This window comes from Streptomyces sp. NPDC037401 (assembly GCF_055602345.1).
In genome coordinates this window covers 1-112636 of record NZ_JBVJWO010000012.1, presented here as the reverse complement: position 1 = coordinate 112636, position 112636 = coordinate 1, and the positions used below count along the sequence as shown (strand labels likewise).

Genomic DNA, 112636 nt, shown 5'->3' with positions numbered 1-112636 from the left:
CCAGCCAGTCGGCCATGTGCTTGACCATGCCGGTGCCGGTCAGCACACCCGTGAAGACGGCCGCGGCGAAGACCATGCCGGCGACGTTGAGCACGTTCTCGGCGTGGGCCGCGATCCGGGCCTTCTGCTCGGTCATGCGGGGGTAGTTGACGGTCAGCGCGAGCGCGGCGCCCAGCAGGAACAGCACCGGGATCGGCAGCAGCTCCATGATCATGGCGGTGAGCAGGGTCAGCGTGAGCCCGGCGTTGAACCAGTACAGGCGGGGACGCAGGGTGGCGCGGTTCGGGTCCAGGCCCTGGAATCCGGGCTCGGATTCGGACTCGCCCTCGTGCTCGGACTCGGACTTGTCCGTGACGGCGCCGGGCGCTCCGCCCGCGGCGGGGGCGGCGGAGCCCGTTCCGTCGCCGGTCCCGGTCGCGGTCCCGGTCGCGGCGGTTCCGGCCGTAGAGCCCACGAGCACGTCGCCGGAAGCGGCGGTGTCGGTGGTGGTACCGGTGGTGATCTCGGTGTCACTGCCGAGGGTGAGGGATCCGACCCGCCTGCGCTCGCGCAGGCCCAGGACGTACGCGAGACCGAAGACGAAGAGCAGGCCGACGGCGAGCGCCGGGATCATCGGGACGAAGATGTCCGCGGCGTCGAGCTTGAGCGCGGTCGCGGCGCGGGCGGTCGGCCCGCCCCAGGGAAGGGTGTTCATCACGCCGTTGGCCGTGGCGGCGACACCGGTCATCACGACGAGGCTGAGCCCGAGCCGCTTGTAGAGCGGGTACATGGCCGAAACCGTGATCATGAAGGTGGTGGAGCCGTCGCCGTCGAGCGAGACGATGGCGGCGAGCACGGCCGTGCCGACCACGACCCGCAGGGGATCCGCCTTGCAGAAGCGCAGAATGCCCCGGACGATCGGGTCGAAGAGGCCGACGTCGATCATCACGCCGAAGTAGACGATGGCGAACATCAGCATCGCGGCAGTCGGCGCGAGTTTGCCGACGCCTTCGATGACGTAGTCGCCGAGCTGCGCGCCCTGTCCGGCGACGACGCAGAAGAGTGCGGGGATCAGTACGAGTGCCGCGATCGGCGACATCTTCTTCATCATGATCAGGACCAGGAAGGTCGCGATCATGGCGAAGCCGAGAATGGTCAGCATGGAAGGAACCTCACGTTCGCCCTTGGATCCGCCACTCGGGGCTCCGGGCCTGGCGGTCCGGACGAACGTAGGTCCCGTCCAGTTGCGTTAACAAGACGTGAACTCGCGAGCAATACGAGCAAAAGCCCAGCTCAGGACAGGGGCTCCAGGGAGACGGGGAATCCGTTGAGCACGGCCGTCCCGGAGAGCGGGTCCAGCCGGCTGCCGTCGAGGAGCTGGTTGACGTTGGCGCCCGGCTCGGCCGAGGCCACCGCCAGCCGGGCTCCCGCACGGTCGTGTCCCCAGCCGTGCGGGAGGCTGACGACCCCGGTGCGCACGGCGTCGGTGACCTCGACGGGCACCTCCAGGCTGCCGCCTTCGGCGGTGACGCGGGCCCGCCCGCCGTCGGCCAGGCCGATGCGGGCCGCGTCCTCGGGGTGGACCTGGAGGGTGCAGCGGTTGGACCCGCCGACGAGGGCCGGGATGTTGTGGAGCCAGCTGTTGTTGGAGCGCAGGTGCCTGCGGCCGACGAGGACGAGGCCGGCGGGCCGCTCGGCCAGGGCGCGGCGCAGCCGGGGCAGCTCCTCGGCGATGGGGCCGGGGAGGAGTTCGATCCGCCCGCTGCGGGTGCGCAGCACTCCGGGGAGCCGGGGCTGCAGCGGGCCGAGGTCGATGCCGTGCGGACGGGCGAGCACCCGCTCCAGGTTCAGCCCGCCGTCGTCCCCCCTGCCGTCCCCGCCACCGTCCCCACTGCCGTGTGCGCTGCCGAACAGGTCGCCGTACGGGCCCAGGCGCAGCATCAGGTCGAGGCGGCGCTCGGGGCCGTTCTCGCCGGTGAGGCGGGCTGCGAGGGCTGCCGGGTCCTGTCCGTGGAGCGGGGAGTGCGGGGCGGAGACGGCCTTGGCGAGGGTCTGCTGCACGACCAGGTCGTCGACGGCCCCGGGGGCGGTGCCGTGCATGCCGGTGGCGGCGAGGATCAGCCGGGCGTGGATCTCGCATTCGTCGAGCCGCCCGTCCTGGAGCGGGACGGCGGGGCGGGTGTAGCGGACCTGGTTGCGGATGGCGAAGGCGTTGAACGCGAAGTCGTGGTGGGCGCTCTGGGAGGGCGGCGGCGGGGGCAGGACGACGTGCGCGTGGCGCGAGGTCTCGTTGAGGTACGGGTCGACGCTGACCATGAACTCCAGGCCGGTCAGGGCCGCGTCGAGGCGCCGGCCGTCGGGTGCGGACAGCACGGGGTTGGCGGCGATGGCGACGACCGCCCTGATCTGCCCCTCCCCCGGGGTCTCGATCTCCTCGGCGATTGCGGCCAGGGGCAGTTCGCTCTTGGCCTCGGGGTGACCGCCGACCCGGCTGTGCCAGCGCCCCAGGGCGAAGCCCTTGCCCGGTCCGGCGGGGCGGGGGCGGGGCCCTGCGGCGGGCAGCGGGAACAGCGCCCCGCCGGGCCGGTCGAGGTTCCCGGTGAGGATGTTGAGGACGTCGACGAGCCAGCTCGCCAGCGTCCCGAACTCGACCGTGCAGCTGCCGATGCGCCCGTACACGGCGGCGGTGCGGGCGGCGGCGAGCTCGCGGGCGAGGGTACGGATCTCCTCGGCGGGGAGGTCGCAGGCCGGCGCGACGGCCTGGGGGGTGAACGCGCGCAGTGCCCCGTCGAGTTCCCCGAGGCCTTCGGTCAGCCCTTCGAGGGCTCCGGGCGCGGCGAGTTTCTCCTCGAGCAGGACGTGCGCGAGGGCGGCGAGGAGCAGGGCGTCGCTGCCGGGTCGGAGCGCGAGGTGGCGGTCGGCGAGCCGGGCCGTACGGGTGCGGCGCGGGTCGGCCACGACCAGGGTGCCGCCGCGGGAGCGCAGGGCCTTGAGACGGCCGGGGAAGTCCGGGGCGGTGCACAGGCTGCCGTTGGACTCGACCGGGTTGGCGCCGAGGAGCAGCAGGAAGTCGGTGCGGTCGAGGTCGGGGACGGGGATCGCCAGGGGGTCGCCGTAGAGGAGTCCGCTGGAGACGTGCTTGGGCATCTGGTCGACGGTGCTCGCCGTGAACAGGTTGCGGGTGCCCAGGGCCTGGAGCAGGAGGGGCGGATACAGGGCCCCGGCCATGGTGTGCACGTTGGGGTTGCCGAGCACCACGCCGACGGAGCCGGGGCCGTGGCGTGCGACGAGCGGGGGGAGGGCGTCGGCCACCGCCTGGAAGGCCTCGCCCCAGCCGGCCGTGCGCAGCCGTCCGCCGCGGCGCACGAGAGGGGTGGCGAGGCGGTCGGGGTCGCCGTCCACGGCCCCGAACGCGGCGCCCTTGGGGCAGATGAAGCCCTGGCTGAAGACGTCGTTCCGGTCGCCGCGGGCGCCGGTGACGGCCGCGCCCTGCACGGTGAGGGTGAGTCCGCACGTGGCCTCGCAGAAGGGGCAGATGCGCAGGGCGGTACGGGTGGTGGCGTCGGACACGGGTCCTCCCGGGGCGGCGGGCTGCGGCACGCGAGCGCCCCGAGCATACCGACCGGTAGGCATGGAGGGGAGGGGTGCGGCCCGCTCAGTCGAGGGAGCGCGCGAGGTAGGCGTGCATCATGGCGCGGGTCTCGTCGATCAGCTGCGGATCTCCCGACGGGTCGGCGCGGAAGGCCAGTTGGAGCAGGGCGTCGGTGGCCTCGACGGCGACGAGCACGGCCAGGCGGAGGGCGGCGTCAGGGGTGCGGCCGAGGTGCGCGCAGAGGAGTTCGGCGAGCCGGGCGGCGACGACGTGGTTGGCGTCCGCGGCCGCACTCTCCGGCGGGGCCGGCACGCCGAAGTCCACGAGGCCGAAGCCGGGGACGGTGCGCTTCATGGCGAGGTATTCGTCGAGCACGGCGTCCACGACGGGCCGCCAGTCGGTGGCCGGGAGGGTGGCGAAGCGCTCGGCGATGCCGTCGGCGTACCGGTCCAGGTTGCGGCGGGCGAGGGCGTCTGCCATCGCCCGCTTGTTGCCGAAGAACCGGTAGACCGAGCCGATGGGGACGCCCGCGCGCACGGCGACGGCCCGCGTGCTCAGGTTCTCGTAGCCGGTCTCGTCCAGCAGCTCGGCGCAGGCGTCGAGGATCCGGGCCAGGCGGTCCGCGCTGCGCTGCTGGACCGGGGCGCGGCGGAGTGGGTTGGCGGGAGGCACGGGGTCCATCATGCCGCTCCTCAGTTCAGGAGGAGGCTGAGCCCCCCGACGGTGTACGTGATCATCAGGATCAGCAGCGGCAGCTGCCCGGCCACCGCGCGGGCGGGCGGGAAGAGCCGGACCGAACGGTCGTGGGCGGCGACGACGCCGAGGACGTGGCCGGTGACGACGGCGGTGACCTGGAGGGCGGCGAGGGCGCCCGGACCCAGTGGGGAAGCGGCCGGGAGGGCGTTGTCAGTGCCGAGTGCCACCATGACGGTGCGTGGCCCTTCGGTCACGAAGAGGGAGAAGTAGTGGGCGGTCAGGTAGCCGAGCGCGATCGGCAGGAGGGAGTGGGCGAATGCGGTGAGGGGATGCGGGAGTGCGCCGGACACCAGGCGGGTGGCGGCGGCGCACAAGCAGTAGAGGAGGGCTACGAGGGTGACCGCGGCGAGGAGTCCGAGGGTGGCCGCGGGAGTGCGGCCGAGGGGGGAGGTCTGGACGGTGTCGATCCAGGCGGGGCTGTCGGAGAAGCCGTCGTAGGCGGTGGACCCGAGGAGTACGCAGACGGTGGCGACGAGGCCGGGCTGCTCGGGTGTGGCGTCGAGTCCGTGGAAGGGGTTGCGCAGGACGAGCCGGCCGTCGGCACGGCGGCCGAGGGGTGAGAGGCGGGCCAGGAGGGTCGAGTAGACCTCGAAGGCGTCGCCGTGGGCGAACCAGCGCTCGCCGTGGCGGGCGGCGAGTACGAGCTGGACGGCGGCGTAGGCGGCGAGGGCGGTCAGGAGGGTGGTGGTCGAGGCGGGATCGGGGGCGACGAGTTCGAGCCAGGTGAAGACGAACAGGCCGGCCGCGGCGGGCCAGAGGCCGAGGCGGGCCGGAAGGGGGCGGCCGGGCCCGGCAGCGGGCGCGCGGCGCAGGGCGCGGGAGGCGTGGGAGAGCAGGAGGTGCAGGGTGCGCAGGGGATTGAGGAGGCGCCAGACGGGGCCGAGGAGGAGGGAGGAGGGGACGAGGCCGACCCAGAGGAGGACGTAGACGGCGCCGGGCGCCGGATTGCGGTCCGGGTCGTCGGGGCCGAGGAGGAGGTGCAGGAGGACGGCGAGGAAGGCGGTCAGCCCGATCAGGCGGAGCGCGGCCCGGGTGGCGGGGGCGTCGGCGAGGCGCTCCGCGGCGGCGGGCAGCGGGCGGCCGGAGCGGTCCCCGCGGAACCGCGAGGCCGACCAGAGCAGGCCGAGGGCGAGGAAGGAGACGAAGAGGGCGGCGAAGGCTCCCGCGAAGGCATAGAAGGGGGAGATGGGCAGGTCGTGCTGCGAGCCGACCCCGTGGGCGAGCGGCGACAGGGGAGACAGCGGTGTGACGGGCCCGGTGGCGGCGGCCGGCACCCCGGTCGCGGGCGCCGTCACCGCACCACGAGCTGGGTCAGGACCAGGTCCGTCGTGTGGGTCTCGACTTCGAAGAGGCCGGTCCGGTCCACGGTGAGCACGAGGGTGGCGGGCTCACCGGCGGGCAGGGGCAGTTCCTCGTCGTAGCCGTGGACGTGCAGGGTGTCCGCGCGGTCGCTGGTGACGCGGAGCGCCACGCGCTGGCCGCGCTTGAGCTCGACGCGGCCGGGGGCGGGGGTCACCTTGCCCCGGCGGACGGTGACGGTCACGGTCCGGTCGGCCCCGACGACGGAGCCGGGCTCGGAGCCGGGGTCGGGTGCGCCCGGGTCGGGAGCGCCAGGGTCGGGAGCGCCAGGCGTGGGGGTGCCGTGGGCATGGCCGGTCCCGGGACCGCCGGTCGCCGGGGTGAGGCGGGCGCCCGCCTCTACGGGCTTGCCGTCCACGGCCCAGGCGGTGTGGTCGTCGGCGTAGAGGCGGACGGTCAGATCGTGCGTGCCCTTGGGCACCTGCGCGGCCGGCAGGTGGTACCAGGGGCCGTACAGGCGGGCCAGTTTGCGGCCGTCGAGGAAGAGGTGGGCGTGCCCGGCGCCGGCGAGGGCGGCGCCGCCGGCGCTGTCCGGGGTGAAGCGGAAGTTCCGGACGGCGAGCTGGAGGTTCCATCCGTCCTCGGTGTCGGGGCGGACGGTGAGCCGGACCTCCGGCGCGCCCGCGGCCGGGACCTGCCGGAGCCGGTGGCCAGAGCCGTCCCCGGCGGTGAGCAGGGTGCCGGCGCGTCCGGATGCCTGTTCGTGGCTGGTGCCCGGCTTGTGGTGGGTGGTGGCCCGGCCACCGCAACCGGCGGCGCCGGCCGCGGCGAGGACGACTGCGGCGGCGAGTGCCGCGGTGCGCCGGGCCGTGCGGCAGGGAGCGGTGCGGTGGGGAGCGGTGCGGGCCTGGGGCGGGCGGCTCATTCGGCACCGTCCCCGGTGCGCTGCCCGGTGCCGGGCCCCGCCGCGCCCGGCGTCCCCTCCCCCGCGGGGCCTGCCTTCCCCTCCCCTTCCGCCGTCCCCGCCTCTCGCTTCGGAGCGGCGGGGCCGGCGGGGACCGGTTCACGAACCTCGCCGGCGGAACCGCCGGGGCCGTCGGTACCGCCGGCTCCCGGCCGGGCCGGGGTGCGGCCGGCGTCGGGGCGGGCGGCCGCGATGACGGCCCACACCACCCAGACCAGGGCCAGCAGGCCGCGGAACCACGCGGGGCTCAGCGGAATCCACGGGATCATCAGGACGGCCTTGTCGAAGGCGTCCAGCAGGGTGAGTGCGCCCAGGACGAGGGTGGTGCGGCCGAGCCAGGGGCGTTCACGGCGCAGGACCAGTCCGGCGCCGGTCCACCAGACGCCGAGGAGGAGCAGTGCGAGCGCCGGTACGAACGTGCCGGCGAGCGCGGTGGTGGATCCGGCCACGTCCAGGGCCAGTCCGGCCGCGCCCAGGACCGTGCACAGGGTCCCGAGCCGGTCCCCGCACAGCCGGCGCCACCACAGCACCCCGCCGACGAGGGCCAGTACCGCGGCGACGGCCAGGGCGAGCTGGGTCTCGACCCGCTCCAGGCCGCGGGCCCCGTACCAGTCGCAGCCTGCCGGGAGGCGGCGCGCCTGGACGTTGTAGTCGGCGCAGACGAGCAGCTGGACGAGCTTGACCGGCTCGCCGGCGAGCCGGGCGGAACCGCCCGACAGGTCTCCGCGCCGGTCGCCGCACTGCGGCAGGGTTCCCGGGGTGGATCCGTCGGGCCCGTCCTGCCAGCAGTTCTCCTTGCCCTGGCCGTCCCACCAGACGTCCATGCCGTTGGGGCGGGACGCGCCGGCCTTGTCCTTGCCGAGGACGTTGTCGGCGTACCGGTTGTGGTGGGAGGTGTCGGCCTGCTTGGACCAGGCCTCCTCGCCGCGGATGAAGGCGGGGACGGCACTGAGGAAGAACGCGGCCCGCCGGTGTCCGTAGACCCAGTTGTTCTCGTAGATGTTCCAGTTGCCGCCCGCGGTGATGATGCCGGTGCCCGGGGGCATCGAGATCTGCGGGCAGACGACGCCCTGCTCGTAACCGCGCTCGACGGGCGCCTTGGCGCAGGTGCCGTCTGCGACGTACCGGTAGTAGTCCTGGTTGTTGTCGTGGATGTCGTTGCGCTCGAACTTGGCGTGGTTCTGCGGGAGTCCGGGGTGTCCGGGGAAGGCGCTGTCCATGGAGGCGCCGCCCATGTTGTGGTCGAACTCGTTGTCGTGGACCCAGACGGAGTCGCCCGCCGTGCCGGAGTAGCCGACCATGTTGTGGTGGCTGCGGCAGTTCGTGATCTCGATGGAGTACCGCGGGACCTCGTAGCCGCGGCCCTCGTTGATGTTCGAGGCGCTGCCCGGATAGATGCCGGAGTCGCCGTTGCCGTACGACTCGCAGTTCTTGTAGAGGCCGTGGTCGCTGGCGAAGGTCAGGAAGCCGTACTCGTCGTTCCAGCGGGTCAGGACGTCGTCGATGACGAAGCCGTCCGCTGCGAGCACGTACAGCGAGTTGAACGTGGTGCGCTGCGCGGTGAAGTTGCGGAAGTAGACGCCGTCGGACTTGTCCGCGCGGATCGCGTTCAGCTTCTGGTACTTGGCGTCGACGATCACGTCGAGGCGTGAGGCGCCGGTGCCTTCGATCTGCAGGTTCTTCTTGCCGAGGATGGCGACCAGGTTCTGGTTGTGGCGGCACTGCACCTGCTGCTCGTAGGACAGGATCTGGTAGCCGAGTGCGGAGTCCGGGGCCTTGAGCCGGGCGCACTCCCCCGCCGGCTTGGGCAGCGAGGGCTCTTCCTCGTAGAGGCCGGGGAGGACCGCGATGTTCATGCCGGGGCGGTCGACGGCGTCGACGGCCTGCTGGAGGTGCCGGTAGCCCTGCTTCACGCACCGCTCGAAGAGGGTGAGGTTGCGGGTGCGCAGGGCGTCGGGGAAGTCCGCGACGCGGCGCTCGAAGGCGGCGCGGTCGGTCTTGCAGACCAGCAGGTCGGGCTCGCCGGTCCGGTAGGCGGGTACGGAGCCGGAGCCGTCGGGGAAGGTGACGGGCCGCTCTTCGTGGGCCCGGGCCGCGGGTGCGGCGGCCATGAGGGCGACGAGGGCGAGGAGGGCGGCGAAGAGGGCCGCCGGCACGGCAGGAAACCTGCGGATCCACGACATGCGCGAGAGAGTAGAGCAATGTTCATCTTTTGAGAGCCCCTCGCGCACGGTCAATCGCACGGATTTCCGGACCGTTGACGGACGGGCCGCGGAATCCTACTGTCGACCATAGGATTCCTTCGGCAGATCGGGAGCGGGCAATGGGCGGCGGCAGCGAGCAGGCCAGGAAGACGGCGGAGGGGCTGGGGTACCTCACCGGATTCGGCAACGAGCACAGCTCGGAGGCCGTGCCGGGCGCCCTGCCGATCGGCCGGAACTCCCCCCAGCGCGCTCCTCTCGGCCTCTACGCCGAGCAGCTGAGCGGCAGCGCGTTCACCGAGCCGCGCACGCACAACCGCCGCTCGTGGCTCTACCGCATCCGTCCGTCGGCTGCGCACCCGCCGTTCGTCCGGATCGACAACGGCTCCGTGCGCACCGGGCCGTTCACCGAGACGGTGCCCGACCCGAACCGGCTGCGCTGGAACCCGCTGCCGGACCCGGCCCCCGGCACCGACTTCCTGGCCGGCCTGTGGACCCTCGGCGGTAACGGCGACGCGACCCAGCGGACCGGTATGGCGATCCACCTGTACGCCGCCAACGCCTCCATGACCGACCGGGTGTTCAGCGACTCGGACGGCGAGCTGCTGATCGTCCCGGAGCGCGGCGGCCTGCTGCTGCGTACGGAGTTCGGCCTGCTGCGCGCGGAGCCGGGTCACATTGCACTGATCCCGCGCGGCGTGCGCTTCCGCGTCGAGCTCCTGGACGCCGACGCCCGCGGGTACGTGTGCGAGAACTACGGCCAGCCGTTCGAGCTGCCGGGCCTCGGCCCCATCGGCGCCAACGGCCTCGCCGCCGCCCGGGACTTCCAGGCGCCGGTCGCCGCGTACGAGGACGTCGAAGGCCCGGTGGAGGTGGTGAACAAGTTCTGCGGGAACCTCTGGGCCGCGACCTACACCCACTCGCCCCTCGACGTGGTCGCCTGGCACGGCACGCACGTCCCGTACGTCTACGACCTGCACCGCTTCAACGTCATCGGCACTATCAGCTACGACCACCCCGACCCGTCGATCTTCACCGTGCTGACCTCGCCGTCGGACACCCCGGGCCTGGCGGGCGTCGACTTCGTCGTCTTCGCGCCGCGCTGGCTGGTCGGCGAGGACACCTTCCGCCCGCCGTACTTCCACCGGAACGTGATGAGCGAGTACATGGGCCTGATCGAGGGCGCCTACGACGCCAAGGCCGAGGGCTTCGTGCCGGGCGGCGGCTCGCTGCACAACATGATGTCCGCGCACGGCCCCGACCGGGAGACCTTCGACAAGGCCAGCGCCGCAGAGCTCAAGCCGCAGAAGATCGACGACGGTCTCGCGTTCATGTTCGAGACCCGCTGGCCGATCACCTCGACCGCCCAGGCCGCGTCCGCCGGGCACCTCCAGCGCGGGTACGACGACGTCTGGCAGGGACTGGAGCGTCACTTCCGCGCGTAGAGGGCCTAGCATTCCTGCACGTCGCCCCGCCCGTACGGAGAACACCGCGTGACCGCCTTCGCCCCCGACTCGCTGGTCCTGAACCGGAAGCTGCCCCTCTGGTACCAGGTCTCGCAGTCGTTGCGCGCCTCGATACTGGGGCGCACCCCGGACGCCTCGCTCCGGCTGCCCACCGAGGAGCAGCTCGCCGAGCACTACGGGGTGAGCGTGCTCACGATGCGCCAGGCCCTCAAGGAGCTGGAGCAGGAGGGGCTGATCAGCCGGCACCGGCGGCGCGGCACCTTCATCGAGCCGGGGGCGCAGCGCGGTGCGCCGGTGCGGCTGCTGGGCTCGGTCGACGCGATCGTGGCCCAGCAGTCGGGCGAGCGCACCACGGTGCTGGGGCACACGCGCGGGCCGGTGCCCGGGGAGCTCTCCGAGTACTTCCCGGGCATCGACGAGGTGGTCACGTACCGGCGGCTGCGGCGGGACGGGGAGACCGGCGAGCCCACGAACTGGGCGGAGAACGCCGTGCTCCCCGAGCTGGCCGCGGGCGTCGAGCTCGCGGACCTGGAGCGGTGGCCGATGACCAAGGTGCTGCGGGACGTGGTCGGCGTGCGGATCAGCCGGATCACGGACACGGTCGAGGCCCGGCTCGCCGACCCGGCGACCGCCGAGCTGCTGGACGTACCGCTCCTCAGCCCGATCCTGCACTACACCGGTGTGACGTACGACGAGGACGGACGGGTCGTGGACGTGGCCCGGATCCGGTACCGCGGCGACCGGTTCTCCTTCACGGTCACCGTCGACGCACACTGAGCCGCGTGGCCGCGCGGTGCGGGCACGGTCATGGGGCGCGGTGTTGTGTCACATGGCAGGTTGTACGGTCACGCGTCATCCTCCGCAGAGCGCTCGCCCTCCGCCTGGGAGGGAGTGGTGCGCAGGGTCTGGGGGTGCTTGGCCTCGGCCGGATCCGTGTCCTCGTCGAGCCGTTCCCCCTCGGCCTGCGACGGCGTCGTGTACTCGTTGTACTCGCTCATGTCGCCTCCTCGGTCGCCACGAGTGCCTCACTCGGAGCGTAGCGCTTCCGGCCGGTCCCGGCCCGGGCTCTTCGTGCCCCCGCGCACCACCGCCTACCATGCGTGCGGTGAGCGATGACACTCCGCTGCTCGACGATCTGATGCCCTGGTCGGTGTCCCCGATGCGGCTGGGCCGTTCCTGGGTGGTCGCGCCCGACGCGCGCACGCTGCGCACCCGCTGGGACGCGCTGGTGCGCGCCGAAGGGGCCGAGCGGGAACGGCTGTTCCGCCCGACCCGGCTGCGGAGCCCGCACAGCGGCGCGGCCGTACTGCCGGGCCAGCGGGCCGGCACCGCGCGGTTCTCGCAGTCCCCGGGGGAGTTCCCCGAGCCGGTGCGCGTCCTGTGCGAGCCCTTCCACGAGCAGTGGCTCCTGCCCGACCAGCGGCTGATCGACTCGGCGCGGCCGGAGCTGTGGCGGGTACGGGACGAGCACCAGCTGTACGTACGCGAGGACGCGGGATCCGTGCAGGTCACAGCTCACCTCCCGGCCGGGCGGGGCGGTAGGGTCCGGCCCCTGCACCGGCGTCCGGGCGGCGCGGAACCCAATCTCGCACCCGGTCTGACGGCAGTACTGGGTGACCTGTACCGGTGCTGGGTGACACCCGAGGACGTGCTGTGCTGGGTGCTGGCGGCCGGCCGGTCCGGCCCCGCCGGCCACGAGGTCCCGCTGCCCGCGGACCCGGAGCGCTGGCGGGCCGGAGTGCAGCTGGGCCACCGGCTGCTGACCGTACAGCTCGGCGGGGCACGCGGCGGCGAGGCGCCGAAACTGCCGGGAGGGCGCCGCCCGTACGTCCGCGCCGCGGTCCCGCCGCACCCCGCCGAGCCGGACCACGACCCGGAGGCGGAGGCGCTGCTGCTGGGGTCCGGGGTGATCTCGCCGGTCGCTTCGCAGGTGTGGGAATTCGAGCACGGCCGGGTGCGGGTGCTGGAACGGTGGTTCGCCGCGCGGACCGCGTACCGGGAGGCGGAGGGCCTGGCGGCCCTGGGCCCGGCGCAGTGGCCGCAGCAGTGGACCTCCGAACTGCTGGGCCTGATCACCACCCTGGCCCTGCTGGCGGACCTGGCTCCGGAGCGGGCCGCGCTGGACGTGGGGCCGCCGCTGGGCAGGGCCGCACTGCGGGCGGGGGGCGTACTGCCCGTACCGGCCGCCGCACGCCGCCCCGCGTCGGTGCTGGACCATCAGGAGGAGGGCCCCGAGGGGCAGTTCGTGCTCCTGTAGCCGGCGGACGCCGCTAGGGCGCGCCGTCCGCGGATCCCGGTGCGGCGTCCTGCTCGAAGGAGCCGAGCAGCCGGAGCAGCATGCGGTCGAAGACCACGTCCATGTCCTGCGGGGCCGCGCCCTCGGCCAGGACGGCCGCCAGCCGCGGGTACGCGCCCGCCGCGACCTGGCCCATGAGGTAGGCGCCGCGCACCGCCTGGTCCTGCTCCTCGGTCCACGGCAGCGTCCTGGTGCGCTCGGCCAGGGCCAGTTCGCCCGCGACGAAGGTCGTCACGAGTCCGTTGACCGAGGCGATCAGCTCCATCTTCTGTCCGGACGGCACGTTCAGGCCGTCCAGGCAGGTGAGCGAGTACTCGAGGTAGCGCAGGGCGTGCGGGCTGAAGCCGTGGACGGGCGAGAGCAGCCGCGGCAGCCAGGGGTGACGGTGCATCAGGGTCCGTGTCTGGCGCGCCAGGCCCAGCAGGTCGGCCCGCCAGTCGCCGGAGGGCTCGGCCGGGTAGGCGTACTCGCCGCTGACGGCGTCGACCATCAGCTCGTACAGGTCCTCTTTGCGCGGCACGTAGTTGTACAGCGACATCGTGCCCGCGCCGACGCCGGCGGCCACGCGCCGCATGGAGACGGCGTCGATCCCCTCCGCGTCCGCGATGCGCACCGCCTCCGCCGCGATCGACTCGCGGCTGTGCGCCGGGCGCGGTCCGCGGCCGGCGCGTTCCGGGCGGCTCCAGATCACCTCGGGTACAGCGGGACGCCCACTGGCAGTCATCGATCATCACCTCGCCACCCATCGTAGTTACGTACGCCGTACGTAGTGGGATAGGGTGGCGCCCATGATTACTACGTACGCTGTACTTAGTGAGGGTCTGGAGAAGAGGTACGGCGCCGTGCACGCCCTGCGCGGACTCGACCTCGCCGTGCCGGAGGGGACCGTCTGCGGGATCCTCGGACCCAACGGCGCGGGCAAGACCACGGCCGTCCGCATCCTCACCACCCTGACCGCGCCCGATGCCGGCTCGGCGCACGTTGCGGGGCACCATGTGACACGTGACCCTGCAGCGGTACGCCGCGCCATCGGGGTCACCGGCCAGTACGCCTCCGTCGACGGCGACTTGACCGGCCGCGAGAACCTCCGGCTGTTCGCCCGGCTGACCGGGGTGCGCGGCCGGGCGGCCCGGGGGCGCGCCGACGAGCTGCTGGAACGTTTCGGCCTGACCGCGGCCGCGGACCGCCCCTCGCGCACCTGGTCCGGCGGCATGCGCCGACGGCTGGACCTCGCCGCCGGGCTGCTGACCCGCCCGCGGGTGCTGTTCCTCGACGAGCCGACCACCGGACTCGACCCGCGCAGCCGCAACCAGGTTTGGAACGCGGTACGGGCACTGGCCGACGAGGGCGCCACCGTCCTGCTGACGACCCAGTACCTGGAGGAGGCGGACCGGCTCGCCGACGACATCGTGCTGATCGACCGGGGCAGGGCCACCGAGACCGGGACCCCGGCCGCCCTCAAGGCGCGGATCGGGTCCTTCGCCGAGGTCGCCGTCCCCGAGGGCACCGAACCGGCCGCGGCGGCAGCCGTGCTGGACCGCCTGACCGGCGCCGAGCCGGTCATCGACCGCGAGCGCCGGACCGTCGGCGCCGTGGCCTGCGACCCCTCGCTCACCCTCCCGCGCATCATCCGCGCCCTGGACGACGCCGGGGTACCGGTGGTGGACGCGTCCCTGCGTCCACCCACCCTCGACGAGGTCTTCCTCCGCCTGACCACCACTGCCGGGGAACGAGTGGCATGAGCAATGTGCTGTACGAGGGTACGGCGGTACTGGGCCGCCAGCTCCAGCGGGCGAAGCACGCGCCCGCCCTTCTGATCATGACCCAGACCATGCCGATCACGATGCTGCTGTTCTTCGGCTACGTCTTCGGCAGCGCGCTCGCGATGCCCGGCGCGGAGTACCGGGAGTTCCTGGTGCCCGGACTGCTCGCGGCGACCGCCGCGAACGGCCTGATGACCGGCATGTTCACGGCCGCGCAGGACGCCCACCGCGGCGTGATGGACCGTTTCCGCACGCTGCCGATGAGCCGCGCCGCGGTACCGCTCGGCCAGACCGCGGCCGATCTGCTGACCACCGCCGCGGGCATGGTCCCGCTGATCCTGGTGGGCCTCGCGGTCGGCTGGCGCATCGAGAGCGGGATCCCGGGCGCGCTCGGCGCCTTCGGCGTGCTGCTGCTGTTCCGCTTCGGCACCGCCTGGGTCGGCACGTACCTCGGGATGATCGCGCCGAGCGAGGAGGCGGCCGGCCAGCTGGGCAGCGCCACCTTCGTGCTGCCGCTGCTGTCCAGTGCGTACATCCCCACCGGCGGGCTGCCCGGCTGGGTCCGCTTCCTCGCCGAGTGGAACCCGATCAGCGCGGTGGCCACGGCCGTGCGGGAACGCCGGCGCGGAAGCCGCGCCGGGCGCGGCGTGGCCGGCCGCCCACCCGGTCGCGGCGGCCCTGTGCTGGTCGCTCGTCCTGCTGGGAGTGTTCGTGCCGCTCGCCGCGCGCCGGTTCGCACGCGGCCGGGGGTGACAAGACGGGGTCCGAGCGGATAGGTGTGCTTGTCATGCACTCCGACACGCACCCCACGGACCCGCACCCCACGGACCCGCACCCCTCGGACCCGCACCCCTCGGACCCGCACCCCTCGGACCCGCTCCCCCTCGACGGGGTCACCGTCGTCGCCGTCGAGCAGGCGGTCTCGGCGCCGTTCGCCACCCGCCAGCTCGCCGATCTCGGCGCCCGGGTGATCAAGATCGAGCGCCCGGACGGCGGCGACTTCGCGCGCGGCTACGACACGGCGGCGGCGGGACTCGCCTCCCACTTCGTGTGGGCGAACCGGGGCAAGGAGTCGGTGGCCCTCGACCTCAAGGATCCGCGGGGGCGGGAGCTGGCCGGCCGGCTGGTGGCGGACGCGGACGTGTTCGTACAGAACCTGGCCCAGGGGGCCGCGGCCCGGCTGGGGCTCGACGCCGCCACGCTGTGCGCCCGGCACCCCCGCCTGGTGGCGGTGGACATCTCCGGCTACGGCGCCGTCGGTCCGTACGCGCACAAGAGGGCGTACGACATGCTGGTGCAATGTGAAGCGGCACTCGTCTCGGTGACGGGCACACCGGACCAGCCCGTCAAGGCGGGGATCCCCGCCGCCGACATCGCCGCCGCGATGTACGCGTTCTCGGGTGTTCTTGCAGCGCTGCTCCGGCGGGGCACGACCGGCCGGGGCGGCCCGGTGGAGGTGTCGATGCTCGACGCGCTCGCCGAGTGGATGGGACATCCGCTGCACCACACGATGCACGGCGGCGCCCAGCCGGTGCGGACCGGCCTCGCACACGCCGTGATCGCGCCCTACGACGCCTACCCGACGGCCGGCGGCGGCCGGGTGCTGCTGTCCGTGCAGAACGACCGGGAATGGCGGCGCCTCGCCGAACAGGTCCTGGAGGAACCGGAGCTGGCCGACGATCCGGCGTACGCGACGAACGCGGCACGGACCGCGAACCGGGAGCGGACCGATGCGGTGGTGGCGAAGGCCCTGGGAGGCCTGGACGCCGACGAGGCCGTCGCCCGCCTCGAGGGTGCGGGAATCGCCTGCGCACGCCTCAACTCGGTCGCGGAGCTGGCCGGACACCCCCAGCTCGCGGCACGGGACCGCTGGCGGGAGGTGGATTCGGCGGCAGGCCCGCTGCGCGCACTGCTGCCGCCGATCGTGCTGCCGGGTGGACCGGAGGCGCGGATGGGTGCAGTACCGGCACTCGGCGAACACACCGGTACCGTCCTGCGCACCCTGGGGATGACGGACGCGCAGATCGACGGACTACGCCGGGACGGTGTGATCGCCTGAGGCCTGGGGACGGGACCGGGTGTGGCCGGGAAGGTGCCGGGACTGGGTCAGTGGCGGCTGCCGAAGAGCGAGCGCCGCAGCCGGCGCAGCGGGGCGAACAGCGACACGCGCGCGCTCCGGCTCCGGTGGACGTGCGTGTGGTCACGCGACGTCAGCTCGCGCATCAGCAGGGTGGCTTCGGCCGCCTCGCGCTGCGGGACGGCGGGGCCGCCCAGCACGGCGAGGTGGCGGTCGAGCCGCGAACTGGTCGCGCTGCTTCCGCAGGTGATGGCAGGCACGCGTGGCGGCCTGCTGCGCATTGCTATCTGTTCCATGTCTCTCCCCACCCGTACGAGGGCACCCGGCCCGGGCAGGTTAACCCTATCGCCCTCTCGGCGCAGTCGGGTATCCCGGGAGGGTGATTTGGCCGTCACCGCACCACAATTGACGGTTACTTACCGAAGTCGACCGCTACTCTCCGCGCCCACACGGCGCCCGGGGGGGCGCTCGCGCCGAATCAGGGGCGCCCGCGGGACAGTTGTGTACGCGCGGGCTGGCAAAAACCGCGCACTGGGCTAACTTGAAGTGATCGCCCGATTGCGTTGCGCGGATGGGGGGCTCCGTGACCGGAGTGCCGAGCGGTGAGCGTGTGGTCTCGGGCCGGTACCGGCTCCTGGACCGGCTGGGCCAGGGCGGCATGGGTACGGTCTGGCGCGCGCGGGACGAGCTCCTGGGCCGCGAGGTGGCCGTCAAGGAAGTGCGGGCCCCGGCCGGGCTCGACGATTCCGAGGTGCGCCGGATGTACGCCCGCCTGGAGCGGGAGGCCTGGGCCGCGGCACGCGTCTCGCACCGCGGGGTGGTGACGGTGTACGACGTGGCGTCCGAGGACGGACGGCCGTGGATCGTGATGGAGCTGGTGCGCGGGCTGTCGCTCGCGGACGTGCTCGCCGCCGAAGGGCCGATGACCCCGCAGCGGGCGGCGCACATCGGGGAGCAGGTGCTGGCGGCGCTGCGGGCCGCGCACGACGCGGGCGTGCTGCACCGGGACGTGAAGCCCGCCAACGTCCTCATCGCCAACGACGGCCGGGTGGTGCTGAGCGACTTCGGGATCGCCCGCCTGGAGGGCAGCTCGTCGCTCACGATGACCGGCGAGGTGATCGGGTCCCCCGAATTCCTGGCCCCTGAACGGGCGTTGGGACGCACACCGGGCCCCGAGTCCGACCTGTGGTCGCTCGGCGTCATGCTGTACGCGGCGGTCGAGGGGGTCTCGCCCTTCCGGCAGGACACGCCGCTGAGCACGCTGCGGGCCGTGGTGGACGAGGAGCTGCCGCCGCCGCGCGGGGCGGGCGCGCTGCTGCCCGTACTGGAAGGACTGCTGCGCAAGGACCCGGCCGAGCGGCTGTCGGCGGCGGAGGCCGCCCGGATGCTGCGGGTCGTCGGCGCGGGCGGGGCGGTACGGGCCACCGGCGGCCCGGTCGCGGGGCCGGGGCACACCGTGGTGAGCCGGGACGGCGGCGCGGCGGCCGGGGGCGGGGACGGCGGCGGGGACACGGTGCCGGGCGGAGCGTACGGCCCGTACCCGCCGACGGAGTCCGGCCGGCTGCCGGAGCCGGGCCCGGGGGCGGGCACCGGGGGCGGCCGGAGCCGCGGCCGGGCCGGGGTGGTGCTGGCCGCGGGGATCCTCGCGCTGGTGCTGGCCCTCGGGGCGCTGGCGTGGGTGCTGCTCGAGAACGGTGACGGCGCGGGGAGGGACAACGCGGGCGGGTCCGGCAAGGCTCCCTCGGCGTCCGGGTCCGCCGGTGCCGGGACCGGGGGCGAGACGGGAGGCGGGACGGGAGGCGGGCAGACGGCGCCGGGGGCCGGGGACTCCCCCGGTACGGGCGCCGCCGCGACGGCGACGGGCGGCAACCCGCCGGCTTCGCCGCACCCCGCGCAGACGGTCCGGGTCGAGGTGCACACGGAGCGCGCGCACCACACGGGTGCGTGCCCGCCGACCGCGGAGACGGCGCCGCAATTCTCGGGGGTGATCGAGGTGGGACGTGCACCGGCGCGCGTCGAGTACCGGTGGGCCGTCCGCAGCGAGGCGGATGCGGCCGCGGGCTGGCGGACCGTGGAGGTCGCCGCGGGGGACGGTGGAAGCGCGGGCGTCCAGCACGTAGAGCACACCGTGCTCGACCACCACCCCGACGGGGTGCTGGAGGACGCGGTACGGCTGGAGGTGCGGTCACCGGTGACAGTGCAATCTCACTGGGCGCGGTACACCGTCACATGTGAAGAGGCCCCGACGGGCGAGGCCTCCCCTTCCTACGGGCCGAGTCCGAGTGTGGCGGACCCGGGTGCTGCGGACCCGAGCGCTGCGGGCGGGCTCACGCCGCCGATGTGAAGGCGGGCAGGTAGCCGCCGGACTGGCCGTTGGCGGTGGGGTGGTACGAGTCCCCGATGTTGAGCCAGTTCACGCTGTGCAGCCACGCGTTGCCGGAGCAGATCTCGTGGCCCGTGAAGGTCCCGACGACGGAGGAGAAGGCGAAGCCGTGGTCGCGGGCGCGCTTGTCGGTCGCGGTGTTGAGGTGGTCGGCCGCGCCGTTGATGGCCGCCCGCTCGGTCTCGGACAGCCCGGTGGTGCAGCTGCCGCCCAGTTTGTAGAAGCGGGGGTAGCCGAGCACGACCACGCGGGCGTTGGGTGCCTTGGCGCGGATGGCGCCGTACACGCTGTCGAGCTTGCCGGGCAGGGTGTTGTCGACGTACGCCTTCGCCTGGGCGATCCGGCTGAGGCAGGTGGATTCGGACTGGAGCACACAGGTCGTCATGACGTCGGCGAATCCGGCGTCGTTGCCGCCGATGGTGATGCTGACGAGGTCGGTTTCGGAGTTCAGCGGGCCGAGCTGGCCCGCCGTGACATCACCCGTACGGGCGCCCGAGCAGGCGGTGAAGGCGAACGAACCGGGGGAATGGGCGTTCTTCCAGAGGACCGGATAGGCCTTGGTACTGCGCTTGCAGTTGCCGCTGGCGCTGTCGTAGCTGCCGGCTCCCACGCCGGACGAGTACGAGTCGCCGAGCGCCACGTAGCCGAAGGACGCGGCCGTTCCGGCCGCGTTCGCCGGGCCGGCGCCGAGCAGGGCGGCGGATCCGGCGAGGAGCAACGAGGTTGAGAATGCCGCGAATCGGGACAGTTTCATGGACCCTCCCTTAGCAGGTTTTCTGCCACATCCGTCGTATCGCCGACCCCGCAACCCCGGAAGTGTCCATGCCAAGAATGTTGGGTGAGGGGATGCCGCGGACGTGCGGGCGAACCTTCACGGGAGGGTGGTTTCGGAAGGGAAGTTCTACGGCCGAACCGGGGAAACCCGGGTGCGTACGGGCAGTTCGTGCCGGATCATGGGCGCCATGCCAGCCACCCCAGAGGACCCGCAGCACGCACTGCCGATCCGGCTCAGCGTCGACGACAGCGATTCGCCGTCGGACGTCGTCGACGCCCTGTTCCTCGGCCGTTTCGCGACGGGCGAGCAGCCGTACTCGCACAGCGTGACGATCGAGCGGGTCAAGTCCGGTGCGACGCTGCTGCCTCCGGGGGCCCGGGTCCTGCGCTCCACCAAGGACACCGACCGCAGCGCCACGCTCGCCGAGGGCGAGGGATGGACCGTGCTCGTCTCGCGCTGGAACCGCGGGGCGGACGTGACGGTCACCGCCATCAGCGACGAGCTGGCCGGGACCGTGCTCGGCCAGGCGACGGACGGGGCGCAGGACGAGCCCGAACCACAGCCCGAGAACGTCACCATGGGCTTCTGGTACGTCTCCCCGCGACGCGGCCCGCACCGCACCACCCGGCAGATCGCGGCCGGTACGTGGAACGAGGTCCGCCCCAACTACACCGCGCCGGTGGCCGACGCCATGGACCGGCTGATGAAGATCACGCCGGACGACATCGCCGGCCGGCTGCTCCTGCTGCACGGGCCGCCGGGAACGGGCAAGACGTCGGCGCTGCGCACGCTGGCGCGCTCCTGGCGGGAGTGGTGCCAGGTGGACTGCGTGCTGGACCCGGAGCGGCTGTTCAACGACGTCGGTTACCTGATGGACATCGCGATCGGCGAGGACGAGGGCACGGCGAAGGGCCGCTGGCGGCTGCTGCTCCTGGAGGACTGCGACGAGCTGATCCGCGGCGAGGCGCGCCACACGGCGGGGCAGGCGCTGTCGCGGCTGCTCAACCTGACGGACGGTCTGCTGGGGCAGGGGCGCAACGTGCTCGTCGGCGTGACGACCAACGAGGACCTGGAGCGGCTCCATCCGGCCGTGGTGCGGCCGGGCCGCTGCCTCGCGCGCATCGAGGTCGGCCGGCTCACCCACCGGGAGTCGGTGGAGTGGCTCGGCACGGACGAGGGGGTCTCCCGGGAGGGTGCGACGCTGGCCGAGCTGTTCGCGCTCCGGCGGGGCACGGGCCCGGCGTCGGTGCCGGCGCAGCCGGCGGGCTCGGACGCGGGCCTGTACCTGTGACGTCGGCGGGGGAAGCCGCGGGGCCGTACCCGTGACATCGGCGGGAGAACCGCGCGGGTCCGTACACCTGTGACTGCCGGGGAAGCCCCGTGGTCGCGGTCGGCGCCGGCGGACCCCGCGGGGGCCGGGTCACGGGGGGGTCAGGCGGCGTAGCGGGCCCGGAGGGCGTCCACGGCCAGGGCGAGGGCCTCGTCCCGGGTCAGGCCCAGGCGGTGGGCGCGGTCGGCGTAGGACTGGGCGGCGGCCGCCGCCTCGCGGGCGGCCGCGTCGCCCGCTGCCGCGATGAAGGTGCCGTTGCGGCCGCGCGTCTCGACGACCCCGTCCGCCTCCAGGACCCGGTAGGCCTTGGCCACCGTGTTGGCGGCGAGGCCGAGTTCCTCGGCCAGCCCGCGCACGGTCGGGAGTTTGAAGCCGACGGGCAGCCGTCCCGCGTGCGCCTGCGCCGCGATCTGGGCGCGCAACTGCTCGTACGGGGCGGCGGGATCGGCAGGGTCGACGGCGATCTTCAGGGTCACGCTCTTCGAGGTCACGGGCCGATTCTCGCGCATGCCCGGAGTTGCGGAGCGGAAATTCGAAGGCGGCCAGCCCGACGCCGCACGTAACGTCGCCGTCCATGACCGTCATGATCCGAGACTTCCGCCCCGGCGACCCCGCGGACGCCGAGGCGGTCGTGAACGTGCGCCGCGCTGCGCTTCCCTTCATGATCGCGACCGCTTCCGGGGTCGCCTTCGAACTGGAGTCGGCGCATCCGGCCAAGAGGTACCGGCTGCTGATCGCCGAGGAGGACGGCGTCGCCGTCGGGACCGCGCAGGTCGGCGTCGCCTACGACAGCGCGGAGCCGGGCCTGTCCTTCGTCAACGCGTACGTGCACCCCGGCCACCGGGACCGCGGCGCCGGCTCGCTGCTGCTGCGGACCGCGGAGCAGCACCTCGCGGGCGCGGGCGCGGCCTCGCTGTACGCGTGGGTGCTCGACGAGCCGCGGCACACGGGCTTCGCCGCGCGGCGGGGGTTCACGCCCAGCCGTTCGGCCCACTTCCTGCGGCTCGATCTGGCGGCCGGCACGCTGCCCGAGCCTGCGCCGCTGCCCGCCGGGGTGGAGCTGCGGCCCGCCGCCGACTTCGCGGACGATCCGCGGCCGCTGTTCCTGGTGGACGCGGAGGCCACCGGGGACGAGCCGGGGGACGTGGGGATCGAGCTCGACGACTACGAGGACTGGCTGCGGCACACCTGGGGGAACCCGTCCCTCGACCGGGACCTGACCATGGTCGCGGTGGTCGGCGGCGAAGTGGCCGCCTTCAGCGCCGCCGAGACCGACGGGGCCACCCGCTACTCCTCGGCGATGACGGGCACCCGGCGGAAGTTCCGTGGCCGCGGGCTGGCCAAGCTGGCGAAGAACGCCTCGCTGCACCGGGCCCGTGCGGCCGGCTACACCGAGGCGTTCACGGGCAACGACGCGGGCAACGGCCCGATGCTCGCGATCAACGAGTGGTTCGGGTACGAGATCTGCGCCACCGAAGTGCGCTATGTGAAACCGTTGGGGGACGTGTGACATTGCAATGGACCGTGGTACTGAGCAAGGCCGGCCGCGTCAAGATCAGCTACCCGGCGGAGCTCCTCGGCGACGACGGCTCCCGGGTCACCGTGCGGGCCCCATGGGCCGCCGAGGGGGTCCGCGACTTCGGCTTCGTCCGCTTCGAGCCCGGTGACGTGTTCACCGAGCACTTCTGGCGGGACCGCTGGTACGCCGTCAAGGAGGTCCGTACCGCAGCGGGCGCGCTCAAGGGCTGGTACTGCGATGTGACCCGGCCCGCTGCGGTCGGCCCCGGCGAGGTCCGCGTGGAGGACCTCGACCTCGACCTGTGGGTGTCGGCGGACGGCTCCGAGGTGCTGCGCCTGGACGAGGACGAGTTCGCCGCGAGCGGGCTCGCCGGACGCGACCCGGAGGCGGCGGACCGGGCCGTACGGGCCCTGGACGAGCTGGAGTCCCTGGCCCGTCGGGGCGGTCTGGCCCGCCTGTCCGCCGCCTCCCCCGGCGTCAGGAACCCGTGAGGATGACCAGCTGCTGCGTCGCGCGGGTCATCGCGACGTAGCGGTCGACCGCTCCCCCGACCCCCTCGCCGTACGCCTGCGGGTCGACGAGGACGACCAGGTCGAACTCGAGCCCCTTCGACAGCTCCGGAGTCAGCGACCGGACGCGGGGCCTCGCCCGGATCACGTCCTCCCCGATGCCGTCGATGCCGCCGGTGCCGATGACGCAGGCGACCCCTTCGGCATGCGCGGCGAGCCAGGTGTCGAGGACCGTCTCCAGCTCCGCGACGGATCCGCGGGCGACGGGGATGCCGCTGCTGCGGACGGACGTCGGCACGTTGGCGTCCGGGAGCGCGGCCCGGATGACCGGCTCGGCTTCCGTCATGACCTCTTCCGGCGTGCGGTAGTTGATGCTCAGGGAGGCGACCTCGATCCGGTCGATCCCGACGCGCTCGAGCCGGTCCCGCCACGACTCGGTGAAGCCGTCCCGGGCCTGGGCGCGGTCCCCGACGATGGTGAAGCTCCGGGACGGGCAGCGCAGCAGCAGCATCTGCCATTCCGCGTCGGTCAGTTCCTGGGCCTCGTCCACGACGATGTGCGCGAACGGGCCCGCGAGGGGTTCCGGGTCGGCGGCGGGCAGTGCGGTGTCGTCGATCAGGCTGTCCTTCAGGTCCTGGCCGCGCAGCATCGTCACTGCTCCTTCGCCGTCGGCGTCGGCCGCGAGGACGTTGTCGATGACGCCGGCAATGCGCTCGCGTTCGGCGGCGACGGAGGCCTCGTGCCGGCGCTTGCGCAGTGATGCCTCGGGGTCGCCGAGCCGCTGCCGGGCAGCGTCCAGGAGCGGCAGGTCGGACACCGTCCAGGCCTGGGCGTCCGCGCGCTGCAGCTTGCGGACCTCGTCGGCGCTGAGCCAGGGCGCGCACATGCGCAGGTAGGCGGGGACCGACCACAGGTCTCCGACGAGGTCGGCCGCCTCGAGGAGCGGCCACGCGCGGTTGAGGGCCCCGACCAGCTCCCTGTTGTTCAGCAGGGACTTCCGCAGCAGCTCGGGCGTTGCGTCGTCGCAGTCCTCGTGCTTGTCCGTCAGGATCGCGACCAGGGCTTCCCGGATCTGGTCGCGGGCTTCGTTGTGCGGCGTGCCCGGTTCCGGTGCGTCGAACGCCTCGGCCCAGTCGTCGGCGGTCAGCCGGACGTCGGCCCAGTGGGTCGTGACGGTCATGCCCCGGGTGGGCGGTTCTTCGTAGAACCTGACGACCTTCTCGATCGCCTTCACCATGTCCGCGGTCGACTTCAGGCGGGCCACTTCCGGGTCGCTCTCGACGGCCGCTCCGGCGCCCTCGGCGACGAGGTCCCGCACGGTGCAGGTCTGTACGCCCTCTTCGCCGAGGCTGGGGAGGACGTCGGCCACGTAGGCCAGGTAGGGCTGGTGCGGGCCGACGAACAGCACGCCGCCCCGCCGGTGGCCGAGGCGCGGGTCGGAGTAGAGGAGGTGGGCGGAGCGGTGCAGGGCCACGACGGTCTTGCCGGTGCCCGGACCCCCGTCGACGACGAGGGCGCCGCGGGATCCGGCGCGGATGATGGCGTCCTGGTCGGCCTGGATGGTGGCGAGCACGTCCCGCATGCGGGCCGAGCGGTTGCCGCCCAGGCTGGCGATGAAGGCGGACTGGTCGTCGAGGGCGGCGTGCCGCTCCAGCCCGTCGGCGGTGAACACCTCGTCCCAGTAGTCGCTGATCCGGCCGCGGGTCCAGCGGTACCTGCGGCGGCTCGACAGGCCCATCGGGCTGGCGTGGGTCGCCGCGAAGAACGGCTCGGCCGCCGGGGAGCGCCAGTCCGTCAGCAGCCGCCGGCCCGTGCTGTCGGTGAGGCCGAGGCGCCCGATGTACACGGGCTCGGAGCCGTCCGCGCCGACGACGTGTCCGAGGCACAGGTCCAGGCCGAAGCGGCGCAGGGTCCGCAGCCGGGCGGTCAGCCGGTGGATCTCGATGTCGCGCTCCATCGCCTCCCGTCCGATGCCGCCGGGCGCCTTGAGTTCGGCGTCGAGGCGGTCGGACAGTTCGGCGATGGACTGCTCCAGGCTCTCGGCGATGGCCGCGAAGTGCTGCTCGTCGCCGGCGATCAGCGCCGGGTCGGCCTTGGGGGCGAGGCGGTCGGGCAGGGCGAACGCGCTGGTGGTGAGGGAGTTCACTGCATCAGCTCCTTTCCGGGGGTCGAGTGCGCGTGGGCCCGCGGCGGGCACATCCGCAGCGATCCGTAAACCGACAAAAGCAAATGCACTTCGTGAATCTCCCATTTCTGCAGCTTCCGGCTCAGGTCTGCGATTCTGCGGTACGACGGGGGCCTTGCCGCAAGCCCCCCCGTGCGCTATAAGTTGAGAGTGGCAAGGAGAGGTTTCACCTCCTTGCCTTTTGTTTTTTCGCGCCCGCGGCGCCCGTGCGCGTCGGCGGTCCTGCGCGGCTCCCCCGCCCCCGGCGTCGGCGCAGAGCCGGATCCCGGGAAGGCCGGGCTCGCGGACCTGGCCGGCCGTACCGCCCGGCCTTGGGTTCATACTTTGCTGCGTATGGCACGTACCCGCTCTGCAGAAATGGGAAATCCCGGTATATGAGCACCTTTTCACCTCACCCTCCCCTGCCGAGCACCCACATACCGGACATCTCGGTGGTCATCGCGGTCTACGACTCGATGCCCTACCTGACCGAGTGCCTGGATTCCGTGGTGTCGCAGTCGCTGGGCCTCGGGCGGATCGAGGTGATCGCCGTCGACGACGGTTCGACCGACGGCAGCGGCGCCGAGCTGGACCGCTTCGCCGCCCGGTACCCGCAGATCCGGGTGGTGCACCAGCCGAACTCCGGAGGCCCCAGCGCGCCGCGCAACCGCGCCCTCGACATGGCCCGCGGCCGGTACGTCTACGTGGTCGACTCCGACGACTACCTCGGCAAGGAGACGCTGGAGCGGCTGCTGCACATGGCCGAGACCCAGGGCAGCGACATCGTGCTGGCCAAGCTGGTCGGTCTGGGCCGCTCCGTCGCGGACAAGGCACACCGGCACGCCGAGCAGGCGGACCTCTTCACCTCGGAGGTCTACCGCTCGCTGCACAGCGCCAAGCTGATCCGCCGCGAGCTGCTGGAGCGCGGGCGCATCCGCTACCCGGAAGACCTGTGGCTCGGCGAGGACCAGCTCTTCGTGACGGCCGCCTACCTCGCCGCCGGCAAGATCTCCGTGGTCGGCGACTACGACTGCTACTACCTGCGCCGGCGTGACGACGGCCGCAACATCACCTTGCGCCCGCGGACCGCGAACGAGAGCATCCAGCACGTCGAGCGGGTCATGCGGATGGTCTCGGACCGGGTCGCGGACCCCGTCGGACGCCGCCGGATGCTCGGCCGGCACTTCCGCGCGCTGGTGGGCAAGGCCCTCGTCCCGGCCGCCCGCGCCTACGCCACCGATCCGGCCTTCACGACGGAGGTCTACCAGCGGGGGCGCGCGCTGTGCGAGGCGTACTGGACCCCGGACATGGCGGGCGAGCTGTCCGTGCTCGACCTGCTGCGGCTGTACGCCTTCACCCAGGGCAGGTTCGACGCCTTCGCGCAGCTGGCGGCGTACGACCCGGCGGAGAGCCCGGCGGAGCTGTACGCGGACGGCGGGCGCGTCTACCGGCGGTTCCCGCTCTTCCGGGATCCGGCGGCCGGGCTGCCGGACAAGCTCTACGACGTCACCGACAAGCTCAGGGCCCGGCACCGCCTGGAGGCGATGGTCTGGAAGGAGAGCCGGTTCCGGCTCACCGGGCACGGGTACGTCGAGGGGCTGGGCACCGCCCGGATGGCGAGCCGGCTGGTACTGCGCGAGCGGGTGTCCGGGACGGAGCACCAGGTCCCGGCGACGGCCTGCCCCTCGCCCGACCTGGCCGCGGACGGCGGCCGGGGGGACGCCGACCTGGGGATGGCCGGGTTCCGTGCGGACGTGAACCTCGCAACGGTCGACGGGGCCGCCCCGATCTCCCCCGGGGTGTGGGACTGCTTCCTGGACGTGCAGGCGGACGGCGTGACGCGGCGGGTCCGGCTGGGCCGGGTGCACGGCGCGGACCTGGACCGCACGGCGCGGGCATCGCGGATCGTGGCCCGCGACGACGCGGTCGGTACGGAGCTGACGGCGGCGCCGTACTTCACGGCGTACGGCAACCTCAGCATCGAGGTGGTCCGCCGCTTCACCCTGGCGACGGTCTCCCGCGCCTGAACCCGGGGCGTGGCGAGGCGGGACGGACGCGGCGGAGGCTGATCCCGAAGCCCCGCTTACCCGGACCTTAAGGCCGCCCTAAAGATCTCCCGGGGGCCGCTCGGGGCCCGTTTTCCGGGGTTCCGAGCGGCTAGCTTGCGTGGCGCACCCACTGTCGCACCCTGTCGGTCCCCCGACGTGCGCCGCCCGAAGGAGATCCGCCCATGACCGCTCGCCGCACGGCCTCCGCCGTCGTCGCCCTCGGCTGCGCGCCGCTCGCGCTGGCCGCGCTCGCCACCGCGCCCGCCGCCGCCCACGGCTCGATGACGGACCCGGTCAGCCGGGTGGCCGCCTGCTACGCGGAGGGGCCCGAGTCGCCGAAGTCGGCGGCGTGCAAGGCTGCGGTGGCGGCGAGCGGGACGCAGGCGTTCTACGACTGGAACGCCGTGAACATCGCCAATGCCGCGGGCCGGCACAAGAGGCTGATCCCCGACGGCAAGCTGTGCTCCGCCGGGAACGCCAAGTACCGCGGGCTGGACCTGGCGCGCCGCGACTGGCCGGCGAGCAAGATGTCCGCGGGCACGCACACCTTCCGCTACAAGGGCACGGCCCCGCACCGGGGTTCCTTCGCGCTGTACGTGACGAAGGACGGGTACGACCCGTCGAAGCCGCTGAAGTGGTCGGACCTGGAGGCGAAGCCGTTCGCCAAGGTCACCGACCCGCGGATGCAGGGCGGGGACTACGTCTTCCGCGGGAAGGTGCCGAAGAAGTCCGGGCGGCACCTGATCTACAGCATCTGGCAGCGCTCGGACAGCCCCGAGGCCTTCTACACCTGCTCGGACGTGGTCTTCGCCAAGGGCAGTGGGGCCGGTGGGGCCGGTGGCGGCACCTCGCCCGTACCTGCCGACCCCCGCCCCGTCGGCGAGCCCGCGCCGGCCGCGCCGGGCTCGCCCGAGCCGACGGCCTCCGCGCCCAGCGACGAGCAGATCGAGAAGGGCAAGGGCAAGTCGACCGTCGAGCACGGCGGCCACGGCGACGACGACGCGTCGACGAGCGCGGAGCCGAGCAGCCCCGCGCCCGCCAACGAGCCGGATGCCGACGGCAGTGCCTCCCCGCTCGGCGAGAACCTCGCCGAGACGGGCGGCAGTTCCGCCACGCCGGTGATCGCGGCCACCGGCGCGGGGGTGCTGGCCCTCGGCGCGGCCGTGCTGTTCGCGAGCGTGCGGCGGCGGTCCGTCGGCGGCCGGCACAGCCGCTGACCGACCGCTGACCGACCGCTGCCGGACCACCGCCGGTCCCCGGCCGCCTGCGCGTCAGTCGGTGTCGAAGACCGACGCGCAGGTGGTGCGTTCGGCGTGCGCCGGGTCCAGCGCGTTCTCCGCCTCGTGGAAGGCGATCCGGTCGGTCAGGCCGATCGTCACGTGCTCGGAGAAGTCCAGCGGGCACAGGTCCTGGAGCAGGACGTTGCGCACGCCGGTCCCGTTCAGGAACTGGCTGCGGTACGGGGTGACCACCTGGTCGTACCGGGTGGCGATGACGGTGTAGGCGACACCGGGAACGGTGTCGCCGCCGGCGTTGAGCTCGGTCAGGAAGGCCGATCCGGCGATCTGGTCGGCGAGGCCGGGGGTGGCCGAGCTGATGAGGTCCTCGGCGCCGGGGAAGAACGGCAGGAGCTTGGTGAGCCCCAGCAGGGTGGTGCCGTGGTTGTCGGGCGCGATGCCGACGAGGGCGTTGACCTTGTCGGCGCCGCCGAGGAACTTGAGGTACCAGCGCGGCATCATGCCGCCCTGGGAGTGCCCGACGAGGTCGGCTTCGGGGGCGCCGGTGGCGGCGAGGACCCGGTCGACGAACGCGTCGAGCTGCTGCGCCGACTTCTCGATGGGGCCGAGGCCGTGGAAGAAGGGCACGCCGGGCAGCTGCCCGTAGTCGAGGGAGTAGACGCAGTACCCGCGGTTGACCAGGTACGGGGCGAAGCCGAGCCAGTTGTCGACGGAGTTGCCGAAGGTCCCGTGGACGAGGACCACGGGCCGGGGGTGGGCGGCGGAAGGCTTGCAGGACCAGTTGTTCCATCCGCTGCCGGGCGCGGCGGCGGCCTGTGCGGCGGCGGTGGGGGTGAGTGCGGCTGCGGCGAGCACCAGGGCGGTGAGCGGTCCGAGCAGTCGTCTCCAGGGCAGCATCGGGTGATCTCCTTGCGGGGAAGGGGAAATGCGATGGGGGATTCGCCCGTGATCCGGATCACAAGGTGAGCTGCACCCGCCAAATTACGGGCGAGTAGCAAAACTGGGAAGTTACGCGTCGGTAAAAAACTGGCGCGTCGTCATGTCGGCCCCGTTTCGGGCCCCGTGCCGGGCCCGCGCCAGGACGGCATCACGCCGCGAGCGAGCCCCGCAGGATCGCGCCGGGTCCGAACTTCGCCCGCACCCGGTCCGTGACGGCCTCGATCCGGCGGGACTTCTCGTCCTCGGGGTCGAAACTCAGCTGGTGCGCGGCCTGTTCGGCCGGTGACAGGCCCTCCGCGCGCAGCGAGAGGACGCGCACCCGGGCCCGCTGGAGGCCGAGCGCGGCGTGCATTGCATACGCCGTGGCGGTGAGCACGGCGGAGTGCGCGGTGGGTTCGGCGAGCGTGCGGGTACGGGTGACGGTGGTCCGGTCGGCGCAGCGGACGGTGAGGGTGAGGGCGCGGCAGACCTGTTGCCGGGCGCGCATCCGCAGGCCGAGCTCCTCGGTGAGGGAGAGCAGGGCGCGCCGGTGCCGGACGGGGTCGATCTCGTCGCGGTCGAAGGGCCGCTCGGCGGCGAGGGAGCGTACGGGGGCGCCCGGGACCACCGGGGTGCGGTCGATCCCGTGGGCGCGTTCGTGCAGTTCGCGCCCGGCCTTCGCGCCGAGGATCCGCTGGAGGACGGGGAGCGGGACGGCGGCGATCCGGCCCGCGGAGTCGAGTCCGTACCCGCACAGGGAGCGGGCGGCCCGGGTGCCGACGCCGTCGAGGGCAGCGGCCGGCTTCCCGGCGAGGAACTCCCGTACGGCGGCGGGCTCACCGGGGACCACGAGGGTCTGCCCCGGCCGGGCCTCCCGGGCGGCCATCCGGGCCAGCATGGGGTTGGGGGCGGCGCCGATCGCGCACTCCACTCCGTACAAGGCAAGCGCCCTGACCCGCACGACGGCGGCGAGCTGTGCAGTGTCACGTGCGAAATAGCGCAGTGCACCCCGTACGTCCGCGAGTGCCGCGTCGGGGGGCAGGTCCTGGACCACCGGGGTCAGCGCGCCGAGCAGCCCGAGCAGCCCGGCGTACGTGGCGGCGCCCAGGGGTTCGCCGCCCGCCTCCCGGAAGCGGACGCACAGCACGGTGGCGCCGGCCGCGCCGGTCATCCCGCGCTCCCCGGGCTGGAGTGCCACAGCTTGCGGCCGGTCGCCGGGCCGGCGCCGGGCGGCTGGAGGTCGGCCCACGGGTTGAGCTCGTAGCCGGTGGGCAGGTGGATGCGGCGCCCGGCGCCCGGCGCCGGGCCCGTGCCGCCGGCCGGCTCGCCGGCAGGACCGGGAGCGGGACCGGGACCAGGACCGGGACCGGGAGCGGGAGCGGGGGCGGGTTCGGCGAGCCGGGCCGCGACGGCGTCCAGTCCGCCCTCGCGGCGCAGTTCCGCCAGCTCGGCCAGGTTCCAGGCGGCGGACCCGACCACGCTGAGGCTCTGCGGCCCGCGCCGCTGGACGACGCCCCGCACCAGCAGCAGCCAGGAGTGGAACACCGTGTGCGCGCAGGCCTCGTGGCTGTCGTCGAAGAAGGCGAGGTCGACCAGGCCTGTGCCGTCGTCGAGGGTGGTGAAGATGACCCTGCGGCCGGAGCGGACCGGCGGGGTCTGGGTGGCCGCCTTGGCGCCCGCGACCAGGACGGTCTGCCCGTGCCCGGTCTCGCGCAGCCGCCGGGCCGGGACGGCGCCGAGCTCGGCGAGGAAGCCGTGGTGGTCGTCCATCAGGTGGCGGGAGGCGTCCATGCCGAGGACGCCGAGCTCGGCGCTGAGCCGCTCGGCGGCGTTGAGGTCGGGCAGTCCGACGGGGCCGGTCCTGCGGCCGCCCGCCAGGGGCAGCTGGCCGCCGTGCGCGGCGCGTCCGCGCTGGGAGCGCTGGGAGCGGTGGAGCTCCGACAGGTGCAGCATCAGGTCCCGTCGGTTGGCGCCGAACGCGTCCAACGCCCCGACCTGGGCGAGCCGTTCGGCCACCGGCCGGCCCGGGTGGGCCCGGTCCCAGAAGTCGAGGAGCGAGGTGTAGGGCTGTCCGGCCTCGATGCGCGCGGCCTCCGCCTCGCTGATGCCGTGGACGTCGGCCAGGGCGAGCCGCAGCCCCCACCGCCGCGGCTCTTCCGACACCAGTTCGATTTTATGGGCGACCGCGGACCGGTTCACGTCCAGCGGCAGCACCGGCACCCCGCGCCGCCGCGCGTCCGCGAGGAGCAGCCGCTTGGGGTACATGCCGGGATCGTGGGTGAGCAGCCCGGCGTAGAAGGCCGCCGGGTGGTGCGCCTTGAGCCAGGCCGACTGGTACGTCGGCACGGCGAACGCCACCGCGTGCGCCTTGCAGAACCCGTAGCTGCCGAAGGCCTCGACGATCTCCCAGGTACGGGCGGTCACGTCGGCCGGGTAGCCGCGCTCCTGCGCGCGCTGCGCGAACCAGGACTTGATCCGCCCCTGCGACTCCGGGTCCGAGAGCCCGCGCCGCACCCGGTCCGCCTCGTCCCGCCCGCAGCCGGTCATGATGTCCACGATCTCGATGATCTGCTCGTGGAAGACGACCACTCCGTAGGTCTCGCGCAGCGGCCGCTCCAGGTCGGGGTGCGGGTAGCGGACGGGGGCGCGCCCGTGCCGGGCCTCGATGAACGGCCGGACCATGTCGGCCGCGACCGGTCCCGGCCGGAACAGCGAGATGTCCACGACGAGGTCGTGGAAGGTGGCGGGCTGGAGCCGCCCCACCAGGTCGCGCTGGCCCGGTGATTCGATCTGGAAGCAGCCGAGGGTCTCGGCCGAGCGGATCAGCCGGTACGTGGCCTCGTCGCCGGGCGGCACCTGCGCCGGGTCGTCGAGGTCCAGCTCCTCCCCCGCGGCACGCCGGATCTCCGCGACGGCGTGCGCCATCGCGGACTGCATCCGCACGCCCAGGACGTCGAGTTTGAGCAGTCCGAGGTCCTCGACGTCCTCCTTGTCGAACTGGGACATCGGCAGGCCCTCGCCGCTGGTGGGCACGACGGGGGTGCGGGCGAGCAGCGAGGCGTCGGACAGCAGCACCCCGCACGGGTGCATGGCGACTCCGCGCGGCAGGGCGTCCAGTGCCTCGACGAGGTCCCACAGCCGGCCGTGCTCCTCCGCCTGCACGCCGCGCAGTTCGGGCAGTTCCTCCAGGGCCGCGCGGGCGTCGCGGGCGCGGATGTGCGGGAAGGCCTTGGCGAGCCGGTCGGTCTCGGCGGGGTCCATGGACAGGGCGGCTCCCACGTCCCGGATCGCGTGCCGCACCCGGTAGGTCTCGGGCATGGACACGGTCGCGACGCGCTCGGCGCCGAAGCGGCCGATGACGGCACGGTAGACCTCCAGCCGGCGGGCGGACTCCACGTCGATGTCGATGTCGGGCAGCACGGGCCGCCGCCTGGACAGGAACCGCTCCATCAGCAGGCCCTGTTCGACCGGGTCGGCGTGCGCGATGCCGAGCAGGTGGTTGACCAGGGATCCGGCGCCGGATCCGCGCGCGGCGACCCGGATCCCCCTCTCCCGTACGTCGTCGACGACCTGGGCGACCGTCAGGAAGTAGGAGGCGTAGCCGTAGTGGGCGATGACGTCCAGCTCGCTGTGCATCCGGTCCCAGTACGCGCGGCGGGGCGCGTAGCCGCGCAGCACCATGCCCGCGGCGCACCGGGAGGCCAGTACCCGCTGGGCGGTGCGGCGCGCGGCGCCGACCAGCCGGGGTTCGGGGAAGTGCACCGAGCCGAGGCCGAGGTCGTCCTCGGGGTCGACGAGGCAGGACTCGGCGGCCTCCCGGGTCTGCGCCAGCAGCCGCCGGGCGCCCTCCCGGCGCTGTCCGGCCGACTCGGCGATCCGCTCGGCGGCCTCGGACATGGCGCCGGCTCCCTTGAGCCAGCGTTCGCCGCCGTCGAGGGGGCCGCGGGGGTCGATCGGGACCAGCCGGCGGGCCGCGTCGAGCACGTCGGCGACCGGGCCCTGGCCGGGGTCCGCGTACCGCACGGCATTGGTGAGCACCGCCGGTACGCCCTGCTCGGCGGCGAAGCCGACGGTACGGGCGGCCAGCCGCAGCGAGCCGGGGCCGGTGCCGGCCCTGCCGTGGTGGACGGCCTCCAGGCGCAGCGCTGCGCCGTACGCCTCCCGCCAGGGGGCGAGCAGCCGGGCGGCCCGGTCGGGGCGGCCGGCGGCGAGTGCGCGGCCGACCTCGGAGCCCGGGCCGAGGAGGACGAGGAGCCCCTCGCCGTGGTTGTCGGCCCAGGGCAGCTGCGGCAGGCCGGCGGTGCCGGCCGCGTGGGCGGCGGTGACCAGGCGGCACAGGGCGGCCCAGCCGGTGGCGCCGTCGCGGGCGAGGAAGACGGCGCGGGGGGCGGATTCGTCGACGAAGGCGCCGCCCTTGACCGGGGTGCGGCGCCGTTCGCCGGCGCGCGGGGCGGCGGCGGGGGCGCCCGGGGCGGCGCCCACGGCGAGGTCCGTGCCGAACAGCGGCCGGATCCCGGCCTTCGCGGCCGCCTTGGCGAACCGGACGGTGCCCGCGAGGGTGTCCCGGTCGGTGAGGGCGAGGGCGTCCATGTCCCGGTCGGCGGCGCGCTGCGCCAGCCGCTCCGGGTGTGAGCCTCCGTACCGGGCGGAGAACCCGGAAACGGTGTGCAGATGCGTGAAACCTGGCACCCGCGCCTCCTGCTTCCCTCGATGACCACCTCCCCCGCTTCCACCATAGACCAGTTTCGAACGCACGTACGACACAAATGTTCGAGCAGAATCTCACGCTCCGGGACCGCCGCCGGGGTCATCCGTTCGGCCCCTCCCCTGCTGCGCCGCGGGGACCGCGCGCCGAGCGTGGGGGGCATGACACAGACGGACGCAGCCCCTCCCCGCGGCTTTCTCGCCGAGATCAAGGACGCAGTCACCACCCGGGCCGCGCTGCTGGTCATCGGAGTGCTGGCGCTCCAGCTGGCCTTCATCACCTCGTACATCGGCGCCTTCCACTCCCCCAAGCCCCACGAGATCCCGCTCGCCGTGGTCACCCCCGCCCAGCAGGTGACCGAACAGGCGGTGGAACGGCTCGCGGCCCTGCCCGGCGACCCGCTCGACCCCCGGGCGGCCCGGGACGAGGCCGAGGCGGTCCGGCAGATCGAGAACCGGGACGTGGACGGCGCCCTGATCATCGACCCGGCCGGGACGGCCGACCGGCTGCTGGTGGCCAGCGGCGCGGGCGCCTCGCTGTCCCAGGCACTGGAGGCGGTCGTCGGCGCGACCGAGCGCGCCCAGCGGCGCACGGTCCAGGTCATCGACGTGGCCCCGGCCGACGAGGGCGACAGCCGCGGCCTGTCCTCCTTCTACCTGGTCGTCGGCTGGTGCGTCGGCGGCTACCTGTGCGCGGCGATCCTCGCGATCAGCGCCGGGGCCCGGCCCGCGAACGGGGCGCGCGCCGTCATCCGGCTCGGTGCGCTGCTCGCGTACGCGGTCGTGGCCGGCCTGCTCGGCGCGGTGATCGCGGGGCCGGTACTGGGCGCGCTGCCCGGCAGCATCTGGGGCCTGTGGGGGCTGGGCGCGCTGGTCGTCTTCGCGGTCGGCGCGATCACGCTGGCCTTCCAGGGCCTCGCGGGCGTGGTGGGCATCGGGCTGGCGATCCTGCTCGTCGTGGTGCTCGGCAACCCGAGCGCGGGCGGGGCCTACCCGTACCCGCTGCTGCCGCCGTTCTGGCGGGAGATCGGGCCGGCCCTGCCGCCGGGCGCGGGCACCTACGCGGCTCGGTCGATCTCGTACTTCAAGGGGAACGACGCCGGTGCCTCGCTGCTGATCCTGGCCGGCTGGGCGGTGCTGGGCTCGGCGGTGACGCTGGCGTGTGCGGTGCTCCGCAAGGGGCGCGCGGGGGCGGCGGTCGGCAGCGGCCCGGACGGCGAGCGGGCCGAGGCGTGACATTGCCATGTGAAGCGTGACACAACACCCTCCTGTGGCACGGTGCCCCTATGATCACCACGCTCGCCGTCGAGAACTACCGCTCCCTGCGCCGCCTCGTCGTGCCGCTCTCGCGCCTCACCGTCGTGACGGGCGCCAACGGCACCGGCAAGTCCAGCCTCTACCGCGCCCTGCGGCTGCTCGCCGACTCCGCGCGCGGCGGGGCGGTGGCGGCGCTGACCCGGGAGGGCGGGCTCCCCTCCACCCTGTGGGCGGGCCCGGAGAAGACGGGCCGCGCGGTGCGCGAGGGCCGGTACGCCGTCGAGCCGACCGTCCGCACCGAGCCGGTCAGCCTCCGGCTGGGCTTCTCCGGCGACGAGTTCGGCTACGCCGTCGACTTCGGCCACCCGGCCCCCGTCCCGGACTCCCTCTTCGGCCTCGACCCGGAGATCAAGCGCGAGGCGACCTGGGCCGGCCCGGTGCTCCGCCCGGCCGCGCTGCTGTGCGACCGCTCCGGACCCGCCGTACGAACGCGGACCGCGGACGGCGGCTGGCACCGCAGCCAGGGCGCGCTGCGCCCGTACGACTCGATGCTCAGCGAGCTCGCCGACCCGCAGCTCGCCCCCGACCTGCTGACCCTGCGGGAGCTGATCCGGTCCTGGAGGTTCTACGACCACGTGCGCACGGACGCCGAGGCGCCGGCCCGGTCCTCCCGGATCGGCACCCGGACCCCGGTGCTCGGCGCCGACGGCGCCGACCTGCCAGCCGCCCTCCAGACCATCCGGGAGATCGGCGACCACGCGGCCCTAGACGCGGCGGTGGACGCGGCCTTCCCGGGGAGCCGGGTCTCGGTCGCCGACCGGGGCGGCCGGTTCGAGCTGGAGCTGCACCAGCACGGCCTGCTGCGTCCGCTGGGCGCCGCCGAGCTCTCCGACGGCACCCTGCGCTACCTGCTGTGGGCGGCCGCCCTGCTCACTCCGCGCCCGCCCGCGCTGATGGTCCTCAACGAACCGGAGACCAGCCTGCATCCGGACCTCCTGGAGCCGCTCGCCGACCTCATCCTGACGGCGAGCCGGGACGCGCAGACCGTGGTGGTCACCCACGCCGCGCCGCTGGCGGAGGCCCTCGAGGCGGGCACCCGCCGGCACCGCGTGGACCACCACACGATCGAGCTCGTCAAGGACTTCGGCCAGACGGAGGTCGCGGGTCGGGAGGGCCCGCTGGACGAGCCGCTCTGGTACTGGCCCACCCGCTGACCCCGGCGTGCCGTTGGCCTGCACGGCAGGAACTCCTTCATGGCGACCCGTTTTCCCGACGCGACTCCCCAATTCCACACCCAAAAACGGAAGCCGCCATGCCGAAAATGCTTCTTCCCGGCGAACCAAAGGGCTGTTCACAGGCGTTCACTGATCCATAAACCTCTTTCTGACCTGCAAGAACGGGAAGACATCAAAGACCCCTGCACACTCGTGAAGGCATTCACAAGAATTTCGCGCGGAATGCGCCCTACCGCGCTCCTCCCCCAGCACGCACAATCTCCGTGACGGCTCTCGTCGAACGCGAAGGAGGGAACGCGTGCGCAATCGGGTGCGCGCCGCGGACGGGCGGCATCTGATGGTGGAGCGGCTCGGCGACCCGCGCGGCAAGCCGGTGTTCCTGCTCCACGGCATGCCCGGCAGCAGACTGGGCCCCGCCCCCCGCGGGATGGTCCTCTACCAGCGCCGGATGCAGCTGATCGCCTACGACCGGCCCGGTTACGGAGGCTCCGACCGCCTCCAGGGCCGTACCGTCGCCGACGTGGCCCAGGACGTGGCCGCGATCGCCGACGCCCTCGGACTGGACACGTTCGCCGTGGCCGGCCGCTCGGGCGGCGCCCCGCACGCGCTGGCCTGCGCGGCGCTGCTGCCGGAGCGCGTCACCCGGACCGCGGCCCTCGTCGGCCTCGCCCCCTGGGACGCCGACGGCCTCGACTGGTTCGACGGGATGACCGCCTCGAACGTCCGCGAGTACACGACGGCGTCCGTGGACCCGGAGGAGCTCGCCGCCCGGCTGATCCCGCGCTCGGACGCCATCGCCAGGGACCCCGGGCGGCTCCTGGAGGAACTGCGCCGCGAACTGACCGACAACGACCGGATGATCGTCTCCGACGCCGGACTGCGCCGCATGCTGGAGCGCAACTACCGCGAAGGCCTGCGCAATTCCGCGTACGGCTGGCTCGACGACCTCCACGCGCTGTGCAGCCCCTGGGGGTTCGACCCCGCCGACATCACCTGCCCGGTCCTGCTCTGGCACGGCGAGCAGGACGTGTTCTCCCCCGTCGGCCACTCCCGCTGGCTCGCCAAGCGGATCCCCGGCGCCACCGCCACCATCGAGCCGGCCGCCGCGCACTTCGCCGCCTTCCGCGCCCTGCCGGACATCCTCACCTGGCTGCTGCGGGACCTCGGCACCCCGCAGCAGCAGTCCGCGTGAGACGCGCGGAATCCGCGTGAGACGCCCGGAAGGGGGCGGCCCGGCCAGGCCGCCCCCTTCCGCACACCTGCCGCGCACCGCCCCCGGTCAGACCGCGAGCGGCTCCAGGTCCCGGTGCACCCGCCGCTCCTCTCGCGCGTACCGGGTCAGGCTGTGGTCCTCGCCGAGCAGCCGCTGGAGCTCCGCGACGGTCTCCGCCCGCAGCCGCGCCGACTCGTCCCCGCGCCCCACCCGGTCCAGGCTGATCGCCATGTTCGAGGCACCGGCCAGGGTCTCGGGGTGGTGCGCCCCGAGGGTCTCGCGCAGCCGCCCGATCGCGAGCCGCTCCATGTCCAGAGCCCCCTGCGGATCGCCCAGGTCCGCATGGGCGTTGGCCAGGTTGAGGGTGGCGAAGATCGTGTGCGGGTGATTGTCGCCGAGCACCTCGCGCATCGCCCGGATCGCACCCCGGAGCAGCGGCTCCGCGGTCTCCGGGGCGCCCGAGCCCCAGTGGAAGACGGCGAGGTTGTTGATGGCGGCCAGGGTGTACGGGTGCCGCTCCCCCGGCACCTTCATGTACTCGTCCACCACCTCCTGGGCCGTGTCCCGCGCCCGTACCGGGTCGCCCGTGGCGAACAGGTCCGCGGCCAGGTTCAGGTCGCAGGCCAGCAGGTCCGGGTTGACCGAGGTGTACTTGGCGCGGTAGCGGTTGCGGGTGGCCGTGGTCAGCCGCAGCGCGTCCTCCAGCTGCCCGGCCCGGCGCAGCGACACGGCGAGGTTCTTCGCCGCCGACAGGGTGCCGGGGAAGGAGCGTCCCAGGGTCCGCTTGTACACGTCGTACGCCCGGCTCAGCAGTTGCACCGAGTCCTCGTAGCGGCCCACCTCGCGCAGGTCGCGGGCGAGGTTCTGGGCCGAGGAGAGGGTGTACGGGTGGTCCGGCCCGAGCACCTCGGTGCGCCGGTCGAAGACCTCCTGGTCGATTTCGCGGGCCCGGGAGTACTGGCCGACCATGCGCAGGTTGAGCGCGAGGTTGTTCGCGGCGGCCAGGGTGCGCGGGTGCGCCTCGTGGAAGATCTGGCTGAAGCCCTCGTGGGCCTCGGTCGCCAGCTCCATCGCCTTGCCGTACTGGCCGAGCGCGCCGAGGTTCATGGCGAGGCCGCTGGTGGTCATGTACGTGTGCGGGTGGGACGGGCCCAGGGCGAGGCTCTGGCGCTCCAGCGTGACCTCGTCCAGTTCCTTCGCCTCCACGTAACGCCCCTGGGAGCGCAGGATGTTGGAGAGGTGGAAGCGCAGGTAGAGGTACTGCAGGTCGGTGTCGCCGAGGGTTTCCTTCCAGGCCTCGCGCAGATCGGTGCCGAGCTGGTACGCGGCCTTGAAGTCGCCCCGCTTCCACAGGTAGCGGACCCGGTCGATGAGCAGCCGCCGGGTCTCCGGCTCCTTGCAGAAGCGCGCCTCGGAGGGGGACAGGTGCGGCCAGATGGTGTTGAACCGCGGCCAGGTCTCCGGGTTGTCTATCGGCTCGTCGTCGTCGGGGCGGGCTCCCGCCAGGATCCGGTGGACGGCGTGCCGGGCCTCGCGCTGCTCCTCCTCGCTCAGCTGGGCCCGGATGACGGCCTGGACCAGGCGGTGCACCTGGATGCTGTTGCTGACCTGGTCGACCTTGGCGAGGGCGAACCGGCCGATCTCGCGGATGACCCGCCCGAGCACCAGCTTCTCCTGGAGCGAGGAGTCGTACGGCTTCAGTGCGTCGATCATCTCCTTGCTGTAGAGGAGGTTCGCGGAGATCGGCTCGGGCGCGAAGAAGGCGCAGAGCTGGAGCAGCCGGACCGCGGCGGGCGAGCGGCTCTGGAGCCGCTCTATCGACACGTTCCAGGTGGCCGCGACGGGCTGCGGGTAGCCGGCGGGCTGGTTGAGGGCGAGGACGTTGGCCGCCTGCTGTGCGAGCTGTTCCAGGTACGAGCCCACGGGCGTGGCGGTCTCCGCGATCCACGCGCCGGCCTGCTCCACGGCCAGCGGCAGGTCGCCGACGGCGGTCGCGACCTGGTCGGCGTCCTCCGGGCTGAGGCCGGGTGCGCGCCGCTGGAGGTGCTCGACGGACTCCTCGCGCAGGAAGACGTCGACGGGCAGCGCGTCGCCGTACTGCGACCAGCTCTGGTTGCGGGAGGTCACCAGGACGTGCCCGGGGCCGCCCGGCGGGAAGAACCGCTTGAGGGTCTCGGGGTCGTCGGCGTTGTCGAAGACGAGCAGCCAGCGGGACGTGGGCACGCCGCGCCGCAGCAGGTCGATGGCCTCCTGGGAGGCGGCCGCCATGTCCTCGCCGGTCTGCGCGCCGAGCCGTACGGCCAGCTCGGCGAGCCCGGCGACCACGTCGTCGGTCTGCTCGGAGGAGATCCACCACACCAGGTCGTAGTCGGCCATGAAGCGGTGGACGTACTCCAGCGCCACCTGGGTCTTGCCGACGCCGCCGAGCCCGAAGAGGGTCTGCGGCTGCGGCAGCACGACGGAGATCCCGCCGCCGAGCTGGTCGCGCATCCGCTCCAGCACGATGCTGCGGCCGGTGAAGCCGGGGTTGCGCGGCGGGGCGTTCCAGATCTTGGGGACGGTCCCGGGGAAGCGGGGTCCGGGCGAGACGGCCTCGCCGAGCTGGACGGGCCGTTCCATGGCGCGCAGCAGGGCGGCGGTGGCGTGGGTCTCGTCGAGCCGGAAGAGGTCGACGGGGTTGCGGTCGATGTACGGGGTGCTGAGCCGTACGTCGCCCACGCGCAGCGGGACGAGGTTGCGCCGGCCCCCGGTGGGGTCCTCGGCGGCGGCCCGCTCCCACACGTCCACGGCCCGCGCCGACTTGAGGTAGGCGCTGGAGAGCAGGACCACGGTGCGGGCGGGGTTGTCGAGGCTGATGCCGGCGCCGAGGGTGTCGCCGGGGGCGGGTTCGGCGGAGACGTCCTTGGGGACGACGCGGAAGCCGGCGCGGATGAGCACCGACTCGATCCAGTCGGCCCACATGCGGTTCTCGGCGACGTACGACAGGAACAGGTCGGCGGGGAGGGCGGGGCGGCGGCGGGTGAAGGCGTCGCGGATGCGCAGCCGGACCTCTTCGCCGATGGCGGGCATGGCGTGGACGGTTCCGCCGGAGACGACGGATGTGAGCCGTTCGAACGCGGAGAGGAGGGAGTTGGTGAGGCCGGCCTCGTCCCCGAAGGTGGCGAGGGTCTCCTCGTAGGCGTAGTAGGGCCGGTACGGGATCTCGACGGCGCCCCAGTAGGCGGTGGCCTCGTCCCCGGCGAGTCCGCTGGGGAAGCGGTCGAACTTGACCCGGGCCAGGGCCCGTCCGGCGTCGGCCTTCTCCTTCTCGCCCTCGTCGATGCGCATGGGTACGGGGTAGATCTTGATGTCGCGGTCGCCGTAGCGCTCGTAGACCTGGCGGGCGACGGCGGCGGCGCCGTCGATGGACTGGTCGGAGAGGGTGAAGCAGTCGACGAGCACGTCGGGCAGGTGGAAGGTGCAGATGTCGGCGATGTCGCTGAGCCCGGTGCGGCTGTCGATCAGGACGTAGTCGTAGTTCGCCTTCATGTCCGCGCGCAGGGCGTCGAAGAAGAGGCCGCCGCCGAGCCGGTCGTAGAAGTTGTCCCAGTCGAAGGTGGACACGGTGGCGGAGTACTCGCGGTTCTGGCGGCCCGCGGAGACGAAGTCGAGGGTGCCGCCCGCCGGGAACTCCCAGCCGAGGTTCTCCGGGGTGAGGGAGACGGCGTGCTGCTGGATGCGGGCGTAGTCGCGGTGCCAGTTGCGGTCGTCGCGGTGCACGGGGCTGGTGGCGGCCCAGGCGTACTCGGTGATCAGGTCGATGACGCCGGTGGTGGCACCGAGGGTGGAGGGGTCGAGGAAGGGGTGGAAGAACCGGTGCAGGCCGGGGGCTTCCAGGTCCCAGTCGACGGCGAGGACGCGCTTGCCGTTGGCGGCGAGGATCCAGGCGGTGTTGGCCAGGGCCATCGTCCGTCCCGTACCGCCCTTGTACGAGTAGAAGGTGACGATGCGTCCGTCACGACTGGTGGTCATCCGTGTCCTCCGCATCGGGGCCGAATTCGTCGTACTCGGGCAGCGCGTGCTCGTGGTGCGGCGGATCGAAGCGCGGGCTCGCGGGCGGGAAGGGCGCGGGCGGCGGGGGCGGCGGGCCGCCGGTCATGCCCATCGGGCCGACGAGCCGGGGGCGCGGGGTGTCCCCGCCGGAGCCGCCGCCCGGCGGGTAGACGTTCGCGTGTCTGAGGAACTGCTGCGCCGCGGCCTCGACGACCTGCGGGAGTATCTGGCCCAGGGTCTCCATGTTGTTGACGCCGTTGGCGGCTGCCCGGCAGGCGGCCCGCCCCTGACTCATCTTGACCGGCATCGTGTCCTCCAGCCGATGGGCCAACTCGGTCTCCTTCGCGCGGCTCTGGTGGTCGAGGCGGTTCCACGGGACGACGACGCTCACCCACGGGCGGGGGTCCTGGTCGAAGGCGGCGAGGCGCTGCCTGCGCTGTTCGTCGAGCACCGACCAGCGGTCGACGAGCAGGATCTCCGGGCGGGTGGGGGGCTGTTTGCTGTCGAAGTGGCCGGCCTCGTCGTCGAAGGAGGCCATGGTGGTCCGGTAGTTCAGGCTCTTGACGAGGTCTTCCGCGACGTGGGCGACGGGCCTGCGGGCGTCGGGGTGGTACGGGTTCCAGTCGAGGGCGGAGTCGCCGTAGTACTCGTCGCTCCGGTCCTGCGGGAGGTCGTGGCGGGTGGCGGCGGCGACGGTGATCTGGAGGGTGCGGGCGGCGAGACCGGGGGTGCGGGCGCCCGCGCCGCCGCCGAACGCGCTGTGCACGAGCCGGTAGTCGACGGGCCGGCCGGATTCGAGGCGGACGGATTCGGCGACGCGGACGATGCGTTTGGCGAGCTCGTAGACGGCGCGCTCGTACTGCTCGGCGTAGGAGCGGAGTTTGATGAGGCCGTAGAGCCCGTCGGTGACGTAGCGGTCGCCGAGGGTGCTGTGGTTGAACTGGAGGCGCTCGGCGGGTCCGGGCAGCTGGTCGGGCGGCACGGGGACCCACAGGGCGGGGACGATGGCCTCGGTGGGCTGATTGCTCAGCGCTCCCCGGTGGATGGCGCGCTGGGCAAAGGCATACCACTCCTTTCCGCACATCTCGCTGGCGAAATACCGGGGCGAGAACAGCGGTACGAAGACCAGGCAGGAGGCGAGTGCCGAGCCCAGCCGTTCGGACCAGCCCTCGCCGGAGCGTATCTCCCGGTCCATGAATCCCGCGGGGGCGCCTGCCGGCAGATCCGTCAGGGCCATCACATGGCCGCAGAGATCGCGGAAGAGCCGTTCGACCCACATGTCGGGGTCGGGCCCGCCGGCTCCGTACCTCGGCGTATGCGCATAACTGAGAAAGAAGTACGGTTGCGCTGATGAAGGCACACGACCCCCGTCCCGTGACAACTACTCACATCGGATGGAGCGAGGAAACATCATTCCGGAGCTCCTACGCCACATCCCCTCAACCTTCAGTCAATCAACGGCTATTTTCAGTCATCCCGGCAAGACCGCTGCACATGGGACATTGCAATTTCACCGGTGAATGCCGACGCCGCCCGTTCACACTCCCGCCGCCTTGAGTTCCCACCGCAGGTCTTCGACCAGGCTCTTTCCGCTCGTGGTCAGTTCGGCCGCGTCGGCGAGCCGGTCGAGCACCCGCAGAATTCCGTCGGCGCCGGTGCCGCCGGCAAGTCCCGGCTGCCCCTGCGCCGCCCGCCGGTAGGCCTCGACGGCCACCTTCTCGTGGACGTCCGCCAGCAGCCGGGACACCGGGACCGGCCGCTCGCGCCAGGGGGACTCGTGCAGCCATTCCCCGTCGAGCGCGTACAGGTCCGTCACCTCGGTCAGCGCCCGCAGCCGGGCCTGCCGCCGCCCGGTGAGCAGCGCGAGCGCCGTCTCGGGCACCCCGCCCGACCAGGGCACACCCAGCGCTCCGGGCCCGTGCCGGCCGGCCTCGCCGCGTCCGCTCGTCCGCGGCCCCCCGGCCAGCGGGGTCAGGGTGGTCAGCCCCGCGGCGGCCTGCCGGGCGAGGTCGGGCACCCTCCGGTGCAGCAGCGCCCAGGCCGCGGCGAGCCTGCGCTGCCATTCCGCCGCCTCCCCCGCACCGAGCCGCAGCCGCGGCGGCCGGGCGAAGCAGTTGCGGTGCGGGTCGAGGTCGTCCAGGACGGCGCCGGGAGCCTCGGGGCCCGCCCCGGCCCACACCCGTACGGGCTGCCAGCGCAGGTCTCCCCCGGCGGCCCGGAAGTGGTGCTCGGCCCCGCCCTCCCGGACCGCGAACCCCTCGTCGGTGGCGCGCAGCTCGGCCGGTCCGCCCCCGCCCGGCCCGCCGGCGCTGAGCAGCCCGAGGGTGGGCAGGTAGACCTGCCCGTCCCGGTAGGGCACGGGGGCGGCCAGGCCCAGCCGGCCGCGGACCACGGCCGCCGCGGCGAGGGCGGCCAGCCGGCGGCCCGCCGCGGCACCGGCCTGCCGTCCGCTGCGCAGCGCGGCGAGGGCGTCGAGCAGCCAGGTGCGGGTGTACGGGTGGTCGAGTACGGGGTCCAGGGCGGTGGCGGCGTGCCCGGACGCCTCGATCTCGGTGAGCAGCTCCCAGGAGCGCTGCCAGTCGGGGCCGGCGGACCGGCCCAGGTCCTCGTGCAGCCGGGCCAGCAGGACCCGGGTCAGCTGCTGCTGGGCGGCGGCCAGTTCGGCGGGCGCGGCGAGCTCCGCGGCGGTGCCCGACACGGCCGTGCGACCGGCCACGCCCTCGACCAGTTCCCGCAGGTCGGCGCAGTAGACGGAGGGGTTGTCGAAGCCGGTGCCGGGCCGGTAGCGGTGGGTGTAGAGGCCGCCTCCGCACGAGCGTACGACGGGGCAGGCCCGGCACTGGGCGCTGACCCCGGCCAGTCCCAGCTGCCGCGCCCGGACCCCGGGGTGGCCCGCCACCTGGTCGAAGGAGTGGCTGAACACGTCGAACCCGGTGGCCGCCGCGCCCTCGTAGGCGCTCTTGAGGGAGTCGACCTGTTCGAGGGTGCCGTCGGTCTCGACGACGATGAGGTCGGTGGGGGCCAGGCCGAGGGCCTCGGTGAGGCTGGGGCCGCCGCGCAGCGTGCTGTGCAGGGAGTCGAAGATCCGTACCGGTACGGGCCGTCCGCGGCGCTCCCAGTGGTCGTAGATCCTCAGCAGCCAGCGGGCGTACGCGTCGGGCGCTCCGCCGGGCCGGGGCGGCGGGGTCTCCCAGGTCGCGTGCGGGAGCAGGAAGTCGATGCGGGGCGGTTCGAGGGCGGCGAGCGCGTCGAAGACGGCGACGGGGTCGTTCTCGGCGTCCACCGTGCAGAGCAGGCCTTGGTACAGATGGCGGTACTGCTCCTGCCGGAGCAGTCCGAGTGCCCGCAGGACCAGGGGGTGGCTGGTGCGGCCGTCGGAGAAGCGGCGGTGCCGGTCGTTCGCGGTGCGGTCCCCGTCGAGGGAGACGCCGACCTTGACGCCGTATTCGGCGAACAGGTCGAGGTAACGGCCGCTGAGCTGGAGGCCGTTGGTGTGGATACGGAGGTCCAGGGCGGCGGTGCCGGCGAGGGCCCGGGTGAACTCCTCGCAGACCAGGCGCAGTCGGGCGGGTCCCGCAAGGAGCGGCTCCCCCCCATGAAGGATCACGGTGGCGGAGGGGAGCGCATGATTCCGCGCATGTTCGGCGAGCCGTCGGGCAGTTTGCGCGACTACCTCTTCGGAGATCGTTTTCGGACGGGCGCGCCAGCTTTGATCTGCGTGTTCGTAGACATAGCAGTGATCACAAGCAAGATCGCATCTGCTGTGAACCTTGAGGACGATCTCGCGAAATGCGATCAGGCCGGTCATTCCACCAGTCTAGAGCGCCTACTTCGGGTCTAGAGTGCGGAGTTGAAGATCGCCGACTGGAGCCGGTGGCCGGATTCGGACGGAAGCACCCGACTGAGCACGGCCGCGGCAGTGGCGCTGCGGACGTCGATCTTTGCGAGCGGAACACGGCGGTTCTTCTCGGCGGTGGTCGATGGGGTTGCAGTGGTGTTCACGGCCGTCCTTAGGGAATGGGCATGGAAATGACAACAGCGACGCGCTAGTGTCGGTGTGGACTTTACTCTTCTGGCCACTATTGGCAACCGAGACATGAGGCCAGGTCAAGCGTTCTATCGAAAGAGTGAGCACGAGGAGAGAAGCAGGGCCCGAACAGCAGACGAGGGGGCGGCTGTGACGGACTTTCCCGGATCGCTGAACAGCATGACGTTTCGGAACGAGGACCTTCCGGCCCTATTCCACCACGCGGACTCGGCCGCCATCTCCCGCCAGCGGGAATCCACACGGGCCACGCGCACCCAGCTGATGCTGCTCGTCCTCGCCGCGGCCTTCGCGGCCCTGCCCGCCGTCCCGGTCGGCCCGCTCCGACTCTTCGGCGCGCTCAGCACGTTGGCGTACGCGGGCGTGCTCGCCGTGGGCGTGCGCGCGACCCGGCGGCGGGCCCGTCCGCAGTGGCAGCTCAACCGCTCCGCGGCCGAGTTCATCAAGTCCCTGGCCTGGCGGTACGCCGTGCACGGGGCGCCCTTCGGGACGGAACAGGCCGACCCCGAAGGCCTGTACCGCACCCGGCTGGAGGCCGGACTCGGCGAGCTTCGGAAGATGGGCTGGAGCGACCCGCGCGAGAGCGGCGAGCCCGGCGGGATCCCCCGCGGCGGTGAAGTCACCGGTGCCATGCGGCAGTTGCGCGGCCGGGTGTACGGCGTGCGCCGCGAGACCTACGTCCGCGACCGGCTCATCGAGCAGCGCAACTGGTACCGGCGCCGCACCGAGGTGTCCCGGCGGGCGACGGCACTGTGGTCCTGGACGATCGTGCTGCTCACGACCGTCGCCCTGCTCTTCGCGCTGCTGCGCGCCTTCGGTTCGGGCCCCGGGGCGGGCCTCGCCGGGCTGCTCAGCGCGGCGGCCGCGGCGGGCATCGCGTGGAACGAGATGCGGCGCCACCACCCGCTCATCGAGGCCCACACCCTGATCGAACAGGACCTGGCGGCCATGATGGTGGTCATGCAGACGACGATCACCGAGGACCAGTGGCCCTCCGCCGTCTACGAGACCGAGCGGTACGTCTCCCCGCAGCACACCGACTGGCTGGCCCGGCACAGCAGTTGACGTCGGATCACCCCCGGGCGCCCGCCGGCCGGCCGCGCGACCGCCGGGCACCCCTCAGTCGCGCAGGACGCCGTCGCGCCAGACCACGGTGACCGGCTTCCCCAGGCTCCGGGCGTAGGCGACGATGTCGCCCGTGCCGCCGAGCCCGCGTGCCGGGAGGCCGTCCCACACGGCGACCAGCCGGTCGCAGCTGTCGGCGATGAAGGTGCCGGCGGCGTAGTAGGCCTCGTCGGTCGAATGGGCGAAGTCCATCCGGACCTCCTGGGCGGCCCGGACCTTGAGCCGCCGGTAGCGGGCGAGGCACTCCGGGTCGCCGAAGGCGTCCTCGTAGTCCGCGCTGGGGATCACCACCGTCAGGTCGGCGCCGCACTCCAGGGCGATGGCCGCGAAGAGCTGGTCCGCGCCGTCCGCCAGGCTCGACAGGGCCTCCAGCGGTCCTTCACGGCCGCACAGCAGGGCCCGCAGGGCCTCGCTGACATGGGTGAGGAGCTCCTCCGGAATCGTCCGGTGCCCGGTCACCCCGATGCGTTTCATACAGGAAGCCCCCCTCAGCCCCACGCGCCGCACGCCCCCGGACATCCTCCCAGAAGGCGGGAGAACGTCCAGGGGCGCAAAAGGGGGGTGTGGGATCGGAAGGTGCCGTGTGCGCCGGATGCGCGGGGAGCGGATCCGCCGGTCAGTAGACGCTCACCCCGTACGCCGCGAGCGCCTCGGTCACCGGCTGGAAGAACGTCGTCCCGCCCCAGGTGCAGTTGCCGCTGCCCCCGGAGGTCAGGCCCACGGCGCGGGTGCCGGAGTACAGCGCGCCGCCGCTGTCGCCGGGCTCGGCGCACACGTTGGTGCGGATCATGCCGTAGACGATGTCCCCGCCGCCGTAGTTGACGGTGGCGTTGAGTCCCGTGACCCGGCCGCTGTGGGTGCCGGTGGTGGACCCGCGCCGGGTCACCGACATGTTCACGGTCGCGTCCGCGGCGCTGGTGATGTCCTGGCTCCCGACGGTGCCCGGGTGGGTCAGGGCGGCGTTGTCGTACCGGACCAGGCCGTAGTCGTTGACGGGGAAGCTGGAGCCGACGGTCGGCCCGATGGCGGTGGTGCGGGCGGAGTTCGTGTACCAGGTCCCGGCGCCGTCCGTGCAGTGGCCTGCCGTCAGCAGGTAGTACGTACTGCCGCTGCGCACGTTGAAGCCGAGGGAACAGCGCCAGCTGGACGCGTAGATCGCGTCGCCGCCGGCGAGCAGCCTGGTCAGCTTCCCGGGGATGCGTTCGATGCGCAGGGCACCGGCGTCGGCGCCGGCCGCCTGCCGGATTCTGGCCAGGTCGGCGCGGCTGACCGAGGAGTCGGCGGCGACGACCAGCGTGCCGGTGGCCGGGTCGGTGTGCCACGCGGTTCCGGCGACGTCGGCCCGCAGGACCGAGGCTCCGACGGCGGCCAGCCGCTCGGAGCTGTAGCCGCCGGAGTTGTCGCTGCCCGAGGCGCTCGCGGTGGGAGCGGTGAGCGCGGCGACGGCGGCGAGTCCGGCGGCGAGTGCCGTGAGCCGGGTGGGGGTGATGCGCTTGAACCTCACTTCTCGTCCTCCCTGGGGGGATCGGGGGCCCGTGGTGGGGATGCGCTGCAGCGGAGTTTCCTGGCGTCAGTTTTCGCCCGCAAGGGCGCCTTTCAGCCGCCGTTCCCCGGCCTCCACCGCGAACGACAGGGTGTTGCCGGGCGGGGGGAACGGGCAGATGAAATGGTCCGCGAAGGCGCAGGGCGGCAGCAGCGCCCGGTTGAAATCGACGCTCACGCTCCCGTCCGCGGCCGGGGCCGCGGGCTTGAGGAAGCGGAACCGGTAGCTGGAGGCGCCGCCGGTGGCGTCGCCGAAGACGGCCCACAGCGCTCCGGTGTCCTCGTCGACGGCCACCTGGAGGGTGTGCACGGCGCCCTGGTGGGTGAACGTCAGCTCGCCGCCGAGCCCGAGGCCGCGGGCCCGCCCGTCGGCGTTCTCGACCCGGACCGTGCGGTGCTCGCCGTACGGGCGGAAGCTTCCGGCCAGCACCCAGTCCTTGCTGTGCGGGGTGGCCTCGATCCCGCGGAAGGCCTGCCGGGCGGGCGCGTGCGGGTCGAAGACGCGGACCGCCCAGTCCCCTTCGCGGCGCAGGACGACCAGGTGCCGGTCGCCGGCCGCGAGCCGGGCGTCGGCGGGCGCGTGCTCCTCCGGCCCGAACGAGCCCTCCCCGGCGAACGGAACGCCGTCGAGGGTTATGCCGTCCTCGGCGGCGGCGGTCAGCAGCACCGCGCCGTCCTTCTCGCGCCAGAGCCCCGGAACGGCCGGAATTCGACCTTCCGGGTAGTCGGCGAGCCAGTGGGTGCCCGTCAGGGAGAGCGGGCCGTAGGGCCCCGAGGCCGTGTCGAGCCGGTGCTCGTGCCACTGCCGCCAGGCGGTGTAAGCGCCGGAAAGATCGTCCGTCATGCCGGTCACATTTCCATACGGTTGCGGCCGGGCATCCCGGAGTACGCCGTACGGACCTGTGCCGGCCGGATCCGAGGCCGGCTCAGCAGCCGTCGCAGGGGCAGCAGCAGTCGCAGCCGTCGCAGTCGCAGTCCCGGCAGCAGCCCTCGCGCCGCTTCCGGGACCAGGGCCCCTCGTACTCCTTGGCACAGCACACCTTGCAGGTGCAGAAGAGCGGGACCGCCACCGCGCAGCCCTCCCAGAACCCGCGGCGCGGCGGGCGTCCGGCCGACCCGCCGGAAGAGCCGCCCGACGAGCCGCCGGGGCCGCCCGGCCCCGAGGGCGGCAGCCCCGGACCGCCGCCGCCGTAGGGATTCCCGCCGCCGTACGGATCGCCGCCGTACGGATTCCCGCCCTGGGGAGCGCCGCCGTAGGGATTGCCGCCGTAGGGATTGCCGCCGCCGTACGGATTCTGCGGGGGCCCGCCGTAGCCCTGCCCCGCGGAGGCGGTCGCGGTGTGCCCGCAGCCCGTCGTGCCGAACGCCCGGTCCACGGAGTTGCGCAGCTCGTGCGCGAGCAGCACGTGCGCCAGCCCGCCGTCCGCGAACTCCGCGTCCTTGAGGGCGAGCCGTATCCCGTGCAGGGCGTCGTCGGCGAGGCGGCGGGCCTCCGCCAGGGAGGTCCCGGTGGCGGTGAGGGGGTTCCAGGCGCCGGCCGCGGCGTCGGCCTCGCGGTCCTCGACGGCGTCGAGGAGGTGCGCGAGCCGGCCGAACAGGCGACCCGCCTCGGCGAGTGCGGGAGCGTTGCCTGGACGTCCGGCGAGTTGGGCGGTATGCGCGAACGCGGCGGCCGTGGCGGTCTCGGTCGGCTCGGTGACGGCGAGCAGCGGGGTGCCGGGTCCGGCCAGCGACTCCAGGTCCGTCTGCCGGTCCACCGCGTCGACGAGCAGGGCCGTGTCGAAGCCGAGCGAGGCGCCGGTACGGGCCCCCGCGCGGTCCCAGGAGACCGCGACCCGGCGTGCCGCGCGGGCCAGCGGCGCCCGCGCCAACAGCCCGTCGCGGTCGGCGACGTGGTCGCGCAGCTTGGCCGAGGCGAGGACGAGGGAGACGGCGGCGGCGAGCCGGGCGCCCTCGCCCTGGGCGACGGAGGCGGTGCGCATGCCGCGCAGCGGGCAGGGGCCGGCGGTGCGCCGGGTGCGCGGGTCCGGGCCGGCCTGAGCCTCCGTCAGAACGGAGACCAGCAGGCCGTCGTAGTTGGTGACGATCCTGGCGAGCTGCCCGTGGTCGCCGCGAAGTGCCAGGCAGAGCCCGCAGAGATGGGCCATCCATGCGTTTTTGTACCGCTCCCCGAGGCGGTGCGTGCATGGCCTGACAATTCCGAACATTGCGCTCCCCCGTGTGTCGTGCGCGCGCGTGCGGGGCATCGTACCGGTCGGGCCCGTTCACCCGTACGCCGACCGCTTCACCCGGACGGAGCGATGGATCGTATTTTCACTCAGTCAGCAGCCGTAGGCGTGCGGAACCTCGACGGTGCACCGGAAGTTCTGCACCAGAACCGTCACGAAACCCCTGCGCGGCGGCTATCCACTTGGCGCGCTGTCAGCATCATGGACGACCATAGGGAGTGCGGAACCAAGAACAGACCGCGGTGAAAGGAGGCGTCCATGGGTTCGGTGCGCAAGGCCAGTGCCTGGCTGGGTCTCGTCGAGGACAGCGACGACGAGCGGTACTACGACGACGAGTACGCAGAGGCACCCCGGAGCTCGCAGACGGACGCGTGGGTCACCGACCCGCGGGTGCGCGTGGCCTCCGACTCCGCCGTCGAGCAGGGCCGGCGGATCGCCACCGTCACCCCGGACGGCTTCCGTGACGCCCGCGGCATCGGCGAGCTCTTCCGGGACGGCGTCCCGGTCATCGTGAACCTCTCCTCCATGGACCCGACCGACGCCAAGCGCGTCGTCGACTTCGCCGCCGGTCTGACCTTCGGCCTGCGCGGCTCGATCGAGCGGGTGGCGACCAGGGTCTTCCTGCTGACCCCGGCCGACACCCAGATCGTCAGCGAGAACGGCCACCGCGGGGCGGACGGCTTCTTCAACCAGAGCTGAGCGGGGTGCTCACCGGAAGGCGTCGAGCCCGGTGAGCGCCTTGCCCAGCACCAGCTGGTGCATTTCGACGGTCCCCTCGTAGGTGAGGACCGATTCGAGGTTGGTGGCGTGCCGCATCACGGGGTACTCCAGCGAGATGCCGTTCGCGCCGAGGATCGTGCGCGAGGTCCGGCAGATCTCGATGGCCTCGCGGACGTTGTTGAGCTTGCCGAAGCTGATCTGCTCGGGGCGCAGCTTCCCCGCGTCCATGCGGCGGCCCAGGTGGTGGGCGAGCAGGATGCCCTTGTGGAGTTCGAGGGCCATGTCCGCGAGCTTGGCCTGCGTGAGCTGGAAGCCTCCGATGGGCCTGCCGAACTGCTCGCGCGTCTTCGCGTAGTCGAGCGCGGCCTCGAAGCTGGCGCGTGCCGCGCCCATCGAGCCCCACACGATCCCGTACCGCGCGTGGCCGAGACAGCCGAGCGGGCCCTTGAGCCCGGTGACTCCCGGGAGCACGGCGTCGGCGGGCAGCCGTACCTCGTCCATGACGAGTTCGCTCGTGACCGAGGCGCGCAGCGACCACTTGTGCTTGATCTCGGGGGCCGAGAACCCGGGCGCGTCCGTGGGGACGGCGAAACCGCGGATGCCCTCGTCGGTCTGCGCCCACACCACGGCCACGGCCGCGACCGAGCCGTTGGTGATCCACATCTTGCGGCCCGTCAGCACCCAGTCGGCGCCGTCCTTCTTGGCGTACGTCCGCATGGCCGCGGGGTCGGAGCCGACGTCGGGCTCGGTCAGTCCGAAGCAGCCGATGAGCTCGCCGGCGGCCATGCCGGGCAGCCAGCGCTGCTTCTGCTCCTCGGAGCCGTAGCGGTGGATCGCGTACATGGCCAGCGAGCCCTGGACGGAGACCAGCGAGCGGATGCCGGAGTCGGCGGCCTCCAGCTCCAGGCAGGCCAGCCCGTACTGGACGGCACTCGCACCCGCGCAGCCGTAGCCCTCCAGGGACATGCCGAGGGCGCCGATCGAACCGAGCTCGCGGGCGAGTTCGCGGATGCCGGGCAGCTCGCCCGTCTCGTACCAGTCGGCGATGTACGGGAGCACGCGGTCGGCGGCCCAGTTGCGCACGGTGTCGCGGACGGCGAGGTCCTCGGGGCTGAGCAGGTCGTCGAGACCGAGCGGGTCGGCGGGCACGAAGGCCTGGCGGGTCGGTGAGGACGGAGAAGTCACGGCGGGGCCTCCCGGCGGCACGCGAAAACTAGCACTGTAAGTTTCTACGCTTCTGAGCTGACGTTACGGCTCAGGGTGCCGTGCGTCCAGACCGGGCCGGCTCGGCCGGCCCGTGCCGGGCGGGAGCCGGCACCCTGACCCGCGGAACCGGCGGGGCGGCGTCCGCTGCCGCGGCCTGTGCGGGCAGCGTCACCGGCCCGGCGGGCACGCCCGCCTGCTCCCGGCCGCAGTCCATGGTGCGCGGCAGCCGCAGCGCCGCGAGGGCGCCGAGCAGCAGCAGCCCGGCGCTGACCAGCAGGGTCACGTGCAGACCCTGCACGAAGGCGTGACGCGCCGCGGCGTAGAGGGATTCACCCGCGGTGCCGCCGAGGCCCGCGGCGATCTGCATCGCCTCGCCGAGGGAGTTCGCGGCCCCGGCGCTGTCCGCGGCGGAGACGCCCGGGACCTGCCGCAGCCCGGGGGCGTAGGCGGCGTTCATCACGCTGCCGAGCAGGGCGATGCCCATGCCCGCGCCGAGCTGGTACGAGGTCTCGCCGATGGCGGCGGCGCCGCCGGCCTGCTGGGGCGGGGCCTCGCTGAGCATGGATTCGTACGCGCCGAAGAGGGTGGTCTGCAGGCCGTAGCCGAGCAGGACGAAGCCCGCGGTGAGCAGGACGGGCCGGTCGTGCTGTCCCATCAGGGTCAGCAGCAGCACGGCGAGCGCGGTGAGGGTGAAGCCCAGCGAGACCATCAGGCGCGGGCCGACCCGGTGCAGCGTGGAGGAGCCGCAGACGCCGGCGGCCATCGCCGCGAAGGTGAGCGGCAGCAGGCGCAGGCCGGTCTCCAGCGGGCCGAGTCCCAGCACCAGCTGGAGGTACTGGACGGCAATGAGCTCCAGGCCGACCAGGGCCAGCATGGCGAGGACGATGCAGCCGACGGAGGTGGTGAAGGCGACGCGGGAGAACATCCGCATGTCGATCAGCGGGTGCGTACGCCGCTTCTGCCGCCGGACGAACAGGACCAGCAGCACCGCGCCGAGGACGAGCGGCGCGAGGGCCATGAAGCCGAGGAAGCTCTGGTCGGCGCCCGCCCGCTTGACCCCGAGGACCACGCCGAGCACGCCGGTGGCGGCCATCAGCGCGCCGAGGACGTCCCAGGGGCCGTCGTTCTCGCCGCGGGATTCGGGCAGCAGCCAGCGGGCGGCCGGCAGCAGCAGCGCCATCAGCGGGATGTTGATGAGGAAGACCGAGCCCCACCAGAAGTTCTCGACGAGGAAGCCGCCGAGCACGGGTCCGGTGGCCGCGCCGACGGCGGCGACGGCGGTCCAGATGCCGATGGCGACGGCGCGCTCGCGGCGGTCCGGGAAGACCTGCCGGATGATCGACAGGGTGGCGGGCATGATCATCGCCCCGCCGATGCCCAGGAGCACCCGGGCGGCGATCAGCACCTGGGCGTTGTCGGCGACGGCGGCGACCGCGGAGGCCGCGCCGAAGAGCACGTAGCCGAGCAGCAGGATCCGGCGGCGCCCGACGCGGTCGCCGAGCGTGCCGAAGAGGATCAGCAGCGAGGCGCAGACGAGCGGGTACGCGTCGACGATCCACAGCAGCTCGATGGAGCCGGGGCGCAGGTCCTCGGTGACCGAGGGGACGGCGACGTGGAGGATGGTCGCGTCGAGGGCGACCAGCAGCAGGCTCACGCACAGGACGACGAGGACGACCCAGCGGTTGGCGCCGCCCGCGGCCGTGGCCAGCCGCTGCCAGGGGGAAGGGGTCCGGCGTTCGCCGGCCGTGTTCGTCCCTGACATGCATGTACCTCCCGGGTGATCCCTCGCACTCGGCGGACCAGCGTTGACGTTCTGCCGCGACGCTGGGGTCTACGGCGTCCTTCGGCGTCCTACGGGGTCCGGCATCGGCACGCGAGGAATCGTCAGCGTACGCGAGTTCGCCTGTGAATCACGTGGTCAAGCTCTCACCCCGGCGGCCGCCGGGGTGTGGCGTACGCCACTCGCGTCCCCCCGCGTGCACGCATGATCACGGCCCGTGGTGCCCGGCCGCCACCACCGATAATCATGCCCGTGAAAGATCATGCCGTTCGCCGGGCCGCGCCCGCACTCGCCGGGTTCGCGGCGGTCCGCCTGCTGGGGCTCGCCGTGCTCGGAGTGTGGAGTGCCGCCGCGGGCAGCAGCCCGCACACGCTGCTGTCGGCCCGCTGGGACTCCCTCTGGTACGTCCGCGTCGCGGGACGGGGTTACGGCTACGAGGTGGTGCTGCCCAACGGCGACGTGCACTCGAACCTCGCCTTCTTCCCGCTGCTGCCGTGGCTCGAACGGGCGGTCTCGGCCCCGACCGGGCTGTCGTACGCCGACGCCGGTCTGGCGGTGTCCTGGGCGGCCTCGCTGGCGGCGGCCTGGGGGATCTTCGCCGTCGCCGACCATCTGTACGGCCGCCGGGCCGGGGTGCTGGCCGCGGTGCTCTGGGCCGCGCTGCCGGTCGGGATCGTGCAGTCGATGGCGTACAGCGAGTCCCTGTTCACGGCGCTGGCGGCCTGGTCGCTGTACTGCGTGCTGACCGGGCGCTGGCTGTGGGCCGGGGCGCTGGCCGCGGCGGCGGGGCTGACCCGGCCGGTGGGCGCGGCGGTGGTCGCGGCGGTCTGGCTGGCGGGGCTGCTCGCGTGGCGCCGGGGCGCCGGGTCGTGGCGGACGGCCGCGGGCCTGGTGCTCGCGCCGCTGGGCGCGGCCGGGTACGTGCTGTGGGTGGGGGCGCACACCGGCGACGGAGTGCTCGGCTACCTGCAGGTGCAGGCGGGCTGGGGCAACGGCTTCGACGGCGGGTGGGCCTTCGCCCGGTTCATCGGGGGCAAGATCGCCTCGGGCGGGCCGGCGGGGATCCTCGCGGGGGCCGGGCTGATCGCGGGAGTGGTGCTGGTGCTGTGGCTGTACCGGCTGTGCCTCCGGCAGCGGCAGCCCGTGGCGCTCCTGGTGTACTGCGGGATCGTGGTGGCGCTGGCGCTGTGCGCCTCGGGGTACTTCGGGTCGAAGCCGCGGCTGCTGCTGCCCGCCTTCCCGCTGCTGCTGCCGCCCGCGGTGGCGCTGGCCCGGTGGCGGACCGGGCGGGCGGCCCTGCTGCTCGGCGCACTGGCGGTCGCGTCGGCCGCGTACGGCGCCTTCTGGCTGAACGGCTCGGGGCCGCCGTAGCCGGACCGCGCGCCCTCCGGGGGCGCTGCGGCGGCGCGTCGCCGGCGCCGCGGTGGCGCCGCGAGGGTGACGGTACGTGACAGTGGGTAACGATCGGTCACGACACGGTCACGGGGAGCGGAGCGGTGAATTCCGCCCGGGATAATCCTCCACGCCCTTGCGGATTCGAGGGATCGGATAAAGCCGGGGTACGGCTCCTGGTGAATTCCTGGAGAGCGGATCGGGCCGGTCGCAGCCATTCTCGGATTCTCCGCAATGCCCGGGAATAACCGCGGGAATGAGACCTACTCCACATCACATGGTCATCACAAACCCAGCGATTCGGCCGGGCGCCGCACGCCCGCGCGGTAACGTCGATTGAGTGCGTACCGACCGAATCTTCACCCGTCTGGAGCGGGTCTTCGCCCGCCTCGACCGTGAACCCGAACGACCGGCTCATCTGCAAGTGCCGCAGATGAGCCGGCACCGTGTCGTGCTCTTCGCCTCGACGCTCGTGTTCTATCTCGCGATCGTCGTGGCGGTGCTCACCACCTCCTGGCTGGTCCGGCTGGACTGGCAGGTGATGTTCTGGCGGCCCTACGAGCAGTGGCCGGAGCTCCACGCCTTCCTCGACTACCTCGTCGTGCTCGGCCAGCGCGGGCCCACCGCGGTCATGGTCGCCGCCTGGCTCGGCTGGCGCTCCTGGCGCCAGCACACCCTGCGCCCGCTGATCACGCTCGGCGTCTCACTACTGCTGCTCAACGTCACCGTCGGCGCCGTGAAGCTCGGCCTCGGCCGCGGCGGTCCGCACTACGCCACCCAGATCGGCTCGGCCGAGCTCTTCGCGGGCGGCGATATATTTCCTTCGGGCCACACCGCCAACGCCGTCGTGACCTGGGGCATCCTCGCCTACCTGGCCTCGACCGTGCGTACGCGGCGCAATCTGTCGGTGCTCTCGGCGGTCGTCGCGCTCAGCGTCGGCGCCACCACCGTCTACCTGGGCACGCACTGGGTGAGCGACGTCCTGCTGGGCTGGGCCGCCGGTCTGCTGATCCTGCTGGCCCTGCCCTGGTTCGAGCCCCTCATCGCCCGCACCGAGGCCGTCGTCTTCGAGCTGCGCGCGATGCTGCGCACCCGCCGGGCGCGCAGCCGGCTGCCCCAGCCGGTGCCGGTCGGCCCGTTCGCGGCCCGCACCAAGGTGTTCGTACCGCGCGTCCCGGCCGCCGCCGACGAGGAACCCGCGCTCCAGCCCGCCGGGGCGGGCCGTACCGCCGCGACGGCGCGGCCGGGCCCGCACCCCGCCCACCTCGCGCCCCGGCCGCACCTGATCCGCTCCGAGCGGACGCCGGTGACCCCGGTCGGCGGCAGCCGCCGGCCGGTGCACGCCGAGCGCGGCGCACGCAGCGCCCCGGCCCGCCCGGTCACCGGCGGCTGAGCCGCACTCCGCGGGGACGGTACGCACACTTCACCCCGCGCGCATCCCGTACGAATGCTGCCGGGCCGGGAACACGACCCCGCCCGGCAGCGGTCGTACGGGATGTTCGTATGCCGGCGGCCCAGCGCGCTTTGGTCCGTCCCGGGTCACGCTTGTGTCACAGAACGTCTACAGGGGGCGACGGGTCGCGACCGGCCCGAGAAGCGGCGCCTTTCGCCCGGACCGGCAGTTCGGGGCGCCTCCGCTTTCCCTTTTCCGAATCACGGCGGAGTTCCGCGGAACTCTCCGGGAATTCCTCCCGGGGGCATCCGGACCGCGGGTCCCCAATTGCGCGCCCCGCAGCCGCCGCGGGAACTGACGGGGTGACGGACCGGGGGTTCCCGTCACGTTTCCTTCACAGATCCCCCGGTTGCCACGTCCGATGTCCCGTCACGGGCGCGTCCGCGCCCGGTCCGCCGCACGCTGCTGCGAGCATCGGGGGTCGAGCCTGAGGCGCTTGACCTTTGAACCCGATCCGCAGGACGACGGACAGCGAGGGGACCAGCGATGGGGACGGAGACCACCGCGGCCCCGGCAGGGCCGGCACGGGCCCGCCGGCGCGGGCGGCTCGTGGTCGACTGGCTGACCACCACCGACCACAAGAAGATCGGCCACCTGTATCTGGTGACGTCGTTCGTGTTCTTCCTGATCGGCGGTGTGATGGCGCTGGCGATGCGGGCCGAACTGGCCCGCCCCGGCATCCAGCTCCTGTCGAACAACGAGTTCAACCAGGCATTCACCCTGCACGGCACGATCATGCTGCTGCTGTTCGCCACGCCCACCTTCGCGGGCTTCGCCAACGAGATCATGCCCTTGCAGATCGGCTCCCCCGATGTCGCATTCCCGCGGCTGAACATGCTGTCGTACTGGCTGTTCCTGTTCGGCGGGCTGATCGTGATCGGGTCGCTGCTCACTCCGACCGGCCCGCCGAACTTCGGCTGGACCGCGTACGCCCCGCTCAACAGCCTCGAGCGGTCACCGGGAATCGGCGCCGATATGTGGATCATGGGGCTCGCGCTCGCGGGCTTCGGCACCATCCTCGGCGCCGTGAACTTCGTGACGACGATCATCGGAATGCGCGCCCCGGGAATGACCATGTTCCGGCTTCCGGTGTTCACCTGGAACGTGCTCTTCACCTCGGTCCTGGTGCTGTTCGCGTTCCCCGTGCTGGCGGCCGCCCTGCTGGTCCTGGAGGCGGACCGGCGCTTCGGATCGGTGGTGTTCCAGCCCGAGAACGGCGGTGCCCTGCTGTGGCAGCACCTGTTCTGGTTCTTCGGCCATCCCGAGGTCTACATCATCGCCCTGCCGTTCTTCGGGATCGTCACGGAGATCCTTCCCGTCTTCTCGCGCAAGCCCCTCTTCGGCTACGTCACCCTCGTCGGCGCCACCATGGCGATCACCGGGCTGTCGATGGTCGTCTGGGCGCACCACATGTTCGCGACCGGCGCGGTGCTGCTGCCCTTCTTCTCCCTGCTGTCCTTCCTGATCGCGGTCCCGACCGGGGTGAAGTTCTTCAACTGGACCGGCACCATGCTCAGGGGCTCGCTGTCCTTCGAGACCCCGATGCTGTGGTCGGTCGGCTTCCTGGTGAGCTTCCTGTTCGGCGGGCTCACCGGCGTGATCCTGGCCTCGCCGCCCATGGACTTCCCCGTCACCGACTCGTACTTCGTGGTGGCGCACTTCCACTACACGGTGTTCGGGACGGTGGTCTTCGCGACCTTCGCCGGCTTCTACTTCTGGTGGCCCAAGTTCACCGGGAAGCTGCTCGACGAGCGGCTCGGCAAGATCCACTTCTGGACCCTGTTCACCGGCTTCCACACGACCTTCCTGGTGCAGCACTGGCTGGGCGCCGAGGGCATGCCGCGGCGGTACGCCGACTACCTCGCCACGGACGGGTTCACCGTGCTCAACACCGTCTCCACCATCGGGGCGTTCCTGCTGGGCCTGTCGACGCTGCCGTTCCTGTACAACGTCTGGCAGACGCACGCGTACGGGCAGCGCCTGGAGGTGGACGACCCCTGGGGGTACGGCCGCTCGCTGGAGTGGGCGACCTCCTGCCCGCCGCCGCGGCACAACTTCGTCCGCCTGCCGCCGGTCCGCTCCGAGTCCCCGGCGTTCGACCTCCACCATCCGCAGTTCGCGGCGGCGCAGTTCAGGCGCCGGGATCCGCAGACCGGCGAACTGCCCGCGTCAGCAGATCCCGCGCAGCCGTGATCCGCGCGGCCAGCTCGGGCGGCTCCACCACCTCGAACTCGATGTTCATCAGCAGCACGTGGATGACCAGCACGTCGAGGCTGGCCGCGCCGGTGCGCAGCAGGCAGGTGTGCTCGTCGACGGGCTCCAGCACCCCGTCGGAGGGCCCGACGGTCTGCGCGGCCACGTCGGCGGGCGCGTGGAGGCGGATCACGGCCCGTGCGGCGTACGCGTGCCGGGAGACCCCCTCGGAGACGTAGGCGGCGAGGTCGTCGGCGGGCGGGGGGCGGGGGACGAACCGGGGCCCGTGCGGGGGCCTGGGCTCGATCCGGTCGGCGCGGAACGTCCGCCAGCCCTCCCGGTCCACGTCCCAGGCGACCAGGTACCAGCGGTGCTCGGTGCACACGAGCCGGTGCGGCTCCACGGTGCGGCGGGTGGTGTTGCCCTCGTGGTCGCGGTACTCGAAGCGCAGCCGCTCGGCGTCGCGGCAGACGCCGGCGAGTTCGGTGAGCACGGACGGGTCGACGGTCGAGCGCTGCCGGCCGCGCAGCATGGGCACGGTGAAGGAGTTGAGGGCGGAGACCCGGTGGCGCAGCCGTCCCGGAAGCACCTGCTCCAGTTTTGCGAGGGCGCGTACGGACGCCTCGCCGATGCCCTCGACGCCGTTGCCGGCGGCGGTGCGCAGGCCGACGGCGACCGCGACGGCCTCGTCGTCGTCGAGGAGCAGCGGGGGCAGTTCGGCGCCCGCGCCGAGCCGGTAGCCGCCGCCCGTGCCGGGGCTGGCGTTGACGGGGTAGCCCAGCTCGCGCAGCCGGTCCACGTCCCGGCGGACCGTACGGGGGGTGACACCGAGGCGGTCCGCGAGGTCGGCACCGGTCCATTCGCGGTGGGACTGCAGCAGGGAGAGCAGGCGCAGCAGCCGGGCGGAGGTCTCGAGCATGCCCCGAGTCTGCCAGGGGCGGCCGGGTCCGCGGCCGGTGCGGCCGGTGCGCGCAGGGACGGGGACGGGGGGCGGGGGCGGCGGGCGGGGGCGGCGGGCGGGCGTCAGGGCCGGTAGGGCAGCTGCGGTACGTCGTGGCAGTTGGCCGTCATGTCGCCGCCTTCGGTGCGCCAGCCCCCGGCGTCCTGCCAGCGGGCAACCGACAGGCAGGTCCGGAGCTGCCGCGGCGGCTCGGCGGCGGGCACGAAGGACACCGGGAGCAGCAGGCCGCGCGCCGTGTACGGCTCGGCGCGCTGCAGGAAGCGCTCGACGCACGGCCGGGTGAGGCCTCCGGGGAGGCAGGACCGGGCGGCGTCGGTGAACCACATGGCGGCGGCCCAGCCCTCCAGCTGCCACTGGGACAGCGGCCGGCCCTCGAGCCGCGGCGCCATGGCGGCCCGGAACTCCGCGACCGCCGGGTGGGAGGCGTCGGCGTGGTTGCGGCTGGCGCCGGTGACCCAGAGGGCGTTGCGGCAGCGCGGCGCCTTCGCGTACTCGCCGCGCACCGCGTCGTTCCAGTTCTGCACGTTGGTGACCTTGGCGGTGACCCGCACGCCGGCCTCGTCCATCGCCTCGCAGAGCCGGGCGTTGCCGTGCGCGTCCATCGCGTCGAAGACGAGGTCGGTGCCGCGGGCCCGCAGATCGGCGGCGACGGCCCGGAAGTTGGGCAGTGCGAAGTCGACCTGTTCCTGGACCACCCGGTAGCCCTCGGCCTCCAGCCCGCGGGTGAGCTGGCGGGCGTAGGCGGCCGAGGCGGCCTGGTTGTACGAGACGACGGCCGCGGTGCGCGCGCCCCGGGTCTTCTTGAAGTACCGGTAGACCTCGGTGCCCGCGTACAGGGTGCCGTTCCAGCCGGGGTTCTTCCCGTCGCGCGGGGACCGGCTGCCGTAGATCCCGTACAGGTGCGGGTAGGTGTCGTAGGCCGTGCCGACGGGCTGGCCGCCGATGTCGGGGACGCCCGCGCGGCTGACGAGCGGGGCACCGGCGTAGTCGAGGGCCGTGGTCGCGACGAGGGCGAACACCTTCTTCTCGTCGAGCAGTTCGTGGACGCATGCGTTGTTGCCCACGCCGCTGCCGCCGTCGTCGCAGGTGAACACCTCGACGCGGCGCCCGCCGATCCCGCCCTGCGCGTCGAGGGCGTCGAACCAGGCCGCCGCGCCCTCGCCGGGACCGGTGAAGGCGTCACCGCCGACGGGGCTGGTGGTGCTGGCGATGATCCCGACCCGGATGGTCCCGGCGGCCCGGTCCGGCGCCGCGGGGGTGCGCGTGGCGAAGGCGCTCTCCGGCAGGCGGCTGCCGCAGGCGGCGCTCAGCGTCAGGAGCACCGCGAGCAGCAGGTGTTCAGCAGCCCGGCACCGACGCATTGCCGCTGAGCCCGACCAGCGCGCAGAGCGACTTGAGGGAGACCTTCCAGACCCCGTCGTCAAGGACCGCGATGCCCTTGCTGCCGGGCAGGGCGGGCGCGCCGCCGACGAGCAGGTCGTAGGTCACCGTGGCCTCGGTGGGCGAGGTGAACTCGACGGCGGTGACCCGCGCCGAGGACTTGCGGGCGTTGGGGTCGGCCCCGAAGGCGGCCAGGAGGGGCTTGAGCGTCTCGCCCTTCTCCAGCAGCCGGACGCGCTCGTCCGTGGAGGTCCCGGGATGGAAGAAGGCCGTCCAGTTCTTCTCGATCTCCGCCTTCGCCGCGGCCGGGTCGGCGGGCCCGGGGGCGCTGGGCGCCCCGGCCGTGCCGGCCGCCGCGGGCGCGCTGACGGTGGCGGTGGCGGGCGTTGCCTTCGTTCCCCCGTCACCCGGTCCGTCGGAGCACCCCGCCACCGCGGGTGACAGTACGAGGACCGCTGCCGCGGCCCAGACCGCCGCGCGCGGGTGTCTGCCCAGGACCATCTGGCTCACCACCGGTGTCCGTGCGAGCCGTTCGGCTCGATGCTTCCAGGGTCTGTCCGTTCAGGGCATAGTGCAAAAAATCGGCACCCGAGCCCAGTACCTCCGCGACCGTGTCACCCGCCTCCGCCTCCCGGGGAGCCCCGATGCAGACCGCCCCGCGACCGGCCCCGTGGGCCGCCGTGACCGCCCTGGCCTGCGGCGCGGCGCTGTGCGTGCTGGGCTGGTACGGGATCTCGGGCGAGCGGTTCGCGGAGCGTCAGATCCCCTATCTGGCCTCGTGCACGGTGCCGGGAGCGGCGCTGGTGGTGGCGGGTGCGGTGCTGCTGGCGGCGGGGTGGCGGCCGGTTCCCGGCGGCGCCGACGCCGGCCGAGCGGCGCCGGCTGCGGCCGGCGGGCGGGCCTGGCTGGGCCCCTCCTCCCCCGGTCCCCCGCTGCGGGTCCCGGGCGGCACGCTGGCCCACCGGCCCGACTGCCCGCTGGTGGACGGCCGTGCGGATGCCGCGCCCGCGGCCGACGCGGACGGGGACCCCCCGCTCACCCCCTGCCCGGTGTGTGAGCCCGCATGGCCTCGCTGACGTACGAGCTGACGCTCGCCGGTCTCGGGGTCGGCAGCGCGGCCGCGCTCAGCGGGATCGGGCTGATCGTCACGTACCGGGCCACGGGCGTGCTGAACCTGGCGCACGGCGCGGTGGCGATGGTCTGCGCGTACGTGTTCCGCGAACTGTCCGTGGTGCGGTCCTGGCCGCTGTGGGCGGCGGCCGCGGTGCCCCTGCTGGCGGTCGCGCCGGGGCTGGGCCTGCTGCTGGACCGGGCGGTGTTCCGTCCGCTGGCCGTGCGCGGCGCGGGGCCGCAGCGCACGCTGGTCGCGTCGATCGGGGTGTTCGTCCTGCTGGTCGGCGCGGCCGTGCTGCTGTGGGGGCCGGGGGCACGGGCGGACGCACCGTCGCTCTTCGCCGGGCTCCCGCAGCCGTGGCCGCAGCTGGCGGCGGTCCTGGTCCTGGCCCTGGCGGTGCTGTGGACCGACCGGCGGACCCGCTTCGGCCGGGAGCTGCGCGCGGTGGTGGACAACCGCACGCTCGCCGCGCTGGGCGGCATCGACACGGACCGGGTCGCGGCGGCGGGCTGGGCCTTCGGCTGCTTCACCGCGGGCCTGACGGGGGTGCTCCTGGCGCCGTACGTCCGTCTGGACCCGTACGGTCTGCCGCTGCTCGTGCTGGAGGTGCTGGCGGTCGCCGTGCTGGCGGGGATGCGGAGCGTTCCCGTGGCGGTGGCTGCCGCGCTGGCCCTGGGCGTCGCGCAGGCACAGATGGCCCGCGTCCACCCGGCCGGCTGGGCCGCCCCGCTCGTGCAGTCCCTCTCGGCCAACCTCTTCGTGGTCGCCCTCCTCGTCGCCGCCCTGCTCCCGTCGTCGCCGTGGCACCGCCGCCGGGCCGCCGCTCCGGCGCTGCGCCAACCGCCGGACGGACCCGCCGTTCCCGCCGTGCCCTCCCCCGGGCCGCCGGAGGAACGCGTACCGCCCGCGGCCCGCGCGGGCGTTCACAAACAGCGGAAGGAGGCGGCAGCGGACGCGCCGCACACCCCCGCGGCAGCCCGCCACCCGGCAGCCGCGCCCGCAGCCACGGACGCCGATGAGGACCGGAAACCGGTGGCGGTGGCGGAGGCGCCGCACGCCCGCGGGGGCTCAGGTCGCGGCACGGCGGCGGCCGGGCGGCCCCCGGGGCCCGCGCGGCGGGAGGCGTACGGATGGGCCGCCGCCGGGGTGCTGGTGCTGCTGCCGTTCGGCTTCGGCGGCAGCGACCTGCACACCTCCGTGCAGGTGCCCGCGCTCGCCGTCGTCCTGCTGTCCCTCGTCGTGGTGTCCGGCCGCGGCGGCCAGATCTCGCTGGGCCAGGCCGCCTACGCCGGGCTGGGGGCCCTGTTCACCGCCCGGCTCGCCGCCGCCGGGCTGCCCGCACTCGTCGCCCTCGGCGTCGCCGTCCTCCTCGTCGCCCCGCTCGGACTGCTCACCGGCCACCCCGCGATCCGCAAGCGGGGACTCGCCCTCGCCCTGGTCACCCTCGCCTTCGGCGTGGCCGTCAGCCGGTTCGTGTTCGCCCAGCCGTACGCCACCGCCGGACTCTCCCTCGGCCGGCCCGCGGGCTTCGCCGACGACCGGGCGTACTACGCGCTCGAACTGGCGCTGCTGGCGGCCGCCCTGCTCGCCGTCGGGGCGCTGCGCCGCGGACGGACCGGCCGGGCGCTGGCCGCGATGCGCGACCACGAGCCGGGGGCCGCGGCGGCCGGTGTGCCTGTGCCGCGGCTCAAGCTGTTCGCCTTCGTCGCGGGCGCGGCCCTCGCGGCGCTGGGCGGCGGGATGCTCGGCATGGGGCTGCGCGCCTTCGACCCCGGGGCCTTCGATCCGGTCCGCAGCCTGCTGTGGTTCGCGGCGGTCGTCGTGGTCGGCTCCGACAGCCTGCTCGGCGCGCTCCTCGCGGCGGCCCTCCTGGTCGGCCTCGACGCGGGTGCCCGCGGTGGCGTGGCCGCCGCCCTGATCGGCGTACTGGCCGTGCTCACCGGCCGCTTCCCGGGCGGCCTGGCCTCGCTGCTCCCCCGGCGCGGGCCGCCACCCCCCGGCCGGCCGGCCGACGGCCCGCGCCCGCACGCGCCCGCCCCCGCCCCCGCGCTCCTGCGGGCCGAGGCCCTCACCGTCCGGTACCCCGACGGCTACCTGGCCCTGCGCGGGGTCACCCTCCCGGTCCCGCCCGGCCGGGTGACCGGGGTCGTCGGCGCCAACGGCGCGGGCAAGTCGACGCTCTTCCACACCCTGAGCGGCACCCTGCGGCCCGCCGGCGGCCGGATCACCCTCGACGGCCGGGACATCACCCGCCTCCCGCCGCACGCCCGCGCCCGCCTCGGGGTGGCCCGCAGCTTCCAGCAGCTGGCGGTGTTCGCCTCCCTGAGCGTGGAGGACAACGTCCGCGTCGGCGCCGAGCAGGGCCGGGTCCGCGACCCCTCCGCCGTCGACCGCGCCCTGCGGCTGTTCGGCCTCGACGGCCCGCTGCGCCACTCCGCCACCGCCGGGCTCCCCACCGGCACCCTCCGCCGGGTGGAACTGGCCCGCGCCCTGGCCGGCGGCCCCCGGGTGCTGCTCCTCGACGAACCGGCCGCCGGACTCGACGCGCAGGAGGCGGCCGCGCTGACCCGGATCCTGCACGCGCTCGCCGCGGACGGCCTCGCGGTGCTGATCGTCGAGCACGACCTCGACCTGGTGGCCCGGCTCGCCGGCACCGTCCGCGTGATGGCCCTGGGAGAGCTCCGTGACCCTTGAGATGGCCCTGAGGTCCGCCCGCGTGCGCTACGGCCCCCTGGAAGCCCTGCACGGCGTCGACCTGCCCGTCCCGGCGGCCGCCGTCACCCTCCTGCTCGGCCGCAACGGCTCCGGCCGCACCACCGCCCTGCGGGCCCTCGCCGGCGCGGTCCGGCTCAGCGCCGGCGCGGTGCTGTGGCGCGGCGCCGACGTCACCGGGGAGCGGGCCCACGACCGGGCCCGCCGCGGCCTGTGCTTCGTACCGGACGAGCGGGCGGTGTACGGCACGCTGACCGTGGCCGAGAACCTCGAACTGGCCGCCGCGCGCGGGGACACCGCACCCGCCCTCGACGGCTACCCGGCCCTGCGCCCCCTCCTGCACCGCACCGCGGGCACGCTCTCCGGCGGCGAACAGCGGATGCTCGCGGTCTCCCGGGCCCTCCTGGACCGCACGGCGCGCGTGGTGCTCGTGGACGAGCCCGCGCAGGGCATGTCACCGCAGGCGGCGGACCGTACGTACGCCCTGCTCGGCGCGCTCGCGGCGGCCGGCGCCGCGGTCGTGCTCGCCGAGCAGCGGGTGCCGGCCGCGCTGCTCGGGCCGGGCGTACTGGTCCACGAACTGCGCCGCGGGGCGGTGGTGTTCAGCGGGGAGGCGGTGGAGCACCGGTCGGCCGGGCCGCCGCAGGGTCCGTCCGCTCCGCCGGGATGACCAGCACCGTGCCGGTGGCCAGCACGTCCGGGGAGGGGCCGATCACCCCGGCGTTGGCCCGGTACAGCGCCCGCCAGCCGCCGACGACTCGGTACTTGCGGGCGATGGAGGACAGGGTGTCCCCGCGCCGCACCACGTGCGCCCGGCCCGCGAGGCCGTAGCGCGCGGAGCAGGTCGGCCAGGCATCCCAGCCCTGGATGACGAGCACGGCCTCGGCGACCCGGATCTGCTGCTCCCGGGTCGCGAGGTCCGCGCGCGGCGCGTGGGCCAGCCCGCCGTGTCGCTCCCAGGTGGGCTGGCCGAACTGCAGCCCGCCGTAGAAGCCGTTCCCTGTGTTGACGCTCCAGCGGCCGCCGGACTCGCAGTCGGCCACGCAGTCCCAGGGCCACTGCCTGCCCGGGCCGCAGTCGCCCGGCCCCGATCCGATCGTCCCCGCCGATCCGGCGTGCGCCGACCCGGCGGGACCCGGAGCCGGCGGCGGGGGCGCCGCCCGCCCGCCGGGCGCCCGGCCGGAGGCGGCGCCGGACGCGCCGTGGGCGGCGGCACCGGGTGGCGCCGGGAGCAGCAGCGCGGCGGCGGTCAGCAGGACGGCCGGCCAGATCCGGAAGCGGAGCACCGGGTCACGCTACGCACGCCCGCGTGCCCCTCCGGGCCCGCCGCGCGGCGCCGCCGGGGGCCCCACCCGGTCGGCCGACGGGCCGTGGTCCGGCGGGTGGAACGCGCCCCCGACGTCAACTGCCCACAAATGGGGCGTGACCCCGGCCCCGGCTCCTCCGTTGAGCCCCCGAGAGCCGGGAACGGCCCGGCCCACGCACGCCTAGTCCGAGGAGTCACCCCGTGTCGCGCATGCTCGACGTCAGCCCTGACGTACGCGCCGAGATCGGCGACGAAGAAGCCGAGCTGCTGCTCTCCGGCGAGACCGCGCCGGGCAGTTACGACTGCACCTCCTGCCGCACCCCGGGCGACTCCGAACGCGAACCGACCAGCACGGTGCTGTTCGTCGGCGACGAGACCGCCGTGCTCGCCTTCGCCCACGCCAAGTGCATCCCCTCCCAGGTGGTCGCGGTCTCCGAGGACCAGCTGCAGGGTGCCGTCGCCAGCATCACCGGGGACGCCCCCGGCACGCCCCAGTCGGTGCCCGGCGGCCAGGCCGTCCTGGGCATCACCAGCGGTCTCGTCCTGCTCGACGGGGACCTGCACCCGGCGCTCGTGGTGGAGCCCACCGCGCCGATCGCCCGTCCGGGCACGACCGGCCCCGGGGACGACTTCCTGCCGCTGCTGATCGAGCAGGGCTTCATCCCGGTCACCGACATGAGCTCCCCGCCGTCGGTGCTCTCCGGCTGGTCCGTGCTGCTGGCGATGGGCCAGCTGCACGCCGTCCTCCAGCCCGGCACGGGCGGCGGCAGCCCCGTCGCCTGGTGGCAGGCGCACCAGGCGCTGCCGGTGACCGAGGGCTGGCGGGCGGCCGTGAACCGCACCCAGAAGGTCCTGGTGTACGCGGCCCCGGTGGGCTCCATCGGCCAGCAGCCGCGTGAGGACCTGCTGCGCGACGCGCTCGACAAGGCGGCCGCCTCCGGCCTGCTCGTCGCCGCCGCGATGCCGCTCGCGGGAACCTGACCCGACCGGGCCGGTCCGGTTCCGCCGGGCCGGCCGGTGTGCGCCGGGGGTACCAGGGCATGTCCTGGTACCCCCGGCGATCTGCGTTTTCGTCCCGGCGCCCGCATCCGTCGGGCGCACGGTTCGTTGGCAGTGACGTGCACTCATACGACGCCTCCCGCCCCCAGCCCCTCCCGCAGCCGTTCCCGAACCCGTTCCCGAGCCAGATCCCGCCGATGCGCCCGGCGCGCGACCGGGAGGCGCACAGCGGCTCGCAGACCCCGATCTTCGACGCGCTGTACTCGGAGTACCTGCGGTCGTTCCGGGCCCTGCCGGGCGACCGTACGGGCGAGGAGGACCTGGGGTTCGTGGCGTTCGGGGCGTCGGGCGCGGGCTTCGGCTCCACGTACGGGAGCGGCTCGTACACGAGCGGGTACGGCAGCGGGTACGCGGGCTCGTACGGCACCGGTTTCGGCACCGGGCACGGCGGCTCGTACGGGAGCTCCTACGGCAGCACGTACGGCGGCTCCCACGGCAGCAGCCAGCCGGAGGGCGGCGGCGGGGGCCGGGCCGGCGGGAACTGGCCGGCCACGACCGCCTGGGGCGCTCCCCCGGCCCCCGATCCCTGGCCGTCCCTCCCCGACGGCCCGGCCGGTGCCGGGTACGCGGCGGCGGGCGCACACACGAGCGGGCGGCCGCACCACACCGGGACACCCGTCCCGGCGGCGCTGCCGCCCGCTCCCCGCCGCGAGCTCTGACCCGCGGCGCACGTCCGGTTCCGCCGGCCGCTACTTCTTCTTGCTGCGCTTCTCGCGGACCCGCACCGAGATGTGGATCGGGGTGCCCTCGAAGCCGAACTCCTCGCGCAGGCGGCGCTCGATGAAGCGGCGGTAGCCGTGCTCGAGGAAGCCGGAGGCGAAGAGCACGAACCGCGGCGGCTTGGTGCCGGCCTGGGTGCCGAACAGGATGCGCGGCTGCTTGCCGCCGCGGATCGGGTGCGGGTGGGCGGCGACGACCTCGCCGAGGAAGGCGTTCAGCCGGCCGGTCGGGACGCGCGTCTCCCAGCCCGCGAGGGCCGTCTCGATCGCCGGGACGAGCTTCTCCATGTGGCGGCCGGTCAGGGCCGAGACGTTGACGCGCGGGGCCCAGGCCACCTGCTGCATCTCGGTCTCGATCTCGCGCTCGAGGTAGTAGCGGCGCTCCTCGTCGAGCTCGTCCCACTTGTTGTAGGCGATGACGATGGCGCGGCCGGCCTCGACGGCCATGGTGATGATGCGCTGGTCCTGGACGCTGATGTTCTCGGTCGTGTCGATCAGGATGACCGCGACCTCCGCCTTCTCGACGGCGGCGGCCGTGCGCAGCGAGGCGTAGTAGTCCGAGCCCGTCTGGAGGTGGACCTTCTTGCGGATGCCCGCGGTGTCCACGAACTTCCAGGTGACGCCGCCGAGCTCGATCAGCTCGTCGACCGGGTCGCGGGTGGTGCCGGCGAGCTCGTTGACGACGACCCGCTCCTCCCTCGCGACCTTGTTGAGCAGCGAGGACTTGCCGACGTTCGGGCGGCCGATGAGGGCGATGCGGCGGGGGCCGCCGATCGCGCCGCCGCCGAAGGTCTGCGCCGGGGCCTCGGGCAGCACCTCCAGGACGGCGTCGAGCATGTCGCCGGTGCCGCGGCCGTGCAGCGAGGAGACCGGGTACGGCATGCCGAGGCCGAGCGACCACAGGGCGGACGCGTCCGCTTCGCCGCTCTGGCCGTCGACCTTGTTGGCGCACAGCACGACGGGCTTGCCGGACCGGCGCAGCAGCTTGACGACGGCCTCGTCGGTGTCGGTCGCGCCGACCTTGGAGTCGACGACGAAGACGCACGCGTCGGCGGCCTCGATGGCGTACTCGGCCTGGGCGGCGACGGAGGCGTCGAGGCCGAGGACGTCCTGCTCCCAGCCGCCGGTGTCGACGACCTTGAAGCGGCGGCCGGCCCATTCGGCCTCGTAGGTGACGCGGTCGCGGGTGACGCCCGGCTTGTCCTCGACGACTGCCTCGCGGCGGCCGATGATGCGGTTCACCAGGGTCGACTTGCCGACGTTCGGGCGGCCGACGACGGCGAGGACGGGCAGCGGGCCGTGTCCGGCCTCTTCGATCGCGCCTTCGACATCTTCGATGTCGAAGCCCTCTTCCGCCGCGAGCTCCATGAACTCCGCGTACTCGGCGTCGCCAAGCGCTCCGTGGTCGTGCTGGTCGTTCATGAAGTCCGTTCCTCGTCGTTCGTGGTGGTCGGTGGATCCCGTACCCCGAGGGGGTGGGTCCACTACTCGTTCAGTCTGGCCTAGCGCCCGGTCAGGCGCTTGGCGTGGTCCAGGTGGGCGGTCAGCCGCTGCTGGATGCGCACGGTGGCCTCGTCGAGGGCCGTACGGGTGCGACGGCCGCTGCCGTCGCCTGCCTGGAAGGCGTCGCCGAAGACGACGTCCACGCGGCCCTTCAGGGGCGGCAGCCCCTTGACCAGGCGGCCGCGCCGCTCGCTGCTGCCCAGGACCGCGACCGGCACGATCGGGGCGCCGGAGCGGACGGCGAAGTACGCGAGGCCCGCGCGCAGGGCGGCGAAGTCTCCCTCGCCCCGGGTGCCCTCGGGGAATATCCCCAGGACCCCGCCGTCGTCCAGGACGCCGAGCGCCGAGGTGACGGCGGCCCGGTCGGTGCCGGTCCGGTCGACCTTGACCTGCCCGATCCCTTCGAGGAAGGGGCCGAGCGGGCCGACGAACGCTTCCTTCTTGATCAGGAAGTGCACGGGCCGCGGCGCGGTGCCCATCAGCATCGGGCCGTCGATGTTGTGGGAGTGGTTGACGGCGAGGATGACCGGCCCGGAGGCCGGCACCTTCCAGGAGCCGAGCACCCGGGGGCGCCACAGTCCGTACATGAGCCCGATGCCGATGCGCCGGCCGATCGCCGCCCCTTTGAGGGAGGGCGTTTCGCTCACGCGGCGGCCCGCTTCTCCTCGACCAGGGTGACCACGCACTCGATGACCTGGTCGAGGGTCAGCTCGGTGGTGTCCACCTCGACGGCGTCGCCGGCCTTGGCCAGGGGCGAGGTCTTGCGGCCGGAGTCGGCTGCGTCCCGCTTGATGAGGGCTTCCTTGGTGGCGGCCAGGTCGGTCGCCTCCTTGCCCTTCAGCTCACCGCTGCGGCGGGCAGCGCGGGCCTCCGCGGAGGCGGTGAGGAAGATCTTGAGGTCGGCGTCGGGCAGCACGGTGGTGCCGATGTCGCGCCCCTCGACGACGATGCCGGGCCCGGTCAGCGCGGCCTCGGCGGCGATCGAGCGCTGGAGCTCGGTGATGAGCGTGCGCACCTCGGGCACCGCGCTGACCGCACTGACCTTGGAGGTGACCTCCTGGGTGCGGATCGGGCCGGAGGCGTCGAGTCCGTCGACGGTGATGGTCGGCTGCGACGGGTCGGTACCCGAGACGATCACGGGCTTCCCTGCCGCGAGGGCGATCGCGTGCGGGTCGCTCACGTCCACTCCGTTGGTGAGCATCCACCAGGTGATCGCCCGGTACTGGGCGCCGGTGTCCAGGTAGCTCAGCCCGAGCTTGGCGGCCACGGCCTTGGAGGTGCTGGACTTGCCCGTGCCGGAGGGGCCGTCGATGGCGACGATCACGGCGGTTTCCACGGTGGTGGGCCCTTCTGGTTGCGCGGCGTTTACGGGCGCGCGAAAACGCCCCTGTTCTAGGTTACCGAGTCCCCGCACCCTCCCATGACCTCAGGAGGGCCGGGGGCCGGATCCGGGCCGGTCACCGGCCCGGGATCCGCGTCACGGGCCCCGTCCGCACCACCGCCGGGCAGGGGCCGCAGCCGCCGGGAGGCCGTAGCCGCCGGGGCGCCGCCGGTTACGGGCGGCGCAGGGCCCAGCCGCGTTCGCGCAGCTCGTTGGTGAGCACGGGCACGGCCTTCGGCTCGACCATGAGCTGCACCAGGCCCGCCTGCTGCCCGGTCGCGTGCTCGATCCGCACGTCCTCGATGTTGACCCCGGCCCGCCCGGCGTCGGAGAAGATCCGCGCCAGCTCGCCCGGCTGGTCGCTGATCAGCACCGCGACCGTCTCGTACGCCTTCGGCGCCGCGCCGTGCTTGCCCGGCACCCGGACCCGGCCGGCGTTGCCGCGCCGCAGGACGTCCTCGATGCCCTCGGCGCCGCCCCGGCGCTTGGCCTCGTCCCCGGACTGCAGGGCGCGCAGGGCCTGGACCGTCTCGTCGAGGTCGGCGGCGATGCCGGACAGCACGTCGGCGACGGGGCCGGGGTTCGCGGAGAGGATGTCCACCCACATCCGCGGGTCGGAGGCCGCGATCCGGGTCACGTCCCGGATGCCCTGCCCGCACAGCCGCACCGCGGTGTCGTCGGCGGCCTCGAGGCGGGCGGCGACCATGGAGGACACCAGCTGGGGGGTGTGGGAGACCAGCGCGACGGCCCGGTCGTGGGCGTCGGCGTCCATCACGACCGGCACGGCCCGGCACAGCGCGACCAGCTCGAGCGCCAGGTTGAGCACCTCGGTGTCGGTGTCCCTGGTCGGCGTGAGCACCCACGGGCGGCCCTCGAAGAGGTCCGCGCTCGCCGCCAGGGGGCCGGAGCGCTCCTTGCCGGACATCGGGTGCGTGCCGATGTACGAGGACAGGTCCACCCCCAGCGCCTCCAGCTCGCGCCGCGGCCCGCCCTTGACGCTGGCGACGTCGATGTAGCCGCGGGCCGCGCCGCGCCCGATGGCGTCGGCCAGGGTGGCCGCGGTGTGGGCCGGGGGGACGGCGATGATCGCGAGGTCGACGGGGCCGTCGGGCTCCTCGTCCGTCCCGGCGCCGAGGGCGGCGGCGGTACGGGCCTGCCCCGGGTCGTGGTCGGCGAGGTGGACGGTGACCCCGCGCCCGGCGAGGGCGAGCGCAGCCGAGGTGCCGATCAGTCCGGTTCCGATGACGACGGCGGTTCTCACGGCGCGCTCCTTGCTCGACTGCTCGACTGCACCGCCCGGGCGGCGTGCGTACTGGCCCGGTCAGCCTAAGGGCTGTCCGGCCCCCGTCGACCGTGCCCGGCGCGCCGGGCACGGCGACGACCCGGTGTCCGTCGCCGGGCGACGGGAACCGGGTCCCCGTACGGCAGCGGAGGGCCTGCGCCCTCCGGAGTCAGAGGGCCTGCGACGTGATGATGTCCTCGAGCGAGCCCGAGGGGACCTCGCCGTTCGGGGTCAGCTTGTCGACCGCCTGAGGGAGGGCCCGGGCCAGCTCGTCGGCGGCCGTCTCGGGGCTGACTCCGGCCTGCTCGGCGACCTTCTGCAGGGTGCCGCCCGGCAGGGCCTCCTTGATCTGGTCGGCGGTGACGGGCTGGTTCTCGCCGGTCCCGACCCAGGACTGGGCCTGGTCGGCGAGGCCTGATTTGGTCAGCATGTCCAGCAGCCCGCCGAGCGGGTTGCCGCCGGCGCCTCCGGCGGCATGGGCACCGCCGGCGCCGCCACCGCCCATCAGTGCGCCCAGCAGCGCGCCGAGGATGTTCCCGCCCCCGCCCCCGCCGCCACCGCTCCGGCCGCCACCGCCGAGGAGGCCGCCCAGAAGAGAGCCGAGGTCATTACCCGCCATGGTCACGCCTTTCGGAGGGGGAGGACCGGGCACACGAACGCAGACTCAGGGGCGCACCCGGCTTCACGACATCGACAATTTCTCCCGAACCGACCCGTGCCGCCACTTGGCGGAGGCCGTCGGGGCGGGCTGCGGTACAACCGACGGCATGATCTTCCATCTCGTCGCGCTCGCCGACTGGTCGGCCGCACCCGACCTCCCGTACGCCCCGCCCTCCCTCGCCTCCGAGGGCTTCGTGCACTGCTCGGCCGACCGGCCGACGGTCCTGGCCATCGCCGGCGCCCACTACCGCCGGACCCCCGGTCCGCTGCTCGCACTGGAGATCGACGAGCGGGCGCTGACCTCGGAAGTCCGCCGGGAGGGTGAAAGCGGCGGCCGGTATCCCCACGTCCACGGCCCGCTCGACCGGGCGGCCGTGACCCGCGTCTGGGAGGTCGTACGCAGCGCCGACGGCACGCCCGGGGACCTGGTGCCGTGGACACCTCCGGCCTGACAGGGCCGGGGCGCGTGCTTCTCATGAGGCCCGCGGCGCGTCAGGATGCTGCCGCTACGGACACTGAGGAGGACACGATGCGGGAAACCACCCCACGGCGCACGGTTCTTGCGGCGGGCGCGGGCGTGCTCGCGGCCGGTGCGCTCACGGGCTGCGGAGACGGCGACGGCGGCTCGGCGGAAGCCACCGCCGTCGCCCCCGAGGCGGGTACGGGCACCGAGGGCACCGGGACCCCGGCGGCGAGCACACCGGCAGGCAGCCCCTCGGCGGGGGCGCCCGGCGGCGAGGCACTGGTGAAGACGGCGGACGTGCCCGTCGGCGGCGGCACGGTCCTGAAGGACGAGAAGATCGTCGTCACGCAGCCGGAGGCGGGCGAGTTCAAGGCCTTCTCCGCCGTCTGCACCCACCAGCGCTGCCTGGTCTCCAAGGTCGCGAACGGCACCATCGACTGCCCCTGCCACGGCAGCAAGTTCGCGGTCGCCGACGGCGCGGTCGTCAAGGGCCCGGCCACCCGGCCGCTCCCGGAAGAGAAGATCACCGTCGTGGAGGGCGAGGTCCGGCTGGCGTAGCCTTCGCCGCATGCAGGTGACTTCCGAGGCGCTGGTGCGCGACCACACGGTCTACTCGTGCGTGATGGGCTCGCGCGCGTTCGGTCTGGCGACGGACACGAGCGACACCGACCGGCGCGGCGTGTACCTCGCGCCCACCCCGCTGTACTGGCGCTTCGAGAAGCCCCCGACGCATGTCGAAGGACCGCTCGACGAGCAGTTCTCCTGGGAGCTGGAACGCTTCTGCGAGCTGGCGCTGCGGGCCAACCCCAACATCCTGGAATGCCTGCACTCCCCGCTGGTGGAACACCTGACCCCGGTGGGCGAGGAACTCCTCTCCCTCCGGGGGGCGTTCCTCTCCCGCCGGGCCCACACCACCTTCACCCGCTACGCCGCCGGCCAGCGCCACAAGCTCGACGCGGACGCCCGCAACCACGGCGCGCCCCGCTGGAAGCACGCGATGCACCTGCTGCGCCTGCTGACGAGCTGCCGCGACCTGCTGCGCACGGGCCGCCTGACCATCGACGCCGGCCCGTACCGCGACCGCCTCCTCGCGGTGAAGCGCGGCGAGGTCCCGTGGCCCGAGGTCGAGTCCTGGATGGCCCGCCTGATCGAGGAATCCGACGCGGCGGCCCTCACCGGCCCGCTGCCCGAGCTCCCGGACCAGGCCCGGGTGGAGGACTTCCTGACCCGCACCCGCCGCGCCTCGGCCGGCTGAGGCCCCTGCATCCGGCGCCCGGCCCCCCGGCCCGTCCTCAGCCCGACCGGCGCGCGCGGACGACGAAGGCGTCGAGGGCGTCGCGGGCGGACGGCTCCGCCGGCAGCCGCGAGTCCCGCTGCGCCTCGGCCAGCACCGCGTGCAGCGCCTCGACGTCCCGTTCGAGCAGGGACGCCTCCGGCCCCGCGTACGCCCCGTGCTCGGCCGCCTGCTTCGCCTCGATCAGCCCGTCGAGGTATCCGGGGGCCTCGGTCACCTCGGCCAGCAGGCCGGGCAGGTCTGCCCGGACCTCTCCCGACCGCATCAGGTGCACGCCGGTCAGCAGCGCCCTGAAGGTGTACAGCAGCGGCTTCAGCTCCGCCGTCTTCCCGAACAGCCGCCACTGGGTTGCCGCGAAGCCCCGGTAGTGGTGCGCGTGGTGCCGGGTCAGCACGCCCGGCGCGAGCGCGGCCAGTTCCTCGTGGTGCCCGGAGGTGTGCACGACCAGTGGCGACAGCAGCTGCTCCAGCACGTAGCCGTTGGGCCGCAGCATCAGGCGGGCGAACTTGCGCAGGTCGTGGGTGACGAGGTCCATCTCGACCCCGTCCCGGTCCCACATCCGGGTGCGGGTTTCCTCGGGCTCGCGCAGCCCGAGGAGCGCGTCCGCGGGCAGCAGGTGGACCCCGCGCAGGTCGACGTCCGAGTCCACGGACGGGAAGCCGTACAGGTGCGCCCCCGACACGGTGGCGAACACCAGCGGGTCGGGCTGTTCGGCGATGACGGGTGCGAGGTCCAGGCTCAGTGCGTCCAGCATGGGTCAAGCGTCCCAGAGGGCTCCGAAGGCCGTGAGCTCGGTACGGTGCTCGATCCGCTCCGACCAGGAGTCGGGCCAGGCCGCGGCGCCGAGGTGGGCGCCGGCGAAGGCTCCCGCGAGGCAGGCGATCGAGTCGGAGTCGCCGGCGGTGCAGGCGGCGCGGCGCAGGGCCGCCAGGGGCTGTTCCGGGAAGAGCAGGAAGCAGTGCAGGGCGGTGGCGAGGGCCTCCTCGGCGATCCAGCCCTCGCCGGTGGCCAGGCAGGGGTCCAGTTCCGGGGACGGCGTTCGCAGCGCCTTGGCCAGGCGGTCGAGCGCGTCGAGGCAGTCGTCCCAGCCGCGGGCGATGAAGGAGACCGGGGACGGGTCCTGCGCGTGCCGCCACAGGTCGCCTAGCCACCGCTCGTGGTAGCGGGTGCGGTTGTCGAGGGCGTACGAACGCAGCAGCCCGACCAGCCCGGTGGGTTCGGTGCCCCGGGCCAGCAGGAACACCGCGCGGGCGGTGAGGTCGGAGGCGGCCAGCGCCGTCGGGTGCCCGTGCGTGAGCGCGGACTGCAGCTGCGCGGCCCCGGCGCGCTCCTCGTCCGTCAGGCCGGGTACGAGTCCCAGCGGGGCCACGCGCATGTTGGCGCCGCAGCCCTTGGAGCCGGTCTGGCTGGCCTCCTGCCAGGGCCGCGCCGAGTCCAGCAGCCGGCAGGCGGTCATGCAGGTGCGGCCGGGAGCCCGGTTGTTCTCGGGCGAGTGGTACCAGTCGACGAACTCCTCGCGCACCGGCCGGGCCAGCCGCAGCGGGCCCAGCCGGCCGCGCTCCATCGCGGTGCGCAGGCCGCGGGCGAGCGCCAGGGTCATCTGGGTGTCGTCGGTGACGAGCGCGGGCCGGGGCAGCTCCATCTCCCGCCAGGGCCCGCACTTGGCGAGGATCGACGGTACGTCGTTGAACTCGGTGGGGAAGCCGAGGGCGTCCCCGAGCGCCAGCCCGATGAGCGAGCCGGTCGCCGGGCGCTTGTTCGTACGGTCCATCACGGACGTCCTTCCGGGCGGGGGCGGAGCAGGGGCGGGTGGAGGGCGGTCGCGGGACCGGCCCGGTAGAGGGCGGCGGGCTTGCCGCGGCCGCCGGTCAGCCGGGCGGCGCCGGGGACCGGCTCGACGAAGCCGGGGGTGGCCAGGACCTTGCGGCGGAAGTTGGGGCGGTCGAGCGGGGTGCCCCAGACCGTCTCGTAGACCTGCCGGAGCTCGCCGAGGGTGAACTCGGGCGGGCAGAAGGCGGTCGCGAGGCAGGAGTACTCCAGCTTCGCGCCGACCCGGTCGCGGGCGTCGGCCAGGATCCGCTCGTGGTCGAAGGCCAGCGCGGGCGGCCGTCCGGGCCCGTCCGCCGGCATCCACTGCGCGTGCGCGGCGTCGCCGCCGCCGTGCGGCTCCGGCAGATCGGGCACGAGCGCGGTGAAGGCCACCGACACCACGCGCATGCGCGGGTCGCGGTCCGGTTCGCTGTAGGTCCGCAGCTGCTCCAGGTGCAGGGCCGCGACGGTCGGCTCCGGCAGTCCGGTCTCCTCGGCCAGCTCCCGCCGCGCGGCCGCCTCGGCGGACTCCCGCGGCAGCACGAACCCGCCGGGCAGCGCCCAGTCCCCGGCGTACGGCTCGGCGCCGCGCCGGATCAGCAGGGCGTGCAGCCGGCCGCCGCGGACCGTGAAGACGGCCAGGTCGACGGTGACGGCGAACGGCACGAAGGCGTACGGGTCGTAGTCGTGCACACCCATCACCCCACCCCTCTTTAGAGTCAGTCTGACTATAAAGGCGGAGCCGGGTCCGGACAAGAGAAATGCCCGCGACGCCTGGGCGCCGCGGGCATTTCTCGTTTCTTGTCGCTTCTCGTGCTTCTCGTCGCTATCGCGAGGGGCCGCTGCCGCAGGGGCTTACAGGCCGACCTCGCGCATCAGCATGCCGACCTCGGTGTTGGTCAGGCGGCGCAGCCAGCCGGACTTCTGGTCCCCGAGCTCGATGGGGCCGAAGGACGTCCGGACCAGCTTCTCGACCGGGAAACCCGCCTCGGCGAGCATCCGGCGCACGATGTGCTTGCGGCCCTCGTGCAGGGTCACCTCGACGAGGTAGTTCTTGCCGACCTGGTCGACCACCCGGAAGTGGTCGGCCTTGGCGTACCCGTCCTCCAGCAGGATGCCGGACTGGAGCCGCTTGCCGATCTCGCGCGGCAGCGGGCCGGTGATCGCCGCGAGGTAGGTCTTCTGTACGCCGTACTTCGGGTGCGTCAGGCGGTGGGCCAGCTCGCCGTGGTTGGTGAGCAGGATGATGCCCTCGGTCTCCGTGTCGAGGCGCCCGACGTGGAACAGGCGGGTCTCGCGGTTGGTGACGTAGTCGCCGAGGCACTGGCGGCCGTCCGGGTCCTCCATGGTGGAGACGACGCCGGCGGGCTTGTTCAGCGCGAAGAACAGGAACGACTGGGTGGCGACGGTCAGGCCGTCCACCTTGATCTCGTCCTTCGGGGAGACGCGCTTGCCCTGCTCCAGCACGATCTCGCCGTTGACCTCGACGCGAGCCTGCTCGATGAGCTCCTCGCAGGCGCGGCGCGAACCCATGCCGGCGCGGGCGAGGACCTTCTGCAGCCGCTCGCCCTCCTGCTCGGCGCCCGGGAAGGTCTTCGGGGTCTTGATCACGGGCTTGTCGGCGTACCGGTCGCGCACGCGCTCCTCGATGCGCGCGTCCAGCTCGCGCGGGCGGGACTGCCCGCTGCGGCTGCCCGGACCGCGACGCGGGCCGCCGGCACCGCCGATGCCGGGGGTCTTGGAGGTCTTGGGGCCGCCCTTGGCGCCGCCGCGGGCCGCCGCGCCGCGGGCACCGCCGCCGGAGCCGCCGCGGCCGCCGTCGCCCGCACCGCGGGCGCCGCCGCCACCGGCCTTGGCACCGGCACGGCCGCTGCGCTCGCCCTCGGGGCCTACGTCGTAGCGCCGCTCCTCGGGACGGGGGTTGCGGATGCGCTTGGGCGCCTGGTCACGGTCGCGGTCGCGGGAGTCGGAGCCACCGCCCTGGTAGCCGCCGCCCTGGTACCCGCCGCCACCGGAGCCGCCGGAGCCCCCGCGGTAGCCACCGCCGCCGGAGTTACCGCCGCGGTAGCCACCGCCGCCGCCGGAGCCGGAGCCGCGGGAGTTACCGCGCCCGCCACCGCCGCCGCTGTTCCTGTTGCCGCCACCGTTGCCGCTGCCACTGCTTCGCATCAAAGTTCCGTCGTCTTGTCGTCGTCTTCACATGGTGTCCGGGGCGTACGGTGCGTCCGGATCGAACGACGGCACACCTTCTTGCGTCTCGGCTTCGATCGCGTCCGCCTCGGGGAGGAAGGGCGCGAGCTCCGGGAGCTCGTCCAGGCCGCGCAGGCCCATCCGCTCCAGAAAGTAGTTCGTCGTCCTGTACAGGATCGCACCTGTTTCGGGTTCCGTCCCCGCCTCCTCCACCAGACCGCGCTGGAGGAGGGTCCGCATGACCCCGTCACAGTTGACTCCGCGCACCGCCGAGACCCGCGACCGGCTCACCGGCTGCCGGTACGCGACGACCGCCAGGGTCTCCAGCGCGGCCTGCGTCAGCCGGGCCTGCTGCCCGTCGAGGACGAAGCCCTCGACGGCGGCGGCGTACTCCGGGCGCGTGTAGAACCGCCAGCCGCCGGCGACGAGCCGCAGCTCGAAGCCGCGCCGCTGAACGGCGTACTCGTCGGCCAGCTCGCGCAGCGCCTCCGCGACCTCGCGGGGGGTGCGCTCCAGCACCCGCGCGAGGTGCGCCTCGGTCGCGGGTTCGTCCACGACCATGAGGACGGCCTCCAGCGCGGGCTTCAGCTCCAGTCCGGCGACCTCGCTCACGTGTTCTCCTCCTCCGCTTGCACGACCTGGTCGAATTCGTCCGTCACCACCGGCTGCCCGTCCTCGCCGCCCGCCCAGCGGACCGTGAGCGGCCCGAGGGCCTCCTCCTGGTCCAGGCGGACCGCGCGCTCCCGGTACAGCTCCAGCAGCGCCAGGAAGCGGGCCACGACCGTGAGGGTGTCGGGGGCGTCGCCCACGAGGTCCCGGAACGCGACCTCGCCGGCCGCCTCGCGCAGCATCCGCACGACGACCTCGGCCTGCTCGCGCACGCTGACGAGCGGCGCGTGGATGTGGTCGACGTACACCTGCGGCTTCGCCCTGGGCTGCATGGCCTTCGCGGCCAGCCGGGCGAACCCCTCGGCGCCGATGCTGATGACGACCTCGGGGAGCAGCTCGGCGTGGTGCGCCTCCAGGCCCACGGTACGGGGGTGCCGCCGGCCCTCCGCCTCCAGCCGTCCGGCGAAGATGTCGGCGATCTGCTTGTACGCCCGGTACTGGAGCAGCCGCGCGAACAGCAGGTCGCGGGCCTCCAGGAGGGCGAGGTCGGCCTCGTCCTCGACCTCGGCGGTGGGCAGCAGCCGGGCCGCCTTGAGGTCGAGGAGGGTGGCGGCGACCACGAGGAACTCGGTGGTCTGGTCGAGGTCCCAGTCGGGGCCCATGGCGCGGATGTGCGCCATGAACTCGTCGGTGACCTTGTGCAGGGCCACCTCGGTGACGTCGAGGCGGTGCCGCGAGATCAGCTGGAGCAGCAGATCGAACGGCCCTTCGAAGTTCGACAGCCGTACGGTGAACCGCCCGTCCCCCTCCGCACCGCCCGCACCGCCCTCACCGCCCTCACGGCGCTCGGGGACCGCCCGGGGCCCGGCCTCCGGCTCCGGCTCCGGCTCCGGCTCCGGCTCCGGCTCCGGCTCCGGCTCCGGCTCCGGCTCCGGAACGAGCCCGGTGCCGGGTTCGTTCCGGGTGCCGGGCCCGGTGCCGGGGCCCGGGGAGAGGTCCTCGCGCGGCGGGGCCGCGCCCGGCCCGCGGCCGAGGGCGCGGCGCTGGGCGCGGGACGGCGGCCGGGCGGGCTCATCGGTCGGGGGCATCGCGATCCAAGGTGCACAGTGCGAGGGGTGCGGGGCGGCGCCCCGGACAAGCGGGCAGGCTACCGGCCGCGCAGACGCCGGACCAGGATGCTCGCGTCGCCGCGCGACTCCAGGTCGGCCAGGACCACCGCGACCGCCTCGCGGACGATCCGCCCGCGGTCGACGGCGAGCCCGTGCTCCCCGCGCAGGACCAGGCGCGCGTGCTCCAGGTCCATCAGCTCCTCGGCGGAGACGTACACCGTGATCTTCTCGTCGTGACGCTCGCGCCCGCTGGGGCGGCGGTTGGCCCCCCGCCCCTTGCCGCGCCGGGGCGCGGCCGCGGCCTGCCCGGCACCGGAGGCAGAACCTTCCTGCGGCCGTCTCGGCCCGGCCACCAGGGGCGCCACGGGCGCCTCCACGGCCTCCGCGGGCCCCTCCTGGGCCCGTGCGCGCCCGTCGGCGGCTCCGCCGTCCGTGGCCGCGCCTGCGAGCCCGTGCTCCGCCGCGGGGGCGGTGGCGCCGGCGGCGGCTCCGTCATCGGAGGTCGGCCGCCGCGGCGCGGAGGACTGGAGTGCCATTCCCCCGGTGGTGCGGAACAGTTCGTCGGCTCCGGGCAGACTCACTCGGCGTGACACCGGGCGAGCACCTCCCTGGCGAGCTGGCGATACGCGGCGGCGCCGACGGAGTTGGAGGCGTAGGTCGTGATCGGCTCGCCGGCGACCGTGGTCTCCGGGAAGCGCACGGTCCGGCCGATGACCGTGTGGTAGACGTGGTCGTCGAACGCCTCGACGACGCGCGCCAGCACCTCACGGCTGTGCACCGTACGGGAGTCGTACATCGTGGCGAGGATGCCGTCGAGCTCCAGCTCCGGGTTGAGCCGCTCCTGGACCTTCTCGATGGTCTCGGTCAGCAGCGCCACACCGCGCAGCGCGAAGAACTCGCACTCCAGCGGCACGATGACCTTGTGAGCCGCCGTCAGGGCGTTCACGGTCAGCAGGCCCAGCGAGGGCTGACAGTCGATCACGATGTAGTCGTAGTCGGCCATCAGCGGCTTCAGGGCGCGCTGGAGGGTCGACTCGCGCGCGACCTCGCTCACCAACTGCACTTCCGCAGCGGAGAGGTCGATGTTGCTCGGCAGCAGGTCCATGTTGGGGACCGCGGTCTTGAGCAGCACCTCGTCGGCCGACATGCCCCGCTCCATGAGCAGGTTGTAGACCGTCAGGTCGAGTTCCATCGGATTGACGCCCAGGCCGACCGACAGCGCGCCCTGCGGGTCGAAGTCGACGAGCAGCACCCGCCGTCCGTACTCCGCGAGGGCCGCACCCAGGTTGATGGTCGACGTGGTCTTGCCGACGCCGCCCTTCTGGTTGCACATCGCGATGATCTTCGCGGGGCCGTGGTCGGTCAGGGGACCGGGGATCGGGAAGTACGGCAGCGGCCGTCCGGTGGGGCCGATCCGCTCCCGGCGCTGTCTTGCGGCGTCGGGGGCGAGGGTGGCCGCGTACTCGGGGTCGGGCTCGTACTCGGCGTCGGGGTCGTAGAAGTGCCCCTCGGGCACATCGTTTTCGTAGTCGGCGAAACCGGTGGGCTCTCGGCCGCTCAGGTCGCCGGCCATGGAGTTCACGTCTAGGCCGTCCATGCTCTTTTGGGGCGTCGTCATGTGCTGGTGGTTTGCGAAGGTGCGGACTGCGACGGAGCCGACAGCTTCGAGCCCGGCCGGGCCCTGGCCCCGCACGGGGGGCACCTCCGCCCGGCCCTCGGGGCGTCGGGGGGGCATCCCTGCGTGACCACCCCCAGGAGCAAATGTCGACTCATTCACAAGTCGTCTTACCTCCTCGGACGTGACCAGGACACTTATCGATAGGTCAGCGTGGCACCATGCCGACGGTTGGCGACTCTATGGCGTGTCACCGGTCCGCAGCAACACAATCGGCCGGACGCGGCACGATGTGTCGGCAACCGAACACCACTCTGTCAAGGGCGTACGGGCTGCCGCTGCGAAGTTTCACGGGTGCGCGAAACGGTTAAAGGGTTACGTTCGAGGCGAGTTGAAGCCCGGGTCGGCCGAGCCCGCAAACACGTCCGGCCGGACCTTGCGGGCAAGGTCCGGCCGGACGCGTGAGATTGACGTCAATCGTTGACGCAGTGCCGCTGGCTCAGCCGAGCAGCGTGTTCAGCTCGAGGGTCTCGAGGCCGTGGGCCTCGGCCACCGGGCCGTAAACGACCTGGCCGTCATGGGTGTTGAGGCCCAGGCCCAGGGCGGGGTCACGGCGCAGCGCCTCGACCCAGCCGAGGTTCGCGAGCTGCACGATGTAGGGCAGCGTGGCGTTCGTCAGGGCGTAGGTGGAGGTGTTCGGCACCGCGCCCGGCATGTTGGCGACGCAGTAGAAGACCGAGTTGTGGACCTGGAAGGTCGGCTCGGCGTGGGTGGTCGGACGGGAGTCCTCGAAGCAGCCGCCCTGGTCGATCGCAATGTCGACAAGGACACTTCCGGGCTTCATCTTGGCGACGAGCTCGTTGGTGACCAGCTTCGGGGCCTTCGCACCCGGGATGAGGACGGCGCCGATGACGAGGTCGGCCTCGACGACGGCCTTCTCCAGCTCGAAGGCGTTGGAGACGATCGTCTTGATCTTCGTGCCGAAGATCTTGTCGGCCTCGCGGAGCTTGTTGATGTCCCGGTCGAGCAGGGTCACGTGGAAGCCCATGCCGATGGCGATCTGCGCGGCGTTCCAGCCGGACACGCCGCCGCCGATGACCACGCACTCGCCGGCGTGGGTGCCGGGGACACCGCCCGGGAGGACGCCGCGGCCGCCGGCCGAGCGCATCAGGTGGTAGGCGCCGACCTGCGGGGCCAGTCGGCCCGCGACCTCGGACATCGGGGCGAGCAGCGGAAGCGCGCGGTTGGCGAGCTCGACCGTCTCGTACGCGATGGCGGTGGTGCCGGACTCCAGGAGGGCGTCCGTGCACTCGCGGGAGGCCGCCAGGTGCAGGTAGGTGAAGAGCGTCTGGTCCTTGCGGAGGCGGTGGTACTCCTCCGCGATGGGCTCCTTGACCTTCAGCAGCAGGTCGGCGGTGGCCCAGACCTCGTCGGCCGTACCGAGGATCTCGGCTCCGGCGGCGACGTACTCGGCGTCCGTGATCGAGGAACCCACACCGGCGTTCTGCTCGATGAAGACCTGGTGGCCATTGCGGACGAGCTCGTGGACACCGGCGGGGGTGATGGCCACGCGGAACTCGTTGTTCTTGACCTCGCGGGGGATGCCGACCTTCATCGTCGATCACGGTCCTTGGCTCAGGGGATTTAACGGGGCAATGCCATACATACCCATTGCACCAGTGCGCAGCGGGATGCACCACGGGATGACGTGGTGGAGCCAGTCTAATGAAGGATTTGGAGCTGTCTAGCCTTACAAACCAAATATCTCAGCGCGAACCACTACGGATTTCGTAGGCCGCATGTGCCATAGGGTCGCCACCCAGAAGACGATCAGCCGTACTGCGGTGCAGCCGGGCGGCCGCCGGGTCGCCGAGCCGGTCGAGGGTGTCGGCCAGCCGCACCTGGAGGGCGGCCTGGAGCCGCAGGTCCCCGGCCTCGCGGGCCAGCTCGACGGCCGCGCGGCAGGTGTGCAGCGATTCCTCCGGCCGTCCCGCGTACTCCTGCACCCGGGCCATCTCGCTCAACGCCTTTGCGTGGCCGGGCACATCGGCCAGCTTCCGGTAGCCTGCCGCGGCCGCGCGCCAGCTGCGCAGCGCCTCGCCGTAGCGTCCTGCGCACGTGTGCACATTGCCGAGGCGTCCGTACAGGCGTGCCTCGTCCGCACGCTCGCCCCGGGCCAGGCACTGGGACAGGGCCCGGCCGTACCAGTCGGCGGCCCGGTGCCAGTCCCCCAGGAGCTGGTGCACACCACCTACGGATTCCATCGCGCGGCCGGCAGCGTAGTGGTCCCCCGCGGCCCGGCCGGCGTCCAGGGCGGCCCGGTAGCGGTTCAGGGCCTCGGCGGTGCGCCCGGTCTCCGCGTCGAGGTCGCCGAGGTTCAGGAGTGCGGCGGCCCGCTCGCGGTGCAGGTCGTGCCGCTCGGCCACGTCGAGCACCAGTCCGTGCAGCCCGTACAGCTCCGGCGCGGCCGCCTCCGTGCCGCGGTGCGCGGCGAGGGCCCGTACCAGCCCGGCGACCAGCCGCCGCGCCAGGGTGTCCAGCTGCCCGTCGGCGACGGCGAGGGCTGCCGAGGCGGTCAGGGCGGGCAGCCGGCTGTCCAGCCAGGCCGCGGCGGCGGCGCGGTCCGGGAACCGCAGGGACCGGGGCATCCCCTCCAGGCGCTCGCGGGCGCCCTCCGACCCGGGCAGCCCGACCGCCGTCCCGGCGGCATCGTCGCCGTCGGCGGCGCACTCCGCCGTGATCCGGCAGGAGGTGAGGAGCCGTACGGTCCGCTCGAGCATCCGGGCCCGGGCGAGCTGCACCTCGGCGGGGCGCTCCTTGGTCTCCAACAGCTCCTTGATCAGCGGGGTCAGGCAGCCGGGGAGCAGGTACTGCCCCTCGGCGGCGGGCCGCAGCAGCCCGAGGACGGCGAAGTCCTCCAGCATGGACTGGGCGGCGGCCACGGAGCATCCGGTCAGCGCCGAGGCGATGTGGCCGTCGACGGCGCCCGCGGGGGCCAGGGGCAGCAGCCGCAGGGTGCGCTGGGCGGGCTGCGGGAGGGATTCGTAGACGAGGCGGAAGCCGTAGGTGAGGGGACCCTGCTCGGCGGGGCCGTCGAGGATGTCGTGCATGCCCTGGAGCTGCTTGACGGCATCGGAGAGGGAGGCCTTGGGGTGGGCGGCGAGCCAGCCCGCGACCATGGCGAGGGCGGCGGGCTGCCGGCCGCACTCCTCGGCGAGCGCCTCGGCGGCGCGCGGGTCGACGGTGACGCGGACCTCGCCGACCCGGCTCACGATCATCTCCACGGCGGCCGGGGTGTCCAGCCCGCCCAGGGTGCAGGGGCGGACGTCCGGGATGCCGGTGAGCGGGCCCCAGCCGGTGACGACGGCCAGGCAGCCGGGGTCGTCGGCGAGCAGCGGGTCGACCTGCTGGGCGTCGGCGGCGTCGTCGAGGAGCATCAGGACCCGGCGGCCGGCGAGGGCGCCGCGCAGGGCGGCGGTCAGCTCCTCCTCGCCCGCGCCGGGCGGGGTCGGCCGGCCGAGCGCCTCGAGCAGGTCGCGGGCGGTCCGCTCGGCGGGGACCCGCTCCCCGCCCGGCAGGGACAGCCGGGCCCGCAGCACGCCGTCCGGGTAGGCGCCGGCCATCTCCCGTACGAACTCCTCGGCGAGCGCGGTGCGTCCGGAGCCGGGACGGCCGGCGACGAGCAGCACGCGGGCGCGGGGGGCCTTGCGGCCCGTCAGGGTGTCGAGCCCGGTCCGCGCGACGTCCTCGCGCAGCTCCTTGAGCTCGCGGCGCCGCCCGAAGAACCCGGCCGGGCCGTTGCTTCCGCCGCGCAGCGCTTCGTCCGTCACGGATCTGCTCCTCTCCCTGCCGGATGACTTCGGGGAGGTCGAGCGTAGTTCACGGAGAGCGACGGTCCGCGGGGAGCGCGGCGGACAAATCGCCCGATCGGATCAGCAGATGGTCACACCGGGCTCTGTCTGCCCTGCCCGGCCTCGCCCTGCCCCGCCCCGCCCCGCCGGCGGAACCGGGCCCGGCGCAGCTCCGGGGCTACGCCTCGAAGGGCCGGGCCGGCCACGGGGCTTCGGCGGGGCGGAGGGCGTCCGGCCCGTCACCCGCCAGCGCCGCGGACAGCGCGAGGACCCCGGTCACGAACGCGGCGTTGTGCAACTCCCCCGCCAGCACCCCGCGGACCAGGTCCGCGAGCGGCACCCGGGCCAGCTCCATGTCGGCCTCCTCCTCCGAGACCTCGAAGCGCTCGCCCTCCGCCTCCGCGAGGTCGCGCGCCAGGAAGACCCGGATCGCCTCGTCGGAGCCGCCCGGGGTCGCGAAGATGTCGACCAGCACGCGCCAGTCCCCGGCCTTCGTGTGCGCTTCCTCGTAGAGCTCGCGCTGTGCGGCGTGGAGCGGGTTCTCCCCCGGGACGTCCAGCAGCCCGGCGGGCAGCTCCCACAGCTTGTGCCGTACGGGGTGCCGGTACTGACGCAGCACCAGGACGCGCATCTGCTCGTCGAGGGCCAGCACGCACACCGATCCCGGGTGGACCTGGTAGTCGCGGCGCGCCACCGCTCCGTCCGGCATGACCACGTCGTCGGTGTTCACCGCCGTCTTCGCGCCCCGGAACGGGGTCGTGCTCGAAACGACCCGCCAGGACTCCGGCACGTCCCTGATTTCCACTGAACCCTCCCGAAAAACGCGGCAGCCGGGGTACGGATCCGTACCCCGGCTGCCTACGTTATGCGACCGGCCGTCAGGCCTTCTTCTGGCGCTCCACGGCGGCCTTCACCAGGCCCGCGAAGAGCGGGTGCGGGCGCGTGGGGCGCGAGCGCAGCTCCGGGTGGGCCTGCGTGGCCACCAGGTAGGGGTGCACGTCGCGCGGGTACTCGACGTACTCGACGAGCTTGTTGTCCGGGGAGGTGCCGGAGAAGAGGAGGCCCGTCTTCTCCAGCTCGCCGCGGTACGCGTTGTTCACCTCGTAGCGGTGACGGTGGCGCTCCTCGACGTACTCCTTGTTGTCGTACACCTCGCGCACGATCGAGCCCTCGGCGAGCTTCGCCGGGTACATCCCCAGGCGCATCGTTCCGCCCAGGTCGCCCGCACCCTCGACGAAGGCGAGCTGCTCCTCCATCGTGGAGATGACCGGGTGGGCGGTGGAGGCGTCGAACTCCGTGGAGTTCGCGTCGGCGATGCCGGCCAGGTTGCGCGCGGCCTCGATGACCACGCACTGGAGGCCCAGGCACAGGCCCAGCAGCGGGATCTTGTTCTCGCGGGCGAAGGTGATCGCGCCGACCTTGCCGTTCACGCCGCGGTCGCCGAAGCCGCCGGGCACGCAGATCGCGTCGACGTCGCCGAGGTGCTTCTCGGCACCCGCCGGCGTCTTGCAGTCGTCGGAGGTGACCCACTTGACCTTGACGCGGGCCTTGTTCGCGAAACCGCCGGCGCGCAGCGCCTCGGTCACGGACAGGTACGCGTCGGGCAGGTCGATGTACTTGCCGACCAGCGCGACGGTGACCTCGTGGTCGGGGTTGTGGACCCGGTCGAGCAGGTCCTCCCAGACGGTCCAGTCCACGTCGCGGAAGGGCAGGTCGAGCTTGCGCACGACGTACGCGTCCAGGCCCTCGGTGTGCAGGACCTTGGGGATGTCGTAGATCGACTTGGCGTCGATGGCGGCGACCACCGCGGCCTCGTCCACGTCGCACATCAGCGAGATCTTGCGCTTGATGGACGTCGGGACGTCGCGGTCGGCGCGCAGCACGATGGCGTCGGGCTGGATGCCGATGTTGCGCAGGGCGGCGACCGAGTGCTGGGTCGGCTTGGTCTTCAGCTCGCCGGAGGGGCCGATGTAGGGCAGCAGCGAGATGTGCACGACGAAGACGTTGTCGCGGCCGACCTCGTGGCGGACCTGGCGGACGGTCTCCAGGAACGGCAGCGACTCGATGTCGCCGACGGTGCCGCCGACCTCGGTGATGACGACGTCGACGTCCTCGGTCGCCATCCGCCGGATGCGGTGCTTGATCTCGTTGGTGATGTGCGGGATGACCTGCACGGTGTCGCCGAGGTACTCGCCGCGCCGCTCCTTGGCGATGACCTGCGAGTAGACCTGGCCGGTGGTGACGTTGGCCGAGCCGTCGAGGTCGACGTCGAGGAAGCGCTCGTAGTGGCCGATGTCCAGGTCGGTCTCGGCGCCGTCGTTGGTGACGAACACCTCGCCGTGCTGGAACGGGTTCATCGTCCCGGGGTCGACGTTCAGGTACGGGTCGAGCTTCTGCATCGTGACCCGCAGCCCCCGCGCCTTCAGCAGCGCGCCCAGGCTCGAGGCCGTGAGCCCCTTGCCGAGGGAGGAGGCGACGCCTCCGGTGACGAAGATGTGCTTGGTCGTCATGGATTTGGGCGGCATCGCCAAGAGGGGGCTCCCGTGGTCGCGAAGTGAGGTGCGTCCGGCCGCCTCCCCTGTTTCGGGGGCGCCGAAGCTGCGGTTTCGGGGCCCCTGATTCGCACAGGCAGACCACCGGTCCACGGGGTACCAGCCTATCAGCGACCGCGCCGGTCCGCTTCCGGCCACGCGGCGCGCAGAAGCCGTCACGCCGTGCTGACGGGCACGTCAGCCGCACTATTCGCATCTCATCACCCTTGACTCACCCGTTCGGAGTACGCGCATTGCCGGGAGACCCTCGGAGATCACTAGGGTGCAGTCGTATCCTGCTCGGATATCCCTTATCCCCCACCCGAGCGGACCGGCAAAAGGCACCACCCCGCCCGCTCCGGCAAGCTTGAACTCGTCAACGACCCCTGACCGCGAAGCGATCGTCCCGGCCGAGACGCCGGGGCGGACGTGGCCGTTCGACTGGAGATATGCACGTGTCCGGGCGCATCGAGGATTACGCACTCATCGGTGACATGCAGACCGCCGCCCTGGTCTGCCGGGACGGGTCGGCGGACTGGTTGTGTCTGCCACGCTTCGATTCCCACGCCGTCTTCGCAGGACTCCTCGGCACCGAGGAGCACGGTTTCTGGCGCATCGGCCCGGCCCATCCCGAGGGCACCGAGCCGCCGCGCGCCGACCGGCGCCGCTACCGCGGCGACTCCCTGATCCTGGAATCCGAGTGGGACACCCCGCGCGGCACGGTCCGGGTGACGGACTTCATGCCTCCCCGCGAGGACCACGCCCCCCAGCTGATGCGGATCGTCGAGGGCGTCAGCGGCCGCGTGCCGGTCCGCTCCGCGCTGCGGATGCGGTTCAGCTACGGCCGGATCGTGCCCTGGGTGCACAAGGTCGACGGCCGTACGGTCGCCGTGGCCGGCCCGGACTCGATCTGGCTGGACACGGACGCGCAGACGTACGGCCGGGACCTCACCACCTACGCCGACTTCACCGTGGCACCGGGCGACCGGATCGCGTTCACGATCAGCTGGCAGCCCTCCCACAAGGAGCCGCCGGCCCTGCCGGACGCCGAGGCGGCCCTGGAGGCCACCTCCGACTTCTGGCGGGAGTGGGTCGAGCACTGCACGTACCACGGCCCCTACCGCGAGGCGGTGGTCCGCTCCCTGATCACCCTCAAGGCCCTGACGTACGCGCCGACCGGCGGGATCGTGGCCGCGCCCACCACCTCGCTCCCCGAGGAGATCGGCGGCGTCCGGAACTGGGACTACCGCTACACCTGGCTGCGGGACGCGGCGATCACCCTGTCCTCGCTGCTGCGCACCGGCTACCGCGAAGAGGCCCGCGCGTGGCGCGAGTGGCTGCTGCGCGCGGTCGCGGGCGACCCGGAGAACCTCCAGATCATGTACGGCATCGCCGGCGAGCGGGAGCTCGGCGAGACCGAGCTCGACTGGCTCCCGGGCTACGAGAACTCGCAGCCGGTCCGCGTCGGCAACGGCGCCGCCCACCAGCTCCAGCTCGACGTGTACGGCGAGGTCACCGAGGCCCTGCACCTGGGCCACATGACGGGCCTGGCGCGCAACGACTACGCCTCCGTGCTCCAGCTGAAGCTGATCCGGTACCTGGAGACCCACTGGGACCAGCCCGACGAGGGCATCTGGGAGGTCCGCGGCCCCCGCCGGCACTTCGTGCACTCCAAGGTCATGGCGTGGGTGGCGGTGGACCGGACCATCAAGCTCATCGAGGCCGGGGACGCGGACGGGCCGCTGGAGCGCTGGCGCGAGCTGCGCGAGGAGATCCACCGGGACGTCTGTGAGAAGGGCTACGACAAGGAGCGGAACACCTTCACGCAGTCCTACGGCTCCAAGGAGCTCGACGCCTCCCTGCTGCTGATCCCGCAGATGGGCTTCCTGCCGCCCGACGACAAGCGCGTCATCGGCACGATCGAGGCGATCCAGCGGGAGCTGTCCACGGCGGACGGCTTCATCCTGCGCTACCCCACGACCGGCGACGAGGCCGGCGTGGACGGTCTGGAGGGCGACGAGGGCGCGTTCCTCGCCTGCTCGTTCTGGATGGCCGACGACCTCGCGATGATCGGCCGCGTCGACGAGGCCCGCCAGCTGTTCGAACGGCTGCTGGCGCTGCGCAACGACCTCGGGCTCCTCGCCGAGGAGTGGGACCCGCGGCGCCAGCGCCAGGTCGGGAACTTCCCGCAGGCGTTCAGCCACGTCCCCCTCATCGACACGGCCCTGCGGCTCACGGCGAGCGGGGCGTACGGAGGCTGACTAGCCTGGAGAGGTCCTTCTGCCCTTTCCGGAAGGGGGCGCCATGGCCCTCTCGAAGGCGGGCACGGCCCTGGCCGAGCTCCGCGAGGATCTGTCCGGAGACGTCTACGCACCCGGGGATCCGGGCTACGACGACGCCCGGACCGTGTTCAACGCGATGATCGACCGCAGGCCGGCGGTCATCGCGCAGTGCGAGGATCCGGCGGACGTGGTCACGGCCGTGCGCTTCGCCCGGGAGCTGGACCTCCCGGTCGCCGTGCGCGGCGGCGGCCACAGCGTGGCCGGGATGGCGCTGAACGACGGCGGCCTGGTCGTGGACCTGCGCCGGATGCACGAGGTCACCGTGCATCCGGGCGCCGGGGCGGCCCGGATCGGCGGCGGCGCGACCATGAGCCATCTGGACCGGGCCTGCGAGCCGTACGGCCTGGCGACCACCGGGGGCCGCGCGTCGACGACGGGCGTCGGGGGCTTCGTGCTCGGCGGCGGCTCCGGCTGGCTGGACCGGCTGCACGGGCTGGCCGTCGACAATCTGCTCGGCGTCGAGCTGGTGACGGCGGACGGCCGCTTCATCGAGGCGACCGCCGAGGAGAACCCGGAGCTGTTCTGGGCGCTGCACGGCGGCGGCGGGAACTTCGGCATCGCCACCGCGCTCACCCTCAGGCTTCACGAGCTTCCCGCCATGTCGATCGCGTTCGTGCTGTACCTGCCCGAGCACGGCCCGGAGGTGGTCCGCACCTACCGGGAGGTCATCGAGGCCGGGCCGGTGCAGGCGAGCGGCGCGGCGATCTACCTGACCGGGCCGCCCGAGGACTTCGTCCCCGAGCACCTGGTCGGCAAGCTGCTGGCCGCCGCCCTGCTCACGTACGCGGGCCCGGAGGACGAGATGCGGGCGCTCGCCGGGCCACTGCTCGCGCTGCCGCACGAGGCGGAGATCGTCACGGCCATCCCGTACGCCGACCTCCAGTGCATGATCGACGACCCGCCGGGAATGCGGAACTACTGGTCGGCGGAGTACCTGACCGGCGTGCCGGACGCGTTCGTGGACGTGTTCTGCGCCCGCGCCGGGAGCATGCCGGTGCCGACCGGCACCCAGCACATCGTGTGGCCGCAGGGCGGTGCCATCGCCTCCGCCCCCGGTGACTACCCCGTCCCGTACCGCGACGCGGCCTGGGCGGTGCACCCCTTCGGGATCTGGGAGGACCCGGCGGACGACGAGCGGTGCCGCCAGTGGGTCAGGGACGTCCGCGCCGACGTCCTGCCGTGGAGCACCGGCGCGGTGTACCTCAACTTCACCGGGGACGAAGGCGGCGAGCGGGTGGTCGCGGGCCTCGGGGCCGAGAACATGCGGCGGCTGGCCGCGGTGAAGCGGGAGTACGACCCGGACAACGTCTTCCGCTTCAACCACAACGTCAAGCCCGCGTGAGCCTCAGGAGAGGGCGGCGATCACCTCCCGCGCCGCCCTCTCGCCCTCGGTGGCGCCGCCTTCCATGAACCCCTGGAAGTCGTACGAGCAGTGCTCGCCGCCGATGTGGACGTTGCCCTGGGCGGTGCCCTCGTAGCGGGCGTAGCGGTGCAGGTAGCCGACGGGCCAGTACGAGTAGGCGCCGAGGGTGTACGGGTCGCGGTGCCAGGCGGACAGCTGGGCCCTGCCGTTCCACACCGCTGCGGTGCCGGGGAAGAACGCGTCGATGCCGGTGAGCATGCGCCCGGCGAGGCTGCGTACGTACGGGTCGGACTCGGTGGCGAAGGGGGTGGCCGGGGTGAGGGCCCCGGCGAGGCTGCCGCCGCCGTACTGGATCAGGATCCCGGCGGTGCCGGGCTGGACGCGGGTGGTGTCCCAGGTCTGCTGGACGGCGGAGTCGGTGAAGCAGTCGCCGGCCGACACCCCCGGCCAGGTGCCGGTGCCGCGCCACGGGCGGCTGGTGAACTGCATGTTGAGCTTGGTGACGTGGCCCATGCGGGCGTCGCGCAGCAGGTTCCTCATCAGCGGGTCGAAGCCTGCTTGCGAGAGGTCGATGCGCTGGAGCACCGGGAGCGGGACGCAGAGCACGGTGTGGTCGGCGACGACCGTGCGGGTGGCCCCGGAGTCGTCGAAAGTGAGCGTCTGGGTGCCGTCGGAGTGGGCGCGCACGGCGGTCAGCGCCCGGCCCGGCACCAGGGTGCCCGGGGCCAGGGCCCGGGCGATGGCGTTCGGGAGCCGGTCGTTGCCGCCGGTGATGTGGTAACGCTCGTTGGACAGGCCCCAGATGTTGAAGTGCCCGGGATTGGTCTGATAGCCCATCAGCAGCACGAGGGCCAGGGCGGACTGGCGGTCGGTGTCGGCGCCGTACTCGACGTTGTAGGCGACGTCGATGAACCGGCCGAGCCGGGAGGAGTGGCCGCCGGGGACGCGGGTCTCGATCCACTCGTACAGGGTCATGTCGTCGAGGGCGGTGCCGGTGGGCGTGGTGGAGTTCCACGCCACCTCGCCGGCCTCCTGGAGGTCGCGGCGCAGGGACTGGTAGACGGCCTTGAAGTCCTCGTCGGCCTGCTCCCGCGGGTAGTAGCCGCCGTCGAACCACAGGACTTCCTCGGCGCCGTTCGGCCCTCCGCCGAGGAAGTCCTCGGCGGGCAGGCCGAAGCGGCGGCACAGTTCCAGGATCTTCTTGTGGCTGGTGTCGATCAGCTCGCCGCCGATCTCGGAGGTCTGGCCGTGGGTCCAGTGGCCGCGCTGGGTCCACATCCGCCCGCCGACCCGGTCGGGGTTCGCCTCGTAGAGGGTGCAGGCGAATCCGGCGTCCTGGAGGGTGAGGGCGGCGGTGAGCCCGGCGATGCCGGCGCCGACGACGGCGATGCGCGGGTTTCCGGCGGGAGGCGGCTTGGGGGCGGTGTCGGCGGCGGCCGGTGCGGTGGCGGCGGTCGCGGCCGCCGTGGCGAGGCCGAGGGCCGCGGCGCGGGCGAGCAGTTCGCGGCGGCCGAGGCCGCGCACCTCGGCGGCGGGGAGGCGGAGCCGCCGGGCGGCGGCGTGGTCGGCGGCGAGCCGGCGGAGCGCGTGCATGAGGGGAGTACGGGCCATGGCGGGGTGGCTCCTTCTCAGGCGTGGGCGGTCAGGCGCGGGCGGTCAGGCGTCGGCGGGCGCCGACGGGCGCGGGCCGACGGTGGTGGGGGCGGGGTCGTCGGTGCGCTCGGCCGAGTCCTCCAGGACGATCCGGCCGATGATCTCGTAGCGCTCGGGGGCCTTCTTCTTGAGCCACAGGCCGAGTGCCAGGCCGCCGAGGAAGACAGCGCCGACGATCCAGGGGATCAGCTCGAAGAAGAGGGAGCCGGCGGCGAGTCCCGCCGCGGTCTCCATGTTGACCACGAGGAGGACCACGACGGCCGTCATCCCGATGCCGCCGAGCAGCGGGGCGGTCAGGGTGCGGAACCAGTGCCGGTCCTCGGGATGGTTCTTGCGGAAGTACCCCACGACGGCGAAGGAGCACAGCGTCTGGACGATGAGGATCGCCATCGTGCCGAGGATCGCGAGCAGCGTGTAGAGGTGGACGTACGGGTCCTGGCCGGTCAGCCAGAAGCCGGCCACCAGGGCGGTGGCGATCGCGGTCTGGACGACCGAGGCGAGGTACGGCGACCCGTGCCGGGGGTGCGTGCGGCCGAGCCCGGGGTGCAGGAATCCCTCGCGGCCGATGGCGTACAGGTAGCGGGCGGCGCACTGGTGGAAGGCCATGCCGCAGGCGAACGACCCGGTGAGCAGCAGCCACTGGAAGGCGTCCACGGCCCAGGCGCCGATGAAGGTCCGGGTGGGGGCGAAGAAGAGCTCCAGGGGGCTCGCGGAGGCGGACAGCTTCACGGACTCGGCCAGGCCGTTGCCCGCGATGGTCATCCAGGAGACGAAGATGTAGAAGAGGCCGACGCCGACCACCGATATGAGGGTGGCCCTGGGGATGACCCGCTTGGGGTCGCGGGACTCCTCCCCGTACATGGCGGTGGACTCGAATCCGACCCAGGACCAGAAGGCGAAGAAGAGGCCGAGGCCGGCGGAGGCGCCGGTGAAGGCGTTCGCCGGGACGACCGGCTCGACGGGGATGCCGTCGGGGCCGCCGCCCGCGATCATGACGGCGACTGCGACGGCGAACAGCACGGCGATCTCGGCGACGAGCATGACGCCGAGCGCCTTGGCGGTCAGGTTGATGTCGAAGTGCGCGAGGACGGCGGTGACGGCGATCATGGCCGCCGCGTAGAGGATCCAGGGCAGGTCCAGGCCCAGCTGGTCGTGGACGGTCGTCTTGGCGAAGTAGGCGAAGACGCCGACGATCGACGCCTCGAAGACGATGTAGGCGAGCACGGCGAGCATGCCGGAGGCCATTCCGGCGATCCGGCCGAGGCCGTGCGAGATGTAGCCGTAGAAGGCGCCGGCGGCGGTGATGCGCTTGGCCATGGCCACGTAGCCGACGGCGAAGACGGTCAGGACGAGGGTGGCGAAGAGGTAGCCGGCGGGGGCTCCGGTGCCGTTGCCGAAGCCGACGGCGATGGGGAGGTTGCCGGTCATCGCCGTGATCGGGGCGGCGGTGGCCACGGCCATGAAGACGACGCCGGTCAGGCCGACCGAATTCGGTTTGAGGCGCTGGATCTCACCGGTGGGACTCGTGGAACTCCGAGGCATTTCCGTCCTCTTCCGTTGTGTTCCGTTCGTGCTGCGTGCCCGATGTGGAGGCGCCCACTCTGACGCCGGGTGACGCACGCCACAATCGGCACGTGGTCCGATAATCGCCGTGCAGGGGCGACGAGTTGTCGGGCCGGAGGGGGCCACGCGGGCGCCCGTGACCCCCGGGTGATGTTCTTGGCACAGGGTGGCCGGTACCGTCCCGCGATATGGACAATCAGGGCGGGATCACCGTTCAGCGGGCACTGGAGCTGCCGGGACTGCGCAGCGGTCTTCCGGAGGTCGTCGCCGGGGCGGACCGCCTCGGCCGTACCGTCCGCTGGGTGCACGCGGGCGAGGTGCCGAACATCGCGTCCCTGCTCAAGGGCGGCGAGCTGCTGCTGACCACGGGCCTCGGCCTCGGGACCCGTCCCGCCGAGCAGCGGGCGTTCGTACGCCGCCTCGCCGACCGGGGCATCGCGGCGCTGGTGGTCGAGCTCGGCCCGCGCTTCACCCGCCTCCCGGCGACGATCGTGGAGACGGCCCGCGCGGCCGGCCTGCCCCTGGTACAGCTGCACCGCGAGGTGCCGTTCGTGGCGGTGACCGAAGAGGTCCACACCGAGATCGTCAACGGGCACTACGCCCTGCTCCAGCGCGCCGAGGAAGTGCACCGGCGCTGTACGGAGGCCCTGCTCGGCGGCGGCGGCATCCCCCAGGTCCTGCACATCCTCGCGGACTTCACGGCGAACCCGGTGTTCCTGGAGACCCCCGACGGGCAGCTGCTGTACGCGGCCGCCGGCGGCTCCGGCGAGGTGGGCGCCGACCCGCTCCAGATCTGGGAGGGGCTGCGCGGCCAGCGCGAGGCGCGGGCCGAGGGGCCGCCCGCGAACGCCGTCCTGGTGGACGTGCCCGGCGGCGGCCACGGCACCGGCTCGGTACGGGCCCGGCTGGTGCTGCTCGGGGTCTCGGGCCCGCTGCTCCCGGTGCACCGGATCGCGGCGGAGCGGACCGCGAGCGTGCTCGCCGTCGTCCTGATGCAGGCGCGGCAGGAGGAGGAGCTCGCGGCGCGCGGCCGCGGCGACTTCCTCACCGATCTGGCCGAGGGCCGGATCGCGGCCGACGACGCCCCCGCCCAGGCCCGGGTACTGGGCTTCCGGCCCGGCGAGGGCCCGCTGCTGCCGGTGGTGATGCGGCTGGTGTCCGACCTCGGCCCGTCGGGCAACTGGGCCGTGCTCGCCCGTGCGGTGCTGGAGGAGCTGTCCGCGGTCGGCGTACCGGCACTGCTCGGCGTACGGCCGGTCGAGGGCCGGGTGCCGCTGCTGCTCGGCCTGCGCTCGGACGGCGAGCGGGCGGCCGTCGCGGACCGGGTGGCCGCCGCCCTGCGCGCCGGCGTGGAACGGGCCGGCCTGGACCGCGCCGGCTCCGGCCAGCCGGTGGTCGTCGTGGGCGTCGCGGGCGGCTGGGCCGCGGCCTCGGCGGGGCTGCGCCACGCGGCCGAGACCGCGACCGCCGCCCAGGGTCTGCCGTCCCGTCCCTGGTACGACGCCCGCCGCCTGGACATCGACCTGCTGCTGTGGCGGCTGCGCGAGCACCCGGACCTGGCGGCGTACGTGGAACGGGCCATCGGCCCGCTGCGCACCCACGACCGCACCTCGCGCCCGGCGCTGCTGCCGACGCTCGAGACGTACCTCGCCCATGCGGGGCGCAAGGCGGAGACGGCCCGCGAACTCCACCTGAACCGGCAGACCCTGTACAACCGGCTCGCCCGGATCTCGGAGCTGCTGGGCACGGACCTGGACGACCCGGAGACGGTGCTCTCGCTGAGCCTGGCCCTGCGCGCCCGGCGGCACACCACGCCCTCCTCCTGACGGACCGGAGGGCGTGGCGGCCCGGGCGGCGCGGTCGTACCGGGCGGGGCCGGTGGCCCGGGGCCGGTGGAACCGCGGTCAGGCGTCAGGCGCCAAACGTCAGACCTCAGGCCGTGTAGCCGCCGTCGATGTCGAGGACCGCGCCGGTGATGAACGACGCCCCCGGCCCGGCCAGGAAGGCGATGCCCGCCGCGATCTCCTCCGGCCGGCCGTACCGCCCCATGGCGTTGGACGCGCGCTGTACGTCCGCCAGCGGACCGTCCGGCGGGTTCATGTCCGTCGCCACCGAGCCCGACTGGACGACGTTGACGGTGATGCCCCGGGGCGCCAGGTCCCGGGCCGCGCCCTTGCTGTAGCCGACGAGCGCGGCCTTGGTCGCCGCGTAGTCGGCCACTCCGGTCAGCCCGGGGCGGGCGGCCAGGTTCGAGCCGACGCTGATGATGCGGCCGCCGTCGCCGAGGACGCGGGCGGCGGCGCGGATGCCGGCGGTGACCCCGCCGAGGTTCACCGCGTACTGCCGCTCGATGCCCGCGGTGTCGGCCCCGGCGTCGTCCGTGGCCGCGAAGACGGCCACGCCGGCGTTGTTGACCAGGATGTCGAGCCGTCCGAAGTCGGCGGCCACCGTGTCCACGAGGCCCGCGACCTGTTCCGGGTCGGCCTGGTCGGCCCGGTACGCGGCGGCCCGTACTCCGGACGCGGCCAGTTCGGCGGCCACCGCCTCCGCCTTGTCCGCCGACGCGGCGTAGCTGATCGCGACGGCGGCGCCTTCGGCCGCCAGCGCCCGCGCGGTGGCCGCGCCGATCCCCCGCGAACCGCCCGTCACCAGAGCGACCTTGCCTTCGAGTCGTGCACGCACAGCCAGAACTCCCCACTTCTGTACCGATCGGTATTGAACTCGGCCCACGGTACTATATCGATCGGTACACAATCGACCGGGCAGGCGGGAGAGCAGCGATGAGCACGGGGCGACCCCGCGAGTTCGACCTCGACGAACGCCTGGACCGGGCCATGGCGGTGTTCTGGCGCCAGGGCTACGAGGGCGCCGCCCTCTCGGACCTGACGGAGGCGATGGGCATCAGCCGGCCCAGCCTCTACGCCGCCTACGGCAACAAGGAGTCGCTGTTCCGCCGCGCCGTCGAGCGGTACGTCGCCGGGCCCGCCGCGCACATCGGCGAGCCGGCGGACGCGCCGACCGCCCGCGCGGCCGTCGAACGCCTGCTGCGGGGCGCGGTGCAGGTCACCACTTCCCCCGGGAACCCGTCGCGCGGCTGCCTGGTGGTGCAGGGCGCCCTCGCCACCGGCGAAGGGGCGGCCGTGGTCCGCGAAGAGCTCGCGGCGCGCCGCAGGGCGGGCGAGGAGCAGTTGCGGGACCGGTTCGAGCGGGCCGCGGCGGAGGACGAGCTCCCGCCGGGATCGGACCCGGCCGCCCTCGCGCGCTACGTCACGACGCTCCAGTACGGGATCGCCGTCCAGGCGGCGGGCGGCGCCGCGTCGGAGGACCTGTACGCCCTGGTGGACACCGTCCTGGCCACCTGGCCGCCGACGCCCCGCTGACCCGGGCCGGGCCGCCTGCGGCAGCGGCGGCCCGGCGGGCCCGTGCCCCGCCCCGGCTCAGCGGACGGCCCGCTCCTTCAGTTCGTCGTAGACGGACAGGACCTGCGCCACCGTGTCGTCCTCCGTCGGCCAGGTCGCCGCCTGGACCGGCCCCGCCGCCGCGAGCGCCTCGCGCCGCCCCGGCTCGGCCAGCAGCCCCGTCACGGCCGCGGACAGCGCCCCGGCATCGCCGTACGGCACCAGCTCCGCCGCGTCGCCCACCAGCTCGGGCACCCCGCCCACGGCCGTGGCGACCAGCGGCACCCCCAGCCGCAGGGCCTCCTGGGCGAGCAGGGACCTGGCCTCCCAGCGGCTCGGCAGCACGGCCACGTCCGCGGCGCCCAGCAGGTCCGCCACGTCCGCGCGCCGCCCCAGCAGCCGTACGGGCAGCCGCTCCGCCTCGATCCGCCGGGCCAGCGCCGCACGCTGCGGCCCCTCCCCCGCGATCACCAGCAGCGGTGCGGGCTCCAGGGCCCGCCACGCCCGGGCGGCGTCCAGCAGCAGGTGGTACCCGCGGCGCGGCACCAGACTGCCCACGGCGATGACCATCGGCCGCCCCACGGCGCCCAGTTCGGCCCGCGCCTTCGAGTCCTGGCCGCGCGCGACGGCGCGCCGGGTGCCCGGGACCGTCACCGCCGCCAGCCGGGCGTCGCGCGCCCCGCGCCGCCGCGCCTGGTCCACCTGGTCGGAGGAGGTGCCCAGCACGACCGCGGCCGCGCGGGCCACCCGCCGCTCCAGCAGCCGGGTCAGCTGGCCGAGCGGGCCCTCCGCGGCGGGCCCGGTGTGCCAGGTCACCACCAGCGGCACCCGCTGCCCGCGCAGCGCCAGGGCGGCCCGCATCCCGGCGTGCACCCCGTGCGCGTGGACGATGTCGGCCCCGGCGCACGCGGCCCGCAGTGCGCTCACGGCCGGCGGCGCGACATGGGCGCCCGCACCGGCGAAGTCGTACTCCCCCTCGGTCGCGGCGGGCGCGCACACCGTCACCCGCACGCCGCGCGCGGCGAGCCCCGTCGTCAGGGACCGCACGTGCGCGCTGCTGCCCGCGCTGCCGCCGCCGAGCACCTGGACGGTGCGCAGCGGCGTACGCCCGTACGGCGGAAGCGGAACCGGTGTGCTGCTCACGTGCCGGAGCTCCTGGGTGAGGAAGAAGAGACGCGCTCAGGATGCCAGCCCGCACGCGCGTTCCGGGGCCGTCCGGGTGCGGATCCCGTACGAGATACCGTCACATTCCTTCAGGGATCACCCACATGGGTGACACCTCAGGCGCACGTACGACCTGACGCCGCGCCCGCGCGGGCCCCGCGCCGCCGCGAACTGCACCGCACCGCACGGCCGGACCGGAAAGCGGAACCACCTCCGAACCACCCCGGACGCGATGCCGGTCGCCGCTTCTAGGCGTCCGCGCGGGCTGCCGCGAGGAGTTCCTCGGCGTGGGCACGTGCGGTCTGCGAGTCCTCCTGGCCCGCCAGCATCCGGGACAGCTCGCGCACCCGGTCCTCGCCTTCGAGCACGGTCACACCGCTGCGGGTGACCGACCCGTCGTTGGTCTTCTCGACGAGCAGCTGCCGGTCCGCGAAGGCCGCCACCTGCGGCAGGTGCGTGACGACCACGACCTGCGCGGTCTTCGCGAGCTTCGCCAGGCGCCGGCCGACCTCGACGGCCGCCTTGCCGCCGACTCCCGCGTCCACCTCGTCGAAGAGGTAGGTGGGGACGGGGTCGGAACCGGCGAACACCACCTCGACCGCCAGCATCACGCGGGACAGCTCGCCGCCGGAGGCGCCCTTGGCGATGGGGCGCGGCTGCGCACCGGGGTGCGGGGCGAGGAGCAGTTCGACCTCGTCCGTGCCCGTGGGCCCGTACGCGACCGGCCGGCCGCCGACCTCGACGCCGTCGGCGGGGTCCTCGACCCCGGCCTGCCGGATGTCGATGGTGACGCGGGCGTGCGGCATCGCCAGCGAGGCGAGCTCGGCCGTGACGGCGGCGGCGAACCGCTCCGCCGCCTCGGTCCGGGCGTCCGTCAGCGCCTGCGCCAGGCCGGACAGTTCGGCGCGCAGCCCGTCGCGCTCGGCCGTGAGCTCCGCGATCCGGTCGTCGTCGCCGTCGAGTTCGGTGAGGCGCGCCGCGCCCCGCTCGGCCCAGGCCAGCACGCCGTCGATGCCCTCGGGCCCCTCGGCGTCCGTGCCGTACTTGCGGGTGAGCTGCGTGAGCGCGGACCGCCGCTCCTCCACCGCCGCCAGCCGCAGCGGGTCGGCGTCGAGGTCGTCGGCGTACCCGGCCAGCTCTCCGGCCACGTCCGCGAGGAGGATCCCGAGCTCGCCGATCCGCTCGGCGAGCGCGCCGAGCTGCGGGTCGTGCGACCGTACGGTCTCCAGCGCCCGGTGCGCCCCGGCGACCAGCGTGTTCGCGTCGACGCCCTCGGGGTCCTCCGGATTGCCCGCGAGCGCGGCGTGCGCGAGCGCGGCCGCGGCGGCGAGGGACTCGGCGTGGCCGAGGCGCTCCGCCTCCGCCGCGAGCTCGGCGTCCTCGCCTGGCCGGGGCTCGACCGCGGCGACCTCGTCGAGCCCGAAACGCAGCAGGTCGGCCTCCTGGGCGCGTTCGCGGGCCCGGGTGGTGAGGGTGTCCAGTTCGGTGGCGGCGGCCCGCAGACGGCGGTAGGCGGCCGTGTACTTCTCCAGCGGGACGGCCACGGCGTCACCGGCGTAGCGGTCCAGCGCCTGACGCTGCCGCGCGGGCCGCAGCAGGCCCTGCTGATCGGTCTGGCCGTGGACGGCGACCAGGTCGTCGGCGAGCTCGCCGAGCAGGCCGACGGGTACGGAGCGGCCGCCCAGGTGCGCCCGGGAGCGGCCCTCGGCGGAGACGGTACGGCTGATCAGCAGGGCACCCTCGTCCAGCTCGGCGCCCGCTTCCTCGGCCCGCAGCGCGGCGGGCGCGTCCGGGCGCATGACGATGCGGCCCTCGACGACCGCTGCCTTGGCACCGACCCGTACGAGAGCCGGGTCCGCGCGGCCGCCGAGCAGCAGCCCGAGGCTCGTGACGACCATCGTCTTGCCCGCGCCGGTCTCGCCGGTCACCGCGGTGAATCCGGGCGACAGCTCCACCACCGCGTCGTCGATGACCCCGAGCGACCGTATCCGCATCTCCTCAAGCACGCCCAAGACCATACCGAGGTTTCACCGGTGCCATGTGACGCCGCAGCGTGACCTGTCACCGAACGGGCGGAACCGCCCGGTGGAGGTGACCCCGCCCCGGTCCGGTCGTTGGACTCGGCCGCCCGCGCGGCCGCAGCCCCGCGGCCGCTCTCAGTGCGGTGCGCCGCGCCAGCCGGACACCGGGAGGGCGAACTTCGCCACCAGGCGGTCCGTGAAGGACGCGTGGTGCAGCCGGGCGAGCCGGACCGGGACGGCGCCACGGCGGACCTCCACGCGGGCTCCCGCGGGCAGCTCCAGGGTGCGGCGCCCGTCACACCACAGGACGCCGTGCGGGGTGCCCGTCTGGACCTCGACGGCGAGCACGGAGGTCGGCGAGGTCACCAGCGGCTTCGCGAAGAGCGCGTGGGCGCTGATCGGCACCATGAGCAGGGCTTCCACCTCGGGCCACACCACCGGCCCGCCGGCCGAGAACGCGTACGCCGTGGAGCCGGTGGGGGTCGCGCAGACGATCCCGTCGCAGCCGAAGCCGGTCACGGGCCGCCCGTCGATCTCCAGGACCACTTCGAGCATCCGCTCGGGGGACACCTTCTGCACGGCGGCCTCGTTCAGCGCCCAGTCGGTGTGGACGACGTCGCCGTTGGTGCGCACCACCACGTCGAGCGTCATCCGCTCTTCGACCTCGTACGACCGGGTGACCACCCGGTCCACGACCTTGTCCAGGTCGTCGCGCTCCGCCTCCGCGAGGAAGCCGACGCGGCCCAGGTTGACCCCGAGCATCGGGACCCCCGAGCTGCGCGCGAACTCCGCGCCGCGCAGCAGCGTCCCGTCGCCGCCCAGCACGATCAGCAGTTCGCAGCCGTCGAGCACCCCGGGCGTCGCCTCGGCGACCAGTTCGACCTCGTCGGGCAGCGGAAGGTCCGCCGCCTCGTGTTCGAGGACCCGTACCCCCAGCCCGCAGCGCAGCAGTCCCTTGACGACCAGCTCCGCACTGCGGATCGCGGCCGGACGCCCGGTGTGCGCGAGCAGGAAAACAGTCCGCGCCTGTGCGGAACCTGTCGTTTCAGTTGTCACCGCGGCCCCTCCGCCACTGCACGGTCAACATCCGCCGGGTCGAGTGCCGGTGCCCCCGCCCGCATCCACAGAAAGTACTCGACGTTCCCCGAGGGCCCCGGCAGGGGACTCGCGGTCACGCCGAGCACGCCGAGCCCCAGCTCCCCCGCCTGCCGTGCCACCTCGCGCACCGCCTCGGCCCGCAGCTCCGGGCTGCGGACCACGCCGCCGCTGCCGAGCCGGTCCTTGCCCACCTCGAACTGCGGCTTGACCATCAGCACCAGGTCCGCGCCGGGCGCGGTGCAGCGCACCAGGGCCGGCAGGACCAGGCCGATGGAGATGAAGGAGAGGTCGCCGACGACCAGGTCCACGGGGACCCCGTCGATCTGCTCGGTCGTCAGCTCGCGGACGTTCGTGCGGTCCTTCACGGTGACCCGCTCGTCGCTCTGCAGCGACCAGGCGAGCTGGCCGTAGCCGACGTCGACGGCGACGACGTGGGCGACGCCCGCCCGCAGCAGCACGTCCGTGAAGCCGCCCGTCGAGGCGCCCGCGTCGAGGGCCCGCCGTCCTTCGACGCGCAGGCCGAGCGGGGTGAAGGCCGCGAGGGCCCCGGCCAGCTTGTGGCCGCCGCGGGAGACGTAGTCGGGGTCGTCGTCGTCCTCGAGGACGACGAGCGCGGCGCTCGTCTCGACCTGCGTGGCGGCCTTGGTCGCGGTGGCGCCGCCGACGGTGACCCGCCCCGCGGCGATCAGCTGGGCCGCGTGCTCCCGCGACCGGGCCATCTTGCGGCGCACCAGTTCGGCGTCCAGGCGGCGGCGTGCCACTCCTGCCACGTTCGGTTCAGCTCCTGTTTTCGTACGGACCAGAGGCGGGGTTCGCGTCGAGCGCGGTCAGCGCGTCACGCAATCCCCTGTGCACATCCTCGTACACCTCGACGTGGCCATCCGCCGGGAGGTGGTCGGCATCGGCCAGCCGCTCCAGCCCGGCGTCGATCTCGGGCCGGCCGGTGGGGGTGCGCTCCACCCCGAGCGGGGCGGCCGCGTGCCCCGGCCCGTGATCGGTGCCGGTGCCGGTGCCCGTGTCGGTGCCCGTGTCGGGCGAGGGGTCGGTCATGCCACGACGCTACCGCGAAGCTCACGTGTGACGGTGCAATGTGACCGGTCAGCGTGCACGACCCTGAGGTACGGTCGGGAACACCATGGCAACGATCGAACAGTGTCGGCACGCACTCGACAAGCTCTCCGACAGCATGGCGCGCGCCGACGGCGACGTGCGGGACGCGACCGCGCTCAACCGCTCCCTCAGCTGCCACATCACCGATCTGGACAGCACCTTCCGCGGGCGGCTGGAGAACGGCCGGATCCATGTCGACGCCACCGAGCCGGGCCCGCCCCGCAGCAAGGCGCAGATCCGGCTCGCGATGTCCGGCGACGACCTCGTCGCCCTGGTCGGCGGCGAGCTGAACTTCGCGAAGGCCTGGGCCTCCGGCCGGGTCAGGCTGGAGGCAGGCTTCCGCGACCTGCTGCGCCTCAGGACGCTGCTGTGACCACCGGGGCCTTGCCGCGGGCCTGCCGCGCGGCCGGCACCACGAGCGGGGTGCCCGTCTCCGGGTCGTCGATGATCTGACAGCGCAGCCCGAAGACCTCCTCGACGAGCCCGGCCGTCACGATCTCGCCCGGCGCACCTTCCGCGACCACCTTCCCGGCGCGCATCGCGATCAGGTGGGTGGCGTAGCGGGCCGCGTGGTTGAGGTCGTGCAGCACCGCGACCAGCGTCCGCCCCTGCTCCTCGTGCAGCTCCGCGCACAGGTCGAGGACGTCGATCTGGTGCTGGATGTCCAGGTACGTCGTCGGCTCGTCGAGCAGCAGCAGGGGCGTCTGCTGCGCGAGCGCCATCGCGATCCACACCCGCTGCCGCTGGCCGCCCGACAGCTCGTCGACGGCCCGGTCGGCCAGCTCGGCCACTCCGGTGGAGGTCATGGATTCGAGGACGATCCGCTCGTCCTCGGGAGACCACTGGCGCAGCAGCCCCTGGTGCGGGTACCGGCCGCGCGAGACCAGGTCGGCCACGGTGATGCCGTCGGGCGCGATCGAGGACTGGGGCAGCAGGCCGAGGGTCTTCGCGACCTTCTTCGCCGGCAGGGAGCCGATGGCCTGCCCGTCGAGCAGCACCCGCCCGGCGGACGGCTTCAGCATCCGCGAGAGCGCGCGCAGCAGGGTCGACTTGCCGCAGGCGTTGGGCCCCACGATCACGGTGAAGGAGTTGTCGGGTATCTCGACCGACAGGTTCTCGGCGATGACCCGCTGGTCGTAGCCGAGGGTGACGTTCTCCGCGGTCAGCCGCTGCACTTCCGTACTCCTTGAACCACTCGAACCCTGCGAACCATTCGAACCCTGCGATTCCCGCGAACCCTGCGACCCCTGCGAACCGGGCAAGCCACTGGGACGACGTGCCATCAGATCCGCCCCGCCTTGCGCTCGGAGACCAGCAGCCACAGCAAGTAGACGCCGCCGACCAGCCCGGTCACCACACCCACCGGCAGCTGGTCGGCCCCGAAGGCCTGCTGCGCGGCCCAGTCCGACGCCACCAGCAGCACGGCGCCCATCAGCGCCGACGACAGCAGGTTCGACCCCGGCGACCGGGTCAGCCGCCGGGCCAGCTGCGGAGCCGCCAGCGCCACGAACGCGATCGGCCCCGCGGCCGCGCTCGCCGCCGTGGTCAGCATCACCGCCGCGATCATCAGCAGCATCCTGGTCCGCTCGACCTTCACACCCAGCGCGTACGCCGCGTCGTCGCCCATCTCCATGATCCGCAGAGTCCGCCCCCGGCTGAGGATCAGCGGGAACAGCACCGCGCACGTCGCGAGCAGCGGCCACACCTGGGCCCAGTCACGGCCGCTCAGCGAGCCGGTCAGCCACACCGTGGCGCGGGCCGCGTCCACGTATTTCGCCTTGGTCAGCAGGTACTGGATCACCGCGAGCAGGATCGCCGAGCAGCCGATGCCGACGAGCACGAGCCGGTAGCCGTGCACACCCTGCTTCCAGGCCAGCAGGTACACCCCGACGCCGGCGACCAGTCCGCCCAGCAGCGCACCCCCGGCGACGGCCGTGGCCCCGGCGTGGAAGAGCACGATCGCGACGAGCGCGCCCACCGCCGAGCCGTAACTGAAACCCAGGATGTCGGGCGACGCGAGCGGGTTGCGGGACACCGACTGGAAGACCGCGCCGGCCATCCCGAGCGCGGCCCCGACGAGCAGCCCCACCAGCACCCGCGGCATCCGCAGGTCCCGGACGATGAACTCGTCCGACGGATAGCCGTTGCCCATCAGGGTCTTCACGACGTCCACCGGCGCGATCGGGTAGTCCCCCGTACCGATCAGGAAGACGGCCGCCAGCAGCGCGGCGGCCAGCAGCAGCACTCCGGCCGCCACCGCCCGCGGCTCGACCCGCAGCGACATCCCGCCGGGCGCGCGCAGGGCCCGCGGCCGGGGGTTTCCGGCCCGCAGTTTCACGGTCACAGCTGAGCCATCCTCTTGCGCCGTACCAGGTAGATGAAGACGGGCCCGCCGATGAGCGCGGTGACGATGCCCACCTGAAGTTCCGCGGGCCGGGTGACGACCCGCCCGATCACGTCCGCGCCGAGGAGCAGCACCGGTGACAGGACCGCCGAGTACGCCAGCAGCCACCGCAGGTCGGGCCCGGTGAACAGCCGCGCGAAGTGCGGGATCATCAGGCCGATGAAGACGATCGGCCCGCAGGCGGCGGTGGCCGCACCACACAGCAGTGTGATGGCCGCCATGGCACCGATGCGGGTGCGCGTCAGATGGGCGCCCAGTGCCCGCGCCGTGTCGTCGCCCATCGCCATCGCGTTCAGCGGCCGCCCCAGGCACAGCGCCAGCACGGCGCCGACCACGATGAACGGCGCCACCTGCCGGACGGTGTCCATGTTCGCGGAGGCCAGCGAGCCGACCGTCCAGAACCGGAGCTTGTCCAGCGCCTTGGAGTCCATGAGCTGCACGGCGTTGATGTAGCCGACGAGCGCCGCGCTGGCCGCGGTCCCGGCCAGTGCGAGCCGCACCGGTGTCGCACTGCGGCTGCCGCCGAGCACGTACACGAGGACCGAGACCGCCGCGGCGCCCGCGAAGGCGTACCAGACGAACTCGCTAAGCGAGGAGGCCCCGAGGAAGCTGATGGCCGAGACCACGGCGGCCGCGGCGCCCGCGTTCACGCCCAGGATGCCCGGCTCGGCGAGCGGATTGCGGGTCAGCGCCTGCATCACCGCGCCCGACAGGCCGAGCGCCAGCCCGACCAGCAGCCCGAGCAGGGTCCGCGGCACCCGCACGTCGCGTACGACCACGTCCGTCACGGTGCCCGAGTAGTGGAACAGGCCGTGCCAGACCTGGTCCAGCGGCATCTGACGGGCGCCCACGGCAATGCTCGCGGTCGCGATCACCGCCAGCAGGGCGAGCGAGGCCAGCAGACCTGCGGCACGCACCGTATGACGGGAGCGGGGCGCGGCAGCCGGCGCGGCGCTCTGTTCTGGGGGACTCTCGACCAACACGGAGGTTAGGTTAGCCTACCCTCCTGACCGGACGAGAGCCCGGGATGATCACAGCTGCCGCGGCAACTCCCCGCGCTCACAGTCCGAGCCGTACCAGCGCCTTTCCGGCGTCCAGCGTGCAGGACCCCTCCCCCGCACGGGTCCAGGCCGCCGCGCACAGCGCCCGCAGCCCGTCCATCGGCTCCCCGCTCCCCTCGTCGCCGTCGAGCACGAGCTCACCACCGCGCGCCGCCGCCGTCCAGCCCCCGCAGCGGAAGCCGTCCCCGGCCTCCGTGACCTCCGGCTGCCCGGTCAGCAGCCCCCGCAGGTCCGCGTCGACGTACGTCGGCCGGTACTTCGGCTCCGCCGCCAGCAGCAGCGCCGCGTCCGTCACCCCCGTCAGCACGAGCAGCGAGTCCACGTCGCCGTTGAACGCACCCTCGATGTCCGTGTCCAGCCGGTCCCCCACCACCAGCGGCCGCTCGGCACCGGTCCGCAGGATCGTCTCGCGGTGCATCGGGGGCAGGGGCTTCCCCGCCACCTGCGGCTCCGCACCCGTGGCGATCCGTACGACCTCCACGGCCGCGCCGTTGCCCGGCGCGATCCCCCGCGCACTGGGAATCGTCAGGTCGGTGTTGGACGCGAACCACGGCACGCCCCGCGCGATCGCGTACGCCGCCTCCGCGAAGCGCCCCCACGCCAGGTCCGGCCCGCCGTACCCCTGCACCACCGCGGCCGGCCCGTCGTCCGCCGACTCGACCGGCACCAGCCCCCGCTCGCGCAGCGCGACCCGCAGCCCCTCCCCGCCGATCACCAGCACCTTCGCACCGGCAGGCACCTGCTCCGCGATCAGCCGGGCCACCGCCTGCGCCGACGTGATCACGTCACCGGCCACGGTCGGGATGCCCAGCTCGGTCAGGTGCTCGGCGACCGCGTCGGGCGTACGCAGCGCGTTGTTCGTGACGTACGCGAGGTGCATGCCGTCCGCCCGCGCCGCCCCCAGCGACGGCACCGCGTGCGCGATCGCCCGGCCCCCGGCGTACACCACGCCGTCGAGGTCCAGCAGAGCCGTGTCGTACGCCTGGTGGAGGCTGCGCGCGCTGCCCGCGGGCCTGGTCCTGCTCTGCCGGATCATCCTGTCCGCTCCTCATACGAATACGCCTGATTCAGTACGCCTCCCCCGATCATCCCGCATCGCGAGACGCGACTTACCATGCATCAATGACCACACCTCGGCCTGCAGAGCAGGGACTGCGTCTGATCCCGTTCCATGGACTGCGCTACGTCCCCGAGCGGGTCGGCAGCCTCGCCGCCGTCACGTCGCCACCGTATGACGTCGTCGTACGGCCGGACGGTCTGAACCACCTCGAATCCGCGGACCCGCACAACATCGTCCGGCTGATCCTCCCGCAGGCCGACACCCCCGAGGCCCGCAACGCCCAAGCCGCGCAGACCCTGAGCGACTGGCTCGCCGAGGGCGTCCTCAGCCCCGATCCCGCCCCCGCCCTGTACGTGTACGAGCAGCAGCGCGGCGAGCTGCTCCAGCGCGGGGTGATCGGCGCGCTGGCCCTCTCGGGCGCGGAGGCGGGCATCGTCCTGCCCCACGAGGACGTCATGCCGCACGTCGTCACCGACCGCGCGGGCCTGATGCGCGCGACGTCCGCCAATCTGGAGCCGCTGCTCCTGACGTACCGCAGCGACGGCGCGCACACCGGCGCGGCCGCGGTGGTCGAGGAGACCGTGCAGCGCGAGCCGCTGCTGTCGACGACCACCGAGGACGGCTTCCACCACCGGCTGTGGGCGATCACCGACCCCGCCGGCTTGGAGCTGGTGACCACCGACCTGGCCCGCCGCCAGGCCCTCATCGCCGACGGCCACCACCGCTGGGCCACCTACCTGCGGCTCCAGTCCGAGCACGAGGGCGCGGGCGAGTGGGACTTCGGCCTGGTCCTCCTCGTGGACACGGTCCGCTACCCCCTCCAGGTCCGCGCCATCCACCGGATGCTGCGGCGGCTCCCGGTCGGTGACGCGCTGGCCGCACTGGAGGGCTCGTTCCGCATCCGCCCGGTCGACGGCCCGCTGGAGCACGCCATGGCGTCCCTGGGGGCGGCGGCGGCCGAGGGCAACGCCTTCCTCCTCGCCGGGGACGGTACGTTCCACCTTGTCACCGACCCGGATCCGGAGCTCATCGAGCGTACGGTCCGGCGCGACCGCCCCGAGGCCTGGCGCCGCCTCGACGCGACGATCCTGCACGCCACCCTGCTCGACCACCTGTGGCACATCCCCGACTCGCCCGAGCACATCGCGTACATCCACGACACCGAGGCCTCGGTGGAGATGGCCGAGCGGCACGGCGGCACGGCGGTGCTCCTGCACCCGGTCCGGGAGGACGTGGTGCTGGACCTGGCCCGCCAGGGCGTGACGATGCCGCGCAAGTCGACGTCGTTCGGCCCCAAGCCGGCGACCGGCCTGGTCCTGCGCAGCCTGACCTGAGGCCGGCCCGGACACCCCGGACACGACGAAGGGCGGTATCCCCTGCGGGATACCGCCCTTCTCTCAGTCCGCCGGCCCTCAGGCCTTGGTGTCGTCGCCGTCCGCGTCGGACTCCGACCGGCCGACGGGCTCGTACTCCTCGTCGTCCTCGTCGTAGTACTCGGTCACGTCGCCGGCGGCTTCTGCGGCCGCCACCTCGGCGGCGTCCTCGTCGTCGTCCGCGTCGTCAGCCTCGTCCTCGAGGTCCTGGTCCATGGCGTCGACGAACTCGACCCCGTCCAGCTCGGCCAGACGGTCGGACGCGTCCGTGGCCCCGTCCTTGTCGGCCTCGACGGTCTTCGCGAACCACTCGCGCGCCTCGTCCTCACGGTCGGCGGCGAGGAGCGCGTCGGCGTACGCGTACCGCAGTCGCGCGGTCCACGGCTGCACCGAGCTGGAGGCCAGCTCGGGGCTCTGCAGGGTCACGATGGCGGCGTCGAGCTGCCCCATGTCCCGGCGGGCACCGGCGGCGACGAGCCGCATCTCGACCTGACCGGCCTTGTCGAGCTTCTGCACCTCGGGCTCGCCGGCCATGGCCAGCGCCCGCTCCGGGCGGCCGAGGCCACGCTCGCAGTCGGCCATGACGGGCCACAGCTCCACGGACCCGGTCATCCGGCGGGCGGCACGGAACTCCGCGAGGGCCTCGCTGTACTTCTGCGTGGCGTACGCGGCGAAGCCGGCGGCCTCACGGACGGCAGCCACGCGCGACGCGAGCCGCAGGGCGATGCGCGAGTACGCGTACGCCTGCTCCGGCTCCTCGTCGATGAGTCGGGCGACCATGACCAGGTTGCGGGAGACCTCCTCGGCCAGACCCTTGGGCAGGCTCAGCAGCTCCTGGCGCACATCGGCGTCGATCTCGTCGCCGGTGACGTCCTCGTCGATCGGGAGGCGCTTGACCGGCTCGCGGTCACGGTCGCGGAAGTCGCGGTCGCGGTCCTCGCCGCGCCCGTAGCCACCACGGTCGTCGCGCCCGCGGTACCCGCCGCGGTCTCCACCGCGGTCGTCCCGGCGGTCGTCACGGCCGCGGTACCCGCCACGGTCGCCACCGCGGTCATCGCGGCGCTCGAAGCCACCGGACGGACGGCCGCCACGGTCGTCACGGCGGAAGCCGCCGGACGGACGGTCGTCGCGACGGAAACCACCGCGGTCACCGCCACGGTCGCCACCGCGATCGTCACGGCGATCGAAGCTGCCACCGGGACGGCCGCCACGGTCATCACGACGGTCATCACGACGGAACCCACCCGAAGGACGGTCATCGCGACGGAACCCGCCGCGGTCGCCACCGCGGTCGTCACGGCGCTCGAAGCCGCCCGAGGGGCGGTCGTCACGGCGGAAGCCGCCACGGTCGCCACCACGGTCGCCACCGCGGTCGTCACGGCGCTCGAAGCCGCCCGAGGGGCGGTCGTCACGGCGGAAGCCACCGCGGTCGCCACCGCGGTCGTCATCGCGGCGGAAGGAGGGGCGGTCGTTGTCACGGCGGAAGCCGCCGGAGGGGCGGTCGTCGCGACGGAAACCACCGCGGTCACCGCCACGGTCGCCACCGCCGGTGGGACGCCCGCCACGGTCGTCACGGCGCTCGAAGCTGCCACCCGGACGGCCGCCACGGTCATCACGGCGGAACCCGCCCGAAGGACGGTCATCGCGACGGAAACCGCCACGGTCACCGCCGCCAGTGGGCCGGCCGCCGCGGTCGTCGCGGCGGTAACCGCCGCGGTCACCACCACGGTCACCGCCGCGGTCGTCGCGGCCCCCGCGGTAGCCGCCCCTGTCGCCGCCGTCGCTTCGACGCGGCTCGCGCTCCGGACGATCGTCGGGAGAGTTGGTGGACATGGGTGTGACTCCTGTCTTCGGGGTACCGCAGTCATTCTCGCGCAACCGGCGTGCGGCCGCGCTTCGGCAAAATACAAAACAAAAAAGGACCTTTGGTCCCAGCGTTGAACGCTGGGACCAAAGGTCCTTTGAAAGATTGTTCGGCGGTGTCCTACTCTCCCACAGGGTCCCCCCTGCAGTACCATCGGCGCTGAAAGGCTTAGCTTCCGGGTTCGGAATGTAACCGGGCGTTTCCCTAACGCT

At 73.5% G+C, this 112636-nt stretch carries 91 protein-coding genes, 1 rRNA gene and 3 pseudogenes (1 of these 95 cut by a window edge); 34 read left to right on the top strand and 61 right to left on the bottom strand.

What is annotated here, in order from left to right; genetic code table 11:
• The 6 genes from ACZ7H1_RS14980 to ACZ7H1_RS14955 all read right to left on the bottom strand — a co-directional run.
• Window positions 1–1141, bottom strand: partial view of a CitMHS family transporter gene (locus ACZ7H1_RS14980; RefSeq protein ID WP_470786806.1) — the 5' portion only. 341 nt of this gene lie to the left of the window's left edge; only the first 1141 of its 1482 coding nucleotides appear in the window; its start codon is at window positions 1139–1141; the stop codon falls past the left edge of the window.
• 131 nt (window positions 1142–1272) lie between these two features.
• Window positions 1273–3612: a molybdopterin-dependent oxidoreductase gene (locus ACZ7H1_RS14975; protein WP_470786804.1), complete on the bottom strand. Its 2340-nt coding sequence runs from the start codon at window positions 3610–3612 to the stop codon at window positions 1273–1275.
• Window positions 3613–3634: 22 nt separating this feature from the next.
• Window positions 3635–4252: a TetR/AcrR family transcriptional regulator gene (locus tag ACZ7H1_RS14970; RefSeq protein WP_470787000.1), complete on the bottom strand. Its 618-nt coding sequence runs from the start codon at window positions 4250–4252 to the stop codon at window positions 3635–3637.
• A gap of 11 nt (window positions 4253–4263) precedes the next feature.
• Window positions 4264–5559 (bottom strand): hypothetical protein, encoded by a 1296-nt coding sequence (locus tag ACZ7H1_RS14965; RefSeq protein ID WP_470786998.1) that lies wholly within the window; start codon window positions 5557–5559, stop codon window positions 4264–4266.
• Between the two features lie 59 nt (window positions 5560–5618).
• Complete coding sequence (locus ACZ7H1_RS14960) at window positions 5619–6551, bottom strand: cupredoxin domain-containing protein (RefSeq protein WP_470786803.1); 933 nt, start codon at window positions 6549–6551, stop codon at window positions 5619–5621.
• A complete protein-coding gene (locus ACZ7H1_RS14955) occupies window positions 6548–8773 on the bottom strand; it encodes a right-handed parallel beta-helix repeat-containing protein (protein WP_470786801.1) in 2226 nt (741 codons plus the stop codon). The genes ACZ7H1_RS14960 and ACZ7H1_RS14955 overlap by 4 nt, the downstream gene beginning before the upstream one ends.
• 140 nt (window positions 8774–8913) lie before the next feature.
• Between ACZ7H1_RS14955 and hmgA the strand changes: the two genes are divergently transcribed.
• Both hmgA and ACZ7H1_RS14945 read left to right on the top strand, forming a co-directional pair.
• Window positions 8914–10236: a homogentisate 1,2-dioxygenase gene (gene hmgA / locus ACZ7H1_RS14950; RefSeq protein ID WP_470786799.1), complete on the top strand. Its 1323-nt coding sequence runs from the start codon at window positions 8914–8916 to the stop codon at window positions 10234–10236.
• Window positions 10237–10284: 48 nt separating this feature from the next.
• Window positions 10285–11034, top strand: coding sequence for a GntR family transcriptional regulator (locus tag ACZ7H1_RS14945; RefSeq protein ID WP_470786797.1), 750 nt, complete (start codon window positions 10285–10287; stop codon window positions 11032–11034).
• A 68-nt stretch (window positions 11035–11102) separates the two neighbouring features.
• Here ACZ7H1_RS14945 and ACZ7H1_RS14940 read toward each other — a convergent pair whose 3' ends face one another.
• Window positions 11103–11255, bottom strand: coding sequence for a hypothetical protein (locus tag ACZ7H1_RS14940; protein WP_470786795.1), 153 nt, complete (start codon window positions 11253–11255; stop codon window positions 11103–11105).
• 98 nt (window positions 11256–11353) lie between these two features.
• Here ACZ7H1_RS14940 and ACZ7H1_RS14935 point away from each other — a divergent pair, with 98 nt between their 5' ends.
• A complete protein-coding gene (locus ACZ7H1_RS14935) occupies window positions 11354–12514 on the top strand; it encodes a type ISP restriction/modification enzyme (protein ID WP_470786793.1) in 1161 nt (386 codons plus the stop codon).
• Window positions 12515–12527: 13 nt separating this feature from the next.
• On the opposite strand, the gene ACZ7H1_RS14930 is transcribed toward ACZ7H1_RS14935, so the two are convergent.
• The gene (locus ACZ7H1_RS14930; protein ID WP_470786791.1) at window positions 12528–13277 is read right to left on the bottom strand and encodes a TetR/AcrR family transcriptional regulator; all 750 of its coding nucleotides are present in this window, start codon (window positions 13275–13277) and stop codon (window positions 12528–12530) included.
• A 64-nt stretch (window positions 13278–13341) separates the two neighbouring features.
• On the opposite strand from ACZ7H1_RS14930, the gene ACZ7H1_RS14925 reads away from it, so the two are divergent.
• The 3 genes and pseudogenes from ACZ7H1_RS14925 (at window position 13342) to ACZ7H1_RS14915 (ending at window position 16375) form a co-directional block, all read left to right on the top strand.
• Complete coding sequence (locus tag ACZ7H1_RS14925; RefSeq protein ID WP_470786790.1) at window positions 13342–14295, top strand: ATP-binding cassette domain-containing protein; 954 nt, start codon at window positions 13342–13344, stop codon at window positions 14293–14295.
• Window positions 14292–15069, top strand: a pseudogene (locus ACZ7H1_RS14920) (ABC transporter permease). Before ACZ7H1_RS14925 ends, ACZ7H1_RS14920 begins: the two are co-directional and overlap by 4 nt.
• Window positions 15070–15103: 34 nt before the next feature.
• A complete protein-coding gene (locus ACZ7H1_RS14915; RefSeq protein ID WP_470786788.1) occupies window positions 15104–16375 on the top strand; it encodes a CaiB/BaiF CoA transferase family protein in 1272 nt (423 codons plus the stop codon).
• 47 nt (window positions 16376–16422) lie between these two features.
• On the opposite strand, the gene ACZ7H1_RS14910 is transcribed toward ACZ7H1_RS14915, so the two are convergent.
• Window positions 16423–16689, bottom strand: a complete 267-nt coding sequence (locus tag ACZ7H1_RS14910; protein ID WP_470786787.1) for a hypothetical protein — start codon at window positions 16687–16689, stop codon at window positions 16423–16425.
• A gap of 275 nt (window positions 16690–16964) precedes the next feature.
• Between ACZ7H1_RS14910 and ACZ7H1_RS14905 the strand changes: the two genes are divergently transcribed.
• Window positions 16965–18737: a serine/threonine-protein kinase gene (locus ACZ7H1_RS14905; protein ID WP_470786785.1), complete on the top strand. Its 1773-nt coding sequence runs from the start codon at window positions 16965–16967 to the stop codon at window positions 18735–18737.
• Here ACZ7H1_RS14905 and ACZ7H1_RS14900 read toward each other — a convergent pair.
• Complete coding sequence (locus tag ACZ7H1_RS14900) at window positions 18721–19530, bottom strand: SGNH/GDSL hydrolase family protein (protein WP_470786783.1); 810 nt, start codon at window positions 19528–19530, stop codon at window positions 18721–18723. The genes ACZ7H1_RS14905 and ACZ7H1_RS14900 overlap by 17 nt on opposite strands.
• Window positions 19531–19738: 208 nt before the next feature.
• On the opposite strand from ACZ7H1_RS14900, the gene ACZ7H1_RS14895 reads away from it, so the two are divergent.
• Window positions 19739–20842: a DUF5925 domain-containing protein gene (locus ACZ7H1_RS14895; protein WP_470786781.1), complete on the top strand. Its 1104-nt coding sequence runs from the start codon at window positions 19739–19741 to the stop codon at window positions 20840–20842.
• A 140-nt stretch (window positions 20843–20982) separates the two neighbouring features.
• On the opposite strand, the gene ACZ7H1_RS14890 is transcribed toward ACZ7H1_RS14895, so the two are convergent.
• On the bottom strand, window positions 20983–21357 hold the full coding sequence (locus tag ACZ7H1_RS14890) for a GntR family transcriptional regulator (RefSeq protein ID WP_470786996.1): 375 nt from the start codon (window positions 21355–21357) through the stop codon (window positions 20983–20985).
• Between the two features lie 98 nt (window positions 21358–21455).
• Between ACZ7H1_RS14890 and ACZ7H1_RS14885 the strand changes: the two genes are divergently transcribed.
• Together ACZ7H1_RS14885 and ACZ7H1_RS14880 are read left to right on the top strand one after the other, a co-directional pair.
• A complete protein-coding gene (locus ACZ7H1_RS14885; protein WP_470786779.1) occupies window positions 21456–22391 on the top strand; it encodes a GNAT family N-acetyltransferase in 936 nt (311 codons plus the stop codon).
• Between the two features lie 14 nt (window positions 22392–22405).
• Entirely contained in the window at window positions 22406–22891 is a 486-nt protein-coding gene (locus ACZ7H1_RS14880) for a ribonuclease FAU-1 family protein (RefSeq protein ID WP_470786777.1), read from the top strand.
• On the opposite strand, the gene helR is transcribed toward ACZ7H1_RS14880, so the two are convergent.
• A complete protein-coding gene (helR, locus tag ACZ7H1_RS14875; protein ID WP_470786775.1) occupies window positions 22878–25055 on the bottom strand; it encodes an RNA polymerase recycling motor ATPase HelR in 2178 nt (725 codons plus the stop codon). The two genes, ACZ7H1_RS14880 and helR, sit on opposite strands and share 14 nt — an antisense overlap.
• 413 nt (window positions 25056–25468) lie before the next feature.
• Here helR and ACZ7H1_RS14870 point away from each other — a divergent pair, with 413 nt between their 5' ends.
• Window positions 25469–27100 carry a glycosyltransferase family 2 protein gene (locus ACZ7H1_RS14870; RefSeq protein WP_470786773.1) on the top strand — a complete coding sequence of 544 codons (1632 nt, stop codon included), beginning with the start codon at window positions 25469–25471 and terminating at the stop codon, window positions 27098–27100.
• Window positions 27101–27303: 203 nt separating this feature from the next.
• Window positions 27304–28338, top strand: coding sequence for a lytic polysaccharide monooxygenase (locus tag ACZ7H1_RS14865; RefSeq protein WP_470786771.1), 1035 nt, complete (start codon window positions 27304–27306; stop codon window positions 28336–28338).
• A gap of 54 nt (window positions 28339–28392) precedes the next feature.
• Here ACZ7H1_RS14865 and ACZ7H1_RS14860 read toward each other — a convergent pair whose 3' ends face one another.
• From ACZ7H1_RS14860 to ACZ7H1_RS14850, 3 genes are all read right to left on the bottom strand, one after another.
• Window positions 28393–29256, bottom strand: a complete 864-nt coding sequence (locus tag ACZ7H1_RS14860) for an esterase/lipase family protein (protein WP_470786769.1) — start codon at window positions 29254–29256, stop codon at window positions 28393–28395.
• Between the two features lie 190 nt (window positions 29257–29446).
• Complete coding sequence (locus ACZ7H1_RS14855) at window positions 29447–30448, bottom strand: DNA polymerase Y family protein (RefSeq protein ID WP_470786767.1); 1002 nt, start codon at window positions 30446–30448, stop codon at window positions 29447–29449.
• Entirely contained in the window at window positions 30445–33966 is a 3522-nt protein-coding gene (locus ACZ7H1_RS14850) for a DNA polymerase III subunit alpha (protein ID WP_470786765.1), read from the bottom strand. The genes ACZ7H1_RS14855 and ACZ7H1_RS14850 overlap by 4 nt, the downstream gene beginning before the upstream one ends.
• A 177-nt stretch (window positions 33967–34143) precedes the next feature.
• Here ACZ7H1_RS14850 and ACZ7H1_RS14845 point away from each other — a divergent pair, with 177 nt between their 5' ends.
• From ACZ7H1_RS14845 to ACZ7H1_RS14835, 3 genes are all read left to right on the top strand, one after another.
• Window positions 34144–35217, top strand: coding sequence for an ABC transporter permease (locus ACZ7H1_RS14845; protein WP_470786763.1), 1074 nt, complete (start codon window positions 34144–34146; stop codon window positions 35215–35217).
• A 50-nt stretch (window positions 35218–35267) separates the two neighbouring features.
• Window positions 35268–36452 carry an AAA family ATPase gene (locus tag ACZ7H1_RS14840; RefSeq protein WP_470786761.1) on the top strand — a complete coding sequence of 395 codons (1185 nt, stop codon included), beginning with the start codon at window positions 35268–35270 and terminating at the stop codon, window positions 36450–36452.
• A 319-nt stretch (window positions 36453–36771) separates the two neighbouring features.
• A complete protein-coding gene (locus ACZ7H1_RS14835) occupies window positions 36772–37665 on the top strand; it encodes an alpha/beta fold hydrolase (protein ID WP_470786759.1) in 894 nt (297 codons plus the stop codon).
• Between the two features lie 87 nt (window positions 37666–37752).
• On the opposite strand, the gene fxsT is transcribed toward ACZ7H1_RS14835, so the two are convergent.
• From fxsT to fxsA, 4 genes are all read right to left on the bottom strand, one after another.
• A complete protein-coding gene (fxsT, locus tag ACZ7H1_RS14830; RefSeq protein ID WP_470786757.1) occupies window positions 37753–41697 on the bottom strand; it encodes an FxSxx-COOH system tetratricopeptide repeat protein in 3945 nt (1314 codons plus the stop codon).
• Entirely contained in the window at window positions 41681–43099 is a 1419-nt protein-coding gene (locus ACZ7H1_RS14825) for a TIR-like protein FxsC (protein WP_470786755.1), read from the bottom strand. Before ACZ7H1_RS14825 ends, fxsT begins: the two co-directional genes overlap by 17 nt.
• Window positions 43100–43255: 156 nt before the next feature.
• Complete coding sequence (fxsBH, locus tag ACZ7H1_RS14820) at window positions 43256–45526, bottom strand: radical SAM/SPASM protein FxsBH, inactivated beta-hydroxylase extension form (protein ID WP_470786753.1); 2271 nt, start codon at window positions 45524–45526, stop codon at window positions 43256–43258.
• Window positions 45527–45555: 29 nt separating this feature from the next.
• Entirely contained in the window at window positions 45556–45720 is a 165-nt protein-coding gene (gene fxsA, locus ACZ7H1_RS14815; RefSeq protein WP_470786751.1) for an FxSxx-COOH cyclophane-containing RiPP peptide, read from the bottom strand.
• A 205-nt stretch (window positions 45721–45925) separates the two neighbouring features.
• Between fxsA and ACZ7H1_RS14810 the strand changes: the two genes are divergently transcribed.
• A complete protein-coding gene (locus ACZ7H1_RS14810) occupies window positions 45926–46828 on the top strand; it encodes a DUF4231 domain-containing protein (protein ID WP_470786749.1) in 903 nt (300 codons plus the stop codon).
• 54 nt (window positions 46829–46882) lie between these two features.
• On the opposite strand, the gene ACZ7H1_RS14805 is transcribed toward ACZ7H1_RS14810, so the two are convergent.
• From ACZ7H1_RS14805 to ACZ7H1_RS14790, 4 genes are all read right to left on the bottom strand, one after another.
• Window positions 46883–47362 (bottom strand): hypothetical protein, encoded by a 480-nt coding sequence (locus tag ACZ7H1_RS14805; RefSeq protein ID WP_470786748.1) that lies wholly within the window; start codon window positions 47360–47362, stop codon window positions 46883–46885.
• 142 nt (window positions 47363–47504) lie between these two features.
• A complete protein-coding gene (locus tag ACZ7H1_RS14800) occupies window positions 47505–48392 on the bottom strand; it encodes a S1 family peptidase (protein ID WP_470786746.1) in 888 nt (295 codons plus the stop codon).
• Between the two features lie 66 nt (window positions 48393–48458).
• Window positions 48459–49274 (bottom strand): DUF1684 domain-containing protein, encoded by an 816-nt coding sequence (locus ACZ7H1_RS14795; RefSeq protein ID WP_470786745.1) that lies wholly within the window; start codon window positions 49272–49274, stop codon window positions 48459–48461.
• An 82-nt stretch (window positions 49275–49356) separates the two neighbouring features.
• Window positions 49357–50637, bottom strand: a complete 1281-nt coding sequence (locus tag ACZ7H1_RS14790) for a DUF5685 family protein (RefSeq protein ID WP_470786743.1) — start codon at window positions 50635–50637, stop codon at window positions 49357–49359.
• 279 nt (window positions 50638–50916) lie between these two features.
• Here ACZ7H1_RS14790 and ACZ7H1_RS14785 point away from each other — a divergent pair, with 279 nt between their 5' ends.
• Window positions 50917–51357 (top strand): cell division protein SepF, encoded by a 441-nt coding sequence (locus ACZ7H1_RS14785; RefSeq protein ID WP_470786741.1) that lies wholly within the window; start codon window positions 50917–50919, stop codon window positions 51355–51357.
• A gap of 9 nt (window positions 51358–51366) precedes the next feature.
• Here the strand turns inward: ACZ7H1_RS14785 and ACZ7H1_RS14780 are convergent, their stop codons facing one another.
• Window positions 51367–52563, bottom strand: a complete 1197-nt coding sequence (locus ACZ7H1_RS14780; RefSeq protein ID WP_470786740.1) for an acyl-CoA dehydrogenase family protein — start codon at window positions 52561–52563, stop codon at window positions 51367–51369.
• Window positions 52564–52633: 70 nt separating this feature from the next.
• Entirely contained in the window at window positions 52634–54346 is a 1713-nt protein-coding gene (locus ACZ7H1_RS14775; protein WP_470786738.1) for an MFS transporter, read from the bottom strand.
• Between the two features lie 264 nt (window positions 54347–54610).
• Here ACZ7H1_RS14775 and ACZ7H1_RS14770 point away from each other — a divergent pair, with 264 nt between their 5' ends.
• The 3 genes from ACZ7H1_RS14770 (at window position 54611) to ctaD (ending at window position 59402) form a co-directional block, all read left to right on the top strand.
• Window positions 54611–55735, top strand: a complete 1125-nt coding sequence (locus ACZ7H1_RS14770; RefSeq protein ID WP_470786737.1) for a hypothetical protein — start codon at window positions 54611–54613, stop codon at window positions 55733–55735.
• Between the two features lie 361 nt (window positions 55736–56096).
• Window positions 56097–57149 carry a phosphatase PAP2 family protein gene (locus ACZ7H1_RS14765; RefSeq protein WP_470786735.1) on the top strand — a complete coding sequence of 351 codons (1053 nt, stop codon included), beginning with the start codon at window positions 56097–56099 and terminating at the stop codon, window positions 57147–57149.
• A 546-nt stretch (window positions 57150–57695) separates the two neighbouring features.
• Window positions 57696–59402, top strand: a complete 1707-nt coding sequence (ctaD, locus tag ACZ7H1_RS14760) for an aa3-type cytochrome oxidase subunit I (RefSeq protein ID WP_470786733.1) — start codon at window positions 57696–57698, stop codon at window positions 59400–59402.
• Here the strand turns inward: ctaD and ACZ7H1_RS14755 are convergent.
• The 3 genes from ACZ7H1_RS14755 to ACZ7H1_RS14745 all read right to left on the bottom strand — a co-directional run bounded on the left by ACZ7H1_RS14755 (window position 59341) and on the right by ACZ7H1_RS14745 (window position 62244).
• Complete coding sequence (locus tag ACZ7H1_RS14755; RefSeq protein WP_470786731.1) at window positions 59341–60321, bottom strand: helix-turn-helix transcriptional regulator; 981 nt, start codon at window positions 60319–60321, stop codon at window positions 59341–59343. The genes ctaD and ACZ7H1_RS14755 overlap by 62 nt on opposite strands.
• A gap of 104 nt (window positions 60322–60425) precedes the next feature.
• Entirely contained in the window at window positions 60426–61724 is a 1299-nt protein-coding gene (locus ACZ7H1_RS14750) for an ABC transporter substrate-binding protein (protein WP_470786730.1), read from the bottom strand.
• Window positions 61702–62244 (bottom strand): MTB12 C-terminal domain-containing protein, encoded by a 543-nt coding sequence (locus tag ACZ7H1_RS14745; protein WP_470786994.1) that lies wholly within the window; start codon window positions 62242–62244, stop codon window positions 61702–61704. The genes ACZ7H1_RS14750 and ACZ7H1_RS14745 overlap by 23 nt, the downstream gene beginning before the upstream one ends.
• Window positions 62245–62387: 143 nt before the next feature.
• Here ACZ7H1_RS14745 and ACZ7H1_RS14740 point away from each other — a divergent pair, with 143 nt between their 5' ends.
• From ACZ7H1_RS14740 to ACZ7H1_RS14730, 3 genes are read left to right on the top strand one after another with little or no spacing between them, the layout of a single operon-like run.
• A complete protein-coding gene (locus ACZ7H1_RS14740) occupies window positions 62388–62819 on the top strand; it encodes a hypothetical protein (protein WP_470786728.1) in 432 nt (143 codons plus the stop codon).
• Entirely contained in the window at window positions 62807–65551 is a 2745-nt protein-coding gene (locus ACZ7H1_RS14735) for an ABC transporter permease subunit (RefSeq protein ID WP_470786726.1), read from the top strand. The genes ACZ7H1_RS14740 and ACZ7H1_RS14735 overlap by 13 nt, the downstream gene beginning before the upstream one ends.
• On the top strand, window positions 65541–66239 hold the full coding sequence (locus ACZ7H1_RS14730) for an ATP-binding cassette domain-containing protein (RefSeq protein ID WP_470786724.1): 699 nt from the start codon (window positions 65541–65543) through the stop codon (window positions 66237–66239). Before ACZ7H1_RS14735 ends, ACZ7H1_RS14730 begins: the two co-directional genes overlap by 11 nt.
• Here ACZ7H1_RS14730 and ACZ7H1_RS14725 read toward each other — a convergent pair.
• Entirely contained in the window at window positions 66172–66855 is a 684-nt protein-coding gene (locus tag ACZ7H1_RS14725) for a transglycosylase family protein (protein WP_470786722.1), read from the bottom strand. The genes ACZ7H1_RS14730 and ACZ7H1_RS14725 overlap by 68 nt on opposite strands.
• A 230-nt stretch (window positions 66856–67085) precedes the next feature.
• Here ACZ7H1_RS14725 and ACZ7H1_RS14720 point away from each other — a divergent pair, with 230 nt between their 5' ends.
• Both ACZ7H1_RS14720 and ACZ7H1_RS14715 read left to right on the top strand, forming a co-directional pair.
• Window positions 67086–67856 carry a hypothetical protein gene (locus ACZ7H1_RS14720; RefSeq protein ID WP_470786993.1) on the top strand — a complete coding sequence of 257 codons (771 nt, stop codon included), beginning with the start codon at window positions 67086–67088 and terminating at the stop codon, window positions 67854–67856.
• A gap of 137 nt (window positions 67857–67993) precedes the next feature.
• Complete coding sequence (locus ACZ7H1_RS14715; RefSeq protein ID WP_470786720.1) at window positions 67994–68593, top strand: hypothetical protein; 600 nt, start codon at window positions 67994–67996, stop codon at window positions 68591–68593.
• Window positions 68594–68623: 30 nt separating this feature from the next.
• Here ACZ7H1_RS14715 and der read toward each other — a convergent pair whose 3' ends face one another.
• From der to ACZ7H1_RS14690, 5 genes and pseudogenes are all read right to left on the bottom strand, one after another.
• Window positions 68624–70075: a ribosome biogenesis GTPase Der gene (gene der / locus ACZ7H1_RS14710; protein ID WP_470786718.1), complete on the bottom strand. Its 1452-nt coding sequence runs from the start codon at window positions 70073–70075 to the stop codon at window positions 68624–68626.
• Window positions 70076–70155: 80 nt separating this feature from the next.
• On the bottom strand, window positions 70156–70842 hold the full coding sequence (locus tag ACZ7H1_RS14705) for a lysophospholipid acyltransferase family protein (RefSeq protein WP_470786717.1): 687 nt from the start codon (window positions 70840–70842) through the stop codon (window positions 70156–70158).
• Window positions 70800–71492, bottom strand: coding sequence for a (d)CMP kinase (cmk, locus tag ACZ7H1_RS14700; protein WP_470786715.1), 693 nt, complete (start codon window positions 71490–71492; stop codon window positions 70800–70802). Before cmk ends, ACZ7H1_RS14705 begins: the two co-directional genes overlap by 43 nt.
• A gap of 217 nt (window positions 71493–71709) precedes the next feature.
• Window positions 71710–72801: pseudogene (locus tag ACZ7H1_RS14695) on the bottom strand (prephenate dehydrogenase); the annotation flags it as partial.
• A 187-nt stretch (window positions 72802–72988) separates the two neighbouring features.
• Window positions 72989–73438 carry a YidB family protein gene (locus tag ACZ7H1_RS14690; protein ID WP_470786714.1) on the bottom strand — a complete coding sequence of 150 codons (450 nt, stop codon included), beginning with the start codon at window positions 73436–73438 and terminating at the stop codon, window positions 72989–72991.
• 148 nt (window positions 73439–73586) lie between these two features.
• Between ACZ7H1_RS14690 and ACZ7H1_RS14685 the strand changes: the two genes are divergently transcribed.
• From ACZ7H1_RS14685 to ACZ7H1_RS14675, 3 genes are all read left to right on the top strand, one after another.
• Entirely contained in the window at window positions 73587–73931 is a 345-nt protein-coding gene (locus ACZ7H1_RS14685; RefSeq protein ID WP_470786712.1) for a DUF952 domain-containing protein, read from the top strand.
• 77 nt (window positions 73932–74008) lie between these two features.
• The gene (locus ACZ7H1_RS14680; protein WP_470786711.1) at window positions 74009–74500 is read left to right on the top strand and encodes a Rieske (2Fe-2S) protein; all 492 of its coding nucleotides are present in this window, start codon (window positions 74009–74011) and stop codon (window positions 74498–74500) included.
• A gap of 10 nt (window positions 74501–74510) precedes the next feature.
• Entirely contained in the window at window positions 74511–75197 is a 687-nt protein-coding gene (locus ACZ7H1_RS14675) for a nucleotidyltransferase domain-containing protein (protein WP_470786710.1), read from the top strand.
• A 37-nt stretch (window positions 75198–75234) separates the two neighbouring features.
• Here ACZ7H1_RS14675 and ACZ7H1_RS14670 read toward each other — a convergent pair whose 3' ends face one another.
• From ACZ7H1_RS14670 to ACZ7H1_RS14615, 12 genes are all read right to left on the bottom strand, one after another.
• The gene (locus tag ACZ7H1_RS14670) at window positions 75235–75990 is read right to left on the bottom strand and encodes a nucleotidyltransferase domain-containing protein (protein WP_470786708.1); all 756 of its coding nucleotides are present in this window, start codon (window positions 75988–75990) and stop codon (window positions 75235–75237) included.
• Window positions 75991–75993: 3 nt separating this feature from the next.
• The gene (locus ACZ7H1_RS14665; RefSeq protein WP_470786706.1) at window positions 75994–77007 is read right to left on the bottom strand and encodes an ADP-ribosylglycohydrolase family protein; all 1014 of its coding nucleotides are present in this window, start codon (window positions 77005–77007) and stop codon (window positions 75994–75996) included.
• The gene (locus ACZ7H1_RS14660; RefSeq protein WP_470786704.1) at window positions 77007–77744 is read right to left on the bottom strand and encodes an NUDIX hydrolase; all 738 of its coding nucleotides are present in this window, start codon (window positions 77742–77744) and stop codon (window positions 77007–77009) included. Before ACZ7H1_RS14660 ends, ACZ7H1_RS14665 begins: the two co-directional genes overlap by 1 nt.
• Before the next feature lie 156 nt (window positions 77745–77900).
• The gene (locus ACZ7H1_RS14655; protein ID WP_470786703.1) at window positions 77901–79214 is read right to left on the bottom strand and encodes a pseudouridine synthase; all 1314 of its coding nucleotides are present in this window, start codon (window positions 79212–79214) and stop codon (window positions 77901–77903) included.
• A gap of 27 nt (window positions 79215–79241) precedes the next feature.
• Complete coding sequence (gene scpB / locus ACZ7H1_RS14650) at window positions 79242–79847, bottom strand: SMC-Scp complex subunit ScpB (RefSeq protein WP_470786701.1); 606 nt, start codon at window positions 79845–79847, stop codon at window positions 79242–79244.
• Window positions 79844–80932, bottom strand: coding sequence for a segregation and condensation protein A (locus tag ACZ7H1_RS14645; RefSeq protein WP_470786699.1), 1089 nt, complete (start codon window positions 80930–80932; stop codon window positions 79844–79846). Before ACZ7H1_RS14645 ends, scpB begins: the two co-directional genes overlap by 4 nt.
• A gap of 59 nt (window positions 80933–80991) precedes the next feature.
• Window positions 80992–81546, bottom strand: a complete 555-nt coding sequence (locus tag ACZ7H1_RS14640) for a hypothetical protein (protein ID WP_470786698.1) — start codon at window positions 81544–81546, stop codon at window positions 80992–80994.
• Window positions 81531–82688, bottom strand: coding sequence for a ParA family protein (locus tag ACZ7H1_RS14635; RefSeq protein ID WP_470786696.1), 1158 nt, complete (start codon window positions 82686–82688; stop codon window positions 81531–81533). Before ACZ7H1_RS14635 ends, ACZ7H1_RS14640 begins: the two co-directional genes overlap by 16 nt.
• 379 nt (window positions 82689–83067) lie before the next feature.
• A complete protein-coding gene (ald, locus tag ACZ7H1_RS14630) occupies window positions 83068–84183 on the bottom strand; it encodes an alanine dehydrogenase (RefSeq protein ID WP_470786694.1) in 1116 nt (371 codons plus the stop codon).
• A 151-nt stretch (window positions 84184–84334) separates the two neighbouring features.
• Complete coding sequence (locus ACZ7H1_RS14625) at window positions 84335–86398, bottom strand: tetratricopeptide repeat protein (protein ID WP_470786692.1); 2064 nt, start codon at window positions 86396–86398, stop codon at window positions 84335–84337.
• Between the two features lie 199 nt (window positions 86399–86597).
• Window positions 86598–87224, bottom strand: a complete 627-nt coding sequence (locus ACZ7H1_RS14620; protein WP_470786691.1) for an NUDIX domain-containing protein — start codon at window positions 87222–87224, stop codon at window positions 86598–86600.
• Between the two features lie 73 nt (window positions 87225–87297).
• Window positions 87298–88944, bottom strand: a complete 1647-nt coding sequence (locus tag ACZ7H1_RS14615; protein ID WP_470786689.1) for a CTP synthase — start codon at window positions 88942–88944, stop codon at window positions 87298–87300.
• 455 nt (window positions 88945–89399) lie between these two features.
• Here ACZ7H1_RS14615 and ACZ7H1_RS14610 point away from each other — a divergent pair, with 455 nt between their 5' ends.
• Entirely contained in the window at window positions 89400–91211 is a 1812-nt protein-coding gene (locus ACZ7H1_RS14610; RefSeq protein ID WP_470786688.1) for a glycoside hydrolase family 15 protein, read from the top strand.
• Between the two features lie 43 nt (window positions 91212–91254).
• Complete coding sequence (locus tag ACZ7H1_RS14605) at window positions 91255–92634, top strand: FAD-binding protein (RefSeq protein ID WP_470786686.1); 1380 nt, start codon at window positions 91255–91257, stop codon at window positions 92632–92634.
• Window positions 92635–92637: 3 nt separating this feature from the next.
• On the opposite strand, the gene ACZ7H1_RS14600 is transcribed toward ACZ7H1_RS14605, so the two are convergent.
• Window positions 92638–94266 (bottom strand): flavin monoamine oxidase family protein, encoded by a 1629-nt coding sequence (locus tag ACZ7H1_RS14600; protein WP_470786684.1) that lies wholly within the window; start codon window positions 94264–94266, stop codon window positions 92638–92640.
• Between the two features lie 45 nt (window positions 94267–94311).
• Window positions 94312–95850, bottom strand: a complete 1539-nt coding sequence (locus ACZ7H1_RS14595) for an APC family permease (protein ID WP_470786682.1) — start codon at window positions 95848–95850, stop codon at window positions 94312–94314.
• 209 nt (window positions 95851–96059) lie between these two features.
• Between ACZ7H1_RS14595 and ACZ7H1_RS14590 the strand changes: the two genes are divergently transcribed.
• A complete protein-coding gene (locus ACZ7H1_RS14590) occupies window positions 96060–97697 on the top strand; it encodes a PucR family transcriptional regulator (RefSeq protein WP_470786680.1) in 1638 nt (545 codons plus the stop codon).
• A 106-nt stretch (window positions 97698–97803) separates the two neighbouring features.
• Here ACZ7H1_RS14590 and ACZ7H1_RS14585 read toward each other — a convergent pair whose 3' ends face one another.
• Complete coding sequence (locus tag ACZ7H1_RS14585) at window positions 97804–98553, bottom strand: SDR family NAD(P)-dependent oxidoreductase (protein ID WP_470786678.1); 750 nt, start codon at window positions 98551–98553, stop codon at window positions 97804–97806.
• 98 nt (window positions 98554–98651) lie between these two features.
• On the opposite strand from ACZ7H1_RS14585, the gene ACZ7H1_RS14580 reads away from it, so the two are divergent.
• Window positions 98652–99251, top strand: a complete 600-nt coding sequence (locus tag ACZ7H1_RS14580) for a TetR/AcrR family transcriptional regulator (RefSeq protein WP_470786676.1) — start codon at window positions 98652–98654, stop codon at window positions 99249–99251.
• A gap of 57 nt (window positions 99252–99308) precedes the next feature.
• On the opposite strand, the gene ACZ7H1_RS14575 is transcribed toward ACZ7H1_RS14580, so the two are convergent.
• The 5 genes from ACZ7H1_RS14575 to ACZ7H1_RS14555 form a co-directional block, all read right to left on the bottom strand.
• Window positions 99309–100412 carry a glycosyltransferase family 4 protein gene (locus ACZ7H1_RS14575; protein WP_470786675.1) on the bottom strand — a complete coding sequence of 368 codons (1104 nt, stop codon included), beginning with the start codon at window positions 100410–100412 and terminating at the stop codon, window positions 99309–99311.
• A 269-nt stretch (window positions 100413–100681) separates the two neighbouring features.
• Window positions 100682–102451 carry a DNA repair protein RecN gene (gene recN, locus ACZ7H1_RS14570; protein WP_470786674.1) on the bottom strand — a complete coding sequence of 590 codons (1770 nt, stop codon included), beginning with the start codon at window positions 102449–102451 and terminating at the stop codon, window positions 100682–100684.
• Between the two features lie 138 nt (window positions 102452–102589).
• Window positions 102590–103510 (bottom strand): NAD kinase, encoded by a 921-nt coding sequence (locus ACZ7H1_RS14565; RefSeq protein WP_470786672.1) that lies wholly within the window; start codon window positions 103508–103510, stop codon window positions 102590–102592.
• A complete protein-coding gene (locus tag ACZ7H1_RS14560) occupies window positions 103507–104322 on the bottom strand; it encodes a TlyA family RNA methyltransferase (protein WP_470786670.1) in 816 nt (271 codons plus the stop codon). Before ACZ7H1_RS14560 ends, ACZ7H1_RS14565 begins: the two co-directional genes overlap by 4 nt.
• 7 nt (window positions 104323–104329) lie before the next feature.
• On the bottom strand, window positions 104330–104602 hold the full coding sequence (locus ACZ7H1_RS14555; RefSeq protein WP_470786668.1) for a hypothetical protein: 273 nt from the start codon (window positions 104600–104602) through the stop codon (window positions 104330–104332).
• 85 nt (window positions 104603–104687) lie between these two features.
• On the opposite strand from ACZ7H1_RS14555, the gene ACZ7H1_RS14550 reads away from it, so the two are divergent.
• Window positions 104688–105035 carry an alkyl sulfatase C-terminal domain-containing protein gene (locus tag ACZ7H1_RS14550; protein WP_470786667.1) on the top strand — a complete coding sequence of 116 codons (348 nt, stop codon included), beginning with the start codon at window positions 104688–104690 and terminating at the stop codon, window positions 105033–105035.
• Here the strand turns inward: ACZ7H1_RS14550 and ACZ7H1_RS14545 are convergent.
• The 4 genes from ACZ7H1_RS14545 to ACZ7H1_RS14530 all read right to left on the bottom strand — a co-directional run bounded on the left by ACZ7H1_RS14545 (window position 105019) and on the right by ACZ7H1_RS14530 (window position 109163).
• Window positions 105019–105945, bottom strand: a complete 927-nt coding sequence (locus ACZ7H1_RS14545; RefSeq protein ID WP_470786665.1) for an ABC transporter ATP-binding protein — start codon at window positions 105943–105945, stop codon at window positions 105019–105021. The genes ACZ7H1_RS14550 and ACZ7H1_RS14545 overlap by 17 nt on opposite strands.
• Window positions 105945–106946, bottom strand: a complete 1002-nt coding sequence (locus ACZ7H1_RS14540; protein ID WP_470786991.1) for a FecCD family ABC transporter permease — start codon at window positions 106944–106946, stop codon at window positions 105945–105947. The genes ACZ7H1_RS14545 and ACZ7H1_RS14540 overlap by 1 nt, the downstream gene beginning before the upstream one ends.
• A gap of 56 nt (window positions 106947–107002) precedes the next feature.
• Window positions 107003–108049, bottom strand: coding sequence for a FecCD family ABC transporter permease (locus ACZ7H1_RS14535; protein ID WP_470786663.1), 1047 nt, complete (start codon window positions 108047–108049; stop codon window positions 107003–107005).
• Between the two features lie 76 nt (window positions 108050–108125).
• On the bottom strand, window positions 108126–109163 hold the full coding sequence (locus tag ACZ7H1_RS14530) for an HAD hydrolase-like protein (RefSeq protein ID WP_470786662.1): 1038 nt from the start codon (window positions 109161–109163) through the stop codon (window positions 108126–108128).
• 86 nt (window positions 109164–109249) lie between these two features.
• Here ACZ7H1_RS14530 and ACZ7H1_RS14525 point away from each other — a divergent pair, with 86 nt between their 5' ends.
• Entirely contained in the window at window positions 109250–110521 is a 1272-nt protein-coding gene (locus tag ACZ7H1_RS14525) for a DUF1015 domain-containing protein (RefSeq protein ID WP_470786660.1), read from the top strand.
• 78 nt (window positions 110522–110599) lie between these two features.
• Here ACZ7H1_RS14525 and ACZ7H1_RS14520 read toward each other — a convergent pair whose 3' ends face one another.
• From ACZ7H1_RS14520 to rrf, 3 genes and pseudogenes are all read right to left on the bottom strand, one after another.
• Window positions 110600–111403, bottom strand: a complete 804-nt coding sequence (locus ACZ7H1_RS14520; RefSeq protein WP_470786990.1) for a tetratricopeptide repeat protein — start codon at window positions 111401–111403, stop codon at window positions 110600–110602.
• Between the two features lie 153 nt (window positions 111404–111556).
• Window positions 111557–112438, bottom strand: a pseudogene (locus ACZ7H1_RS14515) (hypothetical protein); the annotation flags it as partial.
• A gap of 93 nt (window positions 112439–112531) precedes the next feature.
• A 5S ribosomal RNA gene (rrf, locus tag ACZ7H1_RS14510) occupies window positions 112532–112636 on the bottom strand; the annotation flags it as partial.

What these genes read in the sequence shown, in the direction of transcription:
- fxsT (WP_470786757.1), bottom strand. Translation starts at nt 41,697, where the DNA reads ATGACCACCAGTCGTGACGGACGCATCGTCACCTTCTACTCGTACAAG.
- ACZ7H1_RS14870 (WP_470786773.1), top strand. Translation starts at nt 25,469, where the DNA reads ATGAGCACCTTTTCACCTCACCCTCCCCTGCCGAGCACCCACATACCG.
- ACZ7H1_RS14605 (WP_470786686.1), top strand. Translation starts at nt 91,255, where the DNA reads ATGGCCCTCTCGAAGGCGGGCACGGCCCTGGCCGAGCTCCGCGAGGAT.
- ACZ7H1_RS14685 (WP_470786712.1), top strand. Translation starts at nt 73,587, where the DNA reads ATGATCTTCCATCTCGTCGCGCTCGCCGACTGGTCGGCCGCACCCGAC.
- ACZ7H1_RS14970 (WP_470787000.1), bottom strand. Translation starts at nt 4,252, where the DNA reads ATGGACCCCGTGCCTCCCGCCAACCCACTCCGCCGCGCCCCGGTCCAG.
- ACZ7H1_RS14550 (WP_470786667.1), top strand. Translation starts at nt 104,688, where the DNA reads ATGGCAACGATCGAACAGTGTCGGCACGCACTCGACAAGCTCTCCGAC.
- ACZ7H1_RS14895 (WP_470786781.1), top strand. Translation starts at nt 19,739, where the DNA reads ATGCCAGCCACCCCAGAGGACCCGCAGCACGCACTGCCGATCCGGCTC.
- ACZ7H1_RS14670 (WP_470786708.1), bottom strand. Translation starts at nt 75,990, where the DNA reads ATGCTGGACGCACTGAGCCTGGACCTCGCACCCGTCATCGCCGAACAG.
- ACZ7H1_RS14615 (WP_470786689.1), bottom strand. Translation starts at nt 88,944, where the DNA reads ATGCCGCCCAAATCCATGACGACCAAGCACATCTTCGTCACCGGAGGC.
- ACZ7H1_RS14805 (WP_470786748.1), bottom strand. Translation starts at nt 47,362, where the DNA reads ATGAAACGCATCGGGGTGACCGGGCACCGGACGATTCCGGAGGAGCTC.
- ald (WP_470786694.1), bottom strand. Translation starts at nt 84,183, where the DNA reads ATGAAGGTCGGCATCCCCCGCGAGGTCAAGAACAACGAGTTCCGCGTG.
- ACZ7H1_RS14590 (WP_470786680.1), top strand. Translation starts at nt 96,060, where the DNA reads ATGGACAATCAGGGCGGGATCACCGTTCAGCGGGCACTGGAGCTGCCG.
- ACZ7H1_RS14955 (WP_470786801.1), bottom strand. Translation starts at nt 8,773, where the DNA reads ATGTCGTGGATCCGCAGGTTTCCTGCCGTGCCGGCGGCCCTCTTCGCC.
- ACZ7H1_RS14845 (WP_470786763.1), top strand. Translation starts at nt 34,144, where the DNA reads ATGACACAGACGGACGCAGCCCCTCCCCGCGGCTTTCTCGCCGAGATC.
- ACZ7H1_RS14790 (WP_470786743.1), bottom strand. Translation starts at nt 50,637, where the DNA reads ATGTTCGGAATTGTCAGGCCATGCACGCACCGCCTCGGGGAGCGGTAC.
- ACZ7H1_RS14530 (WP_470786662.1), bottom strand. Translation starts at nt 109,163, where the DNA reads ATGATCCGGCAGAGCAGGACCAGGCCCGCGGGCAGCGCGCGCAGCCTC.
- ACZ7H1_RS14775 (WP_470786738.1), bottom strand. Translation starts at nt 54,346, where the DNA reads ATGTCAGGGACGAACACGGCCGGCGAACGCCGGACCCCTTCCCCCTGG.
- ACZ7H1_RS14610 (WP_470786688.1), top strand. Translation starts at nt 89,400, where the DNA reads ATGCACGTGTCCGGGCGCATCGAGGATTACGCACTCATCGGTGACATG.
- ACZ7H1_RS14840 (WP_470786761.1), top strand. Translation starts at nt 35,268, where the DNA reads ATGATCACCACGCTCGCCGTCGAGAACTACCGCTCCCTGCGCCGCCTC.
- ACZ7H1_RS14810 (WP_470786749.1), top strand. Translation starts at nt 45,926, where the DNA reads ATGACGTTTCGGAACGAGGACCTTCCGGCCCTATTCCACCACGCGGAC.
- ACZ7H1_RS14665 (WP_470786706.1), bottom strand. Translation starts at nt 77,007, where the DNA reads ATGGACCGTACGAACAAGCGCCCGGCGACCGGCTCGCTCATCGGGCTG.
- recN (WP_470786674.1), bottom strand. Translation starts at nt 102,451, where the DNA reads ATGGTCTTGGGCGTGCTTGAGGAGATGCGGATACGGTCGCTCGGGGTC.
- ACZ7H1_RS14555 (WP_470786668.1), bottom strand. Translation starts at nt 104,602, where the DNA reads ATGACCGACCCCTCGCCCGACACGGGCACCGACACGGGCACCGGCACC.
- fxsBH (WP_470786753.1), bottom strand. Translation starts at nt 45,526, where the DNA reads ATGACCGGCCTGATCGCATTTCGCGAGATCGTCCTCAAGGTTCACAGC.
- ACZ7H1_RS14745 (WP_470786994.1), bottom strand. Translation starts at nt 62,244, where the DNA reads ATGGTCCTGGGCAGACACCCGCGCGCGGCGGTCTGGGCCGCGGCAGCG.
- ACZ7H1_RS14865 (WP_470786771.1), top strand. Translation starts at nt 27,304, where the DNA reads ATGACCGCTCGCCGCACGGCCTCCGCCGTCGTCGCCCTCGGCTGCGCG.
- ACZ7H1_RS14740 (WP_470786728.1), top strand. Translation starts at nt 62,388, where the DNA reads ATGCAGACCGCCCCGCGACCGGCCCCGTGGGCCGCCGTGACCGCCCTG.
- ACZ7H1_RS14925 (WP_470786790.1), top strand. Translation starts at nt 13,342, where the DNA reads ATGATTACTACGTACGCTGTACTTAGTGAGGGTCTGGAGAAGAGGTAC.
- ACZ7H1_RS14720 (WP_470786993.1), top strand. Translation starts at nt 67,086, where the DNA reads ATGCTCGACGTCAGCCCTGACGTACGCGCCGAGATCGGCGACGAAGAA.
- ACZ7H1_RS14600 (WP_470786684.1), bottom strand. Translation starts at nt 94,266, where the DNA reads ATGGCCCGTACTCCCCTCATGCACGCGCTCCGCCGGCTCGCCGCCGAC.
- ACZ7H1_RS14755 (WP_470786731.1), bottom strand. Translation starts at nt 60,321, where the DNA reads ATGCTCGAGACCTCCGCCCGGCTGCTGCGCCTGCTCTCCCTGCTGCAG.
- ACZ7H1_RS14975 (WP_470786804.1), bottom strand. Translation starts at nt 3,612, where the DNA reads ATGCCTACCGGTCGGTATGCTCGGGGCGCTCGCGTGCCGCAGCCCGCC.
- ACZ7H1_RS14545 (WP_470786665.1), bottom strand. Translation starts at nt 105,945, where the DNA reads ATGGCACGTCGTCCCAGTGGCTTGCCCGGTTCGCAGGGGTCGCAGGGT.
- ACZ7H1_RS14735 (WP_470786726.1), top strand. Translation starts at nt 62,807, where the DNA reads ATGGCCTCGCTGACGTACGAGCTGACGCTCGCCGGTCTCGGGGTCGGC.
- ACZ7H1_RS14795 (WP_470786745.1), bottom strand. Translation starts at nt 49,274, where the DNA reads ATGACGGACGATCTTTCCGGCGCTTACACCGCCTGGCGGCAGTGGCAC.
- ACZ7H1_RS14860 (WP_470786769.1), bottom strand. Translation starts at nt 29,256, where the DNA reads ATGCTGCCCTGGAGACGACTGCTCGGACCGCTCACCGCCCTGGTGCTC.
- ACZ7H1_RS14770 (WP_470786737.1), top strand. Translation starts at nt 54,611, where the DNA reads ATGCCCGTGAAAGATCATGCCGTTCGCCGGGCCGCGCCCGCACTCGCC.
- ACZ7H1_RS14540 (WP_470786991.1), bottom strand. Translation starts at nt 106,946, where the DNA reads ATGTCGCTGCGGGTCGAGCCGCGGGCGGTGGCGGCCGGAGTGCTGCTG.
- ACZ7H1_RS14885 (WP_470786779.1), top strand. Translation starts at nt 21,456, where the DNA reads ATGACCGTCATGATCCGAGACTTCCGCCCCGGCGACCCCGCGGACGCC.
- ACZ7H1_RS14655 (WP_470786703.1), bottom strand. Translation starts at nt 79,214, where the DNA reads ATGCGAAGCAGTGGCAGCGGCAACGGTGGCGGCAACAGGAACAGCGGC.
- ACZ7H1_RS14645 (WP_470786699.1), bottom strand. Translation starts at nt 80,932, where the DNA reads ATGCCCCCGACCGATGAGCCCGCCCGGCCGCCGTCCCGCGCCCAGCGC.
- ACZ7H1_RS14675 (WP_470786710.1), top strand. Translation starts at nt 74,511, where the DNA reads ATGCAGGTGACTTCCGAGGCGCTGGTGCGCGACCACACGGTCTACTCG.
- ACZ7H1_RS14960 (WP_470786803.1), bottom strand. Translation starts at nt 6,551, where the DNA reads ATGAGCCGCCCGCCCCAGGCCCGCACCGCTCCCCACCGCACCGCTCCC.
- ACZ7H1_RS14750 (WP_470786730.1), bottom strand. Translation starts at nt 61,724, where the DNA reads ATGCGTCGGTGCCGGGCTGCTGAACACCTGCTGCTCGCGGTGCTCCTG.
- ACZ7H1_RS14595 (WP_470786682.1), bottom strand. Translation starts at nt 95,850, where the DNA reads ATGCCTCGGAGTTCCACGAGTCCCACCGGTGAGATCCAGCGCCTCAAA.
- ACZ7H1_RS14525 (WP_470786660.1), top strand. Translation starts at nt 109,250, where the DNA reads ATGACCACACCTCGGCCTGCAGAGCAGGGACTGCGTCTGATCCCGTTC.
- ACZ7H1_RS14915 (WP_470786788.1), top strand. Translation starts at nt 15,104, where the DNA reads ATGCACTCCGACACGCACCCCACGGACCCGCACCCCACGGACCCGCAC.
- ACZ7H1_RS14635 (WP_470786696.1), bottom strand. Translation starts at nt 82,688, where the DNA reads ATGCCCCCCCGACGCCCCGAGGGCCGGGCGGAGGTGCCCCCCGTGCGG.
- ACZ7H1_RS14660 (WP_470786704.1), bottom strand. Translation starts at nt 77,744, where the DNA reads ATGGGTGTGCACGACTACGACCCGTACGCCTTCGTGCCGTTCGCCGTC.
- der (WP_470786718.1), bottom strand. Translation starts at nt 70,075, where the DNA reads ATGAACGACCAGCACGACCACGGAGCGCTTGGCGACGCCGAGTACGCG.
- ACZ7H1_RS14690 (WP_470786714.1), bottom strand. Translation starts at nt 73,438, where the DNA reads ATGGCGGGTAATGACCTCGGCTCTCTTCTGGGCGGCCTCCTCGGCGGT.
- hmgA (WP_470786799.1), top strand. Translation starts at nt 8,914, where the DNA reads ATGGGCGGCGGCAGCGAGCAGGCCAGGAAGACGGCGGAGGGGCTGGGG.
- ACZ7H1_RS14855 (WP_470786767.1), bottom strand. Translation starts at nt 30,448, where the DNA reads ATGACCGGCGCGGCCGGCGCCACCGTGCTGTGCGTCCGCTTCCGGGAG.
- ACZ7H1_RS14900 (WP_470786783.1), bottom strand. Translation starts at nt 19,530, where the DNA reads ATGAAACTGTCCCGATTCGCGGCATTCTCAACCTCGTTGCTCCTCGCC.
- ACZ7H1_RS14785 (WP_470786741.1), top strand. Translation starts at nt 50,917, where the DNA reads ATGGGTTCGGTGCGCAAGGCCAGTGCCTGGCTGGGTCTCGTCGAGGAC.
- ACZ7H1_RS14930 (WP_470786791.1), bottom strand. Translation starts at nt 13,277, where the DNA reads ATGACTGCCAGTGGGCGTCCCGCTGTACCCGAGGTGATCTGGAGCCGC.
- ctaD (WP_470786733.1), top strand. Translation starts at nt 57,696, where the DNA reads ATGGGGACGGAGACCACCGCGGCCCCGGCAGGGCCGGCACGGGCCCGC.
- ACZ7H1_RS14940 (WP_470786795.1), bottom strand. Translation starts at nt 11,255, where the DNA reads ATGAGCGAGTACAACGAGTACACGACGCCGTCGCAGGCCGAGGGGGAA.
- ACZ7H1_RS14680 (WP_470786711.1), top strand. Translation starts at nt 74,009, where the DNA reads ATGCGGGAAACCACCCCACGGCGCACGGTTCTTGCGGCGGGCGCGGGC.
- ACZ7H1_RS14910 (WP_470786787.1), bottom strand. Translation starts at nt 16,689, where the DNA reads ATGGAACAGATAGCAATGCGCAGCAGGCCGCCACGCGTGCCTGCCATC.
- ACZ7H1_RS14905 (WP_470786785.1), top strand. Translation starts at nt 16,965, where the DNA reads ATGGGGGGCTCCGTGACCGGAGTGCCGAGCGGTGAGCGTGTGGTCTCG.
- ACZ7H1_RS14935 (WP_470786793.1), top strand. Translation starts at nt 11,354, where the DNA reads ATGCGTGCGGTGAGCGATGACACTCCGCTGCTCGACGATCTGATGCCC.
- ACZ7H1_RS14580 (WP_470786676.1), top strand. Translation starts at nt 98,652, where the DNA reads ATGAGCACGGGGCGACCCCGCGAGTTCGACCTCGACGAACGCCTGGAC.